Origin of the sequence: Methylobacterium sp. 2A, from assembly GCF_009806555.1 — a bacterium.
GTDB lineage: Bacteria > Pseudomonadota > Alphaproteobacteria > Rhizobiales > Beijerinckiaceae > Methylobacterium.
Window position 1 is genome coordinate 1 of record NZ_VUOK01000061.1, and the last position, 113,772, is coordinate 113,772.

Annotated in this window: 100 protein-coding genes and 1 pseudogene (1 of these 101 only partly in view); 57 read left to right on the top strand and 44 right to left on the bottom strand. The window is 70.5% G+C overall.

The annotated features are described in order from the left end of the window. Positions 1–494, top strand: a pseudogene (locus FVE89_RS27815) (hypothetical protein); the annotation flags it as partial. A 96-nt stretch (positions 495–590) separates the two neighbouring features. Here FVE89_RS27815 and FVE89_RS27820 read toward each other — a convergent pair. Beyond that, entirely contained in the window at positions 591–2,126 is a 1,536-nt protein-coding gene (locus FVE89_RS27820) for a HAMP domain-containing sensor histidine kinase (protein WP_161393396.1), read from the bottom strand. 236 nt (positions 2,127–2,362) lie between these two features. Between FVE89_RS27820 and FVE89_RS27825 the strand changes: the two genes are divergently transcribed. The 8 genes from FVE89_RS27825 to FVE89_RS27860 all read left to right on the top strand — a co-directional run bounded on the left by FVE89_RS27825 (position 2,363) and on the right by FVE89_RS27860 (position 10,304). Continuing rightward, the gene (locus tag FVE89_RS27825) at positions 2,363–2,818 is read left to right on the top strand and encodes a (2Fe-2S)-binding protein (protein WP_161393397.1); all 456 of its coding nucleotides are present in this window, start codon (positions 2,363–2,365) and stop codon (positions 2,816–2,818) included. A gap of 58 nt (positions 2,819–2,876) precedes the next feature. Next, complete coding sequence (locus tag FVE89_RS27830) at positions 2,877–5,072, top strand: xanthine dehydrogenase family protein molybdopterin-binding subunit (RefSeq protein ID WP_161393398.1); 2,196 nt, start codon at positions 2,877–2,879, stop codon at positions 5,070–5,072. 136 nt (positions 5,073–5,208) lie between these two features. Continuing rightward, positions 5,209–5,823 carry a uracil-DNA glycosylase family protein gene (locus tag FVE89_RS27835; RefSeq protein ID WP_161393399.1) on the top strand — a complete coding sequence of 205 codons (615 nt, stop codon included), beginning with the start codon at positions 5,209–5,211 and terminating at the stop codon, positions 5,821–5,823. A 164-nt stretch (positions 5,824–5,987) separates the two neighbouring features. Further along, positions 5,988–6,260: an aspartate-semialdehyde dehydrogenase gene (locus FVE89_RS27840; RefSeq protein WP_161393400.1), complete on the top strand. Its 273-nt coding sequence runs from the start codon at positions 5,988–5,990 to the stop codon at positions 6,258–6,260. A 454-nt stretch (positions 6,261–6,714) separates the two neighbouring features. Beyond that, positions 6,715–7,005 (top strand): co-chaperone GroES, encoded by a 291-nt coding sequence (groES, locus tag FVE89_RS27845; protein ID WP_161393401.1) that lies wholly within the window; start codon positions 6,715–6,717, stop codon positions 7,003–7,005. A 99-nt stretch (positions 7,006–7,104) separates the two neighbouring features. After that, positions 7,105–8,727, top strand: coding sequence for a chaperonin GroEL (gene groL / locus FVE89_RS27850; RefSeq protein ID WP_161393402.1), 1,623 nt, complete (start codon positions 7,105–7,107; stop codon positions 8,725–8,727). Between the two features lie 483 nt (positions 8,728–9,210). Next, on the top strand, positions 9,211–9,903 hold the full coding sequence (gene pyrF / locus FVE89_RS27855) for an orotidine-5'-phosphate decarboxylase (protein WP_161393403.1): 693 nt from the start codon (positions 9,211–9,213) through the stop codon (positions 9,901–9,903). Positions 9,904–9,959: 56 nt separating this feature from the next. Beyond that, the gene (locus FVE89_RS27860; RefSeq protein WP_161393404.1) at positions 9,960–10,304 is read left to right on the top strand and encodes a DUF1330 domain-containing protein; all 345 of its coding nucleotides are present in this window, start codon (positions 9,960–9,962) and stop codon (positions 10,302–10,304) included. Positions 10,305–10,317: 13 nt separating this feature from the next. Here the strand turns inward: FVE89_RS27860 and FVE89_RS27865 are convergent, their stop codons facing one another. Continuing rightward, the gene (locus FVE89_RS27865; protein ID WP_161393405.1) at positions 10,318–10,941 is read right to left on the bottom strand and encodes a TetR/AcrR family transcriptional regulator; all 624 of its coding nucleotides are present in this window, start codon (positions 10,939–10,941) and stop codon (positions 10,318–10,320) included. A 153-nt stretch (positions 10,942–11,094) separates the two neighbouring features. Here FVE89_RS27865 and FVE89_RS27870 point away from each other — a divergent pair, with 153 nt between their 5' ends. Further along, positions 11,095–11,865, top strand: coding sequence for a glucose 1-dehydrogenase (locus FVE89_RS27870; RefSeq protein ID WP_161393406.1), 771 nt, complete (start codon positions 11,095–11,097; stop codon positions 11,863–11,865). A gap of 67 nt (positions 11,866–11,932) precedes the next feature. Here FVE89_RS27870 and FVE89_RS27875 read toward each other — a convergent pair whose 3' ends face one another. The 3 genes from FVE89_RS27875 to FVE89_RS27885 form a co-directional block, all read right to left on the bottom strand. Continuing rightward, positions 11,933–12,130: a hypothetical protein gene (locus tag FVE89_RS27875; RefSeq protein ID WP_161393407.1), complete on the bottom strand. Its 198-nt coding sequence runs from the start codon at positions 12,128–12,130 to the stop codon at positions 11,933–11,935. Between the two features lie 191 nt (positions 12,131–12,321). Continuing rightward, positions 12,322–12,966, bottom strand: a complete 645-nt coding sequence (locus FVE89_RS27880; protein WP_161393408.1) for an isochorismatase family cysteine hydrolase — start codon at positions 12,964–12,966, stop codon at positions 12,322–12,324. Between the two features lie 168 nt (positions 12,967–13,134). Next, positions 13,135–13,644 (bottom strand): ferritin-like domain-containing protein, encoded by a 510-nt coding sequence (locus FVE89_RS27885; RefSeq protein WP_161393409.1) that lies wholly within the window; start codon positions 13,642–13,644, stop codon positions 13,135–13,137. A gap of 379 nt (positions 13,645–14,023) precedes the next feature. On the opposite strand from FVE89_RS27885, the gene FVE89_RS27890 reads away from it, so the two are divergent. Beyond that, on the top strand, positions 14,024–15,715 hold the full coding sequence (locus FVE89_RS27890; protein ID WP_161393410.1) for a hypothetical protein: 1,692 nt from the start codon (positions 14,024–14,026) through the stop codon (positions 15,713–15,715). Here FVE89_RS27890 and gstA read toward each other — a convergent pair. Further along, positions 15,703–16,374, bottom strand: a complete 672-nt coding sequence (gene gstA, locus FVE89_RS27895) for a glutathione transferase GstA (protein WP_161393411.1) — start codon at positions 16,372–16,374, stop codon at positions 15,703–15,705. The genes FVE89_RS27890 and gstA overlap by 13 nt on opposite strands. A 146-nt stretch (positions 16,375–16,520) precedes the next feature. Between gstA and FVE89_RS27900 the strand changes: the two genes are divergently transcribed. Together FVE89_RS27900 and FVE89_RS30715 are read left to right on the top strand one after the other, a co-directional pair. After that, positions 16,521–16,919 (top strand): helix-turn-helix domain-containing protein, encoded by a 399-nt coding sequence (locus FVE89_RS27900; RefSeq protein WP_161393412.1) that lies wholly within the window; start codon positions 16,521–16,523, stop codon positions 16,917–16,919. Between the two features lie 35 nt (positions 16,920–16,954). Beyond that, the gene (locus tag FVE89_RS30715; RefSeq protein ID WP_202131140.1) at positions 16,955–17,131 is read left to right on the top strand and encodes a hypothetical protein; all 177 of its coding nucleotides are present in this window, start codon (positions 16,955–16,957) and stop codon (positions 17,129–17,131) included. A 16-nt stretch (positions 17,132–17,147) separates the two neighbouring features. Here the strand turns inward: FVE89_RS30715 and FVE89_RS27905 are convergent, their stop codons facing one another. Then, a complete protein-coding gene (locus FVE89_RS27905; protein ID WP_161393413.1) occupies positions 17,148–17,747 on the bottom strand; it encodes a PAS domain-containing protein in 600 nt (199 codons plus the stop codon). A gap of 553 nt (positions 17,748–18,300) precedes the next feature. Here FVE89_RS27905 and FVE89_RS27910 point away from each other — a divergent pair. After that, a complete protein-coding gene (locus FVE89_RS27910) occupies positions 18,301–18,867 on the top strand; it encodes a hypothetical protein (RefSeq protein ID WP_161393414.1) in 567 nt (188 codons plus the stop codon). An 18-nt stretch (positions 18,868–18,885) separates the two neighbouring features. Here the strand turns inward: FVE89_RS27910 and FVE89_RS27915 are convergent, their stop codons facing one another. The 3 genes from FVE89_RS27915 to FVE89_RS27925 all read right to left on the bottom strand — a co-directional run bounded on the left by FVE89_RS27915 (position 18,886) and on the right by FVE89_RS27925 (position 25,020). Further along, a complete protein-coding gene (locus FVE89_RS27915) occupies positions 18,886–22,299 on the bottom strand; it encodes a PAS domain S-box protein (protein ID WP_342389993.1) in 3,414 nt (1,137 codons plus the stop codon). 175 nt (positions 22,300–22,474) lie between these two features. After that, a complete protein-coding gene (locus FVE89_RS27920; protein WP_161393416.1) occupies positions 22,475–23,164 on the bottom strand; it encodes a hypothetical protein in 690 nt (229 codons plus the stop codon). Positions 23,165–23,280: 116 nt separating this feature from the next. Then, positions 23,281–25,020, bottom strand: coding sequence for an omptin family outer membrane protease (locus tag FVE89_RS27925; protein ID WP_161393417.1), 1,740 nt, complete (start codon positions 25,018–25,020; stop codon positions 23,281–23,283). A gap of 518 nt (positions 25,021–25,538) precedes the next feature. Between FVE89_RS27925 and FVE89_RS27930 the strand changes: the two genes are divergently transcribed. After that, positions 25,539–25,787 carry a hypothetical protein gene (locus FVE89_RS27930; protein WP_161393418.1) on the top strand — a complete coding sequence of 83 codons (249 nt, stop codon included), beginning with the start codon at positions 25,539–25,541 and terminating at the stop codon, positions 25,785–25,787. A 104-nt stretch (positions 25,788–25,891) separates the two neighbouring features. Here FVE89_RS27930 and FVE89_RS27935 read toward each other — a convergent pair whose 3' ends face one another. After that, positions 25,892–28,162, bottom strand: a complete 2,271-nt coding sequence (locus FVE89_RS27935) for a TonB-dependent siderophore receptor (RefSeq protein ID WP_342389992.1) — start codon at positions 28,160–28,162, stop codon at positions 25,892–25,894. 469 nt (positions 28,163–28,631) lie between these two features. Here FVE89_RS27935 and FVE89_RS27940 point away from each other — a divergent pair, with 469 nt between their 5' ends. Both FVE89_RS27940 and FVE89_RS27945 read left to right on the top strand, forming a co-directional pair. Next, entirely contained in the window at positions 28,632–28,952 is a 321-nt protein-coding gene (locus FVE89_RS27940; protein ID WP_161393420.1) for a hypothetical protein, read from the top strand. A 454-nt stretch (positions 28,953–29,406) separates the two neighbouring features. Beyond that, positions 29,407–30,540, top strand: coding sequence for a branched-chain amino acid ABC transporter substrate-binding protein (locus FVE89_RS27945; RefSeq protein WP_161393421.1), 1,134 nt, complete (start codon positions 29,407–29,409; stop codon positions 30,538–30,540). An 88-nt stretch (positions 30,541–30,628) separates the two neighbouring features. On the opposite strand, the gene FVE89_RS27950 is transcribed toward FVE89_RS27945, so the two are convergent. Next, positions 30,629–31,846, bottom strand: a complete 1,218-nt coding sequence (locus FVE89_RS27950) for an SfnB family sulfur acquisition oxidoreductase (RefSeq protein WP_161393422.1) — start codon at positions 31,844–31,846, stop codon at positions 30,629–30,631. Positions 31,847–32,152: 306 nt separating this feature from the next. On the opposite strand from FVE89_RS27950, the gene FVE89_RS27955 reads away from it, so the two are divergent. The 6 genes from FVE89_RS27955 to FVE89_RS27980 all read left to right on the top strand — a co-directional run bounded on the left by FVE89_RS27955 (position 32,153) and on the right by FVE89_RS27980 (position 39,396). Then, positions 32,153–33,163, top strand: a complete 1,011-nt coding sequence (locus FVE89_RS27955; RefSeq protein WP_161393423.1) for a sugar ABC transporter substrate-binding protein — start codon at positions 32,153–32,155, stop codon at positions 33,161–33,163. A gap of 23 nt (positions 33,164–33,186) precedes the next feature. Beyond that, complete coding sequence (locus FVE89_RS27960) at positions 33,187–34,737, top strand: sugar ABC transporter ATP-binding protein (RefSeq protein WP_161393424.1); 1,551 nt, start codon at positions 33,187–33,189, stop codon at positions 34,735–34,737. Positions 34,738–34,798: 61 nt separating this feature from the next. Beyond that, positions 34,799–35,854, top strand: coding sequence for an ABC transporter permease (locus tag FVE89_RS27965; RefSeq protein ID WP_246731217.1), 1,056 nt, complete (start codon positions 34,799–34,801; stop codon positions 35,852–35,854). After that, the gene (locus FVE89_RS27970) at positions 35,851–36,834 is read left to right on the top strand and encodes an ABC transporter permease (RefSeq protein ID WP_161393426.1); all 984 of its coding nucleotides are present in this window, start codon (positions 35,851–35,853) and stop codon (positions 36,832–36,834) included. The genes FVE89_RS27965 and FVE89_RS27970 overlap by 4 nt, the downstream gene beginning before the upstream one ends. A gap of 1 nt (position 36,835) precedes the next feature. Beyond that, a complete protein-coding gene (locus FVE89_RS27975; protein WP_161393427.1) occupies positions 36,836–38,413 on the top strand; it encodes a sugar ABC transporter ATP-binding protein in 1,578 nt (525 codons plus the stop codon). After that, the gene (locus tag FVE89_RS27980) at positions 38,389–39,396 is read left to right on the top strand and encodes an ABC transporter permease (RefSeq protein WP_161393428.1); all 1,008 of its coding nucleotides are present in this window, start codon (positions 38,389–38,391) and stop codon (positions 39,394–39,396) included. The genes FVE89_RS27975 and FVE89_RS27980 overlap by 25 nt, the downstream gene beginning before the upstream one ends. A 24-nt stretch (positions 39,397–39,420) precedes the next feature. Here FVE89_RS27980 and FVE89_RS27985 read toward each other — a convergent pair whose 3' ends face one another. The 8 genes from FVE89_RS27985 to FVE89_RS28020 are packed head-to-tail and all read right to left on the bottom strand — an operon-like array spanning position 39,421 to position 48,152. Next, entirely contained in the window at positions 39,421–40,452 is a 1,032-nt protein-coding gene (locus FVE89_RS27985) for a substrate-binding domain-containing protein (protein WP_246731221.1), read from the bottom strand. Positions 40,453–40,472: 20 nt separating this feature from the next. Then, positions 40,473–41,861, bottom strand: a complete 1,389-nt coding sequence (locus FVE89_RS27990) for an acyl-CoA dehydrogenase family protein (protein ID WP_342389990.1) — start codon at positions 41,859–41,861, stop codon at positions 40,473–40,475. 1 nt (position 41,862) lies between these two features. Further along, on the bottom strand, positions 41,863–42,618 hold the full coding sequence (locus FVE89_RS27995) for an ABC transporter ATP-binding protein (protein ID WP_161393430.1): 756 nt from the start codon (positions 42,616–42,618) through the stop codon (positions 41,863–41,865). Positions 42,619–42,643: 25 nt separating this feature from the next. Then, a complete protein-coding gene (locus FVE89_RS28000; RefSeq protein WP_161393431.1) occupies positions 42,644–43,981 on the bottom strand; it encodes an ABC transporter substrate-binding protein in 1,338 nt (445 codons plus the stop codon). Beyond that, the gene (locus FVE89_RS28005; RefSeq protein ID WP_161393432.1) at positions 43,978–45,066 is read right to left on the bottom strand and encodes a branched-chain amino acid ABC transporter permease; all 1,089 of its coding nucleotides are present in this window, start codon (positions 45,064–45,066) and stop codon (positions 43,978–43,980) included. Before FVE89_RS28005 ends, FVE89_RS28000 begins: the two co-directional genes overlap by 4 nt. Before the next feature lie 4 nt (positions 45,067–45,070). Then, positions 45,071–45,952 (bottom strand): branched-chain amino acid ABC transporter permease, encoded by an 882-nt coding sequence (locus FVE89_RS28010; RefSeq protein ID WP_161393433.1) that lies wholly within the window; start codon positions 45,950–45,952, stop codon positions 45,071–45,073. Then, positions 45,949–46,734 (bottom strand): ABC transporter ATP-binding protein, encoded by a 786-nt coding sequence (locus FVE89_RS28015; RefSeq protein WP_161393434.1) that lies wholly within the window; start codon positions 46,732–46,734, stop codon positions 45,949–45,951. Before FVE89_RS28015 ends, FVE89_RS28010 begins: the two co-directional genes overlap by 4 nt. Positions 46,735–46,742: 8 nt before the next feature. Next, on the bottom strand, positions 46,743–48,152 hold the full coding sequence (locus tag FVE89_RS28020) for an LLM class flavin-dependent oxidoreductase (RefSeq protein ID WP_161393435.1): 1,410 nt from the start codon (positions 48,150–48,152) through the stop codon (positions 46,743–46,745). A 1,012-nt stretch (positions 48,153–49,164) separates the two neighbouring features. Here FVE89_RS28020 and FVE89_RS28025 point away from each other — a divergent pair. The 4 genes from FVE89_RS28025 to FVE89_RS28040 all read left to right on the top strand — a co-directional run bounded on the left by FVE89_RS28025 (position 49,165) and on the right by FVE89_RS28040 (position 53,797). After that, complete coding sequence (locus FVE89_RS28025) at positions 49,165–50,055, top strand: LysR substrate-binding domain-containing protein (RefSeq protein ID WP_161393436.1); 891 nt, start codon at positions 49,165–49,167, stop codon at positions 50,053–50,055. Positions 50,056–50,185: 130 nt separating this feature from the next. Further along, positions 50,186–50,956, top strand: coding sequence for an HpcH/HpaI aldolase/citrate lyase family protein (locus tag FVE89_RS28030; RefSeq protein WP_161393437.1), 771 nt, complete (start codon positions 50,186–50,188; stop codon positions 50,954–50,956). Positions 50,957–50,967: 11 nt separating this feature from the next. After that, complete coding sequence (garD, locus tag FVE89_RS28035; protein ID WP_161393438.1) at positions 50,968–52,536, top strand: galactarate dehydratase; 1,569 nt, start codon at positions 50,968–50,970, stop codon at positions 52,534–52,536. Positions 52,537–52,603: 67 nt separating this feature from the next. Next, on the top strand, positions 52,604–53,797 hold the full coding sequence (locus FVE89_RS28040; RefSeq protein WP_161393439.1) for a PepSY-associated TM helix domain-containing protein: 1,194 nt from the start codon (positions 52,604–52,606) through the stop codon (positions 53,795–53,797). A 102-nt stretch (positions 53,798–53,899) separates the two neighbouring features. Here FVE89_RS28040 and FVE89_RS28045 read toward each other — a convergent pair whose 3' ends face one another. From FVE89_RS28045 to FVE89_RS28060, 4 genes are all read right to left on the bottom strand, one after another. Then, positions 53,900–56,083 carry a TonB-dependent siderophore receptor gene (locus FVE89_RS28045; protein ID WP_161393440.1) on the bottom strand — a complete coding sequence of 728 codons (2,184 nt, stop codon included), beginning with the start codon at positions 56,081–56,083 and terminating at the stop codon, positions 53,900–53,902. Between the two features lie 311 nt (positions 56,084–56,394). Beyond that, complete coding sequence (locus tag FVE89_RS28050; RefSeq protein ID WP_161393441.1) at positions 56,395–58,245, bottom strand: NADPH-dependent assimilatory sulfite reductase hemoprotein subunit; 1,851 nt, start codon at positions 58,243–58,245, stop codon at positions 56,395–56,397. A gap of 260 nt (positions 58,246–58,505) precedes the next feature. After that, complete coding sequence (locus FVE89_RS28055) at positions 58,506–60,287, bottom strand: flavodoxin domain-containing protein (RefSeq protein WP_161393442.1); 1,782 nt, start codon at positions 60,285–60,287, stop codon at positions 58,506–58,508. 111 nt (positions 60,288–60,398) lie between these two features. Beyond that, positions 60,399–60,914 carry an Lrp/AsnC family transcriptional regulator gene (locus FVE89_RS28060; protein WP_161393443.1) on the bottom strand — a complete coding sequence of 172 codons (516 nt, stop codon included), beginning with the start codon at positions 60,912–60,914 and terminating at the stop codon, positions 60,399–60,401. Between the two features lie 264 nt (positions 60,915–61,178). Here FVE89_RS28060 and FVE89_RS28065 point away from each other — a divergent pair, with 264 nt between their 5' ends. The 3 genes from FVE89_RS28065 to cysN are packed head-to-tail and all read left to right on the top strand — an operon-like array spanning position 61,179 to position 64,383. Continuing rightward, positions 61,179–62,030 carry a phosphoadenylyl-sulfate reductase gene (locus FVE89_RS28065; RefSeq protein ID WP_161393444.1) on the top strand — a complete coding sequence of 284 codons (852 nt, stop codon included), beginning with the start codon at positions 61,179–61,181 and terminating at the stop codon, positions 62,028–62,030. Continuing rightward, positions 62,027–62,977 (top strand): sulfate adenylyltransferase subunit CysD, encoded by a 951-nt coding sequence (gene cysD / locus FVE89_RS28070; protein WP_161393445.1) that lies wholly within the window; start codon positions 62,027–62,029, stop codon positions 62,975–62,977. The genes FVE89_RS28065 and cysD overlap by 4 nt, the downstream gene beginning before the upstream one ends. After that, positions 62,977–64,383, top strand: coding sequence for a sulfate adenylyltransferase subunit CysN (cysN, locus tag FVE89_RS28075; RefSeq protein WP_161393446.1), 1,407 nt, complete (start codon positions 62,977–62,979; stop codon positions 64,381–64,383). The genes cysD and cysN overlap by 1 nt, the downstream gene beginning before the upstream one ends. 156 nt (positions 64,384–64,539) lie before the next feature. Here cysN and FVE89_RS28080 read toward each other — a convergent pair whose 3' ends face one another. The 3 genes from FVE89_RS28080 to FVE89_RS28090 all read right to left on the bottom strand — a co-directional run bounded on the left by FVE89_RS28080 (position 64,540) and on the right by FVE89_RS28090 (position 66,174). Then, positions 64,540–65,565, bottom strand: a complete 1,026-nt coding sequence (locus tag FVE89_RS28080) for an LLM class flavin-dependent oxidoreductase (RefSeq protein WP_161393447.1) — start codon at positions 65,563–65,565, stop codon at positions 64,540–64,542. Positions 65,566–65,631: 66 nt separating this feature from the next. Beyond that, a complete protein-coding gene (locus tag FVE89_RS31720) occupies positions 65,632–65,769 on the bottom strand; it encodes a hypothetical protein (RefSeq protein WP_348644742.1) in 138 nt (45 codons plus the stop codon). A gap of 180 nt (positions 65,770–65,949) precedes the next feature. Next, on the bottom strand, positions 65,950–66,174 hold the full coding sequence (locus FVE89_RS28090; protein ID WP_246731218.1) for a type II toxin-antitoxin system ParD family antitoxin: 225 nt from the start codon (positions 66,172–66,174) through the stop codon (positions 65,950–65,952). A gap of 166 nt (positions 66,175–66,340) precedes the next feature. On the opposite strand from FVE89_RS28090, the gene FVE89_RS28095 reads away from it, so the two are divergent. Next, positions 66,341–67,543, top strand: a complete 1,203-nt coding sequence (locus FVE89_RS28095; protein WP_161393448.1) for a pyridoxal phosphate-dependent aminotransferase — start codon at positions 66,341–66,343, stop codon at positions 67,541–67,543. Positions 67,544–67,623: 80 nt separating this feature from the next. On the opposite strand, the gene FVE89_RS28100 is transcribed toward FVE89_RS28095, so the two are convergent. Beyond that, the gene (locus tag FVE89_RS28100) at positions 67,624–67,950 is read right to left on the bottom strand and encodes a type II toxin-antitoxin system PemK/MazF family toxin (protein ID WP_161393449.1); all 327 of its coding nucleotides are present in this window, start codon (positions 67,948–67,950) and stop codon (positions 67,624–67,626) included. Further along, positions 67,947–68,168, bottom strand: a complete 222-nt coding sequence (locus FVE89_RS28105) for an antitoxin MazE-like protein (RefSeq protein WP_161393450.1) — start codon at positions 68,166–68,168, stop codon at positions 67,947–67,949. Before FVE89_RS28105 ends, FVE89_RS28100 begins: the two co-directional genes overlap by 4 nt. 88 nt (positions 68,169–68,256) lie before the next feature. Here FVE89_RS28105 and FVE89_RS28110 point away from each other — a divergent pair, with 88 nt between their 5' ends. From FVE89_RS28110 to FVE89_RS28120, 3 genes are all read left to right on the top strand, one after another. Then, a complete protein-coding gene (locus tag FVE89_RS28110) occupies positions 68,257–69,099 on the top strand; it encodes an NAD(P)-dependent oxidoreductase (protein WP_161393507.1) in 843 nt (280 codons plus the stop codon). Positions 69,100–69,504: 405 nt separating this feature from the next. Next, the gene (locus FVE89_RS28115; protein WP_161393451.1) at positions 69,505–69,888 is read left to right on the top strand and encodes a hypothetical protein; all 384 of its coding nucleotides are present in this window, start codon (positions 69,505–69,507) and stop codon (positions 69,886–69,888) included. Positions 69,889–70,012: 124 nt separating this feature from the next. Beyond that, positions 70,013–70,960: a DMT family transporter gene (locus FVE89_RS28120; protein WP_161393452.1), complete on the top strand. Its 948-nt coding sequence runs from the start codon at positions 70,013–70,015 to the stop codon at positions 70,958–70,960. 18 nt (positions 70,961–70,978) lie between these two features. On the opposite strand, the gene FVE89_RS28125 is transcribed toward FVE89_RS28120, so the two are convergent. Then, the gene (locus FVE89_RS28125; protein ID WP_161393453.1) at positions 70,979–71,248 is read right to left on the bottom strand and encodes a hypothetical protein; all 270 of its coding nucleotides are present in this window, start codon (positions 71,246–71,248) and stop codon (positions 70,979–70,981) included. Positions 71,249–71,579: 331 nt separating this feature from the next. On the opposite strand from FVE89_RS28125, the gene ileS reads away from it, so the two are divergent. The 7 genes from ileS (at position 71,580) to FVE89_RS28160 (ending at position 79,665) form a co-directional block, all read left to right on the top strand. Continuing rightward, positions 71,580–74,546, top strand: coding sequence for an isoleucine--tRNA ligase (gene ileS, locus FVE89_RS28130; RefSeq protein WP_161393454.1), 2,967 nt, complete (start codon positions 71,580–71,582; stop codon positions 74,544–74,546). 253 nt (positions 74,547–74,799) lie between these two features. Further along, positions 74,800–75,312, top strand: coding sequence for a signal peptidase II (gene lspA, locus FVE89_RS28135; RefSeq protein WP_161393455.1), 513 nt, complete (start codon positions 74,800–74,802; stop codon positions 75,310–75,312). A gap of 160 nt (positions 75,313–75,472) precedes the next feature. Continuing rightward, positions 75,473–76,135 (top strand): hypothetical protein, encoded by a 663-nt coding sequence (locus FVE89_RS28140; protein ID WP_161393456.1) that lies wholly within the window; start codon positions 75,473–75,475, stop codon positions 76,133–76,135. Between the two features lie 158 nt (positions 76,136–76,293). Beyond that, on the top strand, positions 76,294–77,703 hold the full coding sequence (locus FVE89_RS28145) for a pitrilysin family protein (protein ID WP_161393457.1): 1,410 nt from the start codon (positions 76,294–76,296) through the stop codon (positions 77,701–77,703). 104 nt (positions 77,704–77,807) lie between these two features. Beyond that, on the top strand, positions 77,808–79,100 hold the full coding sequence (locus FVE89_RS28150; protein WP_161393458.1) for a pitrilysin family protein: 1,293 nt from the start codon (positions 77,808–77,810) through the stop codon (positions 79,098–79,100). 47 nt (positions 79,101–79,147) lie between these two features. Beyond that, positions 79,148–79,375 (top strand): hypothetical protein, encoded by a 228-nt coding sequence (locus FVE89_RS28155; RefSeq protein WP_161393459.1) that lies wholly within the window; start codon positions 79,148–79,150, stop codon positions 79,373–79,375. Continuing rightward, positions 79,372–79,665: a type II toxin-antitoxin system RelE/ParE family toxin gene (locus FVE89_RS28160; RefSeq protein ID WP_161393460.1), complete on the top strand. Its 294-nt coding sequence runs from the start codon at positions 79,372–79,374 to the stop codon at positions 79,663–79,665. The genes FVE89_RS28155 and FVE89_RS28160 overlap by 4 nt, the downstream gene beginning before the upstream one ends. A gap of 83 nt (positions 79,666–79,748) precedes the next feature. On the opposite strand, the gene FVE89_RS31435 is transcribed toward FVE89_RS28160, so the two are convergent. Together FVE89_RS31435 and FVE89_RS31440 are read right to left on the bottom strand one after the other, a co-directional pair. After that, positions 79,749–80,069, bottom strand: a complete 321-nt coding sequence (locus FVE89_RS31435) for a HigA family addiction module antitoxin (RefSeq protein WP_161393461.1) — start codon at positions 80,067–80,069, stop codon at positions 79,749–79,751. 36 nt (positions 80,070–80,105) lie between these two features. Further along, a complete protein-coding gene (locus tag FVE89_RS31440) occupies positions 80,106–80,336 on the bottom strand; it encodes a type II toxin-antitoxin system RelE/ParE family toxin (protein ID WP_161393462.1) in 231 nt (76 codons plus the stop codon). Positions 80,337–80,491: 155 nt separating this feature from the next. Here FVE89_RS31440 and FVE89_RS28175 point away from each other — a divergent pair, with 155 nt between their 5' ends. Together FVE89_RS28175 and FVE89_RS28180 are read left to right on the top strand one after the other, a co-directional pair. Continuing rightward, a complete protein-coding gene (locus tag FVE89_RS28175; RefSeq protein ID WP_161393463.1) occupies positions 80,492–81,442 on the top strand; it encodes a ring-cleaving dioxygenase in 951 nt (316 codons plus the stop codon). 276 nt (positions 81,443–81,718) lie between these two features. Then, the gene (locus FVE89_RS28180) at positions 81,719–82,492 is read left to right on the top strand and encodes a ferredoxin--NADP reductase (protein ID WP_161393464.1); all 774 of its coding nucleotides are present in this window, start codon (positions 81,719–81,721) and stop codon (positions 82,490–82,492) included. A gap of 111 nt (positions 82,493–82,603) precedes the next feature. On the opposite strand, the gene FVE89_RS28185 is transcribed toward FVE89_RS28180, so the two are convergent. Continuing rightward, entirely contained in the window at positions 82,604–82,846 is a 243-nt protein-coding gene (locus tag FVE89_RS28185) for a helix-turn-helix transcriptional regulator (protein WP_161393465.1), read from the bottom strand. Positions 82,847–84,057: 1,211 nt separating this feature from the next. On the opposite strand from FVE89_RS28185, the gene FVE89_RS28190 reads away from it, so the two are divergent. After that, positions 84,058–85,662 carry a TROVE domain-containing protein gene (locus FVE89_RS28190; RefSeq protein ID WP_161393466.1) on the top strand — a complete coding sequence of 535 codons (1,605 nt, stop codon included), beginning with the start codon at positions 84,058–84,060 and terminating at the stop codon, positions 85,660–85,662. A gap of 462 nt (positions 85,663–86,124) precedes the next feature. On the opposite strand, the gene FVE89_RS28195 is transcribed toward FVE89_RS28190, so the two are convergent. After that, a complete protein-coding gene (locus tag FVE89_RS28195; protein WP_161393467.1) occupies positions 86,125–89,502 on the bottom strand; it encodes a DUF3971 domain-containing protein in 3,378 nt (1,125 codons plus the stop codon). A 250-nt stretch (positions 89,503–89,752) separates the two neighbouring features. Here FVE89_RS28195 and FVE89_RS28200 point away from each other — a divergent pair, with 250 nt between their 5' ends. From FVE89_RS28200 to FVE89_RS28230, 8 genes are all read left to right on the top strand, one after another. After that, positions 89,753–90,220 (top strand): peroxiredoxin, encoded by a 468-nt coding sequence (locus FVE89_RS28200; RefSeq protein WP_161393468.1) that lies wholly within the window; start codon positions 89,753–89,755, stop codon positions 90,218–90,220. Between the two features lie 85 nt (positions 90,221–90,305). Beyond that, complete coding sequence (locus tag FVE89_RS28205; protein WP_161393469.1) at positions 90,306–91,493, top strand: M23 family metallopeptidase; 1,188 nt, start codon at positions 90,306–90,308, stop codon at positions 91,491–91,493. A 57-nt stretch (positions 91,494–91,550) separates the two neighbouring features. Further along, positions 91,551–92,111 carry a Uma2 family endonuclease gene (locus tag FVE89_RS28210; protein ID WP_161393470.1) on the top strand — a complete coding sequence of 187 codons (561 nt, stop codon included), beginning with the start codon at positions 91,551–91,553 and terminating at the stop codon, positions 92,109–92,111. A gap of 60 nt (positions 92,112–92,171) precedes the next feature. Further along, on the top strand, positions 92,172–92,735 hold the full coding sequence (locus FVE89_RS28215; protein WP_161393471.1) for a Uma2 family endonuclease: 564 nt from the start codon (positions 92,172–92,174) through the stop codon (positions 92,733–92,735). Positions 92,736–92,791: 56 nt separating this feature from the next. Continuing rightward, positions 92,792–93,133: a hypothetical protein gene (locus FVE89_RS28220; RefSeq protein WP_161393472.1), complete on the top strand. Its 342-nt coding sequence runs from the start codon at positions 92,792–92,794 to the stop codon at positions 93,131–93,133. 88 nt (positions 93,134–93,221) lie between these two features. Next, positions 93,222–94,073 carry a DUF1206 domain-containing protein gene (locus FVE89_RS28225; RefSeq protein ID WP_161393473.1) on the top strand — a complete coding sequence of 284 codons (852 nt, stop codon included), beginning with the start codon at positions 93,222–93,224 and terminating at the stop codon, positions 94,071–94,073. 106 nt (positions 94,074–94,179) lie between these two features. Next, the gene (locus FVE89_RS30725; protein WP_202131143.1) at positions 94,180–94,338 is read left to right on the top strand and encodes a hypothetical protein; all 159 of its coding nucleotides are present in this window, start codon (positions 94,180–94,182) and stop codon (positions 94,336–94,338) included. A gap of 101 nt (positions 94,339–94,439) precedes the next feature. Beyond that, positions 94,440–96,386, top strand: coding sequence for an SDR family NAD(P)-dependent oxidoreductase (locus tag FVE89_RS28230; RefSeq protein WP_161393474.1), 1,947 nt, complete (start codon positions 94,440–94,442; stop codon positions 96,384–96,386). Between the two features lie 105 nt (positions 96,387–96,491). Here FVE89_RS28230 and FVE89_RS28235 read toward each other — a convergent pair whose 3' ends face one another. The 7 genes from FVE89_RS28235 to FVE89_RS28265 all read right to left on the bottom strand — a co-directional run bounded on the left by FVE89_RS28235 (position 96,492) and on the right by FVE89_RS28265 (position 105,671). After that, positions 96,492–97,412, bottom strand: a complete 921-nt coding sequence (locus FVE89_RS28235; RefSeq protein ID WP_161393475.1) for an NAD-dependent epimerase/dehydratase family protein — start codon at positions 97,410–97,412, stop codon at positions 96,492–96,494. Then, positions 97,409–98,440, bottom strand: coding sequence for a glycosyl transferase (locus tag FVE89_RS28240; protein ID WP_161393476.1), 1,032 nt, complete (start codon positions 98,438–98,440; stop codon positions 97,409–97,411). Before FVE89_RS28240 ends, FVE89_RS28235 begins: the two co-directional genes overlap by 4 nt. Positions 98,441–98,618: 178 nt before the next feature. Next, positions 98,619–99,089 (bottom strand): hypothetical protein, encoded by a 471-nt coding sequence (locus FVE89_RS28245; RefSeq protein ID WP_161393477.1) that lies wholly within the window; start codon positions 99,087–99,089, stop codon positions 98,619–98,621. Between the two features lie 95 nt (positions 99,090–99,184). Further along, positions 99,185–99,667, bottom strand: coding sequence for a hypothetical protein (locus FVE89_RS28250; protein ID WP_161393478.1), 483 nt, complete (start codon positions 99,665–99,667; stop codon positions 99,185–99,187). Positions 99,668–99,917: 250 nt separating this feature from the next. Continuing rightward, positions 99,918–101,603, bottom strand: a complete 1,686-nt coding sequence (locus tag FVE89_RS28255) for a methyl-accepting chemotaxis protein (RefSeq protein ID WP_161393479.1) — start codon at positions 101,601–101,603, stop codon at positions 99,918–99,920. A 107-nt stretch (positions 101,604–101,710) separates the two neighbouring features. Beyond that, a complete protein-coding gene (locus tag FVE89_RS28260; RefSeq protein ID WP_161393480.1) occupies positions 101,711–103,390 on the bottom strand; it encodes a methyl-accepting chemotaxis protein in 1,680 nt (559 codons plus the stop codon). A gap of 226 nt (positions 103,391–103,616) precedes the next feature. After that, positions 103,617–105,671 carry a protein meaA gene (locus tag FVE89_RS28265; RefSeq protein WP_202131144.1) on the bottom strand — a complete coding sequence of 685 codons (2,055 nt, stop codon included), beginning with the start codon at positions 105,669–105,671 and terminating at the stop codon, positions 103,617–103,619. 451 nt (positions 105,672–106,122) lie between these two features. Here FVE89_RS28265 and ccrA point away from each other — a divergent pair, with 451 nt between their 5' ends. Then, positions 106,123–107,409: a crotonyl-CoA carboxylase/reductase gene (gene ccrA / locus FVE89_RS28270; protein ID WP_161393482.1), complete on the top strand. Its 1,287-nt coding sequence runs from the start codon at positions 106,123–106,125 to the stop codon at positions 107,407–107,409. Positions 107,410–107,586: 177 nt separating this feature from the next. Beyond that, on the top strand, positions 107,587–107,886 hold the full coding sequence (locus tag FVE89_RS28275) for an alkylphosphonate utilization protein (protein ID WP_161393483.1): 300 nt from the start codon (positions 107,587–107,589) through the stop codon (positions 107,884–107,886). A 184-nt stretch (positions 107,887–108,070) separates the two neighbouring features. Here the strand turns inward: FVE89_RS28275 and FVE89_RS28280 are convergent, their stop codons facing one another. Together FVE89_RS28280 and FVE89_RS28285 are read right to left on the bottom strand one after the other, a co-directional pair. Beyond that, positions 108,071–108,271, bottom strand: a complete 201-nt coding sequence (locus FVE89_RS28280; RefSeq protein ID WP_161393484.1) for a hypothetical protein — start codon at positions 108,269–108,271, stop codon at positions 108,071–108,073. A gap of 68 nt (positions 108,272–108,339) precedes the next feature. Continuing rightward, on the bottom strand, positions 108,340–109,659 hold the full coding sequence (locus FVE89_RS28285; protein ID WP_161393485.1) for an MFS transporter: 1,320 nt from the start codon (positions 109,657–109,659) through the stop codon (positions 108,340–108,342). A gap of 416 nt (positions 109,660–110,075) precedes the next feature. Here FVE89_RS28285 and FVE89_RS28290 point away from each other — a divergent pair, with 416 nt between their 5' ends. Next, positions 110,076–110,891, top strand: a complete 816-nt coding sequence (locus FVE89_RS28290) for a S1 family peptidase (RefSeq protein WP_161393486.1) — start codon at positions 110,076–110,078, stop codon at positions 110,889–110,891. Between the two features lie 34 nt (positions 110,892–110,925). Here the strand turns inward: FVE89_RS28290 and FVE89_RS28295 are convergent, their stop codons facing one another. Further along, on the bottom strand, positions 110,926–111,486 hold the full coding sequence (locus FVE89_RS28295; protein WP_012318079.1) for a cupin domain-containing protein: 561 nt from the start codon (positions 111,484–111,486) through the stop codon (positions 110,926–110,928). 168 nt (positions 111,487–111,654) lie between these two features. On the opposite strand from FVE89_RS28295, the gene FVE89_RS28300 reads away from it, so the two are divergent. Together FVE89_RS28300 and FVE89_RS28305 are read left to right on the top strand one after the other, a co-directional pair. Next, positions 111,655–112,989 carry an aspartate aminotransferase family protein gene (locus FVE89_RS28300; RefSeq protein WP_161393487.1) on the top strand — a complete coding sequence of 445 codons (1,335 nt, stop codon included), beginning with the start codon at positions 111,655–111,657 and terminating at the stop codon, positions 112,987–112,989. A 225-nt stretch (positions 112,990–113,214) separates the two neighbouring features. Beyond that, positions 113,215–113,772, top strand: the 5' portion of a protein-coding gene (locus FVE89_RS28305) for an SDR family oxidoreductase (RefSeq protein WP_161393488.1). 504 nt of this gene lie beyond the right edge of the window; the window shows 558 of its 1,062 coding nt (coding positions 1–558); the start codon lies at positions 113,215–113,217; the stop codon falls past the right edge of the window.

Sequence of the window (113,772 nt, forward strand, 5' to 3'; positions counted from 1 at the left end):
CCGCGGTGTGGCGGCACGGGGGCCTGCCCGTCGTGCCGATCCGATGGGTGCTCATCCGCGATCCCGAGGCGCGCTTCCCGCCTCAGGCCCTGCTCTGCACCGATCCGACACGCGAGCCCGCGTCGATCGTCGGGTGGTTCGTGCGGCGCTGGACCGTCGAGGTCACGTTCCAGGAAGCGCGCGCCCATCTGGGCGTCGAGACGCAGCGGCAGTGGTCCGACACCGCGATCACCCGCACCACGCCCTGCCTGCTTGCCCTGTTCTCGATCGTCACGCTTCTGGCCGCACGCCTTCCGGCCCGCCAACGACGACGCGTCGCGGCGGCTGCGTGGTATCCCAAACCGCGTCCGACCTTCGCCGATGCCCTGGCCGCCGTGCGCTCTGCAATCTGGCGCGAGCGGACTTTGGCAACATCACCGCGCCGACACCCCCGAACGAAACCCCGCTTCCGTTTGCCCGCGCCCTGGGCCTATGCCCTTTGCCACGCCGCATGATGGGCCAAAGTCGAGCTAAGAGCCTCTCACGAAACGCCCGCTGTGCTGCCGCGGCCAGAGGGAGAACTCCCGGTGCTCGGGAGTTTCGTGAGGCGCCTAAGCCGCCCGGTTGAGAGCGCCCCGGGCCGGCGCCGCAGGCTCGGCGCCGATCTCGACCGGCGGCAGCGTGTCCATCACCCGGGAGGCCGGCAGGGTCACCACCACCTCGGTGCCCTCCCGGGGCTTCGAGGTGAGCTGGAACTGGCCGCCATGCAGCTCCACCAGCCCCTTCACGATCGGCAGGCCGAGCCCCGAGCCCTGCTCGGCGGTCTTGATCGCGAGCGAGCCGCGTCCGAACGACGACAGGACGGTGCCGAGCTCGTCCTCGGGGATGCCCGGCCCGCTGTCCTTCACCGAGACGTACTGCCCGCCCGAGGCGGTCCAGCCGACCTTCAGCCAGATCGCGCCGCCGGGCGGCGTGAACTTCACGGCGTTCGACAGGAGGTTCAGCACGATCTGGCGCAAGGCCCGCTCGTCCGCCCAGAGCCGCGGCAGGGCGTCGTCCACGAGGTCGTGGAAGGTCTGGTTCTTGGCCTTGGCGCGCAGGCCCATCATGTGGCGGCACTCCTCGACCACGTGGGCGAGCTGCACCGGCTCCTCGTTCAGCTCGTAGCGCCCCGCCTCGATCCGCGAGAGGTCGAGGATCTCGTTGATCAGGTTGAGGAGGTGCAGCCCGCTATCGTGGATGTCGTTGGAGTATTCCCGGTAGGACGGCGCGGTGTGGGTGCCGAACACCTCGTTCTTCATCACCTCGGAGAAGCCGAGGATCGCGTTGAGCGGGGTGCGCAGCTCGTGGCTCATCGTGGCGAGGAAGCGCGACTTGGCGAGGTTCGCCTCCTCGGCCCGGCGGCGGGCCTCGTCGGAATTGGCCTTGGCCTGCTCCAGTTCGCCGAACACCGCGTCCTTCTCGGCGCGCGAGCGCAGGGCGCTGATCGTGGCGGCGTAGAGGCGGCGGGACAGGCCGAGGAAGAACAGCTGCGCGCCGCCCGCCATCATCACGAGCAGCAGCCCGTCCACTTCGCGGGACAAGGCGGCCAGCGATGCGGTGGCGAGCCCCAGCGGCACCAGGGCGGCGACGGCCGCGAGCGGCACCGTCGCGGCCAGCATGGTGGTGACCGCCGAGGCGATGACGAGGCCGATCAGCGCGAAGGTCCAGCCGCCGGTGGCGCCGAGCCCGATCATGGCCGACCACGACAGGCTCTGCAGCACCTCGCCGGTCAGGAAGCGGCGGCGCCAGCGCCCGAGGGGAATCGTCTCGGGCTCCGCGTTCAGGAAGCGCCGGCTCAGCGTCGTGTTGAGCGCGATCATCAGGAAGACGCCGAGCGCCCAGGCCGCGGCCACCGGCGGCGTGATCCAGAACGTCGCCGCCGCGGCGAGCACCGCCGCGAATCCCGCCAGCGCAATCCCCGCTCCGGCCCGGTACTGGGCGTAGTGGCGCAGCAGCTCGTAGTCGAAGGCCCGCTCCAGGCCGGTCTGCGAAGTCAGCTTCTCGCGCGCCGAGCGGATCTCGCGGGCAACCCCGAGGCGGCGGGCGGCCTCCTCCGTCGAGGGGCCGCGACCGCGCTGGACCATCTCGACGGTGAGATCGGACATACGCGCACTGAAACTCGAGAAAGGACGGTGTCGGCCGGGAATCGCTCCTGAAGGATGCGGCGGATATGTTAAGAAGCAGCTGCCAGTGTCGCTCAGATCTTAAACATCCCTGGCTGTGGCGAAGCTGACCGGCCGTCCGGTTCCGTGTGCGCTCACGCACATCGTCCCAGCGGCCGCGCTCGCTAAGACCGGGCGGTCGATGGTCGGGCTCACCCGTCGATGAGGGATCGCCGTTCATGCCGAAGCTCACCGTCAACGGCGTCGCGCACGACATCGACGCCGATCCCGACATGCCGCTGCTCTGGGTGCTGCGCGACCGGCTCGACGCCACGGGCACCAAGTACGGCTGCGGCATCGCGCAATGCGGCGCCTGCACGGTCCATCTCGACGGCCAGCCGGTCCGCGCCTGCCAGACGAGGCTCGGCGATGTCGGCACCGCGCAGGTGACCACCATCGAGGGCGTGTCGGGCCGTGTGGCCGAGGCCGTCCAGGCGGCATGGCGCAAGCTCGACGTGGTCCAGTGCGGCTATTGCCAGTCCGGCCAGATCATGTCGGCGATCGGCCTGCTCTCGGGCAATGCCAAGCCCAGCGACGCCGAGATCGACGGCGCCATGGACGGCAACATCTGCCGCTGCGGCACCTACCAGCGCATCCGCGCCGCGATTCACGAAGCCGCGCGCAGCCTCGCCTGATCCGTCCCGGCCCCCACCTTCCCGCCCTCCCCGCGGTCCCGACCGGAGCCTCGCCGCCATGCTGAACGCCCGTCGACCGAATCCCCTCCCCGTCCGTCCGAGCCGCCGCGGCCTGCTGGCGGGCGCCGGCGCCCTCGTGGTGGCGTTCCGGCTCGCTCCGAAATCCGCCCGCGCGGCCGCCGGCCCGAACCTCGCCGACGTGAAGGCCCAGCCCAACGCCTTCGTGCGGATCGGCGCGGACGACACCGTCACGGTGATCATCAAGCACCTCGACATGGGCCAGGGCAACACGACCGGCCTCGCCACGATCCTGGCCGACGAGCTCGGCGCCGACTGGCGACAAGTCCGCACCGAGTTCGCCCCCGCCGACGCGACGCTCTACAACAACAGCCTGATGGGCCCGATCCAGGGCACCGGCGGCTCCACGGCGATCGCCAATTCCTGGTTCCAGCTGCGCAAGGCCGGTGCCGCCGCCCGCGAGATGCTGATGGCCGAGGCCGCCTTCCGCTGGAAGGTGCCGGTCTCCGAGATCACGGTGACGGACGGGATCGTGCGCCACGCGCCGTCCGGCCGGCAGGCGCGGTTCGGGGAGCTCGCCGCCTCGGCGGCCTCCCTGCCGGTCCCCTCCGAGCCGCGGCTCAAGGATCCGAGCGAATGGCGGCTGATCGGCCAAAAGATCCCGCGCCTCGATTCCGTGGCCAAGACCAACGGCACGGCGGTTTATTCTCTGGATATCCGCCGCCCGAACCAGGTCACCGCCGTGGTGGCCCGGGCACCGCGCTTCGGCGCCACCGTGAAGGGTTTCGACGCCGCAGCCGCCCGGAAGGTCGCCGGGGTGCTCGACGTGGTGCAGGTGCCGACCGGCGTGGCGGTGATCGCCCGCGACACCTGGGCGGCCATGAAGGGCCGCGAGGCGCTCACCGTCACCTGGGACGACAGCACCGCCGAGACCCGCTCGTCCGACGCGATCCTGGCCGAGTACCGGGAGCGGGCCAAGGGTCCTGGCCTGACGGCCTCCGAGCGCGGCGACCCGCAGGCGGCGCTGAAAAACGCCGCCACGGTGATCGAGGCCGAATTCACCTTCCCCTACCTCGCCCACGCGGCGATGGAGCCGTTGAACGCCACGATCGAGAAGGCGGCCGACGGCGGCTACGATGTCTATGCCGGCTTCCAGTTCCAGACGATCGAGCAGGCCACCATGGCGGCGATCCTCGGGGTGACGCCCGACCGGGTGCGCCTCCACTGCAACTGGGCGGGCGGCTCCTTCGGGCGCCGGGCGACGCCCACCGCCGATTACCTCGCGGAAGCCGCCGCCGTCTTCAAGGCGTCGGGCGAGAAGGCCCCCGTGCACCTCGTCTGGACCCGCGAGGACGACATGGCCGGCGGCTATTACCGCCCGACCGTGCTGCACAAGGTCCGGGCCGGCATCGACGCCAAGGGCGCGGTGGTCGCCTGGGACCACGTCATGGTGGGGAAGTCGATCGTGATCGGCTCGCCCCTCGAGGCGATGCTCGTCAAGAACGGCATCGACTCGACCACCGTCGAGGGCGCCTCCGACACGCCCTACGCGCTCCCGGCCTACCGGTTCGGCGTCCATAACGGCCGCGAGGGCGTGCCGGTCCTGTGGTGGCGCTCGGTCGGCCATTCCCACACGGCCCATGTGATGGAGGTGATGATCGACGAGCTGGCGCACGCCGCGAACGTCGATCCGGTCGCCTACCGGCTCTCCCTCCTGACCCAGGCGCCGCGGCTGTCCGGCGTGCTGAAGCTCGCCGCCGACAGGGCCGGCTGGAGCGCGGCGCCCCGGGAGCCGGGGCGCGGCCTCGGTGTCGCGGTCCACGAATCCTTCGGCTCCTACGTCGCCATGGTGGCGGACGTGACCGCGCAGGATGCGGGGATCCGCGTCAACCGGATCGTGGCGGCGGTGGATGTCGGCGTTCCGGTCAACCCCGACGTGATCCGGGCGCAGGTCGAGGGCGCGGTCGGCTTCGCCCTGTCGGCGGTGCTGAGGAACCGCATCACCCTCAAGGACGGGCAGGTGCAGGAGCACAATTTCGACGCCTACGAGCCGACCCGCATGAGCGAGATGCCGAAGGTGGAGGTGCATATCGTGCCGAGCCAGGTGGCGCCCACCGGGATCGGCGAGCCGGGCGTGCCCTGCCTTGGCCCGTCGATCGCCAACGCGGTCTTCGCCGCGACCGGCCGGCGCCTGCGCTCCCTGCCGCTGGACCTCTCGGGCGTGAAGGGCGCGTGAGAAAACGCACGGCCCGCCGCCGCGCATCGGCGTAGGACGAGAGGGTCTTCCCCCAAGGCAAGAGACACGACTGACAACGGCGCGGCGCGACACCGCGCCGTTTCTTTTTTGGGCCGCCCGGCGCCATCTCGGGGGCATGCCGTTCGACGACACCGCCGCCCGCCTGCGTGCCTGCCGCCTCTGCCGGGACAGCCCGCTCTACGGCCCGCCCCTGCCCCAGGAGCCCCGGCCGATCGTCCAGGGCTCGGCCACGGCGCGCCTCTGCATCGCCAGCCAGGCCCCCGGGACGCGGGCTCATCGCACCGGAATGCCGTTCCTGGATCCTTCCGGCGTCCGGCTGCGGTCCTGGCTCGGCCTCGACGAGGCGCGGTTCTACGACGCCGCCAAGGTCGCCATCGTGCCGATGGGCGCGTGCTTCCCCGGCCTCGACGCCAAGGGCGGCGACCGGCCGCCGCGCCGGGAATGCGCCGAGCGCTGGCGGGCGGAGCTGTTCTCCGGCCTTCCGAACCTCGCGCTGATCCTGGTGATCGGCCAGTACGCGCAGGGATGGCATCTCGGCCGGATGGAGGGCGGGCTCACCGGCACGGTGCGGCGCTGGCGGGCGATCCTTGCCGAGCCCCGGCGCCCCCGGGTGCTGCCCCTGCCCCACCCGTCCTGGCGCAACAACGGCTGGCTCAAGCGCGAGCCCTGGTTCGAGGCGGAGCTGCTGCCGGTGCTGAAGGCGGAGGTGGCGCGGGTGCTGGCCGGGTGATCGGGGCCCCGGCGCTCGTCCCGGGTAGAACGCCACGGCAGCAGCGGCGCCACAGGGCAGAAGCATCCGCCGGGGCGGTGGATTATGGCGAAGCATTCCCTTGAGTGAGCCGGCTTATTGAGACAGGATATTGCATCAGCCGGACCTTCGGAGTGGGTTGATCAATGCCAGATGCGAGACGCCGCCGCGCGTGGCTCGAAGGCTACAGCCTGACCACCGCCGAAATTCTCTACCACCTGCCGGATTACCCGCATCTGCTGCAGACCTTCGTCTGGCAACAGCACGATCTCTTCCCGCAGCTGCCGGAGCTGCGGAAATTCCTGGCTTTCTGGCAGAGCAGGCTCGACGGCCCGCTGCATTCCGTGAAGGTCATGCACTGCCAACTCCTGAAGCCGGCCGAGCTGCGCGCGGTGTCGGGCGATTTCCTGCTTCACTGAGAGCAGCCTCCGGGCACGGCGAGCCGGGTGGACCGGACGCGCACGGCGAGAGCGCTCCGCGCCGAACGGGGCACCGGTTCGGCGCGAAAGAACGCGTCCCTGCACAGTCTTTGAAGCGTGCCCCATCGCAGCGAGCACGGGACACGACGCTGGCACCATCGCCGCCAGTAAAGCGCGACCTGCTCCCGAGCGGGAGAGGGAGCCGGTCGCGCTTGCGAGGTTCGTCGGCACGATGCCGTCGTGTCCGGCGGGCAACGCGCCCGGGCACGGCCTCAGGCGCGATCCGAAAAGCCTTCAAGCCGGGCCGCCGGCGGGCAGATATCGTTCCCCTCCGCTGCGTTCTTTTAAAAGAACGATCTCGTTGACATATCGAACGGCCGGCGACACCCTGACGGTCGTCGGCGCGCCGCGAATCCGGCCGGCCGGCGGATGTTCAGACTGGAGCTTCGAACCGATGGGCCTTCGACCCCTGCACGATCGCGTGCTGCTGCGCCGCCTGGAGAGCGAGGAGAAGACCAAGGGCGGCATCATCATCCCGGACACCGCCAAGGAGAAGCCGCAGGAGGGCGAGGTCGTGGCCGTGGGGGCCGGCGCCCGCGACGAGACCGGCAAGGTCGTGCCGCTCGACGTCAGGGCCGGCGACCGCGTCCTGTTCGGCAAGTGGTCCGGCACCGAGATCAAGGTCGACGGCGAAGACCTCCTGATCCTCAAGGAATCCGACATCCTCGGCGTGGTCGCGGCCTGAACGGGCGCGGCGCCAAGCCTTTGTTGTGACGCGCTGTCTTGCGCCGAACCGGATCCCCTTCGGCGGAGAGCGCTCTGATCTGGAAACGGGAGACAGGACATGGCTGCTAAGGACGTCAAATTCTCGGGCGATGCGCGCGAACGTCTGCTGCGCGGCGTCGATATCCTGGCGGATGCCGTGAAGGTCACGCTGGGTCCGAAGGGCCGCAACGTGGTGATCGAGAAGAGTTTTGGCGCGCCGCGCATCACCAAGGACGGCGTCACCGTCGCCAAGGAGATCGAGCTGGAGGACCGGTTCGAGAACCTGGGCGCCCAACTCGTGCGCGAGGTGGCGTCGAAGACCAACGATCTGGCCGGCGACGGCACCACCACCGCCACCGTGCTGGCCCAGGCGATCGTCCGCGAGGGCGCCAAGGCGGTGGCGGCGAACTTCAACCCGCTCGACCTGAAGCGCGGCATCGACCTCGCGGTGACGGCCGCCGTGAAGGACATCACCGGCCGCGCCCGCAAGGTGACCGCCTCCGACGCCATCGCGCAGGTCGGCACGATCTCGGCCAACGGCGACGCCGAGGTCGGCCGGCTGATCGCGGAGGCGGTCCAGCGGGTCGGCAACGAGGGCGTGATCACGGTCGAGGAGGCCAAGACCGCCGAGACCGAGCTCGACGTCGTCGAGGGCCTGCAGTTCGACCGCGGCTACCTCTCGCCGTATTTCGTCACCAACGCCGAGAAGCTCATCGCCGAGCTGGAAGACCCCTACATCCTCATCCACGAGAAGAAGCTCTCCTCGCTCCAGCCCCTGCTGCCGATCCTGGAGGCCGTCGTGCAATCCGGCCGGCCGCTCCTGATCATCGCCGAGGACATCGAGGGCGAGGCGCTGGCGACCCTGGTGGTGAACAAGCTGCGGGGCGGCCTGAAGATCGCCGCCGTGAAGGCGCCGGGCTTCGGCGACCGCCGCAAGGCCATCCTGGAGGACATCGCGATCCTCACCAAGGGCCAGACCATCTCGGAGGATCTCGGCATCAAGCTCGAGAACGTCACCCTGCCCCAGCTCGGCCAGGCCAAGCGCGTGCGCATCGAGAAGGAGAGCACCACGATCGTCGATGGCGCCGGCGACAAGTCCGACATCGCGGGCCGGATCGCCCAGATCAAGGCGCAGATCGAGGAGACCACCTCGGACTACGACCGCGAGAAGCTGCAGGAGCGTCTGGCCAAGCTCGCGGGCGGCGTCGCGGTGATCCGCGTCGGCGGCGCGACCGAGGTCGAGGTGAAGGAGAAGAAGGACCGCGTCGACGACGCCCTCAACGCCACCCGCGCGGCGATCGAGGAGGGCATCGTGCCCGGCGGCGGCACCGCGCTGCTGCGCGCCAAGGCCGTGGTCTCGGCGATCCGGAGCGACAACGCCGACGTCAAGGCTGGGATCAGCATCGTGCTCAAGGCCCTTGAGGCCCCGATCCGGCAGATCGCCCAGAACGCGGGCGTCGAGGGCTCGATCGTGGTCGCGAAGGTCAGCGAGAGCGGCTCCGAGACCTTCGGGTTCGACGCGCAGACCGAGACCTACGGCGACCTGATCGAGGCCGGCATCGTCGATCCGGCCAAGGTGGTGCGCACCGCCCTGCAGGACGCGGCCTCCGTGGCCGGGCTGCTGGTCACCACCGAGGCCCTGATCACCGAGCGCCCGAAGGACAAGCCCGCGCTCCCCGCGCCGGCCGGCGCGGACTTCTGATCCACCCTCCGGGGCGGCCCGGCCCCCTCGACTCCGTGACCGCCTGGATCTGGATCGGCGGTTCCATGGGCTGGCAGCCGACGTTACACCGTGGGGTCTGGGAGACTCGAAACGCGGGCAGTGATCTCCCTCCCCCATAAAGCTACGATGTTCGCACATCACCCTTGGAAAGGCGAAGGCGGCTCCGCGCGTCTCCCTCCCCCCTCTGCGGGAGAGGGTGGCCCCCGAAGGGGGTCGGGAGGGGACCTGCGCTTCGTCCTGCAGCCGTGTTGCCACACTCGATGTGTGAATCCGCAAGCCCGCACAGGGGCGAGGGAGGATGCGCGGCACGTCGGGATTGCCAAGCCTGCTGCCCGACGCGGGTGGGCGGTCCGGCGCCGGGCGTCATCCGCTGAGATGGGTCGCCGCCAACCCCGGGTGCCGGCCGCGCATTGACAGGCCTCGCCCGGCCGTGATCGGTGCCGCGACCCGTAAGGACGCCCGATGCCCGAGATTCCCGACCCCCGCGACCGCCTCATCGTGGCCCTGGACCTGCCGAGCGTGGCCGAGGCCGAGGCGCTGATCGACCGGATCGGCGACGCTGCGACCTTCTACAAGATCGGCTACCAGCTCGGCTACGCGGGCGGGCTGGCGCTCGCCGAGCGTCTGGCGGCCCGCGGCCTCAAGATCTTCCTCGACCTGAAGCTCCACGACATCGGCAACACCGTCGAGGCCGGGGTGCGCGCGGCCTCGGGGCTCGGCGCCACCTTCCTCACGGTCCACGCCTATCCGCAGACCATGCGGGCGGCGGTCCGTGGCCGGGGGGCGGGCCTGAAGATCCTCGCCGTGACGGTGCTGACCTCCTACGACGATGCCGACGCCGCCGAGGCCGGCTATGCCCTGGGGGTGACCGATCTCGTCGCCCAGCGCGCCGCCCAGGCCGCCGTCATCGGGATCGACGGCCTCGTCTGCTCGGCGGCCGAGGCGACGCGCGTCCGGACGATCGTCGGGCCGGACCGGCTGATCGTCACCCCGGGGATCCGCCCGGCGGGCGCGGAAGCCGGCGACCAGAAGCGGGTGATGACCCCCGGCGAGGCTCGGCGGGCCGGGATCGACCACGTCGTGGTCGGGCGCCCGATCACCGGTGCCGCCGACCCCCGCGCGGTGGCGCGGGCGATCGTGGCCGAGATGGCCTGATCGGGATGGCCGTCCCGCGGCCCCGACCCACTTCGACCCGAACAAGGAGATGCAGCATGACGAAGGGCTACTGGATCGCGCGGGTCGATGTCCGCGACGCGGAGGCCTACAAGGATTACGTGGCGGCCAACGGCGCGGCCTTCGCCAAGTTCGGCGGCCGCTTCCTCGTGCGCGGCGGCGCCCACGAGGCGGTGATGGGCCCGGCCCGGTCCCGCAACGTGGTGATCGAGTTCCCGAGCTACGCCGACGCCCTCGCCTGCTGGAACTCCGATCTCTATCAGGCGGCCAAGGCCAAGCAGCGCGGCGGCGTCGAGGCCGAGATCCTGGTGATCGAGGGCTATGACGGCCCGCAGCCCACCGCCTCCGAGCCCGCGCCGGAGGCCGGGGCCGCGTCCGAGTAAGTCGCTGACGCGCTCACCGCCGCACGGGCGCCAGGCTCCGCAGCAGGAACGCCGTCATGGCCTCCACGGACGGCATGGGCTGGAGCGGCGACTTCCCGACCAGCACCGGGTGCGTGTAGCGGGCGATTGCGGCGTGGACGCAGGCCGCCGCCTCGTCGGGATCCGCGGCCTCGAAGACGCCGCTTGCCACGCCGTCGCGGATGATCCGCTCGAACCCCGCGGTGATCCGGGCGACGTGGTGGCGGCAGACCTCCCAGCTCTCCGCCATCGCGGCCTCGACCATCTCGTGCATCCGGGGAAACGCCTCGCAGCGCCGGGTGCAGTCGCGGTGCAGGGCCTCGATCGCCGCCACGAATCGCTCGGTCGGGTCGAGGCCCGGCCGGTCGGCGATCTCCGAGATCAGCGCCTCGACCTCGCCGATCAGGCGCTCCAGCACCGCCTCGTTGATCGCCTTCTTCGAGTCGAAGAAGCGGTAGACGTTGGCCGGGCTCATCTTGAGCGTCCGGGCGATGTCGGCCACCGTCGTCTTCTGGTAGCCGATCTCTCGGAAATAGGCGTCCGCCGTCGCGAGGATGCGGCTGCGCGTGTCGGGCGCGCTCTCCTGCGTCGGGCAGGGAATCGTGTCAGCCAGGGACATGCATCCTCACTAGGGCATGCGGGCGCGGAGCGTCAAAGATGCCGCTCCGATGCAGGTTCCCTGCGGCCGGTGCGCGCCGCGCGGAACCGGGTCCGGCGGCATCCATTGCCCCGGCATCCGGCCGCGGCCGCGGCCCCTCGCGCGGGATGAGCCATGACGTTGACCGATACCCGGGCCCTGATCACCGGCGCCGATTCCGGCATCGGGCAGGCGACCGCCGAGCTGTTCGCCCGGGAGGGCGCCGACGTGGCGATCACCTACCACACCGACGCGGCCGGCATCCGCGAGACCGCCGCCCGGGTCGAGGCGGCCGGGCGCCGGGCGCTCGTGCTCCAGCTCGATATCGGCGACCCGGCGGCGGTGAACGCCGCCTTCGACCGGATCGGCAGCGAGTTCGGCACCCTCGACATCCTGGTGGCGAATGCCGGGCAGGCGATGGGCGGCGTGCCGGTGGCCGAGATGGACGACGCGCTGCTGGAGCGGATCCTGCGGGTGAACCTGATGGGCCCGCTGTTCTGCGCCCGCCCGTTCATCCGGATGCGCAAGGCGCACGGGGGGAACGGCAAGATCGTGTTCGTCTCTTCCGTGGCCCAGCACCTGCCGACCCCGGAGAGCGCGCCCTACGGCATGTCCAAGGCCGGGCTCGGCTCCCTGTGCCGGTCCCTGTCGCGGGAACTCGCCGAGGATCGGATCAACGTCAACAACGTCGCCCCGGGCCTGATCGAGACCCCGATGACCGCCGACCGGTTCGAGAAGCCGGAGGTGCTTGACCAGTCCCTGGAGCGGATCCCGTTCCACCGGGCCGGCCAGCCGGAGGAGATCGCCCGGGCGATCCTCTACCTCGCCTCGGACGCCTCCGCCTACGTGACCGGCCACACCCTGGTGGTCGATGGCGGGCTGACGATGCAGTGGGGCGGGGCCTGAACGAGGAAAGGCGCCGGACCCGGTCCGGCGCCTCGCCTGAGAGCGCGTGTCGTCGTCCGGCTTCAGCCTATGAGCCGAACTGCGAGCCCAGACGCTCGAGGTACTCGGCGAGGTCGACGCCGCCGACCCGCTTGCCGTAATCGAAGCGCATGCCCTGGCGGATGTCGATGCTGGCATCCCGCGTCGTCAGGGTGAAGGGCCGGACGCAGACCCAGGCCCCGTCGCGGCGGTGCTCGAAGTAGCCGAGGATCTCGTGCTTGGCCATAACCTGTCCTCCGGTACGGTGTTTGGAGACATAACGGTCACGCCGGCCCCAGGTTCGCGCAGGGGGACTGTTTTTCGTGCCCCATTCCAGAGGTCTCGCGCCTTCGGAGATCGGAGGGCGGCGGACCTGACCGGCGCTGATCTCGCCTGAGCTTGGCCGTAACTGGCTTCACGCCGAGCGGGCCGCTCCGCTCACTGCCAGCGATCGAGAATCTCGGCGGTGGTCATCGTCTCGACCTGATGGCCGTAGCGCATCCGGTACATCAGCAGCAGCGCGTCGTGCGCCTCGTCGCAGGAGCTGCACAGGGCGTCGGTGGCCAGCACGATGCGGTAGCCGAGATCGACGCCGCCGAGCACCGCGGCCAGCACGCAGACATCCGTCTCCGCCCCGGTGACGATCAGCGTGTCGGCCCCCCGTGCCCGCAGGCGTGCGTCGAGATCGGTGTCGAGCCAGGGCGAGTAGACGTCCTTGTCGAGGATTTCCGCGGGCGGAACGAGCCGGCCGAGATCCGGGATGAGGTCGATCAGGTCCGGATCGAGGCGCTCGCGGGTCATGTCGGCCCAGCGCTGCGAGTAGGTCGCCCAGGTGCCGCGCCCCTCGCCCGGCCGGGCGGCCGGGATGAAGCGGGTGAAGATGGTCCGCTCCGGATGCGCCTCGGCGAGGCGGCGGACATGCGGCAGGACCCGCGGCATCCACGGGGTCTGCCAGTCGGTGGATTCGGCGAACATGCGCTGCATGTCCACGCAGAGGTGGACGCATCCGTCGCCGAAGGGTTTGGCGGACGACCGGCCCTCCTGAGCGCGGCTGTCCGTCGATTGAGCGTTTCCAGTTCCCATGACCGCGCAATCAGGCAGGACGGGGCGAGTTCCCGCGGCAGAATGGAGGGCGCCGCGCGGGCGCACCGGCTGCCAAGGCGTTCAAACGACAGCACCCGATCGCAGGGCGACCGGGCGCGTCCTGAAGTCTCGGAGCGACGGGCTCGTCCGCGCCGCGCCGGTGGAGAATTACCGGTCGGCCTTCGCGCCGGAGGTTGTCAGCTGGAGGTAGCGCTCGGTGGTCGGACCGATCAGCCGCCGCACCGCCTCCGCCATGCCCTGCTCTTCCTTCAGCGACTGCTGGAACGCCGTCCGGTGCCCCTGCTGGCCGGCGGCGTCGCCGATGACGAGCAGCGACTCGTAGGCCGCGATCTCGAAGTTCTCGAAGGCGTGGTTGGCGTAGGTGTTCTTCAGGATCTCGTCCTGGGCCGGGGCGTGGCCCAGAGCCATCATGTTGCCGACGAAGCCCAGAAAACCCTCCTTGAGGGCCGAGGGGCTGTCGCCGAGGCTCTGGAGAGCCTCCTCCAGGCGCTGGCGCTGACCGTGCGTCTCCTCGATATGGCGGCGCAGGGCCTGCTCCATTTCCGGATAGCGCTCCAGGCGCTCGACCTGCCGCTCCATGATCTGCAGCGCCTGCATCTCGAGGGCATGGGTGTTCTTGAGGGCCGTGACGTAAATCTCGCGCGCGTCCGTGGCCATGGTGGTCACCTCTGTTCCGTTGCGGGCTCTCGGGCCCGTTCAGACAGGGAACGCGGGCGCCGCACGGCCAAGTTCCTGGCGGCGCAGCCCGGACAGGAGGTCGCGGGCACCGTCACCGCGATGCCCCGGCAGCGGGGAACCGGCACGGCCCGCCGCAAGACCGAAGCCGAATGAAAATTAATGCATGTCAGCACAAGAAGTTAGTTGCCGTGGCGGCTGTGCCACATCGCGTCGGAGCTGGCGGCCGGCCGCCGGTTCCCCCGGCCTCCGGACTACCCCGCGGCGCATCGCCATGCGAGTGTCGTCTCCGGCATCCCGCAACCTTGGGGTGTTCGCCGAGGATCCCGCCTGGGGGTCCCAACCCCTTGGCTGAGTGCCCATGCCGCGCCTGACCCTGCCGAGCACCCGCGCCATCGCGGCCGCGACCGGACTTGCCCTCGGCCTCGGGGGCCAGCCGGCCCAGGCTCAGAGCGTCGCCGAGATGGCGGCCCGGATGGACGCGATGCAGCGCCAGATGCAGGCCATGCAGCAGGAACTCGCCGCCCTGCGCCGGCAATCCGGCGCGCAGAAGGCCGCGATCGCCGGCGAGGCCCGGGAGCGCCGGGTCCTGTCGCGGGAGCAGGCGCGCCTGGCCGCGCGGACCGAGCATCAGCAGCACGTGGCGCAGGTCGGCGGCCCCGGCGGGGCGCGCCCGGCCGTGAGCGCGCACACACCCGTCATCCTCGCCAACGACCTCGCCTGCAACGCCGGCAGCTACGCCTTCGGGCCGGCGATCTGCTTCACGCCGGGCGGCTTCGTCGAACTGGCGGGCATCGCCCGCCATCCCAACCTGGTCTCGGATATCGACACCGATTTCGGCGGCATCCCGTTCCGCAACGATCCCCGCTCGCGGGAGAACGAGTTCCGCTTCTCCGCCCGGCAGAGCCGCCTGAGCGGCCTGTTCACCGCGAAGGTCGAGCCGACGCTCCAGATCTCGGGCTATTACGAGATCGATTTCCTCGGGGCGGCCACCAACGCCAACTCGCGCGAGAGCAACAGCTACAACCCCCGCATCCGGCAGATCTTTGCGACCGTCGATGCCCTGGACACCGGCTGGCACGTGCTCGCCGGACAGGCCTGGAGCCTGCTCACCACCGATCTGTCCGGCATCACGCCGCTCAAGGAGCAGATCCCGCTCACCATCGACGTGCAGTACGTGCCGGGCTTCAACTGGAGCCGGAGTCCGCAGCTGCGTGTGGTCAAGGACGTGGCGCCCGGTCTGTGGGTCGGCCTGTCGGCGGAATCGCCCCAGAGCGTGCTGCCGCCGAGCCCCTTCGCGGCGCCCGGCCTCGTCAACGTCAGCAATACCGGCGACCCGATCGGCCAGCTCAACACCACCACCACCTACTCGAACAACAGCGCCCCCGACATCATCGGCAAGGTCGCTCTGGAGCCCGGCTTCGGGCATTTCGAGCTCAAAGGTCTGGCGCGGTTCTTCGACGACCGGCTGAGCCCAACCAACCTCACCGCCACGACCCGGCTGCCCGGCCATTCCAACACCGCGGTCGGCTACGGGATCGGCGGTGCCGCGACCCTGCCGGTGATCGACAAGCGCCTGGATCTGCAGGTGAGCGGCCTCGTCGGCCAGGGTATCGGCCGCTACGGCTCGGCGCAGCTGCCCGATTTCGCCCTGAAGGCCGATGGTTCGATCGCGCCGATCCCGGCCTTCCAGCTGCTGGCCGGCGCCGTCGCCCACGTCCAGCCGGGCACCGACGTCTACGTCTATGCCGGCTGGGAGCATGCCGCCCGGGCCGGCGCGCTCAACGCGACGGGCTACGGCTCGCCGACCCTGGTGGTGACCGGCTGTAACGTGGAAGGGGCGGCGAGCGGCACCTGCCAAGCCGAGACCCGGGATATCCGCCAGATCACCGGCGGCTTCTGGCACGACCTCTACAAGGGCAGCTACGGCCGCCTCGTGGCGGGCGCCCAGGTCTCCTACACGGAGCGCGATGCCTTCCGGGGCGCCTTCGGGATCGCACCCTCCAACCATCTCGTCACCGGCCTGACGTCGCTGCGCTATTACCCGTTCTGAAGGCCGGGGCCGGCGGGCTCCGCCAGCCCCGCGGCCAGCCCCTCCTCCCGGAGCGCGCGCCGCACGGATTCACGGGCACCCACGCGGCCGTACCAGGCCTCCAGATGGCGCAGGGCGTCGAAGTGGATGTCGGCCCTGTAGTGTGAGGTCAGCCAGGGCGCCTGACCCCAGCCCGTGAGGGCATACAGGTAGGCGTCCGCCACCGTGAAGTCCGGGCCCATCAGGAAGGCGTGGTCGGCCAAGAGCCGATCGATCCAGGCATAGCGCGCTTCGAGCTTCGGCCGGACCGTCTCGACATAGCGGCCCGCGAGCCGCGCGTAGAGCAGCGGGATGAAGCCCTTGTGGATCTCGGAATTCAGGAAGCCCAGCATCTCCTGGAGCCGGTAGCGCTCCAGGGAGCCGTTCGGCGGCGCGAGACGGTGCTGGGGCTTCAGATCGGCCAGATATTGCAGGATGGCCGGCCCTTCCCGGAGCAGGCTCCCGTCGTCGAGCGCCAGCACCGGCACGTAGCCGTGCGGGTTGATGGACAGGAAATCGGCCCCCGCCTCCGTCACGTGCCGGGTGTGATCGACCCGGCAGAGCTCCAGATCGAGGCCGAGTTCATGGGCGATGATGTGCGGGGCGAGGGCGCAGCTCGCCGGCATGTAGTAGAGTTTCACGATCGATCTCCCGACAAAGGGACCGCCGCACGGAGCGTGTAAAGCGGAGCGATTCTTGAGTAAAAGAATCGACCGGATGATGTAAGAACGCACTATTTTGAGCGCTGGGTACAGAAGTTATACCGGCCTGGATCTGGGTGGAGCCGATGAAGGACACGGTGACGGGTTGCTCGGTGGAGCATGCGATGCATCTGCTCGGCGGGCGCTGGCGCCTGCTTCTGGTGTCCTTCCTGATCGACGGGCCGAAGCGCTTCAACGAACTCAGGCGCATCCTGCCGGGCATCTCGCAGCGGATGCTGACGCTGGATCTCCGCGCCCTCGAAACCGCCGGCCTCGTCAGCCGAACCGTCTACCCCACGACGCCCGTCCGGGTCGAATACGCCCTGACCGAGGACGGGATGCGGCTGAAGACGGTCGTGGCGGCGGTGCAGGATTTCGGGCGCTGGCTGAAACAGCGCCGACCGGCGCCCGGATCTTCACCGGGCCTGCGCGGTTCCCCCTCGGCGGACAGCACCCGGTCCCCCGACCGCCGCCCGGCGGGTTGAGCTGGTGCGACGCTGTCGCGCGCCAGGAGGAGCCGATGGATCAGGATCGCGACCTGTCGAAGGAGCCGCCGATCTCGGACGGGCAGAGCGGCCGCCCGCGCGACGAGACTATCGCGCAGACCGGGCGCGGCCTGCCCAACGATACCGGGCGGCCGGTGGAGGTCGACGAGGCCGAGGCCGCCCGGATCGAGCGGAAGATCCGGGAACTCTGAGGCCGGTCAGGGCCGGTCAATGCAGGGCGTAGCCGCGCGCGATCCGCTGCTGCGCCGCCAAGTGCCGGCCGATCTCGAGCAGCAGGGTCTCGGTCCATTCCAGCATGGGCGCGTCCCCGAACTGCGAGAGCGCGTTGTGCAGGGACAGGCACAGGTCCGCGGCCTGGTTGAGGGCATCGATCCGGGTTCCGTCGCGCTGCGCGAACGCCGTGCCGGCGGATTTGCTGTCCGAGATCTCGACGATCACACCCCGGCCCGTGGTCGGTTGACCATGTTCGTCGTGATAGAAATGTCCGCGGGTGAAGACCCAGCGCTGCCGACCTTCCGGCGAGCGCACGCGGTACTCGGCCGTGTAGGAGCCGCCGGACTGAACGCAGTCCAGGATCACCTGCGAGATATGCGCCCGGTCGTCCGGATGGACTGCCGCCAGGATCTCCGCCAGGCTGACCCCGGCCCGCGACCGGGCGGGGCTGATGTTGAACAGCAGGGCACTGACCGGATCGGCGCGCGCTACGTCCGCGCGGATGTCCCACATCCAGAAGCCGACGCCGCCGGAGGCCTCGAGGGCTGCTGCCAGCGCCGCCTCGGATACGACGTCGTCTGCCGCCTGATCCATCTGAACCGTTCCTCCCCGACCGGGCCGTCCCGCGGCGTGTTGCCCATCGCCGCGTCGCCCAAGCGCCCCTCGATATCTTCCGCTCCCCCGGTATCTTCAACCGGAGATCGGTGGTCGGGCACATCGTGTCTACAGCAGGTGAATGCCGCCCCTGCATCCGGCCCGCGGGTGCGGCGTCGGGCGCGCGGATGGTCGCCGATCGCGCGGATGGTCGCCGATCGCGTGACGCGCGACAGGGATGTGGGACCCTCCCGGCCCGCGACGCCGCGGCAACCACCGGGCGGCCGTCATCCGGCAAAGCTTGGCGGTGGCTCTGGTCTTCGCGCGTTGATCGGGTCGGTGGCCGGGGTTCGGACGGGTCACGGCCGCCCGTGAGCAAGGCCTGTGCCTGACTGATCTCCGCATTCGCTACCGAGGCGGGGCCATATTATTGTTGCCGACGGTGAATTTGCGGCACTGGAGGATGATTTCGGATATTCAGATTGAAAATTAGGTGTAGGGAACCTGTCGATTTAGGGCTATGTGAAGGCGTCCACGCAGATCGGAGACCAGGATGCGCCGTCTAGCGCTCGAATCCGCAGTGCTGTCGCTGCTGGCGTCCACGGTCGTCTTCCCGGTCACGGCTGACGCGAAGCCGAAGCAGGTCCGGCTGCCCATGCTGGAGGTGCCCGACGATCTCGGCCTCATCCTCAAGAAGCCGAATTTCGGAAGCCGCGCGTCGCTGTTGCGGTCGCCGGTCGAGCTGTCGGACGTGAGGGACCGGCGTGGCCTGGAGCGGGAGCAGCGCATGTGGAGCCGGCTTAACGGCTCCCTGTGCGTGGGCTGCGGCGGGACCCCGAGCGCGGTCCTGAGCGGGGCCTCGGCCGTGCGCAGGGTGAACTACGTGGATCCGGTCGCCGTCCTGAACGCGAAGCCCGCTTCCGTCGCATCGACGGTCGTGGCGAGCCGTGCGGTCGCCCCGGCACGATCCGCCCGCGTCCATCTCGCCCATCGGCGCCCGCACCGGTCGCGGCTCTACGCCTATTACAGCCGGATGCGGTATGCGGTGCTGAAATGGCGCCGGCATCACCACCGCCGCCGGGTCCGCGCCGTTCAACACGTCCCGGCATCGCCGGCATAGGCGCGGGGCCGTCCGGCTTCAGGCCGCCCGCAGGGCCTCGATCTCGGCGAGGGTGACCGCCGTGCGGGCCCGGAGCGTGCCGAGCATCGGCGTGACATCCTCCCCCGCCCGGCAGGCGGCCTCGACCGCCCGGCAGGTCTCGGCGAGCCCGGCGAAGCCCACCATGCTGGCCGCCGACACCATCGCGTGGGCGTCGAGCATCAGCCGGTCGCGGCTCGCCTCGGGCGCGGCGGCACCGAACCGCTGGGTGAGTTCCTTCGCCAGCATCGCCAGCAGGTCGTTCATCCGCGCGCGGCCGACCATCTCGGTCATCTCGTCGAGGACCGCCCGGTCGATCGTGCCGGCGGGGCGCGGCGGTTCCGCGGGCGCGTTGGTCCAGCGGTCGATCACGGCGAGCAGGGCCTGCGCGCGGAACGGCTTGCCGACATGGTCGTCGAGGCCGGCCGCGCGCAACTCGGCCACCTGCTCCGGCAGGACGTTCGCCGTCATCGCCACGATCGGCAGGCGGCCCCGCGGGTCGCCCAGGGCGCGGATCCGCCGGGTCGCCGCGATCCCGTCCATCACGGGCATCTGCACGTCCATCAGCACGAGGTCGTAGGCCCGGGCCTGGACGGCCGCCACCGCGGCGACCCCGTCGCCCACCACGTCGACCGCATGCCCGGCCCGTTCGAGGATCGTCCGGGCGAGATCCTGATTCAGCGGCACGTCCTCGGCCAGCAGCAGGCGCTTGCCGGTCGCCCGGGCGATCGCGGCGGACGGCGCCGCGATGGACATGGCCGGCTTCGCGGCGGGCAAAGCGGCCTCGAACCAGAAGATCGAGCCGCATCCCAGGGCGCTCGCGACGCCGATCGTTCCGCCCATCAGCTCGACGAGCGCCTTGGAGATGGCGAGGCCCAGGCCCGTCCCGCCATATTCGCGGCTGATCGAGCCGTCGATCTGCGAGAACCGCCGGAACAGGCGGTCGCACTTGTCCGCCGGGATCCCGATCCCGGTATCGTGGATCTCGAAGCGCAGGCGGCCGGGGGCGGCCGCGACCGTCAGGCCGATGCGCCCCGCCGGGGTGAACTTCACCGCGTTGGTGAGCAGGTTGAGCAGGACCTGACGCAGGCGGTCCTCGTCGCCCTCGACCCAGGCCGGCAGGTCCGGCCCGCGGGTGATGGCGAGCGCCAGGCCCTTGCGCTCGGCCGAGGGGCGCACGATCGAGACCGCGTTGTCGATGAGGGTTTCGAGGGCGAAGGGCCGGGGCACGATCTCGATCTGCCCGGCCTCGACCTTCGAGAAGTCGAGGACGTCGTTGACCACCGTCAGGAGCGCCGCCCCGGCGGTGCGGATGCGGTCGGCGTGCCGGCGCGCCGCCGGCCCGAGATCCGCCTCGTCGAGGAGCAGGTCGGCATAGCCGATCACCCCGTTGAGCGGCGTGCGGATCTCGTGGCTCATGGCGGCGAGGAACTCGCTCTTGGCCGCGCTCGCCCGCTCCGCCTCCAGCCGCGCCGCCTCCGCGGCGGCCTTGGCGGCGAGGAGGTCGGCCTCGGCGGCCTTGCGGGCGGTGATGTCGATGTTGAGGCCGATCATCCGCCGCGAGCGCCCGTCCGGCTTAGGCGCGGCGCGCCCGACGCCGTTGATCCAGCGCACCCCGCCCTCCGGCTTCGGGACCCGGAACTCGATCGAGAACGTCTCCCCCGTCTCGGCGGCCGCCGCGGCGGCTTCGAGCGCGCGCACGCCGTCCTGGCCGTCGATCAGGGTCAGCCAGGTCTGCGCGTCGAGCCCGTATTCCCGATCGGTCTCGATCCCGTGCAAACGCGCGCTCTCGGCCGACCACGTGATCCGGCCGCTGGCGAGGTCCATCTGCCACGTGCCCGCCTCGGCGGCCTGCTGGGCGAGGCGCAGCAGGCCGCTCGCCTCCTCGACCGTGCGCCGGGCCGTCACGGTCTCGTCGATGTCGAGGGCGGTTCCGAGCATCCCGACCATCGCCTCGCCCTGCCAGATCGGCAGGACCACGACCTTGTGCCAGCGATAGGCGCCGTCGTGCCGCCGCAGCCGCCCCTCGACCTCGTAGCCGGTCCGCTGCGCGCGCGCCGTGCGCCACAGCCGCTCCATCCGCTCCGCATCCTCGGGGTGGTTGCGGGCGAGGCGCGCGGCCCGCGACGGGCCGATCGGGCCGTAATAATCCTCGAAGCGCCGGTTGACGTAGGTCGCCGCCCCGGTCTCCACGGAGGCGATCCAGACGAGCTGCGGCAGCGCGTCCGCGAGCGCCCGGTAGCGCGCCTCGCTCAGGCGCAGGGCGTCCTCGGCGGCCTTGCGGGCGCTCACGTCGCGCAGGGTGGCGACGTAGCCGTCGGCCGCCCCGGTCGCCCGGTCGTGGGTCAGGCTGAAGGAGATCTCCAGCCAGACCCACCGTCCGTCCCGGTGCCGGTAGCGCTGGCAGGTCAGGGCCTGCGCGGTCCGGCCGCTGGTCAGCCCGTCGAGGACGGCGCGATAGGCCGCCAGATCGTCGGGGTGGACGAAGTCGAGGGGCTGCGTCCCGATCACGTCCTCCGGATCGTAGCCGAGGACGGTGCGCATGGCGGGCGAGACGTAGCGGCGGCAGGTGCTCAGGTCGGACCAGAGGACGATGTCGGTGCTGTTCTCGGTGAGCAGCCGGTAGCGGCGCTCGCTCTCCTCCACGGCGCGCTCGGCGATCCGGTTCTGCGTCACGTCGGTGAAGGTCAGGACCGCGCCGCCATCCGCGAGGGCCGAGTGGCGGACCTCCAGGGTGATCCCGGTGGGCAGGCGCCAGTCGAACGAGGGTGGGAGCGCCCCCGGGTCGCGGCCGGCGAGCCCGAGCCGCAGGCCGGATTCCGCCGCCGCGAAGTCGCCCCGGGCGCGCAGGTAGGCCTGGATGTCCGGAAAGGCGACGCCCGCGCGCAGCACGTCGCCCGGCAGATCGAGCAGCTCCGCGGCGCTGCGGTTGAACACGCGGACACGCTGCGCGGCATCGAGCACCACGAGGCCCTGGTCCATGCTGTCCAGCGTCCCGTGCAGGAGCCGGTCGGTCTCGTGGGCGCGCCGTTCGGACCGGACGAGGTCGCTCACGTCGAGGAGCATGCCGTGCAGGGCGACGAGGGCGCCGTCGGCCCCGTATTCCGGCACGCCCTGGATGATCGCGTCGAGGCCGGTGGCGTCCGGCCGCACGACGCGGGCGCGCCCCTGATAGGGACCCGCCGGCCGGTCGCCGGACAGGATCGCCTCCACCCGCGCGACCACGCCGGGGCGGTCGTCCGGATGATAGCAGGCGAAATGGTCCTCGAACGCGAGGTCGCGCGCGTCCGGCACCCCGAGGAGGCGTGCGAGCCCGGCCGAGCGGGTGACGCGCCGGGTCGACGGATCGAGACGCCACTGGCCGAAGCCGGCGGCGCCGGCCCAGGTCTCCGGATCGCGTTGAGAGGCGGCCACGACGGGGCCCGGGGGCGCGGCCGGGGGAGGCGCGTCTGTCTGCATCGGCGCGGGCGAATCCGTTCGACCGGCGCGAACCGCGCCCCCAAAGCACCGGCGGTGCTGTTGAGCCGCAGCTTTCTCATCCGATGGTTGCGGATTCCTTGCCGCCCGCCTGCGGCATGGGCGCCCGTCGTTACTGGCGGACCGTACACCGCTTCGTGCCGCTCCCCGCAACCTTGCGGGTCGCGAAGGTGAACACCGACCGCTCCTCAAGGGCGGCCGAGCCCGTGGTCTTCATGAAGCCGGCATAGCCCTGGCAGTTTTTCGGCGTCGGCTTTTCCTTGAGCTGCCGCCAGAAGGTGAGCTCCTTGTCGTCGAACCGGAACTCCTCGCTCTGGCAGCCGGAACTCGGGCTGCAGCCCTCCTGCACCGAATAGCCGACATCGAGGATCTTGCGGCCGGCCGGGACCTCGACGATCACGAGGCTCCGGTCCGGGCTGGTGCCCTCGTCGAGGATCAGGAGCCCCTGGACGAGGCCGATGGTATTGTAGGCGCTCCAGCCCTTCGCGTTGGTCGGGTCGTCCTCGCCCAGGACACGGTCGGTGGGCCGCTGCTCCACGGCGCAATCGGCCTTGAGATCGGCGGTGGTCTTGCGCAGCAGGTATCGGCTGCCGACGGACTCGGTCTTCTCGGTCGCCAGCACCGTCGCGGCGGCATTGCGGTAGCAGTGCCAGACGACCGTGGTGTCGGGAGCGGGCTCCGCCCGGGCGGGGCCGATGGCAAGCCCCGGGATCAGGCCGAGCCCGAGACTCATTCCGAGACTCATTCCGAGACCGGCCGCGAGCTGGACGGCGCGGCGCTGCGGCGGGTGGGACGGCATCATCGCATCCTCGGATCGGGTGTCTCGACTGTCGCGCCGTGGCCCGGTGGCCGGGACCGCTCGGCCTGCCAGGATACGATTCGGCGACCCGCGGCAAGGGGGCGCCGACCGGTGCAGTCTCAGTCCTTGCGGACCAGGGCGGTCACCGGATCGGCACCGCCGAGGCCGAAATCGGCCAGCCGGTAGGAGAGCTGCACGAAGCCGCCGTAGCGCTGGGTCTCGAACCTGATCGGGCTCGGCGACGAGAGCGGGAACGTCGTCTGCGCCTTGTCGGCCTGCATCCGCCAGTAGCGGCCGCCGACGCCGACGCTCACGGACGGCGTCAGGTCGTAGGCGATGATGCCCTCTAGGACATAGCCGTCGCCCCGTCCGCCCTCGGCCCCCGGATTGATCGCCGACCGGAGCCAGTGGCGATCGACGCCGTCCACGGCCACGACCGGCAGGTAGGCGCCTTCCAGGCTCAACCGGACCCGGTCGAACCGGGCCTCGCCGATCAGGCCGACGCGCAGGGCGTTCCACTGCATGTTCTCGCCGAGGCCCTTGAGGTTGGCCGGATAGGACGGGACGCAGCCGTCATTCTCGGCGACCTGCCGGCAGCCATACCCGTTATACAGCTCAGAGAAGAACTGATATCCGAAGAAGCCGCCGAGCTTGAAACCGTCCCGGCGCAGCAGATTGTAGCCGAAATCGACCGCGCCATAGCTGATGTCGCCGTCCTTGATCGTCGAGATCGTCCGGGAATACGGGTTGAGGGCGGGCGGGAAATCCTCGTCCGAGAGGCGTCCGTCCGTGACGCCGCCCGCCCCGAGGAAGCCCTTGACGAACAGGCCCGTGGGATTGTGCTCGAGCCGGGCGAAGCTCTCGCCGGCATGGGCCTGCGCACCGCCGTAGATCAACCGGGAATTCGCCTGCCCCGGCCGGTGGTTGTCGTTCAGCGTCTCGCGGGGGCTGCCGGAGCTGTAGAAGTAGCGCAGCCCGCCCTCGAACGCCCAGGTCGCGGCGCTGCCCGACCTGCCGGCCGCGCCCGCCGCCGGCACATCAGGTAGCCCGGCGCCGAACCGGTAGTTGAGGCCGGCCCGGGCCAGGAAGCCGTCCGTCGCCACGCGGGTGCCGGCGCGATAGCCGGGCAGGATGCCGGATGCCTGCTCGGGCACGACCGCCCGGGAGCCGAGATCGTAATACAGCCCCTCGACCTTCGCGGAGAGATGCTCGCTCAAGGCGTGCTCGATGCCGGCGCCCGCCACGTAGCCGAGGCGCACCGCGCCGCCGCGGCCGTCGAACACCGATAAGGTCGGCCGCTGATCACCTCCCAGGCTCAGGGACAGGTTGTTGTCGATCCGGACGTTGCCGACGGCCAGACCGGCGGTCGCGTAGACGAAGGTCCGGTCGAGGGCGAACCCGAGCTTGCCGCGGAATGTCGCGAGATCGTCCAGCCGCTGACCGGAATTGGCGACGCTGTTCGGGAAGGTGAAGCCGTTGACGGTGGAGACGTCGCCCTGCTGCCGGCCGTAGCCCCACAGCCGCGTGAACTGGTAATCCGCGGCGGCGCCGGCCACGAGGCCGAAGGGGGCCTGCCAGTTGTAGCCGACCTCGCCGCCCGCGATGAAGCTGCCGTCCGAGGCTTTTCGCGACGGGAGAACGGGGCAGGCGTCACCCGGCCGCCCGGCCTGGTCCACGCAGACGAAGCGCGTGTCGCTGCCGAGGGCGCCGTAGCCGGCGAACAGGCCGCCATAGGCGCCCGACCACGTGAAGGGCGGCGGCAGGACAGGATCCGACCGGGACGGGCGGGGAAGATCCGCCGCGAGGGCGGTCTGCGACAGGAGGACGAGAAGAAGTCCTGAACCCACGGTGCGCTGCATTCTGTAACCCCGATCGCGCGTCGTCTTCACCCCGCGAGCAACTGTTCGATGCAGTGTTTTGGTTAATATGATGTAAAAATTGTGCCTTTGACCGATTTCGCCCCAGCGAGCGCGCAGGATGTCCGCTCTACGGCGTTTCGTTCGATTTGAAAAATATTGTTATGACCGAAAATGATATCAATACAAATTGATATACATGAAAAACAGAAGGTGTTTCTAATTCATTTTAGATGATATTCTGCGCGAATAAAGGTGATGGCGTCCGATATTCCGATGCAGATCCGATTGGCCGCCGGCCCGGGTGCCGGGCCGGGATGCGGCTTCGGGTGACGCGGGCGACGGGTGATGCAGGCCGGCATCACCCTTCGCCCTGAAGTGATATCCGTGTTGCGGCCTCAACCTTGGGAACCATCCTGTCGGCCCACGGCTTCCTCGGCGGGCCCTGGCAGGATCTCCGTCCGTCGCGGCTTCGTGGAGAATGTCCGACCCTATCGGGCCGGCGAGAGAGGATTTTTCCCGTGCGTCATTCGCTCATCACCGCCGCGCTGCTCGCCGCCCTCGGCGGGACCCTGGCGCTCCCGGCATCCGCCGCTCCGATCGCGCCCGGCGCCGTCGCCGCGCCGGCCGGCATGGTCTCGACCGTCCAGATGGACCGGATGGAGCGTCACATGATGCGCCGCCGGATGGAGCGCCGGATGATGCGCCACCGGATGGAGCGCCACATGATGCGGCGCGAGATGCGCCACCGCATGATGCACCGCATGTGAGTCGATGCCGCCGCGGACCGGACGGATACCGGTCCCGCGGCGGCAGCCGGCCCCAATGGTGCTCGGAGGCCAAGCCCGTCGAAGCCGCCGCCAAGGCCGGGGGCTCAGAAGTCGGCGGTGAGCGAGGCCAGAAATGTCCGCGGTGTGCCGTAGCTCAGAACTCCGGCCCCCGCCGACGCCCAGTATCGCGCGCCGGCCGCATTCTCGACGTTGAAGCGCGCCGTCAGCGGCGTTCCATTGGCTTCGAAGCTGTAGCGAATGCCGAGATCGAGACGGGTGTAATCCGGGATCTTCTGCCTGTTGGCCTGATCGTAATATTGCGGCGCCGTGTAGATCACGAGCCCGGTCAGGGTTGCGCCCTTGGCGAGCCAAGCGGGTAGATCCAGCTCGCCGCCGAGATTGGCTTGCGCGGCCGGCACGCCGGGCGCCACGTGCCCGTCGAAGGTGCCCCCGGCCGTCTTCGCGAGGCGCCCGTCGATCAGCGTCAGGCCCGCCAGCACGCGGACGCCCTCCGCCGGCGCGCCGAACACGTTGAGATCGAGCCCCTGATTGGTCTGCTCGCCGTTCAGGCCGAACACCCGGGTCCGGGGTTCGAGGGTGCCGAAGGGTTGCCTGATCTCGAAGAACGCGAGCGTCACCCCGACCGGGTCGAGGTCGAGCTTCGCCCCCGTCTCGATCTGGCTGGTGACCGCCGGCGGCAGCGTCGCGGAGGCGTTGACGGCCTGGGCGGGCGCGGACGGCCCGAAGCCGAACCCTTCCGCGTAGCTGGCATACAGGGACAGCCGGTCCCAGGGCTTCACGATCAGGGCCGCCACCGGGGTCGAGGCCGACTTGTCGTAGCGCGACTGGAAGCCCCCCTGCGGCAAAGCGAGGTCGCGCTTGATCCCCTGGAAGCGGCCGCCGGCGATCAGCTGGATGCGGCCGTCGAGGATCGAGGCCGTATCGGTGACGGCCACGCCATCCAGGTCGGACCGGGTCGTGACCGTGAGATTCCGGGCCGGCCGGATGGGCGGTGGATACAGGGCGGGCGCGTAGAGCGAGGATCGGAGCAAGTCGATGCCGGTGCGGTAGAACGGCTCGTTGCTCTCGTAATGGGTGGCGACGACGGCCAGCTCGTGATCGACGGGTCCCGTCGGGAGATGCGTGCGCAGGCCGGCCTCGCCCGACCATTGCGTATACGCGCCCGCGATCCGGCCGGTCTGCAACTGCACGGCGCCGTCCCCGCTCGTGACCGTGCCGTTCGATCCGAAGAAGTCGCGATCCGCCCGCGATCCGCCGACGGCGCCGAACAGCGTCACGTCCGGCGTGAGGTCGTATTCCGCCCGCAGGACGCCGAAGCCCTGGTCGATCTCGGCCCGTTCCCAGGGCTGCTGCACGTTGAGGCTGAGCTTGGGAGCCCTCGGGATCCGGAAGCCCGGGAGAACGGTGAAGCCATTGTTCTGGGCGTCGAAGTCGAGGTGCTGGTACCCGGCATCGAGGCTGAGCCGCAGGGCCTCCCCGCGGTAATCCAGGCCGAGCGTCAGGGCGCCCGCCCCCTGATTCAGATGATCGATCGGCGTCGCCCCGTCGCGATAGGCGCCGTTGATCCGGATCCCGACGGCGTTGCCGTCCCCGAACCGGCGGCCGACATCGAAGGCCCCGCCGACCGTGCCGGCCGAGAGGAATTGGGCTTCCACGCGGGTGAGGGGCGCCTCGGTCGCGCGCTTGGGGACGAGGTTGACGACGCCCACGGCGCTCCCGGAGGGCGGGAAGCCGTACAGGAAGGCGCCGGGCCCGCTCAGCACCTCCACCCGCTCGATCCCGTCGAGCGCAGGCTGGTGGACGCTCACGAGGCCGTACAGCCCGTCGAAGGCGAAGTCCTTGGCGTTCACCGGAAAGCCGCGGACGATGATGTTCCGCTGGGCGCTGTAGGGCGGCTGCGTCTCCCGGACGGAGGCGTTGTTGGCCAGGACATCGCCCACCGACTGGGCCTGCTGATTGCGGATCAGCTCCGCGGTGTAGTTGGCCTGCGTGAACGGCGTGTCGAACACGCTGCGGTTGCCGAGAAAACCGACCCGGCCGCCGCCCGCGACCTGGCCGCCCGCGAAGGCCGCCGGCGGCTGCCCGATCGTGCCGGTGGGCGGCGGAAATCCCGGCTTTCCTGCGCCGCCTTGGGTCTCCACCGACAACGCGTCGAGCACCACCACGTCCGGTGACGGGGACCGGCCGGCTCCGGACCCGGCCGGTGTCCCGGTCCGGGCGGTGCCCGGCCCCTGGGTCGGGCCTGCCGCCGCGACCGGCGCCCCCTCGGACGAGCCCGCCCCCGGTGGCCGGGCGGCTGAGACCTGTCCCCGCGCCGCGGTGCCCGTCGCGGCGATCACCAGGGCGGCGATCACGGCCCGCGCCGCGGGGCGGACTCCAGGCTGCTCCCGCAAAAGGTCATGCAGGACCCCTGTACCGGCCCAAAGATTGGCGCGCATCGATCAGCCGTTTTGCGTGGTGGGGGTGGCTGATCGCTTCGAATTTATGAAGCATCGAGTCAATGAATTTCTTTAAGATCTAAAATCATTCAAGTTCAATTATCGGTCAAAAAGCGAACCGAGTCTGAGACGATCTTGATGCTGCTCAAATATAGCAAGGATGTTTGCGTATATATTGCTGTTTTCGGCTTGGAAGGGGGCGGACGATACGGATGATTGGTGGCCATGATCCGCATGACGTGGGTTCGCGCGGGCCTCGTCGGCGTCGCGGCCGGTCGCATCCGGGCGCGGACGCGGCGTGCACCGGGATGCGTCCGCACGGCCGAGCCGATCGAACCATTCCCGGCGCAACGCGTTTCAGCCGACCGATGGGAGGATTGGAACGATGAAGGTGCTTCTGACGGCGGCCGCGGTGAGCATCGGCCTTCTGAGCGTGGTTGGCCCGGTCACGGCGCAGCCCCGCCCGTATGACGACGGTTACGGCTACCGCGACCGCGGCTACCGGGATCGCGATGACGACGACCGGGACCGCGGCTACCGCGACCGGGACGATTACCGCGGGCGTGCCACCTACGGGTTCGACGAGCGCGAGTATCTCCGCTGCAATCCGGATGTCCGCCGTGCCGTGGCCAACGGCCAGATGGAGTCCGGCGCCGCGCATTGGCGCGTGTTCGGGCGCAAGGAAGGCCGGCGCCTGACCTGCTGATCGCCGGCTGAAGCCGGACCCGGACGCGTTGCCCATGGCCCACGAACGAGACCGGGACGGCCGCGGGCCGGATGTCCCAGCCAGCCCCTCATCCTGAGGTCCCGAAGCAAGGCCCGCTTCGCGGCCATCTTAGGATGAGGGGGCGGGTAAGATCACCCGAGGCGCCGCCCTGCCGGGCCTGGCCGCGGACTGGTCGAGAGCCACGCCGTCGGGCGCCTGTCCGATATCGCCGGCACCGCGAGCCGTATTCGGACGGCTCCGGGCCGCCCCTGCCGAGATCTGTCCCTCCGGATCTCGCAAGAAGTCGCGTCCGTCCCAGCACGCTTGACCCTGCTGAGCGTGGTCGACATGATCAGCTCTCGCCGAATCCGCGACTCGACCTGCGGCGATCTGCGGATGACTCGCGGAAGTCGGCCTGCACCCGCGATCTGATCGTCGATATCTCGGGGGGACGATGAGAAGACTGCTGATGTGCAGCCTGGCCGGGCTCTTGCTCGTCGCCGGCGCGCGCGCCGAGGAGGCGGGCGCGCCGGTGAGGATCGGGGTCTCCGCCGGCGTGACCGGGCCGTATGCGGCCTTCGGCGTGCAGCTCAAGAACGGAGCCAGCCAAGCGATCGAGGACATCAACAAGGCCGGGGGACTCAACGGCCGGAAATTCGAGCCGGTCTACGGTGACGACGCGTCGGACCCGAAGCAGGGCGTTTCCGTCGCCAACAAGCTCGTCGCCGCCGGCGTGACGATGGTGGTGGGTGCGGTCGCCTCCAGCGTGTCGATCCCGGCCTCCGATGTCTTTCTCGACGCCGGCATCATCCAGGTCACCCCATCCTCCACCAACGTGAAGTTCACCGAGCGCGGGATGTGGAACACCTTCCGCACCTGCGGCCGCGACGACCAGCAGGGCGTGGTCGCCGGTGCCTATCTGGCCGACCACTTCAAGGGCAAGCGGATCGCCTTCGTCCATGACAAGTCCGCCTACGGTAAGGGTCTGGCCCAGGAGACCCTGAACACGTTCAAGGCCAAGGGCGGCAAGGACGTGCTGTTCGAAGGCATCAATCCGGGCGAGAAGGACTATTCCGCCCTCGTGTCCAGGCTGAAATCGGCCAACGTCGACGTGGTCTATTACGGCGGCTTCCACACCGAGGCCGGTCTGATCCTGCGCCAGATGCGCGATCAGGGCCTGAACGCGCTGTTGGCCGGCGGCGACGGCCTCTCTCCGAAGGAGTTCGTGCAGATCGCCGGCGCCGGCGCCGAGGGTACGCTGATGACCTTCTCGCCGGATGCCCGCAGGAACCCGAATGCCCAAACGGTGATCGCGGCGTTCAAGGCCAAGGCCATCGATGCCGACGCCTACACGCTCTACACCTACGCGGCCGTGCAGGTGCTCGCCCGGGCCGTGGTGGAGACCGGATCCAGCGACGGCCGGGTGCTGGCCGACTGGCTGCATCAGGGCAAGACGATCGAGACCGTGGTCGGCCCGATCGCCTACGACAAGAAGGGCGATCTCATCCGGCCCGATTACGTGATGTACGCCTGGAAGAAGGGGGCCGACGGCAAGATCGACTATGCCGGCAACGAGCTGGCACCCTAGAAAGTCGCGCGAGCGCATCCCGGAGATCATCGGGCCTTCGCCGGGACGGATCGGCTCACCACCATCCCAGCGTCCCGCGTCGGGACGCTCAGCTCCAGGCGTGCCGCGGCGGCGCGACCCCGTTCAGCACGGCGTTGCCCACGTGGAAGGACTTCCAGCGCACGGGATCGTGCAGGGTGTGGGTGCGGGCATTCCGCCAATGCCGGTCGAGGTTGTCCTCCGCCAGGACCGAGCGGGTGCCCGCGAGTTCGTGCAGCTTGTTGGCGGCCGACAGGGCGATCTCCGTGGTCAGCACCTTGGCTTCCGCCACCGCGACCGCGGCCTCGGCGGCCTCCGCCTCGGTCGGATCGTCCAGGATGCCGTCGATCGCTCGGCCCGCCCGGGCCAGCAGGGCCTCGGCGGCCCGCAGCGCGACGACGAGCCGGCCGACCTCGCGGATCGTCAGGACATCCTCGGAGGCCCGCTCCCGCCCGCTGTCGATCCAAGGCCGCGACCGCGTCCGGACGAAGCGGATCGTCTCGTCGAAGGCGCCGCGCGCGATCCCGAGATCGACGGCCGCCTGAATGAACTGCGAGACGGGACCGTTCGAGGACGGCCGCTCCCCGCCCTTCCAGGCCGGGATCACCGCCTCGGGCGCGACCGCAACGCCGCGCAGCGCGACATCGCCGCTCGCCGTGGTGCGCTGGCCGAACCCGGACCAGCTGTCGGTGACCGTCAGGCCCGGGGCGTTGCGATCGACGATCGCGAGATGGACGCGGCCCTCCGCGTCGACCGCCCCGATATGGATGAAGTGCGCGAACAGCGCCCCCGTCGCGTAGAACTTGTCGCCATCGACCACGAAGCCGTCGCCCTGCGGCCGGAGCGTGGTCTCGAAGGCGCCGACATGGCGGCTGTTCTTCTCCGAGAAGGCGTTGCCCAGGCGGTAGCCCTGCAGCACGCGGTCGAACCACAGCCGCTTCTGCGCCTCGGAGCCGGTCACCCGGATCACGTCGAGCGCGGCGAAGTGGTTCTGCGGGATCTGGCCGAGCGACGGATCGGCGGCCGAGATCAGCGCGATGACCTCGCCCAACGTGGCGAAACCGACGCCCGCGCCGCCATAGGCCTTCGGCACCGTGATGCCCCAGAGGCCCGAATTCGAGAAGCGGTCGAGCTCCGCCACCGGCAGGCGCCGATCGCGGTCCCGTTCTGCGGCGCCGGTCGCGAAATCCGCCGCGAGGTCGTGGGCGATCCGCAGCGCCTCCGCCTCCGTGGCGATGCGATGGGCGTGGGGCTTCGGCGCGGATGTCGGCGACGCGGCTGTCGTCATGGCGGCTCCGGTGAGGGCGGGGCGTCGGGACCGTGCCGGAACAGGCCCCGCGGCAGGCTAGCCCGCTCAAGCGACGGCAAGCCGGCCACCAAGTCAACGCCGGCCCAAGATCCGGTCTCTGATCGGAAGATGAATATCCGAACGCGCTGCAACTCTAACGGACGATCGGAGAAAATCGGCATCCTGATTGCGGATGGTTCGGAAAACCGCTTCCATGAAGCCGCGCAAAAAGCCTATTGATCGTTCAGACGACATCAGGACATCTTCCGGAGCCGCTCTGGATCGGCGGCTTTTCGGAAAGCATTCATGGCCGATGCGTTTTCGTCCCTGTCGCGGCGCGGCCTCTTCCATGCGGGAGTAGCCCTCGGGACGGCGGCCCTGTTGCCCGGGGCGGCACAGGCCGCGGAGGCTGCACCGGCCGCCGGCACCCTGTCGCTGAAGGGCAAGACCATCGCGATCAGCGTCGCCGGCACGGACCATTTCTTCGACCTGAAGGCCTATCAGGCGCAGGTCGAGACCGTGAAGGAGCTGGGCGGCACCCCGATCGGCCTCGATGCCGGGCGCAGCGACAAGGCGCTGGTCAGCCAGTTGCAGACGCTGGTGACCCAGAAGCCCGACGCCGTGATCCAGACGCTCGGGACCCTCACGGTGGTCGATCCGTGGCTGAAGAAGCTGCGGCAGGCCGGGATCCCGGTCTTCTCGGTGGACCTGCCCTCGGCCAACGTCATCAACACCGCGACTTCGGATAACTTCTCCCTCGGCGCGCAGCTGGCGTTGCAGCTCGTGTCCGACATCAACGGCCGGGGCAACATCGTCGCCTTCAACGGGTTTTCCGGCGTTCCGGTCTGCGAGATCCGCTACACGCAGCTGCGGACCGTGCTGAAGTATTATCCGGAGGCGAAGATCATCCAGCCCGAGCTGCGGGACGTGATCCCCAACACCGTGCAGGACGCCTACGCGCAGATCACCGCGCTGCTCGCCAAGTATCCCGAGCCGGGCTCGATCGCGGCGATCTGGTCGGCCTGGGACATCCCGCAGCTCGGCGCCACCCAGGCCCTGATCGCGGCCGGGCGGACGGAGATCCGCACCTACGGGGTCGACGGCACGCCGGAGGTGCTGGCGCTGGTCAAGGACCCGAAGGCGCCGGCCGGCGCCGTGGCGGCGCAGCAGCCCTCCGTGATCGGCCGCACGGCGGTGCTCAACGTCGCCCGCTACTTCGCGGGCGAGACGAACCTGCCGTCCCAGACCTTCGTGCCCGCCATCATCGCCAACAAGGCGAATGCCGGCGAGGTGCAGCGGCAGCTCGGGCAGGCCTGAATCGCCCGGCCCGAGACTCGCGCATGACGACCTCCGCCGTGCCGCCGGCCCTCGCGATGCGCGGGCTCGTCGCGACCTTCGGGCCGACCCGGGCGCTCGACGGCGCGTCCCTCACGGTCGCCCCGGGGACGATCCACGGGCTGATCGGCCATAACGGCGCCGGCAAGTCGACGCTCATCAAGGTCCTGGCCGGGCTGGTGACGCCGCAGGCCGGGACCATCGCGCTGGACGGAGCGACGGTCACCGGGATGACGCCGGGGCGCGCCGAGGCGCTCGGCATCGCCTTCATCCACCAGGAGCGGCTGCTGGTGCCGACCGCCACCGTCGGCGAGGCTCTGTTCCTCGGCCGGGAATCGGCGGGCTCCCGCTTCGGGATCCGGCGCGGCAGCCTGCGGCGCCGGGCGGAGGCGGCGCTGGAGCGCGTCTTCGGCGTGACGCTGCCGAAGGGCGCCCTGATCCGCGACCTCTCGACCGCGCAGCAGCAGATCGTGCAGATCACCCGGGCGCTGCTCGCCGATCCGAAGATCCTGGTCTTCGACGAGCCGACGGCGGCGCTCGCCCAGCGCGAGGTGGAGCACCTGTTCGCGGCCATCCGCCGGCTGAAGGCGCAGGGCCTGACCACGCTCTACATTTCCCACTACCTCGCGGAGATCGAGCAGCTCTGCGACACGGTCACGGTGATGCGCAACGGGCGGGACGTCGCCCATGTCGATCCCCGGCAGGTCCCCGAGGGCGGCCTCGCCCAGCTGATGATCGGCCGCCCGGTGACCGAGCTCTACCCGCGCCAGCGCGCTGCGGCCGGTGAACCCGTGCTGGCGCTGGCGGGCGTCGGCGTGGGCCCGGGCGTGCGCGACATCTCCTTCACCCTGCGCCGCGGCGAGGTGCTGGGTCTCACGGGCCTGCTCGGCTCCGGCGCCAAGGACCTCGTCCGGGCGCTGTTCGGCCTCGCGCCGATCACGGCCGGCACCGTGACGGTCGACGGGCAGGCCGCGCGCCTGAAGAATCCCACGGAGGCCGTGCGCCGGGGCATCGCCCTGGTGCCGGAGGATCGGCGCGCGCACGGGGTCGCGCTCGATCTCGGCATCCGCGAGAACCTGACTCTGGCGAGCCTCGGGCGCCTGAGCCGCTGGGGCTGGCTCGACCGGGAAGCGGAGCGGCGCCGGGCGCTGGACCTCATCGGCGAGCTCCAGGTGAAAACCGGCGGGCCGGATGCGCCGGTGCGGACGCTGAGCGGCGGCAACCAGCAGAAGGTGGCACTGGGCAAGTGGCTCGCCCGGGAGGCGCATCTCTACATCCTCGACGAGCCCACGATCGGGGTCGACATCGCCGCCAAGGCCGAGATCTACCGGCTGATCGCCGAGGCCGCGGGGCGCGGGGCCGGCATCCTGCTCCTGTCCGCCGACCCCGACGAGCTGCTCGGCCTGTGCGACCGGATCCTCGTCCTGTTCCGCGGGACGATCGTCGCGGAGCACGAAGCGGCCGGGACCGACGCCGGGACCCTGCTCCAGGCCGCCCTGACCGGTGGTCGCGGCGCCGCTGGAGCTGCCTCGACGGTGCCCGCCCATGCCGCCTAGAGCCGTGCCGGATCGCGTTGCAATCGAGCGCGGCTCTAAGCCTTTGTTCCAACGCGCTCTCTTGCGCCGAACCGGCGTCCGCTTCGGCGGAGAGCGCTCCAGCGCGCTCACGGTTCTCGCCGCGCCTGACCTTGCAGCCCCGCCCGTATCGCGGATCGCCCGGGCGATCCGGGTGACCGCCGGCCTGCGCGGCGCAGGCGGTCTTCTGCTGATCCTGGCCGTGCTGGCGGTCTTCGCCGTGCGGGCGCCGTCCTTCCTGGATCCGGCCAATCTCGGGCTCATCCTGTCCCAATCGGCGGTGCTCGGCATCCTGAGCCTCGGCCTCACCCTGGTCCTGATCACCGGGGGGACGGACGTGATCGCAGGCGGCATCGACCTCTCCCTGGCCGGGACGCTCGGTCTCTCGGCTGCCGTCTTCGCGGGCCTCAATCAGGCGGGCTTCGGCGATCCGGCCTGCGCGGCCGCCGCCCTCGGCACGGGCCTCGCGGTCGGCCTCGTGAATGCCGGTGCGATCCTGCTTCTGCGCATCCCGCCGCTCCTGGCGACGCTCGCGGTGATGAACATCTGCGCCGGGCTCGAGCTGGTCGTGACCGAGAACAGCACGATCCCGGCCGCCTCGCCGCTGATCGACGCGCTGGGCGGCACCGGGCCGCTGGACATCCCGGTCCTGGGCTATCTCCTGCTCGCCCTGGCGCTCGGCCTCGCCGCGCTGCTGCGCGTGACGCCGCTCGGCCTGCGCGCCGAGGCGGTCGGCGGCCATCCGGCGGCGGCCCGGGCGGCCGGCATCGCGACGGGGCGCTACGTCGCCGGCTCCTACATCGCGAGCGGGCTGCTCGGCGGGGTCGCGGGGATCGTGTCGGTGGCCTTCCTCAACGGCGCAACGGGCGGCTCGTCCGAGATGCTGCTGCCCGTGGTGGCGACCGCCTTCCTGGGCTTCATGGTCTCGCGCCGCTTCGTGCCGACGATCACCGGCACGCTGCTGGCAACCCTGTTCCTCGGCAGCCTGACCAACGGCTTCCAGCTGCTGCACGTCTCGACCTACTGGGTGAACGGGATCGAGGGCGCGCTGATCCTCGCGGTGGTCGGGGCCGGGCGCGTTCGGGGGCGCGCCGCATGAGCCGCGCGCAAGCACGGCCGTCCCGATCAATCTCGGCGGCGGAGCTTCTGCGGTTCGGGCTGCCCGCCATGCTGGCCCTGGTGCTCGCCGTCTTCTCCGCCCTGGCGCCGGGCTTTCTCACGGTGGCGAACGTCACCGGCGTGCTGGTCAACAGCGTGGCGCTGAACGCGATCGTGGCGCTGGCCATGACGCTGGCCGTGGCCTCGGGCGGGACCGATCTCTCGGTCGGCACCGCCGTCGATCTCGGCGGCCTCGCCTTCATCGCGGCGGTGAGCGCCGGCCAGCCGGTCGCCCTGGCGGTGTTCTTCGGACTTCTGGCCGGGATCGGCACGGGGCTGTTCAACGCGCTGCTGATCGCCCGGCTCGGGGTCACCCCGTTCCTGGCGACGCTCGGCACCCTGTTCATCGGCCACAGCCTCCAGCAGCTCGCCACCGATGGCGGCAATCCGGTCTACGTGCCGGCTGGCCGGATCACCCCGGCGCTGGCCTTGATCGGGCATGGCAGCTGCCTCGGCATCCCGTTGTCGCTATGGCTGGTGCTGCTGCTCAGCACCGGCATCGGGCTGCTGCTCACGCGGACGCGCTTCGGCCGGGAGGTGCTGGCCGTCGGGATCCAGGCGCCGGCGGCACTCTATTCGGGGCTGCCGGTGCGGCGCATCCTGGCGCTGATCTCCATCGCGAGCGGGACGATCGCGGCGCTCGCCGGGATCCTGCTCTCGGCGCACGTGAACGCCTACGTCCCCTATGCGGGCAACGCCTACCTGCTCGACAGCATCGGCGCCGCCTTCATCGGGACCGCGCTGAGCCGAACCGGGCGCGCCAACGTCCCCGGCACGCTGCTCGGGGTCGCGCTGTTCGGCTTCATGACCAACGGCCTGCTGCTGATCGGCTGGAACTTCTACTGGCAGCAGGTCGGGACCGGCGTGCTGATCCTCTTGACCCTGATCCTGGCCTTCGCGGGCCGGGAACGGGTGGGCTGAGGTGTCGGGAAACGTCGAACCGGCATCGGGCGGGCGCGCGGCGGTGGCGCTGGCGGTACGCGGTCTGACGAAAAGCTTCGGATCGACCCGGGCGCTCGCCGACGTCAGCTTCGATCTCGCCGCGGGCGAGGCGCTGGCGCTGATGGGCGCCAACGGCGCCGGCAAGTCGACCCTGGTGAAGATCCTCTGCGGCGTCCACGGGGCCGATACGGGCTCCATCACGGTCGGCGGGACGGCCGTAACGTTTGCATCGCCGGGACAGGCGCGGGCGCACGGGATCGTCGCCGTGCATCAGTCGGTCGCCGATATCGGCGTCCCGACCCTGTCGGTCGCCGCCAATCTCCTGCTCGACAGCGTCTGCACGGGGCATGCCCCGGTCTGGGTCGGGGGCCGCGGGAGCCGGCGCGCGGCGGCGGCGATCGCGGCCGGCATCGGCCTCGACCTCGACCTGTCCCGCACCCTCGGCACGCTCTCGCTCGCCGAGCGCCAGCTCGTGGCCATCGCCCGCGCGGTGGCGCACGATCCGGCCGTCCTCATCCTCGACGAGCCGACCGCCAGCCTCTCGGCCCCGGAAGCCGAGCGCCTGTTCACAATCCTCGACCGGCTGAAGAGCCGGGACGTCGCGCTTCTCTACATCTCGCACAGGACCGGCGATCTGCGCCGCATCGCCGACCGGATCGTCGTGCTGCGGGACGGGCGGGTCGCGGGGCGGTTCGGGCGCCCGCTGGATCTCGGCGCCGCGCTCCACGCGATGCTCGGCCGCGCGGTCGGGCAGGCAACGCCCCACCGTCCGAGGCCGGAAACCGCGCCGGTCCTGCGCCTGTCCCGAACCCGGCTCGCCCCGGGCGCGACGCCGTTCGATCTCATCGTGCATGCGGGCGAGGTTCTGGCGGTGACCGGACCCGTGGGCGCGGGGAAATCGACGCTCGCCGGCGCGCTCTTCGGACTCTGGCCGCTCGCGGCCGGCGACATGGAATTTGCGGGCCGGCCCTGGCGGCCGCGCTCGCCCCGGGACGCGATCCGGAACGGCGTGTTCCTGGCCGGCGAAGACCGCTGGCGGACCACCTTCTTTCCGGCCACCGTGCCCTTCGCGCACATCGCCGGCACGATCAGCTTTCCCTTCCTCGACCGCTGGAGCCGGACCGGCCTCGTCGCGCGGGCGGCCGAGCGGCGCGCGGCGGCGGCGCGGATCGCCGAATTCGGCATTCGGACGCGCGGCCCCGGGGACCTGCCTTCGGCGCTATCGGGCGGCAACCAGCAGAAGGTCGTCCTGGCGCGCTGGCACGCGGAGCCGGCGCGGCTGCTGCTGCTCGACGAGCCGTTCCAGGGCATCGACGTCGGCGCCCGGGACGACATCGTCCGGGCGATCCGGTCCGCCGCGCGGGAGCGCGCCACGATCGTGTTCGTCAACGATCTCGAAGAGGCCCTCGCGGTCGGCGACCGAGTCGTCTCCATGGCGGAGCATGCCGTGGTCGAAGAGGCCGCCGACTTCGCCGAGCCCGGCACGGCGGCCGCGGGCGACCCTCACCCACTCCGTCCCGCCGAAGCCCCGCCATGCCATCGCCCGCCTCGACCATGACCCTGTCCCCGCGCCGGCTCGCGATCGATTACGGGCTCCTGATCCTGCTCGCCGGACTCGTGGCGGTCTTCGCCGTCGCCGAGCCCGCCTTCCTGCGCGTCAACAACCTGTTCAGTATCCTGCAGGCCGTCGCGATCGTGGCTTTGCTCGGCGTGGGCGTGACCGTCACGATGATCGCGGGCGGGTTCGATCTCTCGGTCGGGGGGCTCGCCGCCTTCGTGCAGATGGCGGCCGCCTACAGCCTCGTGGTGCTCGACGGCTCGACCGGGAGCGCGATCCTGCTCTGCCTCGGGCTCGGAATCCTGGTCGGCCTCGGCAATGCCGTGCTGATCGTCCGCCTCGGCATCCCCGATCTCCTGGCGACGCTCGGGATGCTGTTCCTGCTGGCCGGCCTCCAGCTGGTCCCGACGGGGGGACGCTCGATCGCGCCGGGCCTGATCCTGCTCGACGGATCGACCGCACAGGGCACCTTCACCGACGGCTTCCTGGCGCTCGGCCGGCATCGGGTCTGGGACATCCTGCCGGTCCCGGTTCTGGTCCTCGCCGTCGTGGCGGCCGCGCTCTGGCTCGTGATGGCGTGGACCCGGTTCGGCCGGGTGTTCTACGCAATCGGCGGCAACGAACTCGCGGCCCGGCTCGCCGGAGCGCCAACGCGCCTCTACCGGGTCGCCGCCTACGTCATCTCGGCGACCGTGGCGTCCATCGGCGGCATCCTTCTGGCTGCCCGCATCGGCCGCGGCGACGTCTCGGCCGGCAACGGGCTGATGCTCGACGCCGTCGCGGCGGCTTTGATCGGCCATGCCGTGCTCGGGGCCAACCGGCCGAACATCCTCGGGACGGTCGTGGGAGCCGTCTTCGTGGGCGTCCTGCTCAACGGCCTGACGATGTTGAACGCCCCCTACTACCTCCAGGATCTCGTCAAGGGCGCCGTGCTGATCGGCGCCCTGGCCGTTACCTACGGCCTCGCGCCCAGAAGGGCCTGATGCAACGGGCCTGACCGGCTTCGATCAGCGCGGCTGCGGGATCCAGGGGGCGCTGGCGGCCTCCGAGCGGCCGAAGGCCGGGATCCGGGCGTTCAGGTCCGCCACGGTCCGCACGCCGCCTTCCCGGAGCGCCCCCTGCGTCAGCAGGACCGGCTCGACGGTGATCCGGGTCCCGGCATCCTGGCCGGCCAGCGCGAGCGCCGCCGCCCGGATGGAGACGGCGCCGACTACGGCCGGGTTGGTCGCCACGGTGGCGACCCAGGGACTCCCCGGCTCGGTGATCTCGCCGATATCGGCGGTCGAAATGTCGGCCGAATAGATTTTCACCCGGTCGGCGAGGTTCAGTTCGGTCACCGCGAGCTTCGCACCACGGGCGAACTCGTCATAGGGCGCGAAGATCACCGTGATGCCCGGATTGGCCCGCAAAGCCGCCTTGGCCTGGTCGGCGACCGCGCTCGCTGTCGTGTCGCTGACGACGCCGAAGCGGGCCTTCTCGGCAACGCCCGGATGGGCGGGCTTGAAGGCGGTCCAGACCGCGTCCCGGCGATCGAGCGGCGCGAAGCCGGCGACATAGACATAGGCCGCCTGGAAGCTGGTCCCGTTCTCCTGCACGATCTGGTCCAGCGCCTTCCGGGCGAGCGCCTGATCGCTCTGCTCGACCTGGGGGATCCGGGGATCGTCGAGGTTCACGTCGAAGGCCACGACCTTGATGCCGGCCTCGACGGCCTTCCGGGCGACGTCCTTGAGCGATTCCGGCAGGCCGTGATCGATCACGATCGCCTGGGCGCCCAGCGCGATGGCCTGCTCGACCTGCTCGCGTTCGAGGGCCGCGTCCTGCTTGCCGGGGAGGATCCGCAGATCGATGCCGAGCGCCTTGGCCTGCGCCCGCGCGCCCGCCTCGTAGGCCTGATAGAAATCGCCGGCCGACAGGTATCGGACCAGCGCGACCTTGACGCCGCCGCGGTCGAAGGGCGACGGCGCACCGGCGAGGCCGCCCGCCCAGACGGCCGTCGAGAGGCCGAGCGCCGCGACGGCGGCACGAAGACCGAGACGCATGACCATGGCTTCCCCTGCTCCTAGGATGCCGCGGGCAGCACCCGCCCGATCTTCCACTGGAACGGCGGCTCGGTGCCGTTGACCGCGAAGTCGCCGACGATGCGATCCTTGAAGATCCGCGGGTTGTGCGACGCGATCGTCCGGGCATTGCGCCAGTGCCGGTCGAGCGCGTGGCTCCGGCTCGTGGCGGAGGCGCCGAGCGCATCGAACAGGATCGTGGTCGCCTCCAGCACGAGGCTCGTCAGCACGGTCTGCGCCTGAGCCAGCTCAATCTCCGAGGCCACGTTGACCGCCTGGGCCTCCGCCTCCGGCAGGCCCCCGATCCGGGCCTCGTAGGCCCGCTGCACCGCCTCCGCCGCCTGCCGGTTGAGGGCGCCGGCCGTGTAGGCGAGGGCGTGCACCCGGCCGACGACCTGCAAGACCTGCGGGTCGGCGCTCGGCCGCGGCCCGGAGGCGTGGGAATAGGTGCGCGCCCGCTCGCGCACGGCCCGCGTCACCGCGTCGGCGGCCGCCCGGGCGATGCCGGTGAGCGTCGCGAGATGGACCGCCTGGAAGAAGGCCGTCCCGTAGGGGAAGCGCACAGCCGTGGGCAGCGGCGCGCCGATGGCCGGGGCCTGCGTGAAGGTGGCGGTGCCGCTCGCGGTCAGGCGCTGGCCGAACCCGTCCCAATCGTCCTCGATCGTGACGCCCGGCCCCTTCGCGGCCACCACCACCGAGGTCTCCTCCCCGGCCTCGCCGGTGCCGACCACGTCGATCCAATCGGCGTAGAGCGAGCCGGTGGTGTAGTATTTCCGGCCGGTCAGGCCCCAGCCGTCGCCCTGGCGGTGGATGCGGGTCTCGAACGTGCCGACGACGGCCGAGCCCGTCTCCGACCACGCGCCGCCGAACAGGTCGCCGGCGGCCAGACGCGGGATCCAGTGCCGGCGGCGCGGATCGTCGGGGCTGCCGATCGTATCCTCCGCGAAGCCGAAATGGTTGCGCAGGGCCTGGGGCAGGTTCGAATCGGCCTGGGCCAATTCGGCGAGCAGTTCGAACAGGTCCGGCAGGCTGGCGCCGAGGCCGCCCTCCGCCTCCGGCACCCGCAGGGCGCCGAAGCGGGCCGCCTTCAGCTGCCCGATCGCGTCGTAGGGCAGCATCCGCTCGGTCTCGCGGGCGGCGGCGCCCGCGCGGATCCGGGCGAAGATCGGCCGGAACCGGGCCTCGAGGGCCGCGTAGCGGGGGCTCGGCGGCGCGCCCCGGGCGGCGCGTTCGGGGGGCCAGGATGCGGCCTCCGCGGCCCCGATCGTCTCGGATTCGGCACTCGTGCCCAGGTCGGGCGCTGGCGCGTGGTTCGACAGGGTCATCGGGTTCAGCCCCTTCGATGGATGGGAGATCGGATCGAGGCCGGCGCCGGAGCGCCGGCGGTTCACGTCACTGAAGCGTCCCGGCGCCGCCGAGATACAGCGCGCCGAGGCGGCCGCTCGCGGCGAGCTCGGCACCGGAGCCCGTCGCGACCACGCGCCCGCTCTCCAGCACGACGGCCCGGTGGGCGTGTTCCAGCACGAGGTTGGCGCTCTGCTCGGCCACGAGGACGCTCAGGCCCTCCTCGCGGTTGAGGCGGGCGACGATCGAAAAGATCTCGGCGGCGACGATCGGGGCGAGCCCCATCGAGGGCTCGTCGAGGAGCAGCAGCGTCGGCCGGGTCATCAGCGCCCGGCCGATGGCGACCATCTGCTGCTCCCCGCCCGAGGTCAGCCCGGCCCGGGCGTTGCGGCGCTCCCTGAGGCGGGGGAACCAGCCGTAGATCCGCTCCAGATCCGCCGCGAGCTGCCGCCGGCTCGGTCGTCGGAGATAGCCGCCGGCGAGCAGGTTCTCCTCCACGGTGAGCTGCCCGAAGACGTGCCGGCCCTCCAGCACCTGGACGACGCCCCGGGCCACGAGTTCGGCCGGGTCGAGCCGCCCGGTCGCCGCGCCCTGCCAGCGGATCGCGCCCCGGCGCAGGGCGCCGCGCTCGGCGCCGAGCAGGTTGGAGATCGCCCGGAGCGTCGTGGTCTTGCCGGCGCCATTGGGGCCGACGAGGGCGACAATCTCGCCCCGGTCGACGCGCAGCGACACGTCGTGCAGGGCCAGGATCGCGGCGCCGTAGATTGCCTCGATCGCCTCGACCTCGAGAAACGGATCGGCCATCGCCGTCAGATTCGGCCGACGGAGGTCATTGGGCCGCCGCCTCGGCGGATTCGGCCGCGCGGGGCACGATGCCCTTCTCCCGGGCGTAGGCCTTCGCGCCCGCCTCGATGAGCGGCTTCAGCAGCGCATGATCGGCCTTGATCCAGTCCGTCTGCAGCACCCACCGCGACCCGTCCCAGCTCTGGATGCGGGCCGCGCCGCCGCCCTCGTGGTCGGTGGGCGTGATGGCGATGGGCTGGAGCAGCCCGTCGAACCCGATCTGCTTCAGCCGGGCCGGCTCGATCGTCAGGTGCTCGAAGGCCCAGCGGCCCTCCTCGCCGGTCAGCGGGCGGGCGCCGAAATGCCGATAGCCGGTGCGCAGCGCCTCGACGGCGAGCGCCGCGTTGACGAGGCCGACATTGTAGTTGACCGCGCCGAACAGTTTCGGGTCGCGCAGGTCGGACTTGCCGGTATCGAGGATCGCGGCCTTCAGGCGCTTGTGGATCTCGAAGTCCGATCCGCCGGGATAGGGGGCCAGCGCCGAATAGCCGATCGCCGCGGCGCCGGCCGGAATCACGTCGGATTCCGAGCCCGCCCACACGTCGCCGATGATGCGGTTGGCGGGGAAGCCGAAGCGCTGCGCGGTCTTCAGGGCGACGACGGTCGAGACGCCCCAGGTCCGCAGGAAGATCCAGTCCGGCTTCACCTCGCGGACCTGGCGCCATTGCGGCGACTGCTCGCTGCCCGGATCGGCCACCGGGATCTGGATGTTCTCGAACCCGTACCGTTTCGCCAGCGCGTCGACCGCCGGCTGGCTCGCCCGTCCGTAGGCGCTGTCGTGGTAGACGGTCGCGATCTTCAGGCCTTTCAGCTTGTCGAGACCGCCGACCTTGGAGGCGATGTAGTTGATGCCGGTCGAAGCCTGGCTGTAATAGCTGAACAGCAGCGGGAACGCGTAAGGGAACACCGACCCGTCGACGCTCTCGGTCCTGCCGCCGGCCGGATCGATCAGCGGGATCCTGTCGGCGGCCGCCTTATCGAGCAGCGCGTAGCTCGCCGGCGTCCCGTGGGTGAAGAAGAAGGCGAGCGGCGAGCCGTCCTTGCCCGCCTTGACCCGCTCGTAGACCTCGACCGTCCGGTCGGGGCTCCACTCGGTCTCGAACTCCTCGACCTTGAGCTTGATGCCGTCGATCCCGCCCTCGACCTCGTTTATGTAGCGGAAATAGTCGCGCTCCCCCGCCCACCACAGCTCGCCCGACGAAGCGTAGGCGCCGACCCGGTAGGTCGGGAGCGGGATGTACTGGCCGACCTCCGCGGCGGCGGCGGGCGCGCCGACCCCGAACACGGTGCCCACAAGAAGCGCGGCGAACAGCGATCGTCTCACGGTTTCGTCTCCTGATTGAGATCACGAAGGTTGCGGCGGCGCGGTCGGCCCCCGGACGGCCCGGCGAAGAGGCACGCGAGGAGGCGCGCGAGTCCCTCGGGCTCCTTGATCAGGAACCCGATGATCAGGAGGCCGAAGATCGCCTTCTGGATGTTCTGCCGCAGGCCCTCATCGACGTGGCCGGACAGGAGGTGCTGGAACAGCCAGTCGAGGATCAGGGGCAGCAGGCTGACGAAGGCGGCGCCCAGGAACGCGCCCCGGATGGTTCCGAGGCCGCCGAGGATGATGATGAACAGGATCTGGTAGGACCGCGCGAGGCCGAAGCTCTGGACGCTGGCGGAGCCGAGATAGCAGAAGGCCCAGAGCGCCCCCGCGATGCCGAGGACGAAGCTCGACACGAAGAAGGCCTGGAGCTTGGCGCTCCTTGTCTGCACGCCGACCACGGCGGCGGCCGCATCCATGTCGCGCACCGCCGTCCAGGTGCGGCCGGTCTGGCCGCGGACGAGGTTCGCCGACAGCAGCGTGAGCAGCGCGACCGTGCCGAGCGTCAGCCAGTAGCGCCCGTGGGGGTTCTCGGCCGAAAGACCGAACACCGAGAGGCCGTGCGGCAGGGCGATCGTGGCCGAGGGGTTGCCGTTGTAGAACCACGGCACCTTGAGGAACAGCCATTCGAAGAAGAACTGCGCCGCGAGCGTGCTGACGATCAGGTAGAAGCCCTTGATGCGCCGCGCGGGCAGCCCGAACAGCAGGCCCGCCGCCCCGGCCAGGAGGCCGGCGAGGAGGAGCGCGACGGGCAGCGGCAGCCCCGGCACGCGGAGCTGCAGCGCGTAGGTCGCGTAGGCGCCCACCATCATGAACGCGCCGCTGCCGAGCGAGAGCTGACCCGCGAAGCCGGTGAGCAGGTTGAGCCCGAGCCCGGCCAGCGCCAGGATCAGGAACGGCACGATGATCGCGTTGACCCAGTATTCGCTCGCCAGGAACGGGACCGCGAGCACCAGAGCCGTGACCGCCGCCAGGACGAGGATGCCGGGCGCGATCACCAGGGGCAGGGGCTGCGCGCCGGAGCGCGAAGAGAGGCCGGCCATGGCGTCAGACCCTCTCGATCGGCCGCTCGCCGAGGAGGCCGGCCGGGCGGACGAGGAGGAAAGCCAGGGCGAGCCCGTAGGCGAACCAGGACGTGATGCCGCCGCCCAGGAACGGGCCGACATAGGTTTCGGCCAGGCTCTCGCCGGCCCCCACGACGATGCCGCCCACGATGGCACCCGCGATCGAGGTGAAGCCGCCGATGATCAGGACCGGCAGGGCCTTGAGGACCACGAGCGACAGCGAGAACTGCACGCCCTGGCGGGCGCCCCAGAGCAGCCCGGCCACGAGCCCGACGAGGCCCGCCACCGCCCAGACGATCTGCCAGATGCGGTGGATGTCGATGCCGAGCGACAGCGCGGCCCGGGTGTCGTCGGCGACGCCGCGGAGCTGGATCCCGATGCGCGTGCGGTGGAACAGCAGCGCGAGGGCCACCACGAGCACCACGGCCACGCCGGCCGCGACCAGATCGAACCGGCTGATCATGATGTCGCCGAGGAACAGGGGCAGATCCTCGATGCCGAGATCGAGGGCGCGCACCCTTGATCCCATCAGGCCCTGCGCGACGCCCTCCACGAGGTAGGAGAGCCCGAGCGTCGCCATGAACAGCGTCAGGGGACCGCGGTTGGTCAGCGGCCTGAGCAGGAACCGCTCGATCGCGACGGCGGTGACGATGAGGAGACCGGCCGTGACCGCGAGGGCGGCGGCGATCGGAACGCCGGTCTCCTTCAGGGACACGAATGTGAGGGCGCCGAACAGCAGGAGCGAGCCCTGCGCGTAGTTGAACACGCCCGAGGCCTTGTAGATCAGCACGAAGCCGATCGCGACCAGCGCGTAGAGCGTGCCGGCCAGCACGCCGCCGATCAGGGTTTCGAGGAACAGGCTCATGCGGCCAGCGCCGCGGGGCCGGCGCCGATATAGGCCGCGATAACATCCGGGTCGTTGCGGATGGAGTCAGGCGGCCCGTCGGCGAGCTTGCGCCCGTAATCGAGGACGACGACGTGGTGGGCGAGCCGGAGCACGATCCCGAGATCGTGCTCGATCAGCACGATCGTCAGCGCCAGCTCGCGGTTCAGCCGCTCGATGAGCGCGGCGATCTCGTCCTTCTCGCGCGCGTTCATGCCGGCCAGCGGCTCGTCGAGCAGGAGGAGCGAGGGCTCCGCCACGAGGGCGCGGGCGAGCTCGACCTTCTTCTGGATGCCGTAGGGCAGCGTGCCGACCGCCGTGCCGGCCCGGGATTCGAGGTCGAGGAGGCGCAGCACCGCCCGGGCCCGCTCGCGGAACGCGGCCTCCTGCGCCCGGGCGCGCGGCAGGCGCAGGGCTTCCTCGACCAGTGACGCCCGCGCCCGCCGCGACAGGCCGACGATCACGTTGTCGAGCACGCTCATCCCCGAGAACAGCGCGTTGTTCTGGAAGCTGCGGCCGATGCCGCGCCGCGCCGCCTTCAGCGGCTCCATCCGGTGAAAGCGCTCCCCCTCGAACACGATCGTGCCGGATTGGGGCCGGTACACCCCGTTGAGGATGTTGAGGAGCGAGCTCTTGCCCGCCCCGTTCGGCCCGATCAGCGCGCAGATCTCGCCGCGCCGGACCGAAAAGCTCAGGCCGTTGATCGCCGTGAGCCCCTTGAACGCCAGCGTGACGTCGGTGAGTTCGAGGATCGTGTCGGACACGGGCGGCCTCACTCGGCCGCGGCGGCGGGGCGAAGCGCCGCCTCGCGCGCCTTCACGGCCTCGATATCGCGGAAACCGTGGGCCGGATGGGTCTCCGGCAGGTACGGCCCGCGGCCGAACAGCTTGTCGCGCAGCGTCCCGGGGCGGTAGGTCTTCGGATAGACGCCCCGCCGCTGGAGTTCGGGAACCAGCAGGTTCACGGCATCCTCGAAGCTCTCCGGCGTGACCGCGTAGGCGAGGTTGAAGCCGTCGACATCGGTCTCGGCGACCCACTCTTCCAGGATGTCGGCCACGGTCGTGGGCGAGCCGACGAAGACCGGGCCGAGGCCGCCGATCCCGCCCCAGCGGGCGAGTTCCGCGATCGACCAGGGCGTCTCGGGCGCCGCGAAATGCTCGACCATCGACACGATGGCGTTGGTCTCGACCTTCCGGACGAGGTCGGTCGGCGCGTACTGGCCGAAATCGATCCCGCTCCAGCCCGACAGCAGCACCAGCGCGCCGTCATAGGAGGCGTAGGACTGGTATTCTTCGAACTTCTTCTGCGCGGCCGCGTCGGTCTCGGCGACGATGATCGTGGTGAGGTTGTAGACCAGCACGTCCCGGGGCGCGCGGCCGGCGGCCTGGGCCTGCGCGCGCACGTCGGCCACGTAGGCCTTGAGCATGGCTTTCAGCGGCGCGGCGACGAACACGCACTCGGCATGGGCGGCCGCGAAGGCCTTGCCGGGCCCCGAGGCGCCGGCCTGATACAGCACCGGCGTGCGCTGCGGCGAGGGCTCGCACAGATGGTAGCCCGGCACGGTGAAGTGCCGCCCGCGATGCCCGATCTCGTGGACCTTGGCCGGGTCGGTGAAGATCCGCCGGTCCCGGTCGCGCAGGACCGCGCCCGCCTCCCAGCTGCCCTCGAACAGCTTGTAGAGCACCTCGACATATTCGGCCGCGACCTCGTAGCGGTTGTCGTGGCGCTTCAGGCCCTCCTGGCCGAGATTCTTCGCGCCGCTCTCCAGATACGAGGTGACGATGTTCCAGCCGACCCGGCCCTTGGTGTGATGGTCGGCGGTCGAGAGGCGCCGGGCGAAGGTGTAGGGGTGCTCGAACGAGGTCGAGGCCGTGATGCCGATGCCGAGATGCTCGGTGGCCAGCGCGATCGGCGCGGCGAGCTGGAGCGGATCGTTGACCGGGATCTGCGTCGCCTGATGCAGGGCGTGCCAGTTCGAACCCTTGTAGACGTCGTAATAGCCGACGACGTCGGCGATGAAGATCCCGTCGAAGATCCCGCGCTCCAGCGTCCGGGCGAGATCCTGCCAGTATTCGAGATCCTTGTATTGCCACGACCGGTCGCGCGGATGAGCCCACAGGCCCGGCGATTGGTGGCCGACGCAGTTCATGTCGAAGGCGTTGAAGCGGATGGTGCGCGACATGCGGGCGTCGTACCTCTATGAGCCTGTGCCTCGAACGAGCATGTCCAGCGGCCCGAATAGGGCACGACATGAACACGACAGCGTTGATCTGAAATATCGTCAGAGATATCTTGTTGCCGTGATTTTGACTTGAAACACAAATGCCTTGTTTGTTGTTGTTTGAAGATTATTCATTTCATCGATAGAACGATTCGGTGCATTATTTGTGTATATAGCGGCATGTCTGAAAATCTAATGTCGATTGTTCATGCGAGCATATCCATATACAGTCTTTCGTCAATGAACAATTTTACCTTATTGTCACAGATCGAAAGCATGAAATTCCACGCGCTGGACTCGAAGTAGTTCGGACCGCCTCTCGTAAGACATCCTGTCGGTCTCGGATTCGTGGCTGACCGCGAGGCTGTCACGCCACTCCCGATCGCCTACGGCATCCCCGGGACGATCAAGCGCGGCGGCGCGATCATCAACCTCTCCTCGGCGCAGGGCCATGCCTGCCAGCAAGGGCGCGATCCACGCCCTGACCCGCGCCGCCCTGACCCGCGCCATGGCGCTGGACGACGCCGCCGCCGGAATCCGGGTGAACGCGGTCTCGCCGGGTGTCGCGGGCCCCTCGTCAGGAGCATGCGTCGGCGCCGGCCGAGGCGGAGATGAACATCCTGGCTTGTCGACCCCCTGCCGTGAACCGTCCGGCCCGGCTATGGGCCGGCTTCCGAAGACCGTTCGGCCGAAGCTGCGGTCTGCAGGGTCCGGGTTGGACGTTCGGTGGCCGACGCGTTTGACGCTGGCGAGGATATCGTCGGCCGACTTGGTCCGGACGAACGGGTTCGGCTGGGGGGGGGGCCGGCTCGGCGAAGGCGGCGCGTTCAAAACCAGGGCCTGGGGCCGTTCCCCCCTGCAATGCAATCGGGATCGGCTCGCGGCGGAGCCGCATGTCGACGGACAGCCGTCTGTCGGGACGGGCGGCCGATCGCGGCCTATGCTCCCCGGCGTCGCGGCGCGCGGGAGCCCCATGTTCGATCTCAGCCAGCTCCGGTGCTTCGCGGCGGTCGCGGAGGCGTTGCATTTCGGGCGCGCCGCCGCCCGCCTGAACATGACGCAGCCGCCGCTGTCGCGGCAGATCCAGGTGCTGGAACGCATCCTCGACGTGCAGCTTCTGGAGCGCACCAGCCGCTCCGTCCGCCTGACCGCGGCCGGGCGCAGCTTCCTGCCGGAGGCCCAGCGCATCCTCCGGCTCGCCGAGAGCGCGACCCACGTGACCCGGCAGGTCGCGGCGGGGCGCGGCGGCATCCTGAAGCTCGGCTTCACGGCGGCCTCGGCCTACGACTTCCTGCCGCGCCTCGTCATCGCACTGCGCCGCGCCCTGCCGGACGTCACCCTCGCGCTGCGCGAGATGGTGAGCCGGGATCAGATCGAGGCGCTGCGCGCCGGCAGCCTCGACGCCGCCCTGGTGCGGCCGCCCGTGACGCATCCGGACCTGTGCGCCGTCCGGGCGCTCGCCGAGCCCCTCGTGGTCGCGCTGCCGGCGGCCAATCCCCTGGCCCGGCGCGACCGCCTCGGGCCCGGCGACCTCGGCGGCGAAGCCCTCATCGCCTACGCACCGAACGAGGCCCGCTACTTCCACGATCTCGTCCTCGGCCTGCTCACCGAGGCGGGGATCCAGCCGCCGATCGTCCAGCAGCTCACGCAGATCCACGCGATCCTGGCCCTCGTCCGGGCCGGGTTGGGAAGCGCCCTGGTCCCGGCCGCGGCCGAGCGCCTGCGGTTCGAGGGCGTGGTGTTCCGCCCGCTCGCGTTACCCGCGCCGCGGCCGGTCGAGCTGCACCTGGCTTGGCGGCGCGACGCGGACGATCCCCTGATCGCGCAACTGCGCGCAATCCTGCCGGACCTGCCACCCAGCTGAGGCACACCGGCCGATCGATGCAGCACGCGCATCGATCGATCCAGACTTTGGCTTTGACCTTGCGGTCAAAGGCTGCGCGTGATGGCGCGGACGGCGCGCAGACGCCCGGAGCCGCAGGGAAGGATTCGCGATGGACAGCCTGACCAACCGCTTCAAGGCCGCCCTCGCCGAGGGACGCCAGCAGATCGGCCTGTGGTGCAGCCTCGCGAGCCCGATCTCGACCGAGATCGTCGCCGGGGCCGGGTTCGACTGGCTGCTCCTCGACATGGAGCACTCGGCCAACGACCTGCGGGACATCTACTTCCAGCTTCAGGCGATGATGGAGAACGCCACCAACCCGGTGGTGCGGGTCCCGAGCGACGATCCGATCACCATCAAGCGCATCCTGGATGCCGGCGCGCAGTCGCTGATGATCCCCAATATCGACGATGCCGCGCAGGCCGAGCGGGTGGTCGCGGCGACCCGCTACGCCCCCCGGGGCATCCGCGGCTTCTCGCAGGCCCCCCGGGCCGCCCGGTTCGGCCGCATCCCCGACTACCACACACGCTGCGAGTCCGAGATCTACGTGATCGTGCAGGTCGAGTCGCGCCGCGCCCTGGACAATCTCGACGCGATCGCCGCGGTCGAGGGCGTGGACGGCGTGTTCATCGGGCCCGGCGATCTCTCCACCAGCCTCGGCTATCTCGGCCAGCAGGGCCATCCGGAGGTGGTCCGCACCATCGAGGAGGCCGTGGGCCGGATCGTGAGAGCCGGCAAGCATGCCGGCATCCTCACGCCGAGCGAGGAACTGGCCAAGCGCTACATCGCGGCCGGCACCCGGTTCACCGCCGTCGGCTCGGATCTGGGCCTGCTCGCCCGCAACGCCGAGGCGCTGGCCGGGCGCTTCCGCTCCGCGACCTGAAGGGGACGCCGATGCAGGCCGAGATCGAAGCCCCGACCCGCCCCCGGGCATCCGGCGACGTGCCGCGCACGATCCGCCTGAGCGACCACGACAACGTCGCCATCGTGGTCAACGCCTTCGGCTTGCCGGCCGGCACGGTGTTTCCGGACGGGCTGGAACTCGTCGAGTTCGTGCCCCAGGGCCACAAGGTGGCGCTCGCCGACATCCCGGAGGGCGGCGCGGTCCGCCGCTACGGCGAGGTGGTGGGCATCGCGACGCAACCGATCCCGCGCGGCGCCTGGGTCGAGGAATCCCGGGTCGCGACGCCGGTCGCCCCCGCCCTCGACGCCCTGGAACGCGCCACCCGGGTGCCGGCCCCCCTGCCCCCGCTGGAGGGCTACACCTTCGAGGGCTACCGCAATCCGGACGGGTCGGTCGGCACCAAGAACATCCTGGCGATCTCGATCAGCGTGCAATGCGTCGCCGGCACCCTCGACGTGGCGATACGGCGAATCAAGCAGGAGCTGCTGCCGCGCTACCCCAACGTCGACGACGTGGTCGGCCTGACCCACGCCTATGGCTGCGGCGTCGCCATCAACGCCCCGGAGGCGGTGGTGCCGATCCGGACGCTCCAGAGCCTCGCGCAGAACCCGAATTTCGGCGGCGAAGTCATGGTCGTCGGCCTCGGCTGCGAGAAGCTGGTCTCGGAGCGCCTGCTGCCGGATGCGGGCGCGGCCGGCGACGGGGTGGTGCGGCTGCAGGACGAGCGTCACCGCGGCTTCTCCGCGATGATCGACAGCATCCTGGCGATGGCCGAGGCCCGCCTGGAGGTGCTGAACCGGCGGACCCGCGAGACCTGCCCGGCCTCCGATCTGGTGGTCGGCCTGCAATGCGGCGGCAGCGATGCCTTCTCGGGGGTGACCGCCAACCCGGCGCTGGGCTTCGCGGCCGACCTGCTGGTCCGCTGCGGCGCCACCGTGATGTTCTCGGAGGTGACGGAGGTGCGCGACGCGATCCACCTCCTCACCCCGCGCGCCAGGACCCCGGAGGTCGCCGAGGCCCTGATCCGCGAGATGGCGTGGTACGATGCCTACCTCGCCAAGGGCGAGGCCGACCGCCGGGCCAACCCCTCGCCGGGCAACAAGAAGGGCGGCCTCAACAACATCGTCGAGAAGGCCCTGGGCTCGGTCGCCAAGTCCGGCACGAGCGCGATCTCCGGCGTGCTGGCCCCGGGCGAGCGGGTGCGCGAGAAGGGCCTGATCTTCGCCGCGACCCCGGCGAGCGACTTCGTCTGCGGCACGCTTCAGCTCGCCTCGGGGATCACGCTTCAGGTCTTCTCCACCGGCCGCGGCACGCCCTACGGGCTGGCCCAAGCGCCGGTGATCAAGGTCGCCACCCGGACGGAACTCGCCGAGCGCTGGTCCGACCTGATCGACCTCGATGCCGGCCGGATCGCCACCGGCGAAGCGACCATCGAGCAGGTCGGGTGGGAGCTGTTCCATCTGATCCTCGACGTGGCGAGCGGGCGCAAGCGCCCCTGGTCGGACCAGTGGGGCCTGTTCAACGACCTGACCCTGTTCAACCCGGCGCCGATCACCTGAGACGCGCGCGCAGGGGCCCCGCGGCGTCGTCAGCCTGGCCGGGCTCTGCTAGGCAACCGCCACTGCAATGCCATTCGTGATTCCCTCTCTCCGGACCGTCCTGTTCCGCCTGCACTGGGCGCTCGGCCTCACGGCCGGCTTCGTCCTGGCGCTGATGGGCCTGACCGGGGCGCTGATGAGCTACGAGGAGGCGGTCACCGCCTTCGCCAACCGCGATCGGCTGGTGGTGATTGCGGGCGACCGGCAGGCGCTGCCGCCCTCTATCCTCGCGGCGCGGGTTTCGGCGCAGGCCGGGTTTCCGGTGAACGTCCTCACCCTGTCGGACGACCCGGCGGCGAGCGTCCATGTCCGCTTCGCCCGGCATCCCGCGACCCGCGCGCGGCCGCCTGCGGTCTACGCCGACCCCTATGACGGCGCGGTGCTCGGCCCGGTGCGGCTGGAGGGGGCGTTCACCACGGTGCGGGACCTGCACCGCTGGCTGCTCATCCCCGGCGGCTCCAGGGGCTGGGGCCGCACGATCACGGGCGCCTGCGTGCTGGCGCTCCTCGTCTTCCTGGGAACCGGCCTCTACCTGCGCTGGCCCAAGGTCCACCGCTGGCGGATCTGGCTGAAGCCGAGCCTGTCCCGACCGGGCCGGGCACGCTGGTGGTCGCTCCACGCCGTGGCGGGGACATGGCTCATGCCGGTCTACCTCGTCATGGCGCTGACGGGGCTGACCTGGTCCTACCCGTCCTTCAAGGACGGCGCCACGTGGCTTCTGGTGGGTGAGCGGGACGCGGCCAAGCCGATGCGTGCCGCCGGCGGCAAGGCCGCCCCCGAGGCCCCGGCCGACGCATCCGGGCCGTCGGCCGTCGACCGCGCCTGGGCGGCGTTCCGGGCCGGCGAGGGGCGCGCGGCGGGCACCGCGATCCTGACCCTGCCGGACGCCGACGCGAAGGCGATCCGGATCCGCTGGCTGCCGAAGGGGATCGATCGTCTGAGCGCCCGCAACGAGGCCCGCTACGATGCCGCCACCGGCGCGCTGCTGGCCGCCGGGCGCGCCGCCGACGAGCCGCTGGGCCAGCGTCTCATGGACAACATCCTCGAGGTCCATCGCGGCCGTTTCTTCGGCAACCTGTTCGCCCTGCTGTTCTGCCTCGCGGCGCTCGCCCTGCCGGGCTTCGCGGCGACCGGCCTCACGCTCTACGTCCTGCGCCGCCGTGCGGCCGCCCGGCGCCAGCCAGAGGCAGTGTCGGCGACCCTGCGCGCGGCCAAGCCCTGAGCGCTACGCCGGAACGAAACGGCGGGATCCCGAAGGGCCGAGCCCTTTAGCGGGCCGCCAGGGCAGAGCCCTGGCCGATCGGGCGGCGCCCGATTGTTGGGCTCACAGCCGCGCCGTGATCGTCGCCAGTACCGAGAAGGGCGCACCGGGCTGGTTGTTGAACTGGTTGAACGGCTGCTCGATGTAGCGCCGGTCGGTCAGGTTGCGCAGGTTGATCGAGAACCGGGCGTGCTCGTTGAAGTCGTAGAACACGGCGGCGTCGAGCCGGGCGTAGCCGCCGACGGAGTAGCTGTTGTTCAGGTCTCCGGCGCGCCGTCCGACATAGGTGATCCCGGCGCCGACGTTCCAGCCGAGCAGGAAGCCCTCCTGGAACTGGTAGGTCGACCAGATGCTGCCGCTGAACGCCGGCGCCCCGACCAGCCGGTTGCCGACCGCGAAGGTGGTGTCCTTGGTGATCCGTGCGTCGAGGAAGCTGATCCCGCCGATCACCTTCCAGCCCGGCAGGATCTGGCCGGCAAGGTCGGCCTCGACGCCTTCCGAGCGCTGCTGCCCGGTGATCACCGAGAAGCCCGTGTTCACCGGATCCGCCGCCGAGACGTTGTTCCGGATGATCCGGAAGGCTGCCGTGGACAGGGTCAGGTCCGGGCTGATGTCGAGCCGGCTTCCGATCTCGTAGAGCTCACCGGTTTCGGGACGCGGATTGACGGCGTTGTAGACGCTGTCGGTCTGCGGCTTGAACGAGGTCGCGTAGCTCGCATAGAGCGTCAGCGGCTCCACCGGCCGGTAGACGAGGCCGACCCGCGGCGAGGTGCCGGACAATTGCTGGTCGGGCGGGATGGTGCGCGAGGTCGGGACGCGGCTGAAATAGTACTGCGTGCCCGTATCGTAGCGGACACCGACCAGCATCTGCAGGCCGAAGCCGAGATCGATCTGGTCCTGCACGTAGAGCCCGGTCAGCTCGTTCTTCTGTTTCAGATCCGATTGGAACGCGAGGCCGACGATGGCGGCGCCGGGCGCGGGATTGAGGAAGCTCACCGACGGGAAGTTCGTGCTCTGCGTCGTGTAGGCCCGCCGATAGCCGTTGGTGTACTCGATTCCGGTCAGCACCGTGTGCTGGAAGCCCAGCAGGTCGAACTTCGCCACCATCTCGGTCTGGCTGTCCACGGCGGCGTAAGTCGAGTAGACCGCGGTCTCGCGCCGGGTCACCTGCGTGTTCCGGTTCGTGAGGCCGATGGCGCGGGTCGCCAGGAGATCGAACCCGCCCCATTGTGCGTTGAGCACCTCCCGCAGGGTGATGTTGGCGTTGAGGTCGTGCTCGACCTTCAGCAGGCCGAAATTGGCGTTGCCGTTGTAACGGGAGAACGGCTCGCCGTAATAGCGCGCGATGGTGTCGAGCGGCACGCGGCCGTTCCGGGCGATCAGCCCCTCGTCGTACTGGTTGTCGACGCGGGTGAACTCGCCCAGGAAGGTGACGCGCGTGTCCGGGCCCGGATTCCAGGTGAAGGCCGGGGCGACGAAGCTGCGGGAATTGTCCCGGCCGTAAAAATTGCGGAACGTCGGGTCCGACTCGCCGGCGAAGCTCAGGCGGCCGGCCAAGCCCTCCACGCCCTCGATCGCGCTCGACACCGAGCCCTGCACCCGCCGGAAGCCGAAGCTGCCGCCCTGCAGGTCGATGTCGCCGGACGGCACGAAGGTCGGCTGCCGGGTCACGATGTTGATGAGGCCGCCCGGATCGCCGCGCCCGTACAGCACCGAGGCCGGTCCCTTCAGCACTTCGATCCGCTCCACGTCGGCGAGATCGCGGGTCACCGCGGAGAAGTTGCCAGCCTGGTTCAGGAGCACGCCGTCGATGGCGTAGGTCTGGGTCCTGAACCCGCGGATGATGAAGGTGTCGCTCCGGCCCTGGAGCGTGCCCCCGGGCTGGACGCTGCTGACGTTCCGCAGCGCGTCGCTCAGGCGGATGTCCTGCTGATCGACCAGCACGTCGCGCGGCACCACCTGCACCGATTGCGGCGTGTCGCGCAGGGGCGTGTCGGTGCGGGTCGCGGTGGCCGAACGCGTGGCCCGGTAGCCGATCACCGGACCGCCCGCCCGCTCGACCGCGGCGCCGTTGCCGGTGACGCTCAGTTCCGAGAGCGTGATTTCATCGGTTGAGCTGCCGGTTTCCGCACGGGCCAGAGGTGTCGTGGCCGCGAGCAGTGATGTCGCCAGTGCAGTGAAGAGGGATAGACTGTTGCTGCGTGCGCTCGCCGTGCTGGAAAGGCTGCGGCCGCCGTGCCCCGACATTGTTTATAATCGCTCTCAAGAAGATCAGTACCGCCAGGGCAGACGGATCCTTGAGGGGAACGGCTCTGCTTTTTCAATGCGCGGGCACAAGGCGCAGCCCGGATTCGGTTGGAACTTCCCGAACGTGGCGGGGTGGCCACATGATCACATTGGAATAATGTAATTTTTCCGGATGTTTACGACCGGGACGTGCAGAAATGCTGAAGATCTACACCTAAAAGGTGCCGGCCGGTGCTCGACCGTCATGATCCTTCCAGGGCGGTGGCCTTCGTCTGCACGGGCGGCGCGATGGGCCGCCCGTGCAGATCGAATCAACCCCGCGTGGCCGGCTTGAGGGCGCCGGTGCGCGCGTGGAAATCCGGGCCGTTGGTGGTCCGCGCCACGTGGCCGGCCCGGATCAGGTAGTCGCCGAAATGCTCGCCCGGCTGCCGGCCCTTCGCGTAGTCGGCAAAGAGCGGGTCGAGCGTGTCGCGGATCTCGGAGGCCGCCACGTCCTCCTTGTAGAGCTTGCTGAGCCGTGAGCCGTCATGGGCGGCGCCGAGATAGAGGTGGTAGCGCTCGGGGCCGCGGCCCACGAGGCCGATCTCGGCGATGAACGGCCGGGCGCAGCCATTCGGGCAGCCGGTCGAGCGGATCGTGATCGCCTCCTCGGCGAGCCCGTGGGACGCGAGGCTCTGCTCCAGCTCGGTCATCAGATCCGGCAGGTAGCGCTCGCTCTCGGCCAGCGCGAGGCCGCAGGTCGGCAGGGCGACGCAGGCCAGCGAGTTGCGCCGGAGCGCGCTCGCCCCCCGGGTGAGGCCGTATTCGTCGACCAGCGCGTCGATCTCGGCGCGCTTCTCCGCCGGGACGTTGGCGATGATCACGTTCTGGTTGCCGGTGAGGCGGAAATCACCCTGATGGACCTCCGCGATGCGGCGCAGGCCCGAGAGGAATTGCGGGCCGTCCGCGATGTCCTTGATCCGGCCCGCGGGCACGTAGAGGGTGAGGTGGAAGCGCCCGTCATCGCCCTCGACCCAGCCGTAGCGGTCGCCGTTGTTGGTGAAGGCGAAGGGTTTGGGCGCGCCGAGCGTCTTGCCGATCCGCTTCTCCACCTCGGCCCGGAAGGCGTCGAGGCCGTAGCGCTCGATCGTGTACTTGAGCCGGGCGTTCTTGCGGTTCTTGCGGTTGCCCCAGTCGCGCTGGACCGTCATCACCGCCTCGGCGACCTTGATGGCGTCCTCGGGAGCCACGAAACCCATCACGTCGGCGGTGCGCGGGAAGGTGTCGGGCTCGCCATGGGTCATGCCCATGCCGCCGCCGACCGTGACGTTCCAGCCGGTGACGCGGTTCTTCTTGTCGAGGATCGCGATGAAGCCGAGATCGTGGGCGAAGATGTCGACCTCGTTGGAGGGCGGCACCGCGATGACGGTCTTGAACTTCCGCGGCAGGTAGGTCTTGCCGTAGACCGGCTCGACCTCGGCCTCCTCCTCGCCGCCGACCACGCGCTCGCCGTCGAGCCAGATCTCACGCCACGCGCTGGTCTTGGGCAGCAGCGAGTCGGAGATGTCCTTGGCGAGCTGGTAGGCGGCCTTGTGGGCGCCGGCCTGGGCCGGGTTCGTCGCCGCCATGACGTTGCGGTTGACGTCGCCGCAGGCCGCGATCGTGTCGAGGAGCGCGCTGTCGATCGCCGCCATCGTGCGCTTCAGGTTCGACTTGATCACGCCGTGATACTGGAAGGTCTGGCGCGTCGTCGCGCGCAGCGCCCCGCCCGCATAGGTCCGGGCGATGTCGTCGAGGATCAGCCACTGCTTCGGCGTGATGACGCCGCCCGCGATGCGCAGGCGGATCATGAAGCTGTAGGCCTTGTCGAGCTTCTTCTTGGTCCGCTCGGGGCGCAGGTCGCGGTCGTCCTGCAGGTACATCCCGTGGAACTTCACGAGCTGCCCGTCATCCTCCGAGATCGCCCCGGTGGCGTGCTTCAGGAGGCCGTCCGCGAGCGTCCCGCGCAGGTAGCCGCTGGCGATCTTGATGTGCTCGTTGGCGGCGAGCTGGGCCGCGCGGGCGGCCTCCGCGTCGGTGATCGGCCGCTCGGTCGGCGGGGTCTCGTAGACGCGCCCGGCCGGGGCGGAGGTGGAGCTGGGGACCGGGGTCTCGGCGGTGTCGCGGGGGCTGTGGTCGTCCATGGGGTAAATCCGTCTGTCTGAACGCGTCTCCCACCCCTCGCGTCAGGGATGGGTGCCGAGCGGGAGGCGGGCCGGTCCACGGAATGGGCGGGATCCGCGACGGTCCCCCTCTCCCGTGCGGGGGAGGGTTGGGGCGAGGGATGCGCCCTCACCGGAAAGACCTGATCCCTCACCCCGCCCCTCTCCCACGGGAGAGGGGACCCGCGCCCCGTCCTGCTTCCGCTGCAATCTCGATCCTGCGGCCTCGGAAGGCCGGTCCGTTAGTAAACGTCCTGCTGATAGCGGTGGCTGCGCTCCAGCGCCGCCACCTGCGCCTCGGCCTCGGCGGCGCTCAAGGACTTGGCGGTCTCGTAGGCCTTCACCACGGCGGCGCGCACGTCCTTGGCCATGTTCTTCGCATCGCCGCAGACGTAGAGATGGGCACCGCCCTCCAGCCAGGAGACCAACTCCTGCGCGTGCTGGGTGATCCGGTCCTGCACGTAGATCTTCTCCGGCTGGTCCCGCGAGAAGGCCACGTCGATCTTGGTGAGCGATCCGTCCTCCAGGGCCTCCTGCCATTCGAGCTGGTACAGGAAATCGTGGAGGAAGTGGCGGTCGCCGAAGAACAGCCAGGACCGGCCGGTCTTGGTCCCCTCCGCCTCGATCGCCCGGCGCTCCTGCACGAAGGCGCGGAACGGCGCGACGCCGGTGCCGGGCCCGACCATGATGATGTCGGTGGCGGGATCCTGCGGCAGGCGGAAATGGCGGTTCGGCTTCAGCCGCACCCGCAGCTTGGCGCCGTCGCGGATGCGGTCGGCCACGTGGACCGAGGCGACCCCCGAGCGGGCGCGGCCATGGGTCTCGTAGCGCACCGCCGCAATGGCGAGGTGGACCTCGTCGCCCACCTCCTTGCGCGAGGAGGCGATCGAATAGGCCCGCGGCGGCAGCGGCCGGGTGATGGTGCCGATATGCTCGGGCGTGAGCTTGGCCGGGTAGGTCTCCAGCAGGTCGATCAGGTGCCGGCCCTCGATCCAGGCCTTGGCCTCGCCGCTCTCGATGAGCTTCTGCGCGTCGGTGTGGCCGGTGGCCTTCACGAAGCGCTCGATCGTGGCGGCCGAGAGCGTGGTGATGTCCCGCTCGGCGAGCAGCGCCTTGCGCAGGGCCTCGTCGCCCGAGAGCCCGGCGGCGTTGAGGATCTCGTCGACGAGACGCGGATCGTTCTCGGGGAAGATCTCCAGCGAATCGCCCGGCTCGTAGGCCGGCGCACCGTCCTCGAAGGCCAGCGCGAGGTGGATCGTCTCCTTGTCGGAGCGCGAGGAGTTGAGGTTCACGTGCTCGACGACCTCGACCACCAGGGGCTCGCGGCTCGGCTCGGCCTCGTCGTCCTCGCCCACGGCGGCGCGGGCGAAATCCACGGCCACGACGTTGTCGGACGTGTCCGCCGGGGCCAGCGCCTTCAGCGTGCCCTTGATCCAGTCGGCGGCCGGCTTCTCGAAATCGAGGTCGAGATCGGCCCGCTCGGCGGCGCGCTTGCCGCCCAGGGCCTCGAAGCGTGCGTCGAGCGCTTTCCCGATGGCGCAGAACTCCGCGTAGGAGGTGTCGCCGAGCGCCAGGACCGCGAACTCGACGCCGTCGAGGCGCGGGGCGCCCTCCCCCATCAGCTCGCCATAGGCCCGGACGGCCCGGGCCGGCGGCTCGCCCTCGCCCCAGGTGGCCGCGATGGCGATGAGCTTGCCGGCCTTGGGCAGGGTCGCGAGGTCGAGATCGGCGAAATCCACGACCTTCGGCTTGAAGCCCTGCTTGCGCGCGAGCTTCGCGACATTGCCGGCGAGCGCTTCGGAATTCCCCGATTCGCTGGCGTAGATCACCGTCAGCGGCGCGGCTGCCTTCGGCGCCGCCGCCGGGACCGCGGCCGGCTGGCCGCCCGCGGCATCGAGCCCGGCCAGGAAGCCGGCGAGCCACGCGCGCTGGGTGGGGCTGGCGGCACCGAGGACCGCATCGAGGCTGGCGCGCTCGCCATCCCCGAACGGGGCGGTGCGCGGAAGGAGGTTGGGGCGGGACATCACGGGACCATGTCGGGGCCTGAAGGGCCTGTGTCAATCGAGAAACGTTCGTTTTGCAGAACGGGCGGAGCGTAGGACATCGCGTTCGTTGCGGCGCGGAAGAAGAGAAAACTATTCTCCCACAACCGCGAGCACGGGGCCGGTCCCCGGCAGGTGCCGCCCGTTCTTCGGGGGCGCCGGCAGGGGCAGGGCCGTGGTGGATTTCACCTTCTCCATGGCGAAGCGGGATGTGACGTTCTTGAGCGGCAGCACTGCGATCAGGTGCTTGTAGAAGCTGTCATAGGCCTGCATGTCGGCGACGACGACCCGCAGCATGTAATCCACGTCGCCGGCCATCCGGTAGAATTCCAAGACCTCCGGCATGGCCGACACGGTTGCGGCGAAGCGCTGCAGCCAATCCTGAGAGTGGTCGGCCGTCTCGATCGAGACGAAGACCGTCAGCCCGAGGCCGAGCTTCACCGGATCGAGCACCGCCACGCGCCGGTCGATGACCCCGTCGGCCTCCAGCTTCTGGATGCGCTTCCAGCACGGCGTCTGGGACAGGCCCACGCGCTCGCCGATCGCCGCGATGGAAAGCGTCGCGTCCGTCTGCAGCAGGGCGAGAATCTTGAGATCGATCGCGTCCAAGACTGTCTCCGTAGGGGCCGTCCACGCGGATCCACCCGCGTCCGGTATAGGGTCTCTCAGGGGGCGTTAAGAAGATTCTTTCATCCGGACGCCGCCGGCTCCGGAAGGGCGCTGTGCGCAACCGCACGCCGAACCCCGCCTCCCGACCCGACGAACGCACCGAAGCGCCTTGACTTCGTTCGGTATAGCGAACATCTCGACCGTTCGACAACAGGGTGCGGCTCCGTCCGTGCCGTTTCCACCATCCAACCCGGGACCGTCGCGATGACCCGTCCGGACCGACAGACGGCCGAAGCCCTAGCGGAACGGCTGTCCGGGCTCGACCTGACCAGCCGCCTGAACCTGATCGCCGCCGAGATTCCCGGCCGGCTCGTGTTCACCACGAGCCTCGGCGTCGAGGATCAGGCGCTCACCCACGCCCTGGCGATGGCCAAGCTCGCCGCGGGGCAGGCGAAGGGCCGCGTCGAGATCGTCACCCTCGATACCGGCCGCCTGTTCACCGAGACCTACGACACCTGGGCCGAGACCGAATCAGCCTATGGGATCCGAATCACCGCCTACGCGCCCGAGCGCGCGGCCGCGGAGGAATTCGTGCGCGACGAGGGGATCAACGGCTTCCGGCGCTCGGTGGCGGCCCGGCAGGCCTGCTGCGGCTTCCGCAAGGTCGAGCCCCTGGGTCGCGCCCTGGAGGGGGCGAGCGGCTGGCTCACCGGGCTGCGCGCCGGCCAGTCGGCAAACCGCGCCGAGACCCCGCTCGCGGAGTTCGACGCCGCGCGCGGCCTGATCAAGCTCAACCCGCTGGCCGACTGGACCCGGGCGCAGGTCGACAGCTTCGTGCGCGAGAACTTCGTGCCCTACAACGTGCTGCACGATCGCGGCTTCCCGTCGATCGGCTGCGCCCCCTGCACCCGGGCGGTGAAGCTCGGCGAGCCGGAGCGCGCCGGCCGCTGGTGGTGGGAGCAGGAAGACAAGAAGGAATGCGGCCTGCACGTCGGACGCCAAGTCGCACACTCTGCGGCGTCGGTGCAGCCGGGCCAAGAGCCTGCAGTCCTGGAGCCCGCCGCGTTCGAGACCATCAAGACCGAGACCCATCGCCAGCCGGAGTTCGCCCGATGAGCGCCGCCCTCGCCGCCGCCGTGCAGCCGAGCACCCCTGCCCCCGCCGACCGCCTCAGCCACCTCAAGCGGCTGGAGGCCGAGGCCATCCACATCTTCCGGGAGACCGTCGCCGAGACGGAGAATCCGGTGATGCTCTACTCGATCGGCAAGGATTCCTCGGTCCTGCTGCATCTGGCGCTCAAGGCCTTCGCGCCCGGGCGGCTGCCGTTCCCGCTCCTCCACGTCGACACCACGTGGAAGTTCCGCGAGATGATCGCCTTCCGCGATGCCCGCGCCAAGGAACTCGGCCTCGACCTCCTGATCCACACCAACCCGGACGGGCTCGCCCGCGGCATCGGGCCGGTGAGCCACGGCTCCGAGGTCCATACCGACGTGATGAAGACGCAGGCCCTGCGGCAGGCGCTCGACAAGCACAAGTTCGACGCGGCCTTCGGCGGCGCCCGCCGCGACGAGGAGGCGAGCCGCGCCAAGGAGCGCATCATCTCCCTGCGCACCGCGCAGCACCGCTGGGACCCCAAGCGCCAGCGCGCCGAGCCCTGGCACCTCTACAATCTCAAGAAGAAGCGCGGCGAATCCCTGCGGGTCTTCCCGCTGTCGAACTGGACCGAGCTCGACATCTGGCTCTACATCGAGCAGGAAAACATTCCGATCGTGCCGCTCTACTTCGCCAAGGAGCGGCCGGTGGTGGAGCGCGAGGGCCAGCTCATCATGGTCGATGACGAGCGGCTGCCGCTCGCGCCCGGCGAGACCCCGCAGCAGCGCCTCGTGCGCTTCCGGACGCTCGGCTGCTACCCGCTGACCGGTGCGGTGGAGAGCGACGCCGCCTCCCTCCCCGAGATCATCGGCGAGACGCTGGCGGCGCGCACCTCGGAGCGCCAGGGCCGGGTGATCGACAAGGACGGCGCGGGCGCCATGGAGCGCAAGAAGCAGGAAGGTTACTTCTGATGACGGTGCATCAGGCCCCCAACGCCTTCGGCGACCGCGCGGCCGGCTACGCCGCGTTCCTGACCGCCCACCGCAACAAGGCGGTGCTGCGCTTCATCGCCTGCGGCTCGGTGGATGACGGCAAGTCGACCCTGATCGGGCGGCTCCTGCACGACACCAAGCAGATCTTCGACGACCAGATCTCGGCGCTGCAGCGCGACTCCCGCAAGCACGGGACGCTGGGGCAGGAGATGGACCTCGCGCTGCTGGTGGACGGGCTCCAGGCCGAGCGCGAGCAGGGCATCACCATCGACGTCGCCTATCGGTTCTTCTCCACCGACAAGCGCTCCTTCATCGTGGCCGACACCCCCGGCCACGAGCAGTACACCCGCAACATGGCCACCGGCGCCTCGACGGCCGACGTGGCGGTGATCCTGGTGGATGCGCGACAGGGCCTGACCCGCCAGACCCGCCGCCACGCGCTGCTGGTCTCGAATCTCGGGATCCGCCGCGTCGTGCTGGCGGTGAACAAGATGGACCTCGTCGGCTGGGCGCAGGGCACGTTCGACGGCATCGTGGCGGGTTTTTCGGACTTTGCCCGCGGCCTGAATTTCTCCGAGGTCAAGGCGATCCCGCTGTCGGCCAAGAACGGCGACAACGTCGTGGAGGCCGGGGTCGCGGCACCCTGGTACACGGGCGGCCCCCTGCTCGCCTATCTGGAGACCGTGCCGGTCCACGCCGAGGCGCTCAACGCGCCGTTCCGGATGGCGGTGCAGTGGGTCAACCGGCCCAATTCCGAGTTCCGCGGCTATAGCGGCCGGATCGCCAGCGGCCGGGTGCGGCCGGGCGATTCCGTGACGGTCCAGCCCTCCGGCCGGACCTCCACGGTGGCGCGGATCTACACCGCCGACGGCGACCTGCCCGAGGCCGGCGAGGACGAATCGGTGACGCTGGTTCTGGCCGACCAGATCGACGCCTCCCGCGGGCAGGTGATCGTGGCGACGGACGCGCCGATGCGGGTCACCGAGACCCTCGACGCGCGCCTGTTCTGGGCATCCGAGACCGATCTCAGCCCGGGTGCGAGCCTGTTCGCGAAGATCGGCACCGCCACGGTCACCGCGACCGTGGAGCGGATCGTCTCGCGCATCGACCCCGAGACCGGCAAGCCCGGCCCGGCCGAGCGCCTGTCGGCCAACGACATCGCCGACGTGGCGCTCCGCCTCGACCGGCCGGTGGCGGTGGATCCTTACGCGGAGAACCGCGAGACCGGCAGCCTGATCCTGATCGACCGCGAGACCACCGATACGGCGGCGCTCGGGCTGGTGCTGGTGCCGAGGGCGGAAGCGCCGAAGGCGGCGACGCCCGATGCGAAGCCTGCGGACGGGGGCGGTTTCCTCGCCCGGCTCGGCCGCCTGTTCGGGCGCTGACGTCCCGGTATCAAAAGGCCGGGGCCTTTTGCGGGTGTAGGGCGGAGCCATGCTGTCGGGCTGCGCCCGATCGTCGGGCGAAGCCCGAGATCGGGGCTCCGCCCCGATGACCCCGCCAAAGGGCCGAAACCGTTTGGAAACCCGGACCCTCCGCCGTCAGGCCGCCTGTGCCGTGGCGGCGAGACCCCAGGCCCGCGCCAGCAGCGCGTAGGATTCGTGCCGCGCCGCCTGATCGGGGATCGCCGAGACGATCATCAGCTCGTCGGCCTGCGTGCGCGCCACCAGGTCGGCGAGGCGGGCCCGCAGGGTCTCCGGGCCGCCGACATGCAGCTGATCGCGGCCGCGCTCGATCTGTATCCGCTCGGCGTCGGAATACGGATAGGCCAGCGCCTCGGCGAGGCTCGGCAGCGGCCGGTACTCGCCCCGCTCCCGCCGCAGGGTCGCGAGGCGGGCGCTGGACGCCAGCCGCTCGGCCTCGGCGTCCGTGGGAGCGCAGATCGCCGCCACCGCTAGGATCGCGTGGGGTTGCGTGCCGAGGCGCGTCGGCTGGAACCGGTTCCGGTAATCGAGCATCGGCGGCTCGGCGGGCATGCCGGAGAAGTGCTGCGCGAACCCGAAGCCGCAGCCGATCTCGGCCGCGAGCCGGGCACTGTAATCCGAGGAGCCGAGCAGGAAGAGCGGCGGCAGCGGCACGCCGGCGGGGCTCGCCGCGATCCGGGCGAACGGGTGCCCCTCCGGGAAGCCGCCATCCCAGAACAGCAATTCCTGCAGGCGGTCGAGGAAGTCGTCACCGCCGCCCTGCCCCGGCGCCTCGCGGCGGCGCAGCGCCCGCGCGGTGAGGCCGTCGGTGCCGGGCGCCCGGCCGAGGCCGAGGTCGATCCGGCCCGGGAACAGGGCCTCCAGCACCCGGAAGCGCTCGGCCACCATCAGCGGCGCGTGATTCGGCAGCATGATCCCGCCCGAGCCGACCCGGAGGTTCCGGGTCGCGGCGGCGATCTGGCCGATCATGATTTCGGGGGCCGGGCTCGCGACGTTCGGGAGCGCGTGGTGCTCGGCCAGCCAGTAGCGCCGGTAGCCGAGCCCGTCGACATGGCGGGCGAGCGCCAGGGTGTCGTGCAGTGCCTGCGCCGGGGTCGAATCGGCGCTGACGAAGGAGAGGTCGAGGACGGAGAGCGGAGTCATGCGGGAGAGATGGGGGTGTGAGCCGGCCGGCGCGAGGGCATGGCGATCCGCGCCCGTCCGGACGCGTCACGGTGCGGGCTCGTCGTCCGGCCCGGCGGTCTGATACAGCGCTTCGAAACCACGGCCGCCGTAGAACACGTTGGTGATCGTCACCCGGTCGGCTTCGACCCGATAGGCACTGACGGCGGATCGCTCGAACGGCACGGTTCGGAGGCCCGGCTCCAGATCATGGCGCGGGCGCCCGCCATGGGGCGCATCACCGATGCGCTCACACCGGCCGATTAGCCTGTCCAGAAACCGGCTACGTTCGGATCGCGGCTCGCATCATAGACCCAGCGATAGATCTGAAGCAGGTCTGTCTCGGCTTCCGCTCCGAAGACGACCTCAAGACGCCGCATCCCGGTGAGCCTTCACAGTCTCGGCATGCAGGGCGTCGATGTGCGCCCTGACCTCTTCGAGGCTCCGTGACGGCCGCGGGTCGTCCAACGATCGCCGGATGCGGGCGCGGATGTCATCGAGCCGCTCGGCAGTCTCCCGGCGCTGGCGCTGCAGGGCGCGCACGGCCCGGAGCGTGTCCGGCGCCAGGGTGATGCTGATCGTCTCGCCCATCGGCAGGGCCTCTCGTTCCGTCCCGCCTCTGAGCATCATAGCAGAAACCGCTCTCCGGCGCGCCGCCGCGGCCTCTCACGCTTGCCGGCTCAGCGTCCCCGGCCTAGGGTCCGCCGCGCCGCAAAGCCGCGGCGCCCGAGCGCGACAATCCGGAGCACCGCACGCCATGGCCTTCCTCGCCGACGTCCTCTCGCGGGTGAAGCCGTCCGCAACCATCGTGATGACCCAGAAGGCCCGGGACCTGAAGGCCTCCGGCGTCGACGTCATCAGCCTGTCGGTGGGCGAGCCGGATTTCGACACGCCCGAGCACATCAAGCAGGCGGCGATCGAGGCGATCCACCGCAACGAGACCCGCTATCCGCCGGTCTCCGGCATCGTGCCGCTGCGCGAGGCGATCGTGCGCAAGTTCAAGCGCGAGAACGGGCTCGACTACAAGGTCTCGCAGACCATCGTGGGCACCGGCGGCAAGCAGGTGCTGTACAACGCCTTCCTCGCCACCCTGAACCCCGGCGACGAGGTGGTGATCCCCCGCCCCTACTGGGTGTCCTACCCGGAGATGGTCGGCCTGTGCGGCGGCACGCCGGTCTTCGCCGACACCGACATGGCCAACGGCTTCAAGCTCCAGCCGGGGGAGCTCGACCGGGTGCTCACCCCGAAGACCAAGTGGATCGTCCTCAACTCGCCCTCGAACCCGTCGGGGGCCGCCTATTCGCGCGCCGAGATGAAGGCGCTCACCGACGTGCTGCTGCGCTATCCGGACGTGCACATCCTGACCGACGACATCTACGAGCACCTGACCTACGGCGACTTCGAATTCGTCACCCCGGCCCAGGTCGAGCCGCAGCTGATCGAGCGGACGCTGACCATGAACGGCGTCTCGAAGGGCTACGCCATGACCGGCTGGCGGATCGGCTACGCGGCCGGGCCGGAGAAGCTGATCAAGGCGATGGACTTCGTCCAGGGCCAGCAGACCTCCGGGGCGAGCACGATCGCGCAATGGGCCGCGGTCGCCGCCCTCGACGGGCCGCAGGATCACCTCGCGAAGTTCCGGGCGGCGTTCCAGGGCCGGCGCGACCTCGTCGTGTCGATGCTCAACCAGACCAACGGGTTGACCTGCCCGACGCCCGAAGGCGCGTTCTACGTCTACCCGTCCTGCGCGGCGCTGATCGGCAAGAAGACGGAAGGCGGCAAGACCATCGAGACCGACGAGGACTTCGTCATGGAGCTGCTGCAGGCCGAGGGCGTGGCGGCGGTGCACGGCTCGGCCTTCGGGCTCGGGCCGAACCTGCGGATCTCCTACGCCACCTCGAACGCCGTGCTGGAGGAGGCCTGCCGGCGCATCCAGCGGTTCTGCGGCTCGCTGCGGTAGAAGCAGGAGCCCCGCTGTCGGTCATCCCGCGGAGCGTTTCCACGCCCGCGGGATCGAGTGTGCGGAACCAGATCGCTGCGTCAGTCGGCGAGGCCGAGCACGATGGCGAGCATCCGGTTCAGGGCTGCGAGGGTGTCGCGTTCAAGTCGGCCGATGAGGGCACCGCATTTCGCCCGCGGCAACGCGATAACTTTGTCGACCATGATCTGCGAGGTGCTTCGCAAGCCGTTGGCGGGGCTCGGCTCGACGGTCAGCCGGAAGAGCGGTGCGTCGCGGAGCGTGCTCGTGACGAGGCAGACGAGGATGCTGTCGGTCCCGGTGAGCCAGTCGGATTGTCCGACGACGGCGGGACGCGGCTTGCCGTAGGCTCCTGGCGGCGAGACGGTGACGATATCACCGCGCGTCACGGCTCGGGCCAGTCGAACGCGGATTCGATGACGTTGAGGGCTTCGGCTTCCTCGGGGGTTCCCCTCAGAATCGCGGCTTGCCGGGCGGCCTCCTCGATGAAGTCCGGCCTCGACGGATCAGGCACCCAGAGGCGTACGAGCTTCATGCCGTCGCGTTGCGGCATGCGGTGATAGCGCAGGGCCTTCGGTGAGCCTTCCCTCGGCTTGGTCTGGGTCATGGGCGGGGGATCCGATCGTGCGGGATCCTAGGCTCTGGCGGCCTTGCTGACTACCATGGTGGTATCACGTGCCCTGGAGAGCCTCGTCATGCCCACCATCGCGGTGATCGCCCCCGGCGCCATGGGCAGCGCCATCGGAGCCCGGCTCTCCGAGCACGGCGCCCGGGTGCTGACCTCCCTCGACGGGCGTGGGGCGGCGAGCCGGGCTCGGGCCGAGGCTGCCGGCATGGTCCACGCCGCGGAGTCCGACCTCGCCGCCGCAGACCTCCTGCTCTCGATCGTGCCGCCCGCCGACGCGGAGGCGCTGGCCCGCCGGCTCGCACCCGCCCTCACCGCCGCCGCGAAAAAGCCCGTCTACATCGACGCCAACGCGGTCAGCCCGGAGACGGTCGGCCGCATCGCGGCGATCGTCGCGGCGACCGGCGCGCCGTTCCTCGACGGGGCGATCCTGGGCCTGCCGCCGAAGCCCGGCGCGAAGGGGCCGCGCGTCTACGTCTCGGGTTCCGACACGGCCCCAGCCCTGATCCTGCGCGACCTCGGCCTCGACCTGCGCGTCTGCCCCGGTGACGTCGGCGCCGCCTCCAGCCTGAAGATGAGCTATGCCGGCCTCAACAAGGGTCTGACGGCGCTCGCCGCGATCATGATCCTGGCCGCTGGGCGCGCGGGAGCCGGCGAGGCCCTACTCGCCGAACTCGCCGAGAACGAGCCGGCGCTCCTCGCCCGCTTCGCCAGGGGCCTGCCCGACATGGCGCCGAAGGCCGCGCGCTGGGCGCCCGAGATGGAGGAGATCGCCGATTTCCTCGGGCCTGACGCGGCCGGCCGCCAGGTCTTTGCCGGCTATGCCGCCCTCTACCGACACCTCGCCGGGGAGGCGGGGGAGACCGACATCGCCGCGCTGATACGCTTCGCCGCGGAGGCCGCGGCGCGCTGATCGCCGCGGGGGGCTCGAAACGGGCCTGCCTCTGTTGCCGGCTCGGCTGTCACCCTCTACACGGGCTGTCCCCGGCCGCCGATGCGCCTGAAGGTTTCGCGAGCCCGCTCGGGCCTGCATGGCAGCGGGGCCGGCAGTGACGGGGTGGTCCGGACCAGTTCTCTGGACCGTTCCTGTGAGGCTCAGTGGGCCGAGTCGCTGCAGGAGTGTCGGGCGCGCGGGGAACAGGAACCGCGGATCCGGCGCATGGCCCACATATCAATATGGCCCCTGGCCGTCTGACACTGACCCGTTCCGGGACGGGGTGCCTCCCGGCGATTGCGGTTTCATTCACGCTCCGGCGCGATGATGCGCTGGGGCCGGGGATCCGGTCCGGCGTAACCGCGTTCATTCGGGCCTGAGACCATGCGAGCCCTGCTCACCGGCGGCATCAAGGCGATCCTGGCGGTCGCCGTGCTCTCCACCGCCGCCCACTGGACCCTGCGCGTGCAGCGGGAATCCGCCATCTCCGTCGCCGCGGCCGCCGTGCCCGACCCGGTCGCGACGGGATCGATCGAGCCGCGCCGGGTCGAACGTCCGCTCGCGGCCGCGAGCCCGCCGCCCGCGCCGGCGGCGCCTGCGCCGACAGCGGGGATCGGCCCGGCCTCGGGGCTCGACCAGACGCATCTCGCCGCCCTGATGGCGGGTGCGGCGCCGCCCAGGAAGGCCGCCAAGCCGGCGACCAAGGTCGCGACGACCAAGACCGCCTCAGCGGCCTCTTCGATCGAGAAGGCTGCAATCAAGCGCTGAGCCGCGCACGGCGGCAGCCCGGCACGGAAGGTCGTGCCGGCTGCATGGTCCCCCTGCGCGCCGGCCGATACCCGGGCGCGCTTGAGCGTGGCAGGACTCTCGGCCTCCACGAGGTTTGGCAGCTATGAGCACGCGGGTCGCGACATCCGTCACCGATGACAGCGCGCGCGCCGCCCCGGAGGCCGATCTGGCGGGACGGCGGCGGCTCGTCGGCATCGCGCTGATGTGCGGGGCGGTGGCGTTCTTCGCGAGCCTCGACGCCTGCGGCAAGACGCTGGCGCGGGCGGGCGTCGATCCGCTCGTCACGACCTTCATGCGCTACGCGGCGAGCGTCGCCATGATCTCGCTGTTCATCAACCCGGTGCGCACCCCGGGCGTGGTGAAGAGCCGGCGCCTCCCGCTGCAGATCGTCCGCTCGCTGCTGCTGTTCGCCTCGACGGCGCTCAACTTCCTGGCCCTGCGCTACCTGCAGATGGCCGAGACGATCTCGATCCAGTTCGCCGCGCCGCTCACCGTGGCGCTGCTCGCCGGGCCGCTGCTGGGCGAGTGGTCGTCGCGGGCGCGGCTCATGGCGATCGGCGTCGGCTTCCTCGGCGTGCTGGTGATCGTGCGGCCGGGCGTCGGCGGGATGCATCCGGCCGTGCTGCTCTGCGTCGCCAACGTCGTGGTCTACGCCCTCTACGCGATCATCACGCGCAAGCTCGCGGCCTATGATTCGACCGCCACGACCATGTTCTACACGGGGCTCGCGGGCCTCGCGCTGATGGCCCCGCTCCTGCCCTGGATCTGGACGAGCCCGGCGAGCCTGAGCCATTGGGCGCTGCTCATCGGCGTCGCGCTGTTCGGAACGCTGGGCCACTGGCTGCTGGTGCTGGCCCATGCAAGGGCGCCGGCCAACGTGCTGGCGCCGTTCATCTACACGCAGCTGCTCTGGTCCGTGACCTTCGGCTTCCTGCTGTTCGGCGACCTGCCGAGCCGCTGGACCGTGGCGGGCGCCATGATCGTGGTCGGCTCGGGGCTCTATCTCCTGGCGCAGGAGACGATCCGCCGGGAGGCGCGGCCGGCCGCCTGAGGCGACCGGCCTGAACGCTTAGCGGCCGAGACGCTCCTGGCGCTCCATCCGCTCCTCGCGGCGGTTCTCGCGGGCGCGGCGGGCCGGATCCGGATCGGTGCCGAGCACGCCGCCGACCGTGCCGGTGGCCGCGCCCACGGCCCCGCCGACGACGCCGCCCACCGGGCCGGCCGCGGCCGAGCCGTCCTCGACGCCGCGCTGGGCACCCCGCACCGTGCCCTGGGCCTGGGCGGCGCCCGCGAAGGCGATTGGCGCGAGGGCGAGGGTCGTGATCAGAAGCTTTTTCATGGGTCTCCTCCCGGAGCTGGATCTGGGTCGGCTCCGCCTCGGCGGGCGGAGGGTGTGTCGGTCAACGGTTCAGGCGGCGATTGGTCCCATCCAAAGTCACGGGCGCGTGATCCGCGCTGCCGCTGGCCTCGGGCCGGGGCGGCTGATAGAGAACGCCACATGCCCGCTTCGCGCGCCCTGCGCGGCTTCAGCCGCCCGATTCGAATTACCGGCCCGGCCTCCGCCTGAGGGCCCGCTCCAGCGTGGCCGCGCGGAGGTCCGGGATCCTCCTGCCGCCCGACCCGATTCCGCCGGCCCGACGCTGCCGGCCCGACCGCCGATGCGAGATCCGATGACCACCGCCGAGACCGCGCCGACCCGCGACTATTCCAAGACCCTGTTCCTGCCGCAGACCGAGTTCCCGATGCGCGCCGGCCTGCCGGTCCGCGAACCGCTCTTCCTCGAGCGCTGGAGGCGGATCGACCTCTACGGCAAGCTGCGCGCCCGCGGCCAGGGACGGCCGAAATTCGTGCTCCACGACGGCCCGCCCTATGCCAACGGCAACATCCATATCGGCACGGCGCTCAACAAGATCCTCAAGGACGTGGTGGTGCGCTCCCAGGGGGCGCTCGGCTTCGATGCCAACTACGTCCCGGGCTGGGACTGCCACGGCCTGCCGATCGAGTGGAAGATCGAGGAGCAGTACCGCGCCAAGGGCCGCAACAAGGACGACGTGCCGGTGATCGAGTTCCGGCAGGAATGCCGGACCTTCGCGGCCCAGTGGCTCGACGTGCAGCGGGAAGAGTTCAAGCGGCTCGGCGTCACCGGCGACTGGGACCACCCCTACGCCACCATGGCCTACCCGGCCGAGGCCGTGATCGCCGACGAGCTGATGAAGTTCTCGATGAACGGCCAGCTCTATCGCGGCTCCAAGCCGGTGATGTGGTCGGTGGTCGAGAAGACCGCGCTCGCTGAAGCCGAGGTCGAGTACGAGGAGCACGTCAGCGACACGATCTTTTGTGCGTTTCCGATCGTGTCCGGCGCCGAGGGTGACCTCGCTGAGGCCCGCGTGGTGATCTGGACCACGACGCCCTGGACGATCCCCGGCAACCGTGCGGTCGCCTATTCCAAGAAGATCGCCTACGGCCTGTACCGGGTCACCGAGGCGCCGGCCGACAATTGGGCGACCCCCGGCCAGACCTATGTGCTCGCCGACAGCCTTGCCGCCACGGTGTTCAAGGCTGCTCGGGTCGAGGCGTTCGAGCGCGTCGGCGACGTGCGCCCGGACGTGCTCGCCGGCCTTTCCCTGGCCCATCCCCTGGCGGCGCTCGGCTACGGCTTCGCGGTGCCGATGCTCGACGGCGACCACGTCACCGACGAATCCGGCACGGGCTTCGTCCACACGGCCCCGGGCCACGGCCGCGAGGATTTCGAGCTCTGGATGGCGAGCGGCCGCCTGCTCGCCGAGCGCGGGATCGACCCGACCATCCCCTACACGGTGGATGCCGACGGCGCGCTGACCAAGGCCGCCCCCGGCTTCGAGGGCAGACGCGTCCTCACCGACAAGGGCGAGAAGGGCGACGCCAACAAGGCGGTCATCGCCGCGCTGACGGAGGCCGGGGCGCTCGTCGCCCGCGGGGTGCTGCGCCACCAGTACCCGCATTCCTGGCGCTCCAAGAAGCCGGTCATCTTCCGTAACACCCCGCAATGGTTCATCGCCATGGACCGGCCGGTGGATTCGCTCGGCAACCGGACGCTGCGCGAGGTGGCGCTCCAGGGCATCGACGACACCCAGTGGGTGCCGACGCAGGGCAAAAACCGCATCACCGGCATGGTCGCCAACCGGCCGGACTGGGTTGTGTCGCGCCAGCGTGCCTGGGGCGTGCCGATCACCGTGTTCGTGCATCGGGAGACCGGCGAGATCCTGAAGGACGCGGCCGTCAACGCCCGCATCCGCGACGCCTTCGCCACGGAGGGCGCCGACGCGTGGTTCCGGGACGATGCGGCGCAGCGCTTCCTGGCGCCCGAGCACGACCCGGCCGCCTACGAGAAGGTCACCGACGTCCTCGACGTCTGGTTCGATTCGGGCTCGACCCACGCCTTCGTGCTGGACGATCCGGAGGCTTTCCCGGGGCTCGCCGGCGTCACGCGCGTCCGCGATGGCGGGCAGGACCGGGTCATGTACCTGGAGGGGTCGGACCAGCACCGCGGCTGGTTCCAGTCCTCGCTGCTCGAATCCTCCGGGACCCGCGGCCGGGCGCCCTATGACATCGTCCTGACCCACGGCTTCGTGCTCGACGGCAAGGGCCTGAAGATGTCGAAGTCGAAGGGCAACGTCGTCGCGCCGCAGAGCGTCATCAAGGATTCGGGCGCCGACATCCTGCGCCTGTGGGTGGCCGCCTCCGACTATACCGACGACCTTCGCATCGGGCCGGAGATCATCAAGACGTTTGCCGAGACCTACCGGAAGCTGCGCAACTCCCTGCGCTGGATGCTCGGCTCCCTGGCGCATCGCGTACCGGGCGACGACGTCGCGTTCCAAAAAATGCCGGAGCTGGAGCGGCTGATCCTGCACCGGCTGGCCGAGCTCGACGGCGAGATCCGCGAGGCCTACGCGACCTTCGACACCAAGCGGGTGGTGGCGCTGCTCAACGGCTTCATGACCGGCGACCTGTCGTCCTTCTACTTCGACGTGCGCAAGGACGCCCTGTACTGCGACCCGATCTCCTCGGTGCGCCGCCGGGCGGCCCTTCAGGTGATCGACGAGGCCTTCCGGCGGGCGGCGATCTGGCTCGCGCCGGTGCTCGCCTTCACGGCCGAGGAGGCGTGGCTCGAGCGCTACCCGTCCGAGGACGGCTCGGTGCATCTCCAGACCCTGCCGGAGACGCCGGCCGCCTGGCTCGACCCCGCCCTCGCGGAGCGCTGGCAAAGAATCCGGCGGGTGCGGCGGGTGGTGACCGGCGCCCTGGAGATCGAGCGGGCGGCCAAGCGGATCGGCGCGAGCCTAGAGGCGGCGCCGACGGTCTATGTCGCGGATCCGGAGCTGCTGGCGGCGCTGGAGGGCTGCGACTTCGCCGATACCTGCATCACCTCCGCCATCACCGTGGTGGCGGGCGACGGCCCGGCGGATGCGTTCCGGCTCGACGAGGTGCGCGGCGTCGCCGTGGTGCCGAGCCCGGCCGAGGGTCGCAAATGCGCCCGCTCCTGGCGGGTCAGCCCGGAGGTGGGCAGCGATCCGGATTATCCGGACGTCACCCCCCGCGACGCCCAGGCCCTGCGCGAGTGGGATGCGGCGCATCCGGAGGCGAGCGCGGCGTGAGGGCTGTGCTCACCGCCGCCGCAGCACCCCCCTCTCCCCGCTTGCGGGGAGAGGCCCGCCCGGACCGCGTCGTCCGGGCGGGAAGCGGAGGCGCAGCCGGAGCGGCGGTGAGGGGGCGGCTCCGGATGAGTCTCTTCCGTCCAAGCCCCCTCACCCCCGGCTGCCGCCTTGCTTCGTCGACGGCAAGGTCGCCGAAGCCCTCTCCCCGCGCGCGGGGAGAGGGGGTTTCCACCCTCGTCCGCGCGGTCGCCGCATGACCCCCTTCCGCGCCGGCCTCACGGCCCTCCTGCTCACCCTCCTCCTCGACCAAGCCTCCAAGCTCGGCCTCTATCTCGGCACCGACCTCGTGCTGACCCAACCCTGGCGGCTGGCGCCGTTTGCCGACTTCGTGGTGGTCTGGAACCGGGGCGTCTCCTACGGCCTGTTCCAGCAGGAAGGCGGGCTCGGGCGGTGGCTCCTCGTGGTCCTCTCGCTCGCCGCCGCCCTCGGCCTCGGGCTCTGGATGCGCCGGGCGGGCTCCCGGCTGCTGGCCGTCGCCCTCGGGCTGATCGTCGGCGGGGCGCTCGGCAACGCCATCGACCGGGCCGTCTACGGGGCGGTGTTCGACTTCGTGCACCTGCACGCGGGCCATTGGTCCTGGTACGTGTTCAACATCGCCGATGCGGCGATCGTGGCCGGCGTGATCGGCCTGATCCTCGACAGCTTGGTCCCGGCCGGTCGGCGCCGGGGGGAAACGACGCCCGGCGATCCGGCGGCGCCGCTGTGATGCGCGCACCACAGCGGCCGGGCGACAGCCCCACGCGCGCTTGCCGTGGTCAAGGCGCCATACGATCGCCGGAAACCGGTCTCAGGCCGGGACCCGTCGGATCAGGCCGCGCCGCGGCCATCCTCGAGCCGGACCCGCCGGCCGGAACCCGTGAGGCAGCATGACCGGGCATCGCAGGCTTCGACTCCTCCTCCCCGCCGCTTTCGCCCTGACGCCGCTGCTGTCGGTCTGCGCCCAGGCGCAGGAGCGCGGCGAGTTCATGCGCGACGCCCTGTCGGGGATCGGCCTTTTGGAGAAGCGCCAGGATCCGATCGACTATCACGAGCGCCCGCCTCTGGTGATGCCGCCCAAGCTCGACGGCAAGGCCCTGCCCCAGCCCCGGGCCCGCTCGACCAGCACCGCCTGGCCGAAGGATCCCGAGATCGCCGAGCGCGAGCGCGCGGCCGTCGAGCGGCGCAATCCCAAGGGCACCCAGGCCCGGGGCCGCTACGACGACAACAACGCCACGCTCTCCGTGGACGAGATGCGCAGCGGCCGCCGCGCCGGGGCGAGCCTGACCACCGAGGCCGAGCGCAAGCCCGGCGACAACAACCGCGACGACAGCCTGCTCAGCCCCTTCGAACTGCTCAAGGGCAAGAGCGCCAATGCCGAGCCCTCCGACGTGGAGCCGAGCCGCGACGTGCTGACGGATCCGCCGACCGGCTACCGGCAGTCGCCCAAGAAGCTGGCACGTCCGCCGTCGAACGAACCGATCAACAATGCCAGCCGCGAGAAGGAGGAGTCCGATCCCGGGGCCTACCTCCGCCAGCGCGCGCAGCAGTAACCGGAACGCCGTGTCGCTGTTGCAACGGCGCCACGGCATGGCAACATGACATGATCGTCCCGGTGCGGTTCTTGCCCGCCGGCGACCAGGACGGCCCCGATCCGCACAGGCGTCCCGACGCGCGGCGTCGGGTATCGGGCCGGCAGAAGGAAAGCGGAATGCACCTGTTCAGGACGGCGACGCCCCCCCTCTTCCCGCTGCGTCCGGGCTCGGCCTTCGGCGCCAGCGCCGGCCGGGGCGACGCCGCGCCGTTCGGGCGGTCCGAGGCGGGCGGACCGGAGGTGACGGCCTTCACCCTCGACAACGGCCTCGACGTGGTGGTGGTGCCCGACCATCGCGCCCCCGTCGCCACCCACATGATCTGGTACCGCAACGGCTCGGCCGATGATCCGCTCGGTCAGTCGGGCATCGCCCACTTCCTCGAGCACCTGATGTTCAAGGGCACCGAGAAGCACCCGGTCGGCGCCTTCTCCAAGGCGGTGTCGGGCCTCGGCGGCCAGGAGAACGCCTTCACCAGCTACGACTACACCGCCTATTTCCAGCGGGTCGCCCGGGACCATCTCGGCACCATGATGGAATTCGAGGCCGACCGGATGAGCGGCCTCGTCCTCGACGACGCCGTCGTTGCGCCCGAGCGCGACGTGGTGCTGGAGGAGCGGCGCATGCGGGTCGAGACCGACCCCTCCGCCCAGCTGTCCGAGGCGATGGCGGCCGGCCTGTTCGTGCATCACCCCTACGGGATCCCGATCATCGGCTGGATGCACGAGATCGAGGGCCTGAACCGCGAGCACGCGCTGGCCTATTACAAGCGCTTCTACACCCCCGAGAACGCCATCCTGGTGGTGGCGGGCGATGTGACCCCGGACGAGGTCCGCCGTCTCGCTGAGGCCACCTACGGCCGCGTGGCGCCCCAGGGCGCCCGGCCCGAGCGTGTGCGGGCGCGGGAGCCGGAGCCGAAGGCGCTGCGCCGCGTCGCGGTGGCCGACCCGAAGGTCGAGCAGCCGACCCTGCAGCGCCTCTACCTGACCCCGTCCTGCATCACCGCCCGCGACGGCGGCTGCCACGACCTCGAACTGCTGGCCGAGGTGCTGGGCGGCGGCTCGACCTCCTACCTCTACCGCAAGCTGGTCATGGAGAGCGGCCTCGCGGTGAATGCCGGCGCCTGGTACATGGGCTCGGCGATCGACGACACCCGCTTCTCCGTCTACGCGGTGCCGGCCGAGGGCGTGCCCCTGGAGAAGCTGGAGGAGGCCGTCGACAAGGTGCTGCGCCGCGCCCCGGCGGAGGCCCTCGACGCCGAGGCGATCGAGCGCGCCAAGACCCGGCTCGTCGCCGAGACGGTCTATTCCTCGGACAGCCAGTCGTCGCTGGCCCGCATCTACGGTTCGGCGCTGGCGATCGGCGAGACCATCGAGGAGGTCCGCCGCTGGCCGACCGACATCGAGGCGGTGACGCAGGACCGGCTGAAGGGCGCCGCCGAGCGCTGGCTGACCCCGGCCCGCTCGATCACCGGCTACCTGACCAAGGCGCAGGATCCCGACGCCCCCGTCGCGATGGCCGCCGAGTAACCGCGGCTGCGTCCCGGCGGCCCTGCTCGGGGCCGCGACGGGGCGTGCCGTCCGGGAGCCTTGGCCCGCTCCGCCGTCGCCCGAGATAGAGACACGAGGTTCCCATGAGCTTGACCGAGACCCTGGTCGAGACCGCAACCCCCGCCAGCTCGCCCACTACGGCGCTGCCGGTGGTCACCGCCCCCGGCATCGAGGCGTGGCACGTCGAATCCCCCGTCGTGCCGATGATCGCCCTGGCCTTCACCTTCGAGGGCGGCGCCGCGCAGGACCCGGCCGGTAAGTCGGGCTGCGCGCAGATGCTGGCGCGGCTCCTCGACGAGGGGGCGGGCGACCTGACCTCCGACCTGTTCCAGGAGCGGCTGGCCGCCCGGGCGATCGAGCTCTCGTTCCATGCCGGGCCGGACGCGATCGGCGGCTCGCTGAAGATGCTGGTCAAGCACGCCGACGAGGCGATCGGGCTGCTCGCCCTGGCTTTGGCCAAGCCCCGCCTCGACCCGGACGCGATCGAGCGCGTCCGGGCTCAGATCATCGCCGGCCTGCGCTACCAGCAGAACGACCCTGGGGTGCTCGCCTCCCGCCGCTTCTTCAAGGAGGCCTTCGCCGGCCATCCCTACGCCCGCCCCTCCTCGGGCACGGTCGAGAGCGTCGCGGCGATCACCCGGGACGACCTCCTGGCGATGCATGCCCGCATCATCGGGCGCGGCCGGGTGAAGGTCGCGGCGGTCGGCGCGATCGGCGCCGAGCAACTCGCCGAGGGTCTCAACCGCGCCTTCGGAGCCCTGCCGGAGGCCGGAGAGCTGAAGGCGGTGCCGCGCACCGAGGTGCAGGATCTGGGCCGGCGCATCGTGGTCGATCTCGACGTGCCGCAATCGGTGATCCGCTTCGGCATGGCGGGCGTGCCCTGGCGCGATCCGGACTTCATCCCGGCCTACGTGCTGAACCACATCCTGGGCGGCGGCGCCTTCACGTCGCGCCTGTTCCAGGAGGTCCGCGAGAAGCGCGGCCTCGCCTACTCGGTCGGCACCTCGCTGGTGAGCCACCGCTCGGCCGCGATGACCTGGGGCTACACCGCCACCAAGAACGAGCGCGTCGGCGAGGCGCTCTCGGTGATCGGCGACGAGATCGGCCGCCTGATCACGGATGGGCCGGACGACGACGAGCTGCAGAAGGCCAAGGATTATCTCACCGGCTCCTACGCGCTCGGCTTCGACACCTCGACCAAGATCGCCCACCAGCTGGTGCAGATCGCCTTCGAGGAGCTGGGCATGGACTACATCGCCCGGCGCAACGCCCTGGTGGCGGCCGTGACGCAGGCCGATATCCGCCGCGCCGCCGCCCGCACCTTCGCGGACGGCAAGATGCTGGTGGTCGCCGCGGGCCGGCCGGTCGGGCTCTGAGAGGCAGGGCCGCTTCTCTCGGGCGGCGATCGGTGCATACTGAAGGTATGACCGACCTCTTGGATCGGGCGATGAAAACCGCCCGCGCGCTGTCGCCCGAGATGCAGGATGAGATTGCTCGCCTCGTGCTGGCCTATGCGGGCCGGGACGAGGCGGTGATCGAACTCACGGCTGATGAAGTCGCTGATCTCGTCGAGGCGCAGGCCGAGAGGATGCGCGGGGATTTTGCACCAACGGCCGAGGTCGAGGCCGTCCTGTCCAAGTACCGCCTTTGAAGTTTCGCGTTCAGCGGCGCGCCCTGCAGCAGATCGATCGCGCGCTGAGCCACATCGCGACGCAGTCCCCGCAAGGCGCGGCTCACGTTGAAGCCCGGCTGACGGCGCTCATCGCAGTCGTGCGGGATCATCCGTACGTGGGGGCGCGGACGTCGATGCCCGGCGTGCGGCGCCTCTTCCTGACGCCCTATCCCTACCTCATCGATTATTTCGTCGGGGACGACGAGATCGTGGTGCAGCGGTTTCGCCACGCAGCCCGCAAGCCGGTATCGGGCGTAGACAAGTCATAATGACTGACGGCCGAATGTCGATTCGGTCGGAGCATTAGCCTTTTCGGGGTCTGATGCTCCGTGGCAAGCCTGTTTTGCTAACCTTAAGCTGCCTCTCTCGTCAGAGGGGCGATCCGCTCGATCTCAGGCCCAAGGGTGCGGCTCAGCGTCTCCAGCTCGAACTGGCGCTGGAGATTGAGCCAGAACTCCGCGCTCGTCCCGAAATAGCGGCTCAGGCGCAGGGCCGTATCGGTGGAGATCCCGATCTGCTCGGCGGCAATCCGCTCGATCCGGGTCCGCGGGACGTGGCAGGCGCGTGCCACCGCACCGGCCGACAGACCCAGAGGGATCAGGAACTCCTCCCGCAACACCTCGCCGGGATGCAAGGGGGGAAGTACGGTTTCGGTCTGGTACGCGATGGTCATGGACATGTCTCCCTGCGGCGTAGGGCGCTGCCCCAGTCAGTGATAATCCTGGTCATTGATCCAGATGGCGTGCTGCCCCTGGCGATCTTTGATCAGGGGATGAAGCTTGTTGCCCGGCGGCACTTTGAGATCGTGAAGGGAGGCCGCCGCATGGATCTGGCGCAGCTTCCGCCGTGCGGTCCGAAGGATTGCTATCGGTAGGCCTTTTGGATGCCGGCCGTGGAAAACGGCCTCCGTCATCTCATCCGCGAAACTCTGGATCGGCATGGCTGCCGCTCGTGCGCGACTCGAAATGTATCGCGTAATGATACACGCTCTTCAAGCGTGAGACAGGCTGTGCGTCCGGGTACGCCGGCCATGGCCCTCGCAACCCGAACTCCAATCCCCACCTGAGCCGGATCGCCGCCAACCCACGGACCCCCATGCAGCTCACCGGCATCCACCATCTCACCGCGGTGACCGCCCGCGCGGCGGAGAACGTCGCGTTCTACACCGGCACGCTGGGCCTGCGCCTCGTCAAGAAGACGGTGAACCAGGACGACGTCTCGGCCTACCACCTGTTCTACGCGGACGGGCTGGCGAGCCCCGGCACCGACATCACCTTCTTCGACTGGCCGGCGCCCCGGGAGCGGCGGGGCTCGAACAGCATCACCCGCACGCATCTGCGCGTCCCGGGCGAGGCCGCGGTGGCGTGGTGGCACGCGCGTCTGCGCGAGGCCGGGATCGTGGAGGCCGAGCCGACCCTGCGTGACGGACGCCTGACCCTCGATTTCGAGGATCCGGAGGGCCAGCGCCTCGCCCTGGTCGACGATGGCGGCACCGGGCCGGAGCATCCCTGGGCCGGCTCGCCGGTGCCGGCCGCCTACCAGATCCGCGGCCTCGGACCGATCCGGCTCGCGGTGCCGGATCTGGGGCGCACCGCCGCCGTGCTCACCGGGGTGCTGGGCATGCGCCGGGACCGGGCGTTCCAGACGCAGGACGGACCGGTCGAGGTCTACGCCATGGGTCCGGGCGGACCGGCCGCGGAGATCCAGCTCCTGGCCGATCCCTCCGGGCCGGCGCGGCAGGGCGCGGGGGCGGTGCACCACGTCGCCTTCCGCATCCCGGATGCCGATTACGAAGCCTGGGCCGACCGGCTCCGGACCGCCCGGGTGCCGACGAGCGGCCCCGTCGACCGCTACTACTTCCGCAGCCTCTATTTCCGCGAGCCGAACGGCATCCTGTTCGAGATCGCCACGGATGGCCCCGGCTTCACCGCCGACGAGCCGCTGGAGACCCTGGGCGAGCGCCTCGCCCTGCCGCCGTTCCTGGAGCCGCGCCGGGCCGAGATCGAGGCGGGCCTGAAGCCGCTCCGGCCTGGACCGGTCGCCTGAGCGCCGCACCCGGCGGCAACCCTCCCATGTCTACGGCGCAGCTGCGGCCGGTGCCGCGAAGACGCTAAATCTTCGAACGATTCCAGGCCGTTCACTTCTTTCGCGGGTGTGATCCCGGCGCGCCTTGACGGGCGTGCTGCAACTGCGAAAGAAACGGCGCGCGTATGTTTGACATCCGGATCCCGGCGGGCCGCCTCGCATGGATCCGCCCCCGTCCAGCGGGACGGCGGGGATCTGCCGAACCGGGCATCAGAGGATTCGAGGACTGATCCGTCGATGAGCAAGTTCTACGAGGAGCGCGTCCTGTCAGTCCACCATTGGACCGACAATCTGTTCTCGTTCCGCACCACCCGTGATCCGGCGTTCCGCTTCCGCAACGGTGAGTTCACCATGATCGGCCTTGAGGTCGAGGGCAAGCCGCTGCTGCGCGCCTACTCGGTGGTCTCGGCCAATTACGAGGAGGAGCTGGAGTTCTTCTCGATCAAGGTCCAGGACGGGCCGCTGACCTCCAAGCTCCAGCACCTCAAGGTCGGCGACCCGATCATCGTCGGCAAGAAGCCCACCGGCACGCTGGTGCTCGACAACCTCCTGCCCGGCAAGAACCTCTACCTCCTCGGCACCGGCACGGGGCTGGCGCCGTTCCTGTCGATCATCAAGGATCCGGAGGCCTACGACCGGTTCGAAAAGGTCGTGCTGGTCCATGGCTGCCGGCAGGTGCAGGAACTCGCCTATGGCGAGACCATCACCGAGACCCTGCCGAAGCACGAGTTCCTGGGCGAGATGATCTCGAACCAGCTGATCTACTACCCGACTGTCACCCGCGAGCCATTCCGCAACCGCGGCCGCATCACCGACCTGATGGTCTCGGGCAAGCTCTTTTCGGACATCGGCCTGCCGGAGATGTCGATCGAGAACGACCGCTTCATGCTCTGCGGCAGCCCCGACATGATCCGCGACACCCGGGAGCTTCTGACCTCCCGCGGCTACGAGGAGGGCAACCACGGCGAGGCCGGTCACTTCGTGATCGAGAAGGCCTTCGTCGAGAAGTAGGTTTTTGGGATCGAAGCACGCGCCCGGCCTGTTCAGAGCGGCTTCAAAACGGGTTTCCAAAGGGCGTTCGCCCTTTGGTGGGGTGCCGGGGCGACGCCCTGGCGTCCCTTCTCAGGTTCGGTTGGCGGGTGGCCGCAGCAGCGCCCCGAACCCCTCCTGTGCGTCGCCGATGAAGCGGACCCCCTCCCCTTCGAGAACCGTGCGGATCGCCTCCAGGGTCCGGTTGCGGGGCTGGACCTGCTCGCTCTCGATCATGTTCAGGGTGACGACGGACACCGCGGCGCGGCTCGCGAGAACCCCTTGCGTCCATTTGAGAAGTCCGCGGCCGGCGCGGATCTGTGCGGCTGTGATCATGCGCAGGGGATCGCCCGAACTGAAAGAATCTTCAAGTTTCCTGTTGACGCAGTCGAAGCGCAGCCATATCAACCGCGCCATCGGCCTGCCGGGCCGGTGATCTGAGGTTACCGCACCAACCTGGACGTTCGCGGCTGGCAGGCCGCGGGGGTGAAATGCCCAGTCCACCTCGATCGTTCATGACCGGCAGACCGTCAAAGTTCACCGGCGCGGGCCGGAGACGCTCGGTTATCCTTGTACCGAACCTTCCCGAGTCGTCATCGACAAGCCCGCGTCATCCGAAGCCCCGTTTGGACGGAGCATGGCATGAAACAGCACGACGGCATTGGCGTCGCGGCGTTCGCCCGTCCCGGGCTGATGCGGCCATTGAGGCCATATCTCGGACGCATCAGCCCGAGAGGCTGAGGCTCGTCCTGGGGCGGCGCGCCGAGTCGCTGCCGCACGATCCAATCAGCGCGAGAACCCTGCGGGCCGGCAGGGGACGGTTAACGGTCAGAGCGCCACGGGCTTGTCCCGTGGAGGTTGCGGTTTCGATCTCCGCCAGAGCCGCGAGGTTCTGAAGCTCAGAATTCCGTCTCCGACATCATGCCCGCGGGGGCCATCGCCCGCGATCGTGTGCAGACAATCCGGGCGATGCGGGCCGGAGAGGAACGGTTACCTCGATAAGGCGGCGGTCGCGGGTTCGAATTCCGCCGGGTCGTGAGACCTGTAGCTCAGCGGGTAGAGCACCGAACACCGTTCCTCACACCACGACCGCATCGCCCGGACACGGGCCGGACGGCGAAGGTTATCGATGATCCGAGGGGTGCGGGTGCAAATCCCGCCGGGCCGTGAGGCCCGTAGCTCAAGCAGAGCATCGGTCAAACCCTTCGCCGCCACCATGCCCGTGCCGGGTACGCGATCGGATCAACCGGCGGGACACGGCCGTGCGGGCCGACAGGAACGGGTTATCTGGAAACTTGGGTTCGAATCCCGCGGGCCGTGAGGCCTGCCGCTCGGTCGGCGCGAGCCGGGAGAGCGTACCCCGTTCCAAACCCATGACCGCACGGCCGCCCGCCGGCCGTCCCTGACAAGACCGAATCTCGGCCGCCCTGGACGCGGCGGAGCACGGGGGCGCTCGCCTTCGTGCCCGCCCGATCCCGCGCGCCGTCACGAGCCACCGGCCGGCGAACGGCCGCGCTGGAGAGAGGAGAGAACGAGAGGAGCCCGCGATGATGAAGTTTGCACAGATGTTCCGGCTCCGCGCCACCCCGCAGGCGGAGCCGATCCCCGGCACCGTGCCGAATTCCGCCGGAGGCCATGCCTTCGCGGTCAGCGACTGGACCCGCCTCGACCGGTTCCTCGTACTCGGCTCCGAGGGCGGTTCGTACTACGCGAGCCCGCGCGCGCTGACCGTCGAGAACGCGGTCGCGGTGCAGCGCTGCATCGGGCAGGACGGCGCCCGGGCGGTCGCCACGATCGTGGCAGTGAGCGAGGGCGGGCGGGCTCCGAAGCAGGATCCGGCGATCTTCGCCCTGGCGCTGGCCGCCGCGTCGGCGGATTTGGCGACGCGCCGGGCGGCACTCGCGGCCCTGCCGCGGGTCTGCCGGACCGGCACGCACCTGTTCCAGTTCGCCGACGCCGTCGAGGCGATGCGCGGCTGGGGCCGAGGCCTACGCCGGGCGGTCGGTGACTGGTACTGCGCCAAGCCGGTGGAGGCCCTGGCGTTCCAGGCGGTGAAGTACCGGACCCGCCAGGGCTGGTCGCACCGCGACCTCCTGCGGCTGGCCCATCCGGAGACGGATGAACCGGCCCGGAAGGCGCTGTTCGACTGGATCTGCCGCGGCACCGTGACCGAGGCCGTTCCCGAGATCGTCCACGCCTTCGCGCAGGTGCAGGCGCAGGGCGTCAACGGGGCGGTGGCGGCCGCGCTGGTGCGGACCCACGGTCTGCCCTGGGAGGCGCTGCCGACCGGGCTGATGGGGAACCGCGCGGTGAACGAGGCCCTGATCGCGCGCATGCCGGTCGGTGCCCTCGTGCGCCAGCTCGGCCGCCTGACCGCCGCGGGGGCGCTCGCGCCCTTCTCGGAGGGCACTGAGCGTGTCCGGGCGGTGCTGTCGGACCGGGGGCGCATCCTCCGGGCGCGCCTCCACCCGATGGCGCTGCTGCTGGCCCTCAAGACCTACGCCTCCGGGCGGGGTCAGCGGGGCAAGCTCGCCTGGGAGCCGGTCGGGGCGATCGTCGAGGCGCTGAACGCCGCGTTCTACACGGCGTTCAGCGCGGTCGAGCCGACGGGCAAGCGCCTCGTCCTGGCGCTGGACGTGTCGGGCTCGATGGGCGGCAGCTGGGTCGCGGGCTCGACGCTCACGGCTCGGGAGGCCGCCGCCGCGATGGCGCTCGTCACCGCGGCGACCGAGGAGCGCTGGCAGGTGCTCGGCTTCACGGCCGAGTCCGGCCGGGCCTGGAACCAGGGGAGCGCGCTGACGCCGCTGACGATCGGGCCGTCGATGCGGCTCGATCAGGCGGTGCAGGCGACCGCCGACCTGCCGTTCGGCGCCACCGACTGCTCCCTGCCGATGCGCTGGGCGCTGGAGCGGGGCGTCAAGGCCGACGCGTTCGTGGTCTACACGGACTCGGAGACCTGGGCGGGGCCGGTCCACCCGGTCCAGGCGCTGCGGGCGTACCGGCAGAAGACCGGGATCCCGGCGAAGCTGGTGGTCGTGGGGCTAGTCTCCAACGGCTTCAGCATCGCCGACCCGGACGATCCCGGCATGCTCGACGTGGTCGGCTTCGACGCGGCGGCGCCGGCCGTGATCGCGGATTTCATCCGCGGCTGAGACAGGGGCGGGCGGCTCTTTCGGGCTGCCCGCCCCCTGACCTGAGGGGGCAGCCCTCGGATCCGACCTGTCAGCGCGCGATGGGCGTGTCACGGGTTTCCGAAGGGCAACGCCCTTCGGTGGGTCGTCAGGGCGAAGCCCGACATTGAGCGAAGCTCGACAGCAGGGCTCTGCCCTGCACCCGCGAAAGGGCTCGCCCCAGCCCTTTTAAGGTGTTTGGGCTAGCTGCGAAACTCGCAAGTCGTGGCTCTAACATCCTGAAAGAGCACCGCCTTTTCCCCTCCCCCTTGTGGGGAGGGGCCAGGGGTGGGGGTGGTGCAGGATGAGGCGCAGCGGTGCCGTCTGCACCACCCCCACCTCCAACTCCTCCCCACAAGGGGGAGGAGAGTGCGCTTGGCCCCTGTCTCGTTGCTTCCGCAAACACCTTAAAAGGGCTGGGGCTCGCCCTTTCGAAATCAGACTCTATTGCGGCAGCGCCGGCATCCCGTCGGCGAACGGGCCGCCCCCGGCGCTGAACAGCCTGCGCAGGAAGCCCGGGGCGATGGCCGAGAGCGGGTTCACGCTCACGTCCGGCGAACCGAGCTTGCCGGCCACGCGGAAATTGACCGCGAACAGCCCCTCGTTGTGGCCGCCGCCCAGCAGGGGCCCGAGCAGGGGCAGCTGCGAGGCCACGTTGTTCAGCCCGTAGAGCGGCACGAAGGTGCCGGTCATGTCGGTGCGCTCGCGGCCGGTGTCGAGCCAGCCCGACAGGGTGAAGCCCATGGCGGCGTTCGAGATCGCCGCGTCGCTGAAATCGACCCGGCTGCCCGTGCGCACGAAGTTGGCGCGCATCCGGTCGAAGGTGACGTCGCCCGCCGCCCGGCCCGGGGCGATCCGGCGGCCGCGGGCGGCGTCGGTGTCGGCCGGTTCCGGCCCCTGCGCCATGATGCTCGACAGGGCCGGCTCGTTGCGCAGGGTGAAGTCCCGGATCTGCACGACGCCCGCCTGCGGGCCGTCGTTGAGCCCGATCCCGGCATTGAGCCGCCCGCCATGCATCCGCCGGTAGATGTCGACGAAGCGCAGGGTCGCGCCGGCATCGGCCGAATCCACCGCGAGCGTCGGCACGCCGCGCTCGCCCCGGGTGACGCTGGCGGCGAAGGGCGCCGCGCGGAAGCGCCCATTGATGGTGGCGGCCCGCAGGGTCTTGCCGTGCAGCGACAGCCGCAGATTGGCACCGGTCAGCGCCTCGTCGTTGAAGCCCGTGACGATCGGAACCTGGATGTCGGCGTCGATGTCCTTCGGGCTCGCCTCCTTCGCGTCCCGGCCGCCCTTCCCGTCCGGTCCGCCGAGGGACTTCAGGAACGGACGCGCATCCACCACCGCGCCCCGGACCACGACCTTGTAGCCGCTGCCGGTCCGGTCGAGGCTGACCCGCAGGTCGTCGCCGGGCGAGAGCTTGACGTTCGTCAGCTCCGCCCGTTCGAGGCCGCCCTCGGGCGTGATCGCGACGGTGCCGCGGGCGGTCGCGGGCGCCGCGTCGAGGGCGAGGTCGCGCAGTTCGAGGCCCTGGCCGCTATCCACCAGGGTGAAGGTCAGCCGTCCCGGCTTGCCGGAGGGCTTCGTCAGCCCCGGAAGCAGCCCGTCGATCCCGACCTTGGCGAGATCGGCCTCGACCTTGATCGGCGGCTTGCCGGGCCCGGGCCGTCCGATCGGCACCACCGCGCGGACCGGGATCGTCCCGCTGAGCAGCGGCGCGGTCGGCAGGCCCTTGCGGCCCCGCACCGCGTCGTCAAGGGCGAGGGTGACCACCGCCTCGCCCGGCTGGCCGACCTTCGGCTGGCGCAGGTCCACCGAGACCGGGGCGCCCGCGACCCGGCCGTCGCCCTTCAGGGTGAAGGCGCCGCGATCATACGCCAGGGAGAAGCGGCCCGCCTCCAGCCGGTCCTTGCCCATCACCTTGTCGACCGCGAGGTCATTGAGCGTGCCGGTCAGGGTCACCGGCAGGTCCGGCAGGTCGGGAATGTGCTTGAGATCGAGGGGGAAATCGACCCGCAGATCGGCGCTGCCCTTGATCGTGGCGGGGTCGAGATCGACGCTCATCACGCTCTTGAACAGCTTCGCCTGAAGCACCGAGGCCATGCCGTCGGCGCCCCCGGAGAGGCGCATGCCGATCTGCGCCACCACCCGGTCCGGGGTGATCTGCGGGATGACGAAGCTGCCATCCGTGATCGCCAGCCCGCGCCCGTCCGGCCCGTGGACCTCGGCGGTCACGTTGCGGATCGTGGTCGAGCGCCCGGTGATGGTCCCGACGACGTTGCCCTTGGTCACGGGCGGCGCGTCGGCGGTGACGTCGATCGCCGCGTCCGAGACGTGGAAGTCGATATGGACCGCGTCGTCCGGTGCCGGCTCGCCCCGGGTCGCGGCCGCCAGCACGGTCCCGGACATCTTCACCCGGATGTCGACGGAATCGACCCGGCCGCGCCGCAGCTGGTCCACCAGATAGGTCCGGGCCGGCGGCGCGATGTGCTCCGGCCAGAGGCGCAGGCCCGTCCGGACCTCGCCGTCATGGCCGACGATGTGGAGGTTGAGGCCGCCCTCGTCCGCCGTGGTGCCGATCGTCCCGGTGATCGTCCCGGTCACGCCCGGGGCCGAGAGGGTGAGCGCGTCGATGGCGATGCCGCCGTCGCGTCCGGAGAGCTGCGCGTCGAGCGCGTCGATCTTCACCGGGGCATCCTTCGGCGTCGCCCCGCGCAGGGTCGCGTCCCGGCTCGTCAGCCGCGCCGTCCAGGTCGTGGCGGCGTCCGCCGGGCTGCCCGTCCACGCGCCGGTGAGGTGCACGGCGTTGCCGGCGCCGCGATAATCCAGGCCGGTCAGCGCCATGACGCGGCCGGCCTCGTCCCAGTCCAGATTCGCGTCGAGGCTCTCGACCGTGACGGGGTTGAAGTCCTTCTCCTCGATCAGAAAGGTCCCGTCGCCGGTATGGACCTTGGCGGTCATCGCCTGGATGCGCCCGGCCGCAAGGCTCACGTCGGCGCGCGCCGAGACCTTGAGGTCGGTGGTCAGCGGCAGGCCCGACTGGCCCGAGAGCAGCAGCAGGTCGGTCACCGGCAGGTCGTCGAGGGTGATGATCCCTGAGCGCATCTGCCCCTCGCCGCCGTCGCGCAGGGCGCCGCCGAACCGCCACTCGCCGTGCGGCCCGTCGAGCCGCAGCTCGAAGTTGCGTGTCCCGGTCACCGGATCGCGGCCGAACAGGCCGTTGACCCGGGCGAAGACCGCGCGCTCGTGGCCGTCCTCGTCGATCAGCCGCAGGCGCGCATCGGTGATCCGGGCCCGGTCGAGGGCGCCGACCACCCCGCTCGAATCGAGCACGACGCCGAAGATCGACGCGAGGGCGGCCGAGAGCGGCGACACGCTGCCGCGCACCGCATCCACGCTCGGCGGCGTGTGCGGCTGGATGTCGACCGGATGGTTGGCCTCCGAGGCCGCGAAGGCGATGGAGCCGTCCCGGTGCAGCAGCGCGGTGGTCTGCGTCTCGCGGAACTCGATGGAGCGCGGCTGCAGGTTGAGCCGCAGGAGGCCCCAGACATCGAGGCTGACGAGCGCGAGGGGCGCGCGCACCACGAGGTCGCCCTGCGGATTGCGGATGTCGAGGCCGGAGAAGCGCAGGCTCAGCGCATTCTCGCGGTCGAGTTCGAGGCTGCTGCCGCGTATGCCGATGCTCCAGCCCGGACCGATCCGCTCGGCCACCGCGGCGGCGACGCGGCGCGACAGGCCGTCGATCTGCAGCGGCCCGCTCGACAGGCGCAGGGCCACGAGGCCGATCCCGGCGCCGAGGACCAGCACCAGGGCGAGCGCGCTCACGAGGCAGAACCCGCCTACGCGCCGTGCCCTCCCCCGGGGCCTGCATGCCGACGTCGTCTCGTCCGCCATCGGGACCCTTGTTCCGGGGACTCTGTCCGCAGAGCCCGCAGGCGCTGCGGCCGGTGGATCGAAGCGCGCCCGCGCTTTACAGCGGCCGCGACTCCGGTTTTGGCTCGGGCGTGCGCGGCGCTAGCGTGGTGCCGGGCACGGGATCGGTTGCACATCATCATTCGGCCGAAAGGAAGGCACGATGCCGCTGTCAGAGGGTGATCCGGCCCCGAATTTCGACCTGCCCGCCTCTGCGGGAGGCCGGATCGCGCTGTCCGCGCTCAAGGGTCACAAAGTCGTGCTCTACTTCTACCCGAAGGACGACACGAGCGGCTGCACCCTGGAGGCGCAGGACTTCAACCGCCTGCTGCCGGACTTCGCGGCGGCCGACGCCAAGGTGATCGGGCTTTCGCCGGACCCGGTGAAGAGCCACGACAAGTTCTGCGGCAAGTACGGCCTCGCCTTCCCGCTCGCCTCCGACGAGGACAAGGGCGTGCTCGAAGCCTACGGCGTCTGGGTCGAGAAGAGCATGTACGGGCGCACATACATGGGCGTCGAGCGCACCACCGTGCTGGTCGACCGCGAGGGGCGGATCGCGAAGATCTGGCCGAAGGTGAAGGTGCCGGGCCATGCCGAGGCGGTGCTGGCGGCCGCGCAGGCGCTTCCTTGAGGCAAGACGAGCCGCGCCGATACAGCTCTCGACGGATCCTTAACCTTACCCAGTCTTGAATGACGGCTCTCGCGGGGCCGTCCCGATGCATCGTTCGAAGATCTCTTCGCGCCTTCCGTCGCTCCGGGCTACGCCGTGGCTGGCGGCGGCCCTCGCGCTCGCGCTGCTCTGGGCGCTGGGCGCGACCTACCTCATCGTCTTCCACGACGAGGTGCTGGCCGGTTTCGTGGCCCGGCAGGCGGCACTGCGCGACGCCTACGAGGCGCAGCTCGCGGAGCTGCGCGACCGCCTCGACCGCGACCGGCGCGACCAAGCCGGCACCGAGACCGGGTTGGCGGACCGCGTCGCGGCGGCGCTGGCGCGGCAGGCCGAGCTGGAGCGCCGCACCGCGTCCCTGGCCGAGGTCGCGCGGCAAACGGCCCCCGACCCGGTCGCCACCGGCGCGCTGGCGCGGCGCCCCGGTATAGGCTCCGCGCCGGTCGACGATGAGCTGGACCTGCGCTCCGGCGACGGGGCCGAGCCCGCCCGCGCCCTGCCGCGCCGGAGCGCCCTCGACGTCGAGACCGGGCTGATCCGGCTGGAGGCTCGCCTTGAGGGCCTGCAGGCGGCGCAGGGCGCGCGCCTCGCCGGCCTGGCCGCGCGGGCCGGTGACGAGATCCGGCGGCTGCGCGGCCTGATCCTCCGGACCGGGCTCGATCCCGGGCGGTTCGACGCGCCGGAAGCGGGTGTCGGCGGCCCGCTGGTCCCCCTCGACAGCCGCGTCCTGGACGGCGCCGGCTTCGAGGCGAGCCTCGCGCTGGCGCGCCGGGCCCTGGCGGACGGCGAGCGCCTGCGCCGGACCACCGCCGGGCTGCCCCTGGGCCGACCGATCCGGGGCGAGGCGATCGTGTCGAGCCCGTTCGGAAGCCGGCTCGACCCGTTCACGCGCGGCCTCGCGCTCCATACCGGGCTCGACCTCAAGGCGGAATACGGCGAACCCGCCCGCGCCACCGCCCCCGGCCGGGTGATCGCCGCGGAGGCTGCGGGCGGCTACGGCAACATGGTGGAGATCGACCACGGCCACGGCCTGACCACCCGGTTCGGCCATCTCGCCCGCATCGCGGTCTATCCCGGGCAGCGCGTCGCCGCCGGCGACACGGTCGGTTCCGTCGGTTCGACCGGGCGCTCCACCGGGGCGCACCTGCACTACGAGACCCGCATCGACGGCGTGCCGGTCGATCCGCAGCGCTTCCTGGCCGCCGGCGCGACGCGCGCGCAGCATGACGCCGACTGACTCCGTCGTCGCGCGGGCCGCCCCGTGCTAACCTCCGAGTCGCGATCGGAGGCCGCCATGGCACTGGCTGTGAAGCGCGACGCGCGCATGAACGTCGCCGCATACAGGCACTGGGTGGAGCCCCGCCCGGACGAGGAGCGCTGGGAACTGCTCGACGGCGAGCCGGTGCTGATGGCGCCCCCGAGCGCCCGGCACCAGCGCATCGTGCTCAACATCGCCCAGCGACTCGACGCGCTCGCCCGGGAACGCGGCTGCGGCGCCTATCCGGGTCTGGCGATCCTCAGCGCGGCCATGGACGATTACGCGCCCTACCCGGATGTCGTGGTCCATTGCGGGCCGATGCCGCCGACCGGCTTCGTCGACGACCCCCTGGTGATCGTCGAGGTGCTCTCGCCCGGCACCATGACCAACGATCGGGGGCGCAAGCTCGCCTTCTACGCCACCGTGCCGAGTCTGCAGTCCCTGCTGATCGTCTACCAGAACGAGGCCCGGATCGAGATCTGGCGCCGCGATGCCGACTGGACCATGCGGGTGGTTGGACCGGAGGATGTCGTGGATCTGCCGGAGCTGGGCGGCACCCTGCCGGTGGCCGAGATCTACGACCGCGTGACCTTTTGAACCGGCGCTGGTGCGGGCCGCCGCGCCGATGCTAATCTCGAACCGGATCGGAGGTCGGCGATGACTCTGGCCGTGAAGCGCGATTCGGGGATGGACGTATCCGCGTTCCGGCTGTGGGTGGAGGCCCGCCCGCAGCACGAGCGCTGGGAATTGCTCGACGGCGAACCCGTGCTCAGGGCGCCCCCGGGGGAGCGGCATCAGCGCATTGTCATGAACCTCGCGGGACGCCTCGATGCGCTGGCGGAGCCGCGGGGCTGCCGGGCCATGCCGGGTCTGGCGATTCTCAGCGACGCGCTGGACGATTTCGCGCCGATCCCCGACGTGGTGGTGCGCTGCGGCCCGCCCCTGCCGGACGGCTACGCGGCGGATCCGCTCCTCGTCGGCGAGGTGCTGTCGCCCTCGACGATGAACGTGGACCGGGGACGCAAGATCGACTTCTACCGGACGGTGCCGAGCCTCAAAGTCCTGCTGATCGTCTATTCCGACGAGGCCCGGGTCGAGGTCTGGCGGCGGGCGGGCGGGGATTGGGGCGTCACGGCGCTCGGGCTCGATGGCACCGTAGCGTTGCCGGAGCTTGATGGCGCCGTGCCGGTGCGCGACATCTATCGCGGGCTCACCTCCTGAGCCGCACCCGACTCAAGGGCCGGTTCCCCGGCCCGGCAGAGCACCAAGGCACCGACTTGCCCCATTTCGAAGATTTCTACGCGGCCAAGCTGCGCGGCTCCCTCGGTGTGACGGACGCGGAATCGGTGCTCGACCTGCGCGGCACCAACCGGGCGACCGCCGAGGCTTCCCTGAAGGACATGCTGGAGCGCAGCCGCTTCGCCAAGGGCAAGACCGTGGCGATCCGGCTGGATCCGCCCCCGGAGGGCGGCGGCGAGACCCTGTTCCAGCCGGCCGGGCGGCTGCTCCTCGACGCGAAGCGCCGCGGCCTGATCGAGCGCCTGCAGACCCTGCCGGCCCAGGACGGGCTCGGCTTCTACGTGGCGCTGGCCGGGCGGGCCGAGCGGACGCCGATGTAGGGCGGCGCGGGTCCCTGCGCCGGCAACGGATCGGGCGTGCGGCGCCGGGCGTTGACCGGTTCCGCTTCACCGCATCCCGGATCCCGGCATGAGCACCCTCCCCGGCGGCCGCAACACGATCGAGCGCGTCGCCCGCTTCGGCTACGGCGCCCGCGGCGTGGTCTATCTCGTGGTCGGCGGCCTCGCCCTGCTGGCGGCGCTCGGGCATGGCGGTCGGGCCGGCGACAGCAAGGATGCGCTCCGCGCCGTGCTGGCCGGACCCTTCGGCGCGGCACTTGTCGGCCTGATCGCCCTGGGGCTCGCCGGTTTCGCGCTCTGGCGCCTCGTCGAGGCCGTCACGGATGCCGATCGGCGGGGCACGGGGATCAAGGGCCTGGCGGTGCGCGGCGCGCATCTCATCAGCGCCGCGCTCTATCTCGGCCTTGCCGCCAGTGCGGCCTCCCTGAGCCTCGGGCTCGGCACGAGCGGCGGCGACGGCATGCATGACGGGACCGCGTGGCTGCTCGCCAGGCCCTTCGGCCGCTGGCTGGTGGCGCTCGCCGGCCTCGCGGTGGTCGGCGGCGGATTCGGCTTCCTCGGCAAGGCGTGGCGCGGGGACGTCACCGACCGGCTCGCCCTCGACGCCCAGGCCCGCGCGCGCTGGGCCGGCCCGATCGGCCGCTTCGGCTACGCGGCGCGGGGCCTGGCCTTCCTGATCATCGGCGGCTTCCTCGTCGCGGCGGCGTGGCATCAGCGCTCGTCCGACGCCAAGGGGCTGGGCGAGGCCTTCGCGCTGCTGCGCGCCCAGCCCTACGGCGCGATCCTGCTCGGGCTCGTGGCCGCGGGCCACGCCGCCTTCGGGGCCTTCGGGCTGATCCAGGCCCGTTACCGGCACATCGTGGCCCCGGACATCGACCGGGTCGACGATGCGGCCGGCGCCGCAGCCCGGGCTTTGACCTGACGCCGGCCGTCTGTCACCCGTTGCGATTGCAATCGCCCGCTCCCACCCCAAGTCCAGACAACCCTCCGCGCAATCCTGTGCCCTGGGCGACGATGCGGAGGCGATGATGGCCAGAACCCTGATCACCGGTCGGGCACAGACCGTGACCACCGAAGACTTCAACGAGCGCGTCCGGTTGCTGCTCGTCGACAAGCTCGATCCGGTCAAGGGCCGGGTTTACCAGAAGAATTTCAAGACCGGCTTCTCCGGCGCGCTCGTCAAGTAGACCGGCAGCCCGCCGCGCGTCCCTCTGGCGCGCTCCGGCCGCGGTGCGTTGACAGGAGCGGTGCCGCGGCGGATACCCCGCGGCACCCCATCCGGCCCCCGATGCAGCAGCGCCACTACAAGACCGCGGTGATGGTGGCCCACGACCTCGCGGCGACCGCCGCCGCCGTGGTGCTCACCTTCCTGTTCCGATTCCAGGGCGGGATGCTGGACGAGCGCCTGCATGCCCTGCCCCTGCTGCTGCCGCCGTTCCTGGTCTTCGCGGGCCTCGTCTACGGGCGCTTCCGGCTCTACCGGACCAAGTGGCGCTTCGCCTCCCTGCAGGATCTGGCCGGCATCGTCCGGGCGGCGAGCGTGCTGGCGCTCGCCCTGCTGGTGACCGACTGGGTCCTGGTCTCGGCCGACCTCTACGGGTTCTACTTCTTCGGCAAGATCGCGATCCTGCTCTACTGGGTCCTGCAGATCTTCTTCCTCGGCGGCGCGCGGCTCGCGTTCCGCTACCTCAAGGACACGCGCTCCCGGCAATCGAGCGCCCGGGCCGCCACCGTGCCGACACTGCTCCTCGGGCGCGGGGCCGATATCGACGTGCTGATCCGGGCGATCGAGGCGGGCTCGGTGAAGAAGCTCGCGCCCCGGGGCATCCTCTCGCCGCGGGCGGACGAGCGCGGCCAGTTCATGCGCGGGGTGCCGGTGCTCGGCGGCTTCCCCGATCTGGAACGGGTGGTGGCCGAGCTCGCGTCCCGGGGGGAGCCGGTGCGGCGCCTCGTGGCGACGCCGAGCGCCCTCGTGCCGGAGGCTTCGCCCGACGACCTGATCGCCCGCGCCCGCCGGCTCGGCCTGCCGCTCGCCCGGGTGGCCAGCCTCGGCGAGGGTGCGCAGGGGCCGGAACTGGCGCCGCTGGAGATCGAGGATCTGCTCCTGCGCCCGACCGTGCCCATCGACCGGGCGCGCCTGGAGGCGTTCCTCACCGGCCGCCGGGTGGTGGTGACGGGCGGCGGCGGCTCGATCGGCTCCGAGATCTGCCTGCGCGCCGTGGCATTCGGGGCCGCCGCCGTGCTGGTGCTCGACGCCTCGGAGCCGGCTCTGCACGGCATCCTCACGCACCCGGCGATCCTGGCCGCGGAGGCCGAGGTGACCGGTGTTCTGGCCGATATCCGCGACCGGGCGCGCACGCATCAGGTGATCGCGGAGTTCCGGCCGGATTACGTGCTCCACGCCGCCGCGCTGAAGCAGGTGCCCTACCTGGAGCGGGACTGGCAGGAGGGCATCAAGACCAACGTGTTCGGCTCGATCAACGTCGCCGAGGCCGCGGTGGCGGCCAGCGCCCGGGCGCTGGTGATGATCTCCACCGACAAGGCGATCGAACCGGTCTCGCAGCTCGGCGTCACCAAGCGTTTCGCCGAGATGGTCGCGCAGGCGCTGGATGCCGAGCAATCCGCCCGTCCGGGTCACCCCACCCGGCTGATCGCCGTCCGGTTCGGCAACGTCCTGGGCTCGGCCGGCTCGGTGGTGCCGGTGTTCAAGGCGCAGATCGCCCGGGGCGGACCGGTGACGGTGACCGATCCCGAGATGGTCCGCTACTTCATGACCGTGCGCGAGGCCTGCGACCTCGTCCTGACGGCGGCCTCCCACGCCGATGGCGAGGCCCGCACCGCGCCGGATTCCGAGCGCGCCGCGGTCTACGTGCTCAAGATGGGCCAGCCGGTGCGGATCGCCGACCTCGCCGAGCGGATGATCCGGCTGGCCGGCTTCGAGCCCGGGACGGAGATCGAGATCGCCTTCACCGGCGCGCGGCCCGGCGAGCGGCTGAACGAGATCCTGTTCGCCCGGGAGGAGCCGCGCGTCGCGCTCGCCGGGATCGACGGCGTGATGGCGGCGCGCCCGATCTTCGCCGACCGGGCGCGGCTCGATGCCTGGGTGGCCGAGTTGCGCGCCGCGGTGGCGGCCGACGACCGGGCGGCCGCGGAGGCGGTGTTCGAGGCGGCGGTGCCGCATTTTCGCGAGCGCCACGCGCGGCCGGTGGAACGCGCCGCGCCGGCGGCCGCGTGACCGGGTTTCGAAAGGGATCATCCCTTTCGTGGGTCCAGGGCAAAGCCCTGGAATGTTCGTCGGGCTCTGCCCGGCACCCGCCAAAGGGATGATCCCTTTGGAATCTCAGCCGCCCGCCTGCGCCAGCCGCGCCAACCCGTCCCGGGTCGATCCAGCCGGCTGCCAGCCCAGCGCTACCAGCCCGTCGGCGCGGGCCACCAGCCCTTCGGCGATGCGGGCGAACTGCTCGTCTCGGCCGGTCATCCGGCAGGCCAGCTTGAGCAGGCCGGCCGGCACCGGGATCAGCCCCGGCCCGCGGCCGAGGCCCGCGCGGAGCGCCGCGATCATCTCGGGCAGGCTGAGCGGATCGGGGTCGGCGGCGATCAGCGCCCTGTTCAAGGGGCCGGGCGCCCGCAGGACCGTGTCCACGGCTGCCGACAGGCTCTCCAGGGCGATCAGCGAGCGCCGGGCCGCGAGGCCGCCGAGCGGCAGCCAGTAGGGGCTGCGGGCGAGCCGCAGGAGCGCGGCCATGTTGCCCTTCACCCCCGCGCCGTAGACCAGGACCGGGCGCAGGGCGACCCAGTCGAGTCCGGTCTCGGCGAGCGCCCGCTCGGCCTCCAGCTTGGAGCGGCCGTAGGCGTCGGTCGGCGCCGCGGGATCGCCCTCCCCGACCGCGCCCGGCGCGCTCGGGCCGACCTGGGCGCGGATCGAGGACAGGAACACGAACCGGCGCACCTTTGCGCGCGCCGCCGCCTCCGCGAGCTTGCGCGTCGCCTCGGTGTTGAGCGTGCGGTAATCGTCCTCCGGGGCGCCCGACATGGCATGCGCGAGGCCCGCCGAATGCACCACCGCGTCGACGCCGGCGAGCGCGGCGGCCATGTTGATCGGGCGCGTCAGGTCACCCACCACCGCGCTGGCGGCGCCCTCCGGCAGGGCGGTGGGCCGGCGCAGCAGCACCCGCACCCGGTAGCCGCGGGCGGTGAGGTCGGCGAGCAGGTGGCGGCCGATGAAGCCGGTCGCCCCGGTGAGCGCGATCAGTCCGGTCACGGGTGGGCGGCACCTTCGGAGGCCGGCGCCGGGGCGCGGGCGAAGCGGCGGAGCAGGAGGGCGACCAGGGCGAGCCCGGCCGCCAGCGCCGCGAGGGTGACCGGCCAGGACGGCCAAAACAAGGTCGCGGCGGCGAGCGCCGCGAGCGCGAGGTTGACCGCGAAGACCCGCCCCACCACCCCCGGGACGCCAAGGCCGTTCACAGTCGCCCGCTGGTAGAAGTGGCTCCGGTGCGCCTCCCAGATCCGCTCCCTCCGGCCGGCCCGGGCGGCGAGCGTCAGGCTGGCATCGGCGAGGTAGGTGAGCGGCAGCAGCAGGGCCGCCGCGAGGTTCCCCGCCACCGCGAGATGCCAGAGCAGCCACGCGGTGACGAGCCCGATCGGCAGCGCGCCGACATCCCCGAGGAAGAGTTTTGCCACCGGCCGGTTGAACGGCGCGAAACCCAACACCGCGCCGAGTAGGCAGGCCGCCACCAGCGCCGGCAGCGGCGGCAGGAGCCCGGCGAGGCCGAACAGAAGGAGGGCGCCGGAGACCGGGACGATCTCCGCCACGATCATCCAGTCGAGCCCGTCCATGAAGTTCGTGAGGTTCACGAACCACAGGCCGGCGACGAGGGCGAGGCCGCGTTCGAACCCGAGCGGGAGGCCGGGCAGAAGCCTTCCGTCCAGGTGCCAGACCAGCAGGCCGACCGCCACGGCCTGCGCGACGAGCCGAAGGCCGGCCGGCAGCGGGCGCACGTCGTCCACGGCCCCCAGGAGTGCCAGGGCGAGCGTGCAGCCGGCGAGCCAGATCCAGTCCGGCCGGCCGCCGATCTCCGGGGCCGCGATCAGCAGGCCCGAGATGGTGACGAGCGCCGTCACCACGGCGATCCCGCCGCCCTGCGGGGTCGGCACCGTGTGGCTGGAGCGGGCGTTCGGCCGCGCCAGGGCGTAGCGCTGCAGCAGCGGGAACAGGCGCAGGATCAGCCCGGCCGCGAGGCCGGCGGCGAGCGGAACGGCGAGGAGGAGAATCGTGGGCAGGGCGTCCATAGCTGTATGCGCCGTCACGGATAGGAGGGATCGCCCGGCGCCGAGGGCATCGGATGCGTGGTCCGGAGGATCGAGAGCGCCGTCCCCGTGTCAGGAACCGGACAAGGTGGCAGCGCGGACAAGATATTCGGCCGGCGCCTCGTAAAGGGGCCGGCGGCCACTTTCCCACGCGCGGCCTTCAATGGCCTGAGGCCTCGACGCGATGGATTTCGTTCACGAGCGTCGCATACGCGAAGTCGATCGTCGGCGGGGCCGCTGGGGCTGCCCAACGCTCTCCGTGGGCGAGAAAATCGCGATACGCGATGACCTCCCACAGGTCCTTGCGTGGATCGGCGCGGCTCCCGGATGTCACCGCCAGGAGGCGCCTGTAGCCGCCGAGGTTAGAGAAGTCCGCCGTCGTCCGAGCGAGATCCTCCCGGTGGGCGGAGAAGGGGAAGTTCGGTTCGTAATGCCTGTTCAGGACATGGCGCACCTTGCTCGATGCCATCTGGAGCAGCCGGAACAGATCCGCCTCGAAGGACGACACGAGGTCCGTGAAGCCCTGCCGACGGATCTGCCGCCCCACCCGCTCGAAGTGCTCCTGGATCCCCTTCCGGCGATCCTTCACGACGTCGCCGACCGGGACGCCGAGACGGCCGAGGAATTCCACCGAGGCACTCGGCCGCAGCGCGGCTTGCCTGGCAAAGGCATGCGCCCCCAGCTGAGATTGGAGGGCGCTATACGAGGCGTCGAGCTGGCGCCCACTCAAATCCCGGGCCCCGATTGCAGGCTGTAGGCCGCGAGGAGATCGTCCAGCGTCGCCTCGAAGGTTTCCTTCGTCAGAACGGTCGCCCGTCTGCGCTCCGAAGGCTTGACGAGGTTCCAGATCGGCTGGTCTGGAGGCCCAGTCAGCACCAGAAACAACGGATCGCCGCTACCCAGGTGAGACATATCGATCCTGCCAAGGGCGCCGATAACGACCGTGCCCTTGGGGTCGAGGCGCACGGTTTCTGCCCCAATCTCAATGTCCAGCACGTCAATCTCGTAAGGCCCTGTGGCCTCCTCGTGTACCGGCTTCGGGACTCGCTTGAGGACGAGGCTGCCGTCATCGAGGTAAGGTTTCAGCCACGTGGCGATATCATCGTAGAGCTTGGATACCGCTGCCTTCCACTTGGCGACGATATCAGCGGGCTCTTCTCGGTATCCGCGTGGATCCTTCAGGCGCTCGATCGTCTCTCTCAAGGCCATGGCAGCCGCCCTCCGATCCACGCGCCGCCAAGGCACGCGCCGCCAAGGCACGGCTGGGCGGCCGCAGGCAAATGGACACGAATCCGATATGCCCGGCGATGGGGGCCGCGTCTATTTCACCCCCGTTCCAACCCCCGTTTTAGAGCATCGTATCGGCCCCTGGAACAGACGCGACGTTCGAGATCCTTGCGAAATCCCTGCTTGTGCATTGTCCCGAGAGCGGGAGGCCACCTGCAGGATGATGCTCGGTTCACGCGGCCCGGACCGTCGCCAGGAACCGGCCGACCTCGGCGGTGAGATGCTCGGATTGCCGCGACATCGCGGCGGCGGCATCGAGCACCTGGGCGGCCGCCGCGCCGGTCTCCTCGGCGGCCCGGGCGAGATTCGCGATCGTGCCGGTCACCGCACCGGTGCCGGCCGCGGCCTCCGCGACGTTGCGGACGATCTCCCGGGTCGTGGCCCCCTGCTGCTCCACCGCCGCCGCGATGCTCGCCGCCACGCCGTCGATCTCCCGGATGCGCCGGCCGATCCCGTCGATCGCGGCCGCGGCCTCGCCGGTCGAGGCCTGGATCCGGTTGATCTGGCCGGTGATCTCCTCGGTGGCCTTCGCGGTCTGCTCGGCGAGCGCCTTCACCTCGGCGGCCACCACCGCGAAGCCGCGCCCCGCCTCGCCGGCGCGCGCAGCCTCGATCGTGGCATTGAGCGCCAGCAGGTTGGTCTGCGCGGCGATCGAGGCGATCATCGCCACCACGTCGCCCACCTTGGCTGCCGCCGTGCTGAGATCATCCACCCGCGCCGCCGTCTCGCTGGCCTCGGTCACCGCCGTGCGGGCGAGTTCCGCCGAGCCGCCGACCTGCCGGCCGATTTCCCGGACCGAGGAACCGAGCTCCTCGGCCGCCGCCGCCACGGTGCTGACGTTGGCGGAGGCCTCGCCCGCGGCCGCCGCCACCGTGCCGGATTGCGTGGCCGAATCGGCTGCGCTGCCGCTCATGGACCGGGCGGTCGCTTCGAGCTCCGTCGCGGCCGCCGACACGCTGCCGACGATCCCGCCGATCGCCCGCTCGAAGGCGTCCGCCATGGATCGGGTCGTCGACCGGCGCTGGGCCTCGGCGTCCGCGCGGGCGCGGGCGGTCTCCCGTTCGAGGGCATGGGTGCGGATAAGGGCGTCGCGGAACACGACCAGCGCGCCGGCCAGGACGCCGATCTCGTCGCGACGTGCCCGTCCCGGGATGTCGGTCTCGGTCTCGCCGGCGGCGAGCCGCTGCGTCACCGCGGAGATCGCCCGCAGCGGACGGCTGACGCCCCTCGTCATCAGGAGTATCGCGCCGAGGGCCACCGCGAGGGCGAGGCCGGCGAGCGCCAGCGTGTTCCGGACCGCGTTCGTGTAGGTCTCATCGATCTGGACGCCGCTGGTCCGGGACTCGGCCGCGTTCAGACCGACGAGCTTCTCCCAGTCCGCCATGATGGCGGCGATGCTGTCCGACATTGCCGTGTTGTAGATCCGCTGCCCGGCGGGCACGTCGCCCGCCACGGCGGCGGCCACGGCCTGCCGCTGCTGGTCGGCATAGGTGGCGAGGTGCCGCCGGAACTCCGCGTAGGTCTCGCGCTCCGCCCTGGAGAGCGGCAAGGCCTCGTAGCGGGCGATCTGGGCGGCGAGCAGCGCGTCGCGCTTGGCGATCTGGCTCTCGACCAATGTCCGTTGCGCCGGCGTGTCCGCGGTGATCAGGCGATTGCCGTTGACCCGCTGCCGCATGATGTTGATGCCGATCCAGCCCAGCGTGTCGGTCGCGGGGACGCGGACATCGCGCAGCTCGCCCGCCGTGGCGGCGACCCGGTTCAGCTCCGTCAGCGACAGGCTGCTCGTCGCGGCGATCACGAGGATCAGGGCGGCGACGCATCCCCCGAGCTTGGCCGCGATGGAGAAGCCCTTGCGCATGCCGATACCCCCTCGGTCCGCCGAGCGATCAGACTCGGGACGCGATCAGGATTTCTCGCATAGGGTCACGGCACGGTCCAGCTTGGCCGGCGTCTCCGAGGCCGCGCTCAGGCCGCCCGTACCGTCGCCAGGAACCGGCTGACCTCGGCGGCCAGATGGTCGGATTGCCGCGCCATCTCCGTGGCGGCCCCGAGCGCCTGGGCGGCCGCCGTGCCAGTCTCCTCGGCGGCCTCGGCGAAGGTTGCGATCGTGCCCGTGACGGCGCCGGTGCCGACCGCCGCCTGCGCGACGTTGCGGACGATCTCCTGGGTGGCGGCCCCCTGCTGCTCCACCGCCGCCGCGATGCGCGTCGCCACGCCGTCGATCTCGCGGATGCGTTGGCCGATCCCATCGATCGCCGCCGCCGCCCGCCCCGTCGAACTCTGAATCCGGCCGATCTGTCCGGTGATCTCCTCGGTCGCCTTCGCGGTCTGCTCGGCGAGCGCCTTGACCTCGCTGGCCACCACCGCGAAGCCGCGGCCCGCCGCGCCCGCGCGCGCCGCCTCGATCGTGGCATTGAGCGCCAGCAGGTTGGTCTGCGCGGCGATCCCGGAGATCAGCGCGACCACGTCGCTCACCGTCGCAGCCGCGGCGCTCAGATCCTGCACCAACGCCGCCGTCTCGCTGGCCTCGGTCACCGCCGTCCGGGCGAGCTGCGCCGAGCCGCTGACCTGGCGGCCGATTTCCTCGACGGAGGAACCCAGCTCCTCGGCCGCCGCGGCCACGGTGTTGACGTTGGCCGCCGCCTCGCCCGCCGCGGAAGCGGCCGAGCTCCACTGCCCGGAGGATTTCGCCGCGCTCGCCGTCAGGGACCGGGCCGTCGCCTCCAGGGCGGCCGCGGAGGTGGAGACGCTGCCGACGATCGTGCCGACCGCCTGCTCGAAGGCGTCGGCCATCACCGCCGTGGTCGCGCGGCGCTCGCTGTCGATCTGGGCCTGGGCCGAGGCGGCCTCGAGGGTGCGGGTCCGGATCAGGCTGTCGCGGAAGATCACGACCGCGCCGGCCAGCCGGCCGATCTCGTCGCTGCGTTGCTGCTCGGGAATCGCCCCTTCCATGTCGCCGCCGGCCAGACGCTGCGTTGCCCGCGTGATGGACGCGAGAGGCCGGCTGACGCCGCGCATGACGAGCACGGTGGCGCCGGCCGCGACCAGGAGGGCGATGGCGGCGAGCGCCAGCATCGACAGATTGGCTTGCTGATAGGTCTGCGCGAGCTCGACGCCGCTCGCCTTGCTCCCGGCGGCATTCAGCTCCACCAGGTGGTCCCAATCCGTCAGGACGTCGTTGATCCGGTCCGACATCGTCGCGTTGAAGTGGTGGAGCCCCGCAGGAGCGTCGCCCGCCGCGACCAGGGTCATGGCGCGGGCCTGCTCCGCGTCATAGGTCGCCATGTGCCGGCGCAGGCTGGCGAAGCTGTCGCGCTCGGGCTGGGACAGCGGCAGGTTTTCGAAGCGGGCGAAGTTCTCGGAGAGCTGCTGCGTGCGCTGGGCGATCTTAGCCTTCACCGCAATCCGCAGGTCATCCGTGTCGGCCGTGATCAGGCGCCCGCCATTGACCCGTAACTGCATCACCAGGATGCCGATCCGCCCCAGCGTATCCGTCGCGGGCAGGCGGACGTCCCGCATCTCCGCCGCGGTGGTGTTGACGCTGCGCAGTTCCGCCAGCGCCAGGACGTAGGTCGCGACGATGAGGAGGACCAGCGCGGCCAGGCTGAGGCCGAGCTTGGTCGCGATCGTGATGCCGGCGCGCATGACGTCGTGAACTCAATTCAGGGTAGAGTATCGGATTGCTTTCGCACGAAGCAGGCGCCGCGTATCACAGATTTCACGACGTGTGAAATCTGTGATACGCCCGGACCTGAAAGGTGAATGGACTAAAATCTCGTCTCGGAGATTTTATAGCGCAGAAATCAAATATACCATCGCTTACGGTGTCGTCTTGGGACGGCATTTGGTATCGAAGAGGCGTAGAAATTTTTTAGTAGACCTGGGCCTCCGCGTGCGGCTGGTTCGACGCTCCATCCCGGCGTTCCAGGCTCGTCTCCACCACCTTGGCCAGCCCGACCATGATCTGGTCGATGGCGTAGTCCTTCGGCGTGTAGACGGCGCGCACGCCCATGTTCTTGAGGACCAGCTCGTCCTCCGGTGAGATGATGCCGCCGACCACCACCGGGATGTGGTCGAGACCCGCCTCGCGCATCTTGGCACGGACCTCCCGCACCAGCGGCACGTGGGAGCCGGACAGGATCGACAGGCCGACCACGTGGGCGCCGGTCTCACGCGCCTTGGCGACGATCTCGGCCGGGGTCTGGCGGATGCCGTCATAGGTGACGTCGAAGCCGACATCCCGGGCTCGCAAAGCGATCTGCTCGGCGCCGTTGGAATGGCCGTCGAGGCCGGGCTTGCCGACCACGAGCTTCGGCGTCTCGCCGAGCCGCGCGCCGAGGTCGGCGATCAGCAGCTTGGCCTCCTCGGCCGCACCGGACGAGACCGTCTCCACCGTGACGCCGGTCGGCGCCCGGTACTCGCCGAACACCGCGCGCAGGCGCGCGCCCCACTCGCCGGTGGTGACGCCGGCCTTGGCCGCCGCGATCGAGGGCGGCATGATGTTGGCGCCGGAGCGCGCCGCTTGCTCCAGAGCGTCGAGGGCTTGGCCCACGGCCTGCGCGTCGCGGCGGCCGCGCCATTCGCGGATGCGGGTCTGCGCCTCCATCTCGACGGTCTCGGACACGGAAAAAATCGCCCCCTCCCCGGCGGTGAGCGGCGAGGGTTCGCCCTGCTGCCACTTGTTGACGCCGACCACGATCTGCTCGCCGGCCTCGATGGCCGAGATCCGCCGGGCGTTCGATTCGACCAGCGCCCGTTTCAGCGCCCCGGTCTCGACGGCCGCGACGGCGCCGCCGATGCCGCCGATCCGCTCCAGCTCGGCCCGGGTCTGCGCCTTCAGCTCCTCGACCTTGGCCTCGATCACGTGGCTGCCGTCGAAAATGTCGTCGTATTCGAGGAGGTCGGTCTCGAAGGCCAGGATCTGCTGCATGCGCATGGACCATTGCTGGTCCCAGGGCCGGGGCAGGCCGAGCGCCTCGTTCCAGGCCGGGAGCTGCACCGCGCGGGCGCGGGCGCGCTTCGAGAGCGTCACCGCCAGCATCTCGATCAGGATGCGGTGGACGTTGTTCTCGGGCTGCTGCTCGGTGAGCCCCAGGGAGTTCACCTGCACGCCATACCGGAAGATGCGCTTCTTCGGGTCGTCGATGCCGTAGCGCTCCCGGGCGATCTCGTCCCAGAGTTCCGAGAACGCCCGCATCTTGCAGATCTCGGTGACGAACCGCAGCCCCGCATTCACGAAGAACGAGATCCGCCCGAACACCTCGGGGAAGCTCTCCGCGTCGAATTCGGGGTCGTCGCGCACCGTGTCGAGCACCGCGATGGCGATGGCCAGCGCGTAGGACAGCTCCTGGACCGGCGTCGCCCCCGCCTCCTGCAGGTGGTAGGAGCAGACGTTCATCGGGTTCCACTTCGGCACGTTCTGGGTCGTGAACAGGATCACGTCCTTGGTGAGCCGGAGCGACGGCGCGGGCGGAAAGACGTAGGTGCCGCGCGACAGGTATTCCTTGATGATGTCGTTCTGGGTCGTGCCCTGGAGGGCGGCGATCGGCGCGCCCTGCTCCTCGGCCACCGCCAGATAGAGCGCCAGCAGCCACGGGGCCGTGGCGTTGATCGTCATCGAGGTGTTCATCCGAGCGAGCGGGATGTCCTGGAACAGGGTCCGCATGTCGCCGAGATGCGCGATCGAGACACCGACCTTGCCGACCTCGCCGCGGGACAGCTCGTGGTCGGGGTCGTAGCCGGTCTGGGTCGGCAGGTCGAAGGCCACCGACAGGCCGGTCTGCCCCTTGGCGAGGTTGCCGCGATAGAGCGTGTTCGACTCCGCCGCAGTGGAGTGCCCCGCATAGGTGCGGATGATCCAGGGCTTGTCGCGGCTCGACTTGTCGCTCTTGGTCTCCGCGACGCTCGCGCCCATCCTCGCCTCCATGTGATCTTTCTATGCGCGCTCAAGGCGCAACCTTGGCGCCACCGTAGCGGAGGCTTGGGCACGCGTCATCCGCGACGGACGTGCAAGAGGCGCCCGCGCGTGGAGGGAGGGCCTTAAAAAACTTGTGCGCCGGGTCGGCGGAATTTGAGAGCGCCCATCCAGGGCACCGGCCGGGCCTCATTCGATATCTGGTATAAAGTCTACCTGAGAGGCCGCCGCAGCGTCGCGCAAGGTCTCGGGGCCGGTGCCGACCCGGAGGCCGCGGAATAATACTTTGTGTCCCCGAAAGCCGAATTTGAATACGTCACCGCCGCCCCTGTGCCGGCGGCGTCTTCACGGCGAAAACCTCTGGGTTTCGACTTTCGACCCACTTGGAGGCCCTTCGCATCGCCGCTATAGCGCGGGGGAGAACCGCGGCCGTGAGAACCACGCGGGACGAGAGGAGAGCGAGATGGCGGCGAGCGCTGCGGTCAGTCCGACGGGCGGGGAGGTCAAGGACCTCTACGAGATGGGTGAGATCCCGCCGCTCGGTCACGTGCCGGCCAAGATGTATGCCTGGGCGATCCGGCGCGAGCGCCACGGACCCCCGGAGCAATCCCACCAGCTCGAAGTGCTGCCGGTTTGGGAGATCGGCGACGACGAGGTGCTGGTCTACGTCATGGCGGCGGGCGTCAACTACAACGGCGTCTGGGCCGGCCTCGGCGAGCCGATCTCGCCCTTCGACGTGCACAAGGGCGAGTACCACATCGCGGGCTCGGACGCGTCGGGCATCGTCTGGAAGGTCGGCGCCAAGGTGAAGCGCTGGAAGGTCGGCGACGAGGTCATCGTCCACTGCAACCAGGACGACGGCGACGACGAGGAGTGCAACGGCGGCGACCCGATGTTCTCGCCGAGCCAGCGGATCTGGGGCTACGAGACCGGGGACGGCTCCTTCGCGCAGTTCTGCCGGGTGCAGTCGCGCCAGCTGATGCACCGGCCCAAGCACCTCACCTGGGAGGAGGCGGCCTGCTACACGCTGACCCTCGCCACCGCCTACCGCATGCTGTTCGGCCACGCGCCGCACACGGTCCGGCCGGGCCAGAACGTGCTGATCTGGGGCGCCTCCGGAGGCCTCGGCGTGTTCGGCGTGCAGCTCTGCGCGGCGTCCGGCGCCAACGCCATCGCGGTGATCTCGGACGAGTCGAAGCGCGACTACGTGATGAGCCTCGGCGCCAAGGGCGTCATCAACCGCAAGGATTTCGCCTGCTGGGGCCAGCTGCCGAAGGTGAACTCGCCGGAATTCCACGCCTGGACCAAGGAGGCGCGGAAATTCGGCAAGGCGATCTGGGACATCACCGGCAAGCAGGATGTCGACATCGTGTTCGAGCATCCGGGCGAGGCGACCTTCCCGGTCTCGGCGCTGGTGGTGAAGCGCGGCGGCATGGTGGTGTTCTGCGCCGGCACGACCGGCTTCAACATCACCTTCGACGCCCGCTACGTCTGGATGCGGCAGAAGCGCATCCAGGGCTCGCACTTCGCCCACCTGAAGCAGGCCTCGGCCGCCAACCAGTTCGTGCTCGACCGGCGGATCGACCCCTGCATGAGCGAGGTCTTCCCCTGGGACAAGATCCCCCAGGCCCACACCAAGATGTGGAAGAACCAGCACCCGCCGGGCAACATGGCCTGCCTGGTCAATTCGCCCCGCGCCGGGTTGCGGACCGTCGAGGACGTGATCGAGGCTGGGCCGCTCAAGCGGTAAGGGCCCATCCAAAGGCCCCTCCCCGGCCCCGCCGCCCTCGCGCGGGGCCGGCCCGATCGGCTAAGCTCGGCCGTCCCCCGCCGAATCGGTGACCGGTGCGGTGCGGAGGGATGCACGGATGCGGGGCACGAGAGATCCTGACGGACCCGGCCCCGATCCGAACCAGGGGTTTGGGATTTGACCGGCGACGACGAGACTTACGTGTACGACGAGGCCACCGGCGAGTGGCTCCCGCCCGGGGCGGCCGGCGCGGCGCCCGAGAAGCCGACGGTGCGCGATTCGGCCGGCAACCTCCTCGCCGACGGCGATTCGGTGACGCTGATCAAGGACCTGAAGGTCAAGGGCGCGAACCAGACCCTGAAGCAGGGTACGGTGATCCGGTCGATCCGCCTGACGGACGATCCCGAGGAGATCGATTGCCGCCACGACACCATCAAGGGCTTGGTCCTGCGCACGGAGTTCGTGCGCAAGCGCTGAATCCCGTCTGACCCGCCAGATCCCGGGTTTCCAAAGGGCCTGCCCTTTGGCGGGTTCTTAGGGCGGAGCCCTGAGACACGACCAGGGCTCTGCCCTGGACCCGCGAAAGGGCGCGCCCTTTCGAAACCAGGACTGAGCCGGTCCGCATTGCGGAAAACGGTGTACTTCCCCGTCCGACAGGCGCTCAGACCCGCAGGTCGACGCTCAGACCCTGGCCGGGGGGCGCCGGCGGGCCGGCATTCGCCGCGTTCTGGGCGCCCTCCGCCACCAGACCGGCGACCGCCTTGTCGCTCGTGAACTGCTGCCGGGCGATCGCCACGCCGATCTGCTGGTTCTGGGCCGCGCCCAGCATCTGGACGGCGGTGGTGACGGAGACGGGATCCATGCGCGAAGGCTAGGCCTCCCGCCTGAACCCGGCGTTACCTGGATCCACGGTTTTCGAGCGATCCGCACTCACCCGTCGAGGAAGCCGCGCTGGCGCGCCCGGTAGCCGCCGATCAGCGTGACGCAGACGAAGGACACGCCCGCCAGCACCGTGCCGAACACGGCGATCGGCCACCAATGGCCCTGGAACCGCTCGGCCAGGACGGTGCCGACGATCGGCGTCAGGCCGCCGGCCAGCGCGCCGCAGAACTGGTAGGCGATGGAGATCGCCGTGTAGCGCACCCGGGTCGGGAAGGCGCCCGCGAGATAGCCGGCGATCACCGCGTAGAAGGTCGCGCTGCCGATGACGTTCAGGGCGAGGCCGAGCACGATCAGCGGCACCGACTTGGTCTCGACCAGCCGGAACAGGGGGTAGGGCGCCAGCATCGCCCAGATCAGCGTGCCCTGCAGGAACAGCCGCTCGTTGCGGATCGCCTCCGCGATCCGGGCGCCCACCGGGGTCATGACCAGCTGCACCACGGCGCCGATAAGCAGGGCGTCGAGGATCGTCGCCCGTTCGATGCCGAGATACTGGGTGGTGAAGGCGATCATGAAGGTGTTGAACAGATAGACCGAGGCGATCGCGAAGGTGTTGGCCCCCGCCGCCAGCAGCACCGGCTTGAGACAGGTCGTCAGCACCTCGCGCACCGGTGCCGGAGGCGGGCCGCCCGCGGCCCGGGCCCTCTCGAAGGCCGGCGATTCCGCGACGCCGAGGCGGATCGCGAGGCCCACGGCGAGCAGCAGGATGCTCACCAGGAACGGCACCCGCCAGCCCCAGGTCAGAAAACTCTCCCTGTCGAGGAGGCCGGCGAGCCGGAAGGCCAGCAGCGACAGGATCTGCCCGGCCGGGCTGCCGAGCTGCGCGAAGGAGGCGAAGAAGGTGTTGCGCCCGGCCGGCGCGTGCTCGGCGGCCATCAGCACCGCCCCGCCCCATTCGCCGCCGACCGCGAGCCCCTGGATCAGCCGCAGGACGACCAGCATCACCGGCGCCCACAGGCCGACCGACGCGTAGGTCGGCAGGAGCCCGATGCACGAGGTGGCGATGCCCATCATCACCAGCGTCGCCACGAGCGCCCGCTTGCGCCCGAACCGGTCGCCGAGATGCCCGAAGATCAGGCCGCCGAGCGGCCGGGCCAGGAAGCCGACCGCGAAGGTGCCGAAGGCCGAGAGCGTCGCGATGTAGGGCGATTCCGCCGTGAAGAAGAGCGGACCGAACACCAAAGCCGCCGCGGTGCCGTAGATGAAGAAGTCGTACCACTCGATCGTGGTGCCCACGAAGGCCGCGAGCGCCGCCCGGGCGGACTGGTTCGTTCCGGATCCGGCAGCCGGGGCGGCTCTGGTGACGGCCATCGATCCTCGCGCGTCGGTATTTTGAATTCAGAAGTGCCCCTGGCATGGGCCAGGATCAGGGTGGCGTAAAGGGTCCGTGAGGGAGGGCGACTGACTGTCGATGCCTCTCCGAACCGACCGGCAGCGAAATCCCCGAGCGCCAACGATCGTGGCCGAACCGACGCGGCGTCGCGGCTCACGGCTCCGGCACGCGCCAACGGCACCCTTGAGGGTGCCGGCCGGTGACAAGGACGACAGGTCCGTTGCTACGCGCTTGTCGGATCGAAGCTCCTACTTATCGTTGCTTTACGAGACCGGAGTGTTGACTACGATGAGTCGAATTTCGAGGATTGGTGAGATCGCGCAGGATATAGAAAATTATTCTGCGACTTAACGGCTGATCATCAAATCTTCTGCGTCAACGTACAAGAAATCCAATGGCCAGGACCGTCGAAAATCTGATCTTGCCCGTCATCGTGTCGATGATAATCTCGACCAGTGCCGCGCGCGCCATTGACCTTGTCCCTTACGCCAACCTTATTCTGGTCTCCGGCCAAAGACCCTTCTGCCACGGCATCGTGATCGACCGAACGCTCTTCACCGCCGCGCATTGCCTGAAGAAGGGCCCGGCCCAGATGAGTATCCTCTATCTGTCGCACGGCGCCGTGAAGCGCGTGGATCTCGCCGCCCCCGCCTTCCAGTTCCCGTCGCGCAGGAGCGGGTCCGGTTCTGAACTGGATCTCGGCGCGGTCCGGATCGAGCAAGACCTCGCGCCCGACGCGGATGGGATCCTGAGCCTGAGCGAGCATCCCATCGTCACGCATCTTGGACATGCCGAAAATGCCTATCTGGAACAGCGAAGCGGCCCCTTCACCGATCAGCAGGGTCCCCCCTCCACGCGGAGACGCGTGCTTGGGCTGACCTATCGGGGGACAATGGAGACGCGTCTCAAGTTCGTCCTTCGTGTCCCGTCCGACCTGCCCCGCGACGTCGTCCTCGACGACGATGGACACCTTGTGCGGGCGCCGGCCGACTCGCTGCCGGTGCCCGAAGACGAATCCGTGTGCCAGGGCGACTCGGGCTCTGCCGTATTCGCCGAGATCAACAGCACCAAGAATCTCATCGGCTTCGCCAGCGCGGGCGAAGATGACTTCAGGACCGGCAACCGGTTCTGCGGGAACACGCTCTGGATCACCCGCCTCGATCGGGGCGGCATTGCTTGGATCAGAGAGCGTCTCGGCAACCCGTCCTGATCCGGCGGGAGGGGCGGCCAGAGACAACGGCCATCTAAAAACTCGGCGGCGTGCAGGCGCTCACCACCTCGCACGGGTTCGGCCCGACGCAGCGGAACCGGTGCGGGCGGCGGCTGTCGAAGCTGTAGGCGTCGCCGGGGCCGAGGATCCGGCGCTCGGCATCGACCGTGACCTCCAGGCGCCCGGAGAGGACGATCCCGCCCTCCTCGCCTTCGTGGGAGAGCGGCACCCGGCCGGTATCGGCGCCGGGCTCGTAGCGCTCCTTCAGGATCTGGAGCTTGCGCCCGAACAGGCTGTCGCCGACCTGACGGTACGAAATCGCCCCCTTGGCGGCCCGGCGGCCGATCTCGGTGAGCTCTTCGGCCGCGAAGAACGCCTTGCGCTCCGGCTCCGGTTCCAGGGCGAAGAACTCGGCCATGCCGATCGGCACCCCGTCGAGGATCCGCTTCAGGGCGCCCACCGAGGGATTCACCCGGTTGGCCTCGATCAGCGAGATCGCGGAATTCGTCACCCCGGCGCGCTTGGCGAGCGTCCGCTGCGACAGGCCGTGGCGGGCGCGCACGAAGCGCAGCCGCGCGCCGACATCGATGCTCATCCGGCTGAAGGCCCGTTTCAGGTGTTGCGGATCCCGCAACGGTGCCACCCGCGGCCCCGTTCCTGCAAGGGCTTGGCGGCGACCAGAAAAGGACTTGTTGCCCGATCGGCGAGGGTGTCCCCTGGCCCGGTCGCCCGAACCGCGCCGCCCGCCTCCGGAGAGCTCCCCATGACCGACCATCCGCTCCGCAACACGCCCGCGATGGACGCCTTCTGGATGCCGTTCACGGCCAACCGCCAGTTCAAGGCGGCGCCGCGCCTGCTCGTCTCGGCCGAGGGCATGCACTACACCGCCGACGACGGCCGCAAAGTCCTCGACGGCTCCGCGGGCCTCTGGTGCGTCAACGCCGGCCACGGGCGGCGGGGCATCGCGGCGGCCGTGGAGCGCCAGCTCGCGACGCTCGACTTCGCCCCGACCTTCCAGATGGGCCACCCGATCGCGTTCGAATTCGCCGAGCGCCTCGCCGAGATCGCCCCGGGCGGTCCCGACAAGCGCCTCGACCGGGTGTTCTTCACCAATTCCGGCTCCGAATCGGTCGACACCGCCCTCAAGATCGCGCTCGCCTACCAGCGGGCGATCGGCCAGGGCACGCGCACCCGGCTGATCGGCCGCGAGCGCGGCTATCACGGTGTCGGCTTCGGCGGCCTGTCGGTCGGCGGCATCGTATCGAACCGGCGGGTCTTCCCGCAGCTCAACGGCACCGACCACCTGCGCCACACCCACGATCCGGCCCGCAACGCCTTCGTGAAGGGCCAGCCCGAGCACGGCGCGGAACTCGCCGAGGATCTGGAGCGGCTGGTGGCGCTCCATGGGGCCGAGACCATCGCGGCCTGCATCGTCGAGCCGGTGGCGGGCTCCACCGGCGTGCTGGTGCCGCCGAAGGGCTATCTCGAGCGCCTGCGCGAGATCTGCACCAAGCACGGCATCCTGCTGATCTTCGACGAGGTCATCTCGGGCTTCGGGCGCCTCGGCGCGCCCTTCGCGACCGATTTCTTCGGCGTCGTCCCCGACCTCGTGACCAGCGCCAAGGGCCTGACCAACGGCACCGTGCCGATGGGCGCGGTCTTCGCGAGCCGCGCGGTCCACGACGCGCTGATGCAGGGTCCGGACGGGATCGAGCTGTTCCACGGCTACACCTATTCCGGCCACCCGATCGCCTGCGCGGCGGGCCTCGCGACGCTGGACATCTACCGGGAGGAGGGTCTGCTCACCCGCGTCGCCGACATCGCCGACGACTGGGCGGCGGCGATCCACGACCTGCGCGGGCGCAAGAACGTCATCGACATCCGCACCATCGGGCTGGTGGCCGGCATCGAGCTGGCGCCGCGCCCGGACGCGCCGGGCAAGCGCGCCTACGACGTGTTCGTCGATTGCTTCGAGCGCGGCCTGCTCACCCGGGTCACCGGCGACATCCTCGCGCTCTCGCCGCCGCTGATCATCGAGCGCGGCCAGATCGGCGAGATCGTCGACATCCTCGGCGCGGCGATCGACCGGGTCGCCTGAGGGCTTTGGATCGGGGTTTCCAAAGGGCGAGCCCTTTGGTGGGTTGTCAGGGCAAAGCCCTGACGGATTTCCGGGCTCCGCCCTAGACCCGCGAAAGGGCTCGCCCTTTCGAAACCATGACGTGAGCCTGCCGCATAGGTGCCTGCCCTACACGGTGGGGTTGTCGCGATGCCACCCAGGCCCACCTGCCCCGGACCCGGATTCCAGTCGGGAACGAGGTTTCCTATGTCGAACACCGCCCTGATCGTCGGCGCCAGCGGGATCGTCGGCAGCGCCACCGCGGCGCTGCTCCAGCAGGAGGGCTGGCGCGTCGCCGGCCTCGCGCGCCACCCGGTGCCGCAGGACGGCGTCGAGCCGGTGGCCGGCGACCTGCAGGATCCGGCCTCGCTGGAGCGGGCGTTGGCTGAGATCGCGCCGAGCCATGTGTTTCTCGCGACCTGGCAGCGGCGGCCCACCGAGGCGGAGATGATCCGCGTCAACCGGGCGATGATCGAGAACCTGCTCGATGCGCTCCGCCCGAAGAAGCGCGTGCGCCACGTCGCCCTGGTGACCGGGCTGAAGCACTATCTCGGCCCGTTCGAGGCCTACGGCAAAGGCACCCTGCCGCAGACGCCGTTCCGCGAGGATCAGGGCCGGCTCGACATCGAGAATTTTTATTACGCGCAGGAGGATGCGGTGTTCGCGGCGAGCGCGCGCGACGGCTTCACCTGGAGCGTCCACCGCCCGCACACGATCATCGGCAAGGCGGTTGGCAACGCCATGAACATGGGCACGACGCTGGCC

Coding starts and splice junctions, on each gene's coding strand:
- FVE89_RS27820 (WP_161393396.1), bottom strand. CDS start 2,126: ATGTCCGATCTCACCGTCGAGATGGTCCAGCGCGGTCGCGGCCCCTCG.
- FVE89_RS27825 (WP_161393397.1), top strand. CDS start 2,363: ATGCCGAAGCTCACCGTCAACGGCGTCGCGCACGACATCGACGCCGAT.
- FVE89_RS27830 (WP_161393398.1), top strand. CDS start 2,877: ATGCTGAACGCCCGTCGACCGAATCCCCTCCCCGTCCGTCCGAGCCGC.
- FVE89_RS27835 (WP_161393399.1), top strand. CDS start 5,209: ATGCCGTTCGACGACACCGCCGCCCGCCTGCGTGCCTGCCGCCTCTGC.
- FVE89_RS27840 (WP_161393400.1), top strand. CDS start 5,988: ATGCCAGATGCGAGACGCCGCCGCGCGTGGCTCGAAGGCTACAGCCTG.
- groES (WP_161393401.1), top strand. CDS start 6,715: ATGGGCCTTCGACCCCTGCACGATCGCGTGCTGCTGCGCCGCCTGGAG.
- groL (WP_161393402.1), top strand. CDS start 7,105: ATGGCTGCTAAGGACGTCAAATTCTCGGGCGATGCGCGCGAACGTCTG.
- pyrF (WP_161393403.1), top strand. CDS start 9,211: ATGCCCGAGATTCCCGACCCCCGCGACCGCCTCATCGTGGCCCTGGAC.
- FVE89_RS27860 (WP_161393404.1), top strand. CDS start 9,960: ATGACGAAGGGCTACTGGATCGCGCGGGTCGATGTCCGCGACGCGGAG.
- FVE89_RS27865 (WP_161393405.1), bottom strand. CDS start 10,941: ATGTCCCTGGCTGACACGATTCCCTGCCCGACGCAGGAGAGCGCGCCC.
- FVE89_RS27870 (WP_161393406.1), top strand. CDS start 11,095: ATGACGTTGACCGATACCCGGGCCCTGATCACCGGCGCCGATTCCGGC.
- FVE89_RS27875 (WP_161393407.1), bottom strand. CDS start 12,130: ATGGCCAAGCACGAGATCCTCGGCTACTTCGAGCACCGCCGCGACGGG.
- FVE89_RS27880 (WP_161393408.1), bottom strand. CDS start 12,966: ATGGGAACTGGAAACGCTCAATCGACGGACAGCCGCGCTCAGGAGGGC.
- FVE89_RS27885 (WP_161393409.1), bottom strand. CDS start 13,644: ATGGCCACGGACGCGCGCGAGATTTACGTCACGGCCCTCAAGAACACC.
- FVE89_RS27890 (WP_161393410.1), top strand. CDS start 14,024: ATGCCGCGCCTGACCCTGCCGAGCACCCGCGCCATCGCGGCCGCGACC.
- FVE89_RS27900 (WP_161393412.1), top strand. CDS start 16,521: ATGAAGGACACGGTGACGGGTTGCTCGGTGGAGCATGCGATGCATCTG.
- FVE89_RS30715 (WP_202131140.1), top strand. CDS start 16,955: ATGGATCAGGATCGCGACCTGTCGAAGGAGCCGCCGATCTCGGACGGG.
- FVE89_RS27905 (WP_161393413.1), bottom strand. CDS start 17,747: ATGGATCAGGCGGCAGACGACGTCGTATCCGAGGCGGCGCTGGCAGCA.
- FVE89_RS27910 (WP_161393414.1), top strand. CDS start 18,301: ATGCGCCGTCTAGCGCTCGAATCCGCAGTGCTGTCGCTGCTGGCGTCC.
- FVE89_RS27920 (WP_161393416.1), bottom strand. CDS start 23,164: ATGATGCCGTCCCACCCGCCGCAGCGCCGCGCCGTCCAGCTCGCGGCC.
- FVE89_RS27925 (WP_161393417.1), bottom strand. CDS start 25,020: ATGCAGCGCACCGTGGGTTCAGGACTTCTTCTCGTCCTCCTGTCGCAG.
- FVE89_RS27940 (WP_161393420.1), top strand. CDS start 28,632: ATGAAGGTGCTTCTGACGGCGGCCGCGGTGAGCATCGGCCTTCTGAGC.
- FVE89_RS27945 (WP_161393421.1), top strand. CDS start 29,407: ATGAGAAGACTGCTGATGTGCAGCCTGGCCGGGCTCTTGCTCGTCGCC.
- FVE89_RS27950 (WP_161393422.1), bottom strand. CDS start 31,846: ATGACGACAGCCGCGTCGCCGACATCCGCGCCGAAGCCCCACGCCCAT.
- FVE89_RS27955 (WP_161393423.1), top strand. CDS start 32,153: ATGGCCGATGCGTTTTCGTCCCTGTCGCGGCGCGGCCTCTTCCATGCG.
- FVE89_RS27960 (WP_161393424.1), top strand. CDS start 33,187: ATGACGACCTCCGCCGTGCCGCCGGCCCTCGCGATGCGCGGGCTCGTC.
- FVE89_RS27970 (WP_161393426.1), top strand. CDS start 35,851: ATGAGCCGCGCGCAAGCACGGCCGTCCCGATCAATCTCGGCGGCGGAG.
- FVE89_RS27980 (WP_161393428.1), top strand. CDS start 38,389: ATGCCATCGCCCGCCTCGACCATGACCCTGTCCCCGCGCCGGCTCGCG.
- FVE89_RS27985 (WP_246731221.1), bottom strand. CDS start 40,452: ATGCGTCTCGGTCTTCGTGCCGCCGTCGCGGCGCTCGGCCTCTCGACG.
- FVE89_RS27995 (WP_161393430.1), bottom strand. CDS start 42,618: ATGGCCGATCCGTTTCTCGAGGTCGAGGCGATCGAGGCAATCTACGGC.
- FVE89_RS28005 (WP_161393432.1), bottom strand. CDS start 45,066: ATGGCCGGCCTCTCTTCGCGCTCCGGCGCGCAGCCCCTGCCCCTGGTG.
- FVE89_RS28010 (WP_161393433.1), bottom strand. CDS start 45,952: ATGAGCCTGTTCCTCGAAACCCTGATCGGCGGCGTGCTGGCCGGCACG.
- FVE89_RS28020 (WP_161393435.1), bottom strand. CDS start 48,152: ATGTCGCGCACCATCCGCTTCAACGCCTTCGACATGAACTGCGTCGGC.
- FVE89_RS28025 (WP_161393436.1), top strand. CDS start 49,165: ATGTTCGATCTCAGCCAGCTCCGGTGCTTCGCGGCGGTCGCGGAGGCG.
- FVE89_RS28030 (WP_161393437.1), top strand. CDS start 50,186: ATGGACAGCCTGACCAACCGCTTCAAGGCCGCCCTCGCCGAGGGACGC.
- garD (WP_161393438.1), top strand. CDS start 50,968: ATGCAGGCCGAGATCGAAGCCCCGACCCGCCCCCGGGCATCCGGCGAC.
- FVE89_RS28040 (WP_161393439.1), top strand. CDS start 52,604: ATGCCATTCGTGATTCCCTCTCTCCGGACCGTCCTGTTCCGCCTGCAC.
- FVE89_RS28045 (WP_161393440.1), bottom strand. CDS start 56,083: ATGTCGGGGCACGGCGGCCGCAGCCTTTCCAGCACGGCGAGCGCACGC.
- FVE89_RS28050 (WP_161393441.1), bottom strand. CDS start 58,245: ATGGACGACCACAGCCCCCGCGACACCGCCGAGACCCCGGTCCCCAGC.
- FVE89_RS28055 (WP_161393442.1), bottom strand. CDS start 60,287: ATGTCCCGCCCCAACCTCCTTCCGCGCACCGCCCCGTTCGGGGATGGC.
- FVE89_RS28065 (WP_161393444.1), top strand. CDS start 61,179: ATGACCCGTCCGGACCGACAGACGGCCGAAGCCCTAGCGGAACGGCTG.
- cysD (WP_161393445.1), top strand. CDS start 62,027: ATGAGCGCCGCCCTCGCCGCCGCCGTGCAGCCGAGCACCCCTGCCCCC.
- cysN (WP_161393446.1), top strand. CDS start 62,977: ATGACGGTGCATCAGGCCCCCAACGCCTTCGGCGACCGCGCGGCCGGC.
- FVE89_RS28080 (WP_161393447.1), bottom strand. CDS start 65,565: ATGACTCCGCTCTCCGTCCTCGACCTCTCCTTCGTCAGCGCCGATTCG.
- FVE89_RS28090 (WP_246731218.1), bottom strand. CDS start 66,174: ATGGGCGAGACGATCAGCATCACCCTGGCGCCGGACACGCTCCGGGCC.
- FVE89_RS28095 (WP_161393448.1), top strand. CDS start 66,341: ATGGCCTTCCTCGCCGACGTCCTCTCGCGGGTGAAGCCGTCCGCAACC.
- FVE89_RS28105 (WP_161393450.1), bottom strand. CDS start 68,168: ATGACCCAGACCAAGCCGAGGGAAGGCTCACCGAAGGCCCTGCGCTAT.
- FVE89_RS28110 (WP_161393507.1), top strand. CDS start 68,257: ATGCCCACCATCGCGGTGATCGCCCCCGGCGCCATGGGCAGCGCCATC.
- FVE89_RS28115 (WP_161393451.1), top strand. CDS start 69,505: ATGCGAGCCCTGCTCACCGGCGGCATCAAGGCGATCCTGGCGGTCGCC.
- FVE89_RS28120 (WP_161393452.1), top strand. CDS start 70,013: ATGAGCACGCGGGTCGCGACATCCGTCACCGATGACAGCGCGCGCGCC.
- FVE89_RS28125 (WP_161393453.1), bottom strand. CDS start 71,248: ATGAAAAAGCTTCTGATCACGACCCTCGCCCTCGCGCCAATCGCCTTC.
- ileS (WP_161393454.1), top strand. CDS start 71,580: ATGACCACCGCCGAGACCGCGCCGACCCGCGACTATTCCAAGACCCTG.
- lspA (WP_161393455.1), top strand. CDS start 74,800: ATGACCCCCTTCCGCGCCGGCCTCACGGCCCTCCTGCTCACCCTCCTC.
- FVE89_RS28140 (WP_161393456.1), top strand. CDS start 75,473: ATGACCGGGCATCGCAGGCTTCGACTCCTCCTCCCCGCCGCTTTCGCC.
- FVE89_RS28145 (WP_161393457.1), top strand. CDS start 76,294: ATGCACCTGTTCAGGACGGCGACGCCCCCCCTCTTCCCGCTGCGTCCG.
- FVE89_RS28150 (WP_161393458.1), top strand. CDS start 77,808: ATGAGCTTGACCGAGACCCTGGTCGAGACCGCAACCCCCGCCAGCTCG.
- FVE89_RS28155 (WP_161393459.1), top strand. CDS start 79,148: ATGACCGACCTCTTGGATCGGGCGATGAAAACCGCCCGCGCGCTGTCG.
- FVE89_RS31435 (WP_161393461.1), bottom strand. CDS start 80,069: ATGACCATCGCGTACCAGACCGAAACCGTACTTCCCCCCTTGCATCCC.
- FVE89_RS31440 (WP_161393462.1), bottom strand. CDS start 80,336: ATGCCGATCCAGAGTTTCGCGGATGAGATGACGGAGGCCGTTTTCCAC.
- FVE89_RS28175 (WP_161393463.1), top strand. CDS start 80,492: ATGCAGCTCACCGGCATCCACCATCTCACCGCGGTGACCGCCCGCGCG.
- FVE89_RS28180 (WP_161393464.1), top strand. CDS start 81,719: ATGAGCAAGTTCTACGAGGAGCGCGTCCTGTCAGTCCACCATTGGACC.
- FVE89_RS28185 (WP_161393465.1), bottom strand. CDS start 82,846: ATGATCACAGCCGCACAGATCCGCGCCGGCCGCGGACTTCTCAAATGG.
- FVE89_RS28190 (WP_161393466.1), top strand. CDS start 84,058: ATGATGAAGTTTGCACAGATGTTCCGGCTCCGCGCCACCCCGCAGGCG.
- FVE89_RS28200 (WP_161393468.1), top strand. CDS start 89,753: ATGCCGCTGTCAGAGGGTGATCCGGCCCCGAATTTCGACCTGCCCGCC.
- FVE89_RS28205 (WP_161393469.1), top strand. CDS start 90,306: ATGCATCGTTCGAAGATCTCTTCGCGCCTTCCGTCGCTCCGGGCTACG.
- FVE89_RS28210 (WP_161393470.1), top strand. CDS start 91,551: ATGGCACTGGCTGTGAAGCGCGACGCGCGCATGAACGTCGCCGCATAC.
- FVE89_RS28215 (WP_161393471.1), top strand. CDS start 92,172: ATGACTCTGGCCGTGAAGCGCGATTCGGGGATGGACGTATCCGCGTTC.
- FVE89_RS28225 (WP_161393473.1), top strand. CDS start 93,222: ATGAGCACCCTCCCCGGCGGCCGCAACACGATCGAGCGCGTCGCCCGC.
- FVE89_RS30725 (WP_202131143.1), top strand. CDS start 94,180: ATGGCCAGAACCCTGATCACCGGTCGGGCACAGACCGTGACCACCGAA.
- FVE89_RS28230 (WP_161393474.1), top strand. CDS start 94,440: ATGCAGCAGCGCCACTACAAGACCGCGGTGATGGTGGCCCACGACCTC.
- FVE89_RS28240 (WP_161393476.1), bottom strand. CDS start 98,440: ATGGACGCCCTGCCCACGATTCTCCTCCTCGCCGTTCCGCTCGCCGCC.
- FVE89_RS28250 (WP_161393478.1), bottom strand. CDS start 99,667: ATGGCCTTGAGAGAGACGATCGAGCGCCTGAAGGATCCACGCGGATAC.
- FVE89_RS28255 (WP_161393479.1), bottom strand. CDS start 101,603: ATGCGCAAGGGCTTCTCCATCGCGGCCAAGCTCGGGGGATGCGTCGCC.
- FVE89_RS28260 (WP_161393480.1), bottom strand. CDS start 103,390: ATGCGCGCCGGCATCACGATCGCGACCAAGCTCGGCCTCAGCCTGGCC.
- FVE89_RS28265 (WP_202131144.1), bottom strand. CDS start 105,671: ATGGAGGCGAGGATGGGCGCGAGCGTCGCGGAGACCAAGAGCGACAAG.
- ccrA (WP_161393482.1), top strand. CDS start 106,123: ATGGCGGCGAGCGCTGCGGTCAGTCCGACGGGCGGGGAGGTCAAGGAC.
- FVE89_RS28280 (WP_161393484.1), bottom strand. CDS start 108,271: ATGGATCCCGTCTCCGTCACCACCGCCGTCCAGATGCTGGGCGCGGCC.
- FVE89_RS28285 (WP_161393485.1), bottom strand. CDS start 109,659: ATGGCCGTCACCAGAGCCGCCCCGGCTGCCGGATCCGGAACGAACCAG.
- FVE89_RS28290 (WP_161393486.1), top strand. CDS start 110,076: ATGGCCAGGACCGTCGAAAATCTGATCTTGCCCGTCATCGTGTCGATG.
- FVE89_RS28295 (WP_012318079.1), bottom strand. CDS start 111,486: ATGAGCATCGATGTCGGCGCGCGGCTGCGCTTCGTGCGCGCCCGCCAC.
- FVE89_RS28300 (WP_161393487.1), top strand. CDS start 111,655: ATGACCGACCATCCGCTCCGCAACACGCCCGCGATGGACGCCTTCTGG.